Consider the following 115,343-nt stretch of genomic DNA (forward strand, 5'->3'; position numbering starts at 1 on the left):
CTTGTGTTGCTAAGTCTAGATTAGTCTAGGATCTTAGATACAACACCAGCACCTACTGTACGACCACCTTCACGGATTGCGAAACGAAGACCTTCTTCCATCGCGATCGGAGCAATTAGCTCAACTTTGAATTTAAGGTTGTCACCAGGCATTACCATTTCTACGCCTTCTGGAAGCTCTACAGCACCAGTTACGTCAGTTGTACGGAAGTAGAACTGTGGACGGTAGCCTTTGAAGAATGGAGTATGACGGCCACCTTCATCTTTAGATAGTACGTATACTTCTGCTTCGAAGTTAACGTGTGGAGTGATTGAACCAGGCTTAGCTAGTACTTGACCACGTTCAACTTCATCACGCTTAGTACCACGTAGAAGAACACCAACGTTCTCACCTGCACGGCCTTCGTCAAGAAGCTTACGGAACATCTCAACACCAGTACAAGTAGTCTTAGTAGTGTCTTTGATACCTACGATTTCTACTTCTTCACCAACTTTAACGATACCTTGCTCAACACGACCAGTTACAACTGTACCACGGCCTGAGATTGAGAATACGTCTTCGATTGGAAGAATGAACGGCTTGTCGATTGCACGCTCTGGCTCTGGGATGTATGAATCAAGCGCTTCACCAAGCTCGATGATTTTCTTTTCCCACTCTGGGTCGCCTTCAAGCGCCTTAAGAGCTGAACCTTGGATAACTGGTAGGTCATCACCTGGGAATTCGTATTCGTTAAGAAGTTCACGAACTTCCATTTCTACTAGCTCTAGAAGCTCTTCATCGTCAACCATGTCACACTTGTTCATGAATACGATGATGTAAGGAATACCAACCTGACGACCAAGTAGGATGTGCTCACGAGTCTGTGGCATAGGACCATCAGTCGCAGCAACTACTAGGATACCACCGTCCATCTGAGCAGCACCAGTGATCATGTTTTTAACGTAATCAGCGTGTCCTGGGCAGTCTACGTGTGCGTAGTGACGAGTAGGAGTGTCATATTCTACGTGTGAAGTAGAGATGGTGATACCACGTGCTTTCTCTTCAGGCGCGTTATCGATTTGATCGAAAGCCTGTGCGTTACCGCCGTAAGTTTTAGAAAGAACTGTAGTGATAGCTGCAGTTAGGGTAGTTTTACCGTGGTCAACGTGGCCGATTGTACCCACGTTTACGTGGGGTTTCGTACGTTCAAACTTTTCTTTTGCCATTTTTCTCGTTTCCTAAGTTAAAAGCCCGACCCACCAATAGACCGGACCGAACCTTCATTTAGATTAAGTTCTAGATTCAATAATAGCTCGCGCCACATTGTTAGGCGCCTCAGAATAATTGAAGAACTCCATTGAGTATGAAGCACGACCTTGTGTTTGCGAACGCAAATCTGTTGCGTAGCCAAACATTTCTGAAAGTGGCACTTTTGCACGTATTATTTTAACACCTGCTACGCCATCTTCCATACCTTCGATCATGCCGCGGCGACGATTCAAGTCACCAACTACATCACCCATCCAGTCTTCTGGAGTAGTCACTTCAACTTTCATTGTGGGTTCAAGTAACACCGGATTTGCTTCTGCGGCGCCTTTTTTGAAACCCATAGAGCCGGCGATCTTAAACGCCATTTCAGAAGAGTCAACATCGTGGTATGAACCATCGAACAACGTAACCTTTACATCTAGTACCGGATACCCTGCAAGAACACCACTTCGCATCTGCTCCTGAATTCCTTTATCGACCGCTGGAATGAACTCTTTTGGTACCACACCACCGACGATTTCGTTCACAAATTCGTAGCCTGCGCCTTCTTCCTGAGGCTCAATGCGTAACCAAACATGGCCAAATTGGCCTCGGCCGCCTGACTGACGAACGAACTTCCCTTCTACTTCAACAGATTTACGAAGGGTTTCACGATAAGCAACCTGTGGGTTACCTACGTTACATTCAACTTTAAATTCGCGCTTCATGCGGTCGACAATGATATCAAGGTGAAGTTCACCCATACCTGAAATAATTGTCTGACCTGTCTCGTCGTCAGTCTTAACTTTAAACGACGGGTCTTCTGCCGCAAGTTTACTTAGGGCAATGCCCATTTTCTCTTGATCAGCTTGAGACTTAGGCTCAACCGCGATTGAAATTACCGGCTCTGGGAACTCCATGCGCTCTAACGTGATTACATGGTTAGGATCACAAAGCGTGTCACCGGTAGTTACATCTTTAAGGCCGATAGCCGCAGCGATGTCACCTGCGCGTACTTCTTTAATTTCTTCACGATCTTTTGCGTGCATCTGCACAATACGACCAAAGCGCTCGCGCTTACCCTTAACAGGGTTGTAAACCGTATCACCAGTGTTCACCACACCAGAGTAACAACGGAAGAACGTTAGCGTACCCACAAATGGGTCGGTCGCTATTTTAAATGCTAGAGCTGAGAACGGCTCGTCATCGCTTGAATGACGCTCTGCTTCTGTCTCGTCCTTGTCGTCAAGTACACCTGTGATGGCCTTAACTTCTGTTGGAGACGGAAGATAATGAATAACAGAGTCTAGTACAGCCTGAACACCTTTGTTTTTGAAGGCACTGCCACAAGTGGCAAGAACAATTTCGTTGTTCAGCGTACGCTTACGAAGGCCCGAACGAATTTCTTCCTCAGAAAGCTCTTCACCTTCTAAGTATTTATTCATTAGCTCATCAGATGCCTCTGCAGCCGCTTCGATCATCTCGGTGCGGTACTGTTCAGCGGTATCTAAATATTCAGCCGGAATGTCTTCATAGGTAAATGTCATACCCATGTCTTCTTCATTCCAGTTAATGGCTTTCATCTTCACAAGGTCGATGACGCCATGGAAATTCTCTTCAGCGCCCATGTTGATTTGAATCGGAACACAGTTTGCGCCTAAACGTTTGCGGATTTGACCCACAACACGTTCAAAATCAGCGCCAGCCCGGTCCATCTTATTAACGAACACAAGGCGTGGCACTTGATATTTGTCAGCCTGTCGCCAGACTGTCTCTGATTGAGGTTCTACCCCAGAAGACCCACAGAATACAACTACTGCACCGTCTAGTACACGTAATGAACGCTCTACTTCGATAGTAAAGTCAACGTGTCCAGGGGTGTCGATGATGTTGATCCTGTGTTGATCGAACTGTTGCTCCATACCAGACCAGAAACAAGTCGTTGCAGCAGACGTGATAGTAATACCACGCTCCTGCTCTTGCTCCATCCAGTCCATGGTAGCAGCACCATCGTGCACTTCACCGATTTTGTGAGACAGTCCTGTATAAAACAGAACACGCTCTGTGGTCGTGGTCTTACCCGCGTCCACGTGAGCCACAATACCAATATTGCGATAACGCTCAATCGAGGTCTTACGAGGCATAAATCTCTCTCAGTTAAATAACGTTGATTACCAACGGTAGTGAGCAAACGCTTTGTTTGCTTCGGCCATACGGTGAACGTCTTCACGTTTCTTAACCGCTGAACCTTTATTATCTGCTGCGTCTAGCATTTCAGCCGCTAGGCGTTGTGCCATAGACTTTTCGCCACGTTTACGTGCAGCTTCTACCATCCAACGCATACCTAGAGCGTTACGACGAACTGGACGTACTTCAACTGGAACCTGATAAGTTGAACCACCAACACGACGAGACTTAACCTCTACTGTTGGGCGGATGTTATCAAGCGCTTCCTCGAAGATATCTAGGTGTGCTTTGCCGGTTTTTTCAGCAACAATATCAAGCGCACCGTAAACGATTTTTTCAGCGACTGACTTTTTGCCGTCGAGCATTACGACATTCATGAATTTCGCAAGCAGTTGTGAACCAAATTTTGGCTCTGGTAGGATTTTACGTTGACCTACGACTCTTCTTCTTGGCATTTTCTATTCTCCGTATGAATTCAGGGAAAACCCAAAACTCTTAAACTTCAGTTTGGCCTTACTAACGGAGAACCGTTATGACTTAGGCTTCTTCGCGCCGTATTTAGAACGGGCTTGTTTACGATCGTTTACACCTGCGCAGTCAAGAGTACCGCGAACTGTGTGATAACGAACACCTGGTAGATCTTTAACACGACCACCACGGATAAGTACTACACTGTGCTCTTGTAGGTTGTGACCTTCACCACCGATGTATGAAGAAACTTCAAAACCGTTAGTTAGACGTACACGACATACTTTACGTAGTGCAGAGTTTGGTTTCTTAGGCGTAGTAGTATATACACGAGTACATACACCACGTCTTTGTGGACAAGCTTGTAGAGCAGCTACGTTGCTTTTTTCAACGGGCTTTCTACGCGGCTTGCGCACTAACTGGTTAACTGTTGCCATTAACTAGCTCCTGATTAAAAACTACGAAAACCCAATCACTGTGACTGGGTCCATATTAATGCGATTAATTGCTTAACCGCTCTTGTTTGTGAACATTGTGCTCGTCAACATTCACTGAGCGCTGATACAAAAAACCGCGACCGTTTATCGAGCCACTTGATGGCTATCCAAAATCGGGTCGCGGAATATTAAAGATCATCGCTCTGACTGTCAAGGTGTACAAAGGTTAAGCAGTTAATTTATCTGCAAACTGTACAACTGGACTGCCAAATTGTTAGGAGTACGTTAACGTACTCCTATGATCTTGCCTTATTCGGCAGTATCTTCGTCTGCACCAGCGTTAAGCGCTTCGGTTAGTGCCTGTTCTGCTTCAGCAGCAGAAACTGACATTTCTTCGATTTGCTCTTTACGGCGTTGTGCACGGCGTTCGTGGTAAGCGAAACCTGTACCCGCTGGAATTAGTCGACCAACGATTACGTTTTCTTTCAGACCGCGTAGGTCATCTTCTTTACCTTGAACCGCAGCTTCGGTTAGAACACGTGTTGTTTCCTGGAACGATGCCGCTGAGATAAATGACTCAGTAGACAGTGACGCTTTAGTGATACCAAGCAGCTGTGTTTCGTACTGCGCTGGGATCTTGCCGTGTTTTTCAATTTCACGGTTAGCCACTTTAACGTTCGATACTTCAACCTGTTCGCCTTCAAGGAACTGCGTATCGCCTGGGTGCGTGATAATACACTTACGTAGCATCTGACGAATAACTACTTCAATGTGCTTATCGTTAATCTTAACACCCTGTAGACGGTATACTTCCTGAACTTCGTTCACGATGTAGTTTGCTACTGCTGAGATACCACGTAGACGTAGGATATCGTGAGGAGACTCTGGACCATCGGCGATAACTTCGCCTTTTTCCACTTTCTCACCTTCGAATACGTTAAGCTGACGCCACTTAGGAATCATCTCTTCGTATGCGTCACCCTCAGCAGGTGTAATTACAAGACGCTTCTTACCTTTGGTCTCTTTACCGAAGCCGATAGTACCTGAGATTTCTGCAAGGATTGCAGGCTCTTTAGGCTTACGTGCTTCAAATAGGTCCGCAACGCGCGGTAGACCACCCGTGATATCACGAGTCTTCGAGCTTTCCTGAGGAATACGTGCTAGCACGTCACCTTCGTTAGCCACTTTGCCTTCTTTCGCTTCGATGGTTGTGAAGCTTGGAAGACGAATTTCTTGAAGACCAAACTCGTCGCTTTCAAGAATTAGCTTAGGCTCTTTAGAGTTTACTTTCGCAAGGTCTTTAACAACGATACGGGTTAGACCAGTAAGCTCGTCTTGCTGCATTTCGGTGTTAGAGTCATCAATGTCTGCGAAGCTAATCTTAGCTGCACGTTCAGTAATGATTGGGTGACTATGCGGATCCCAGTTAGCAACAACGTCGCCAGCTGCAATAGTTGCACCGTCATCCACGCTAAGTACAGCACCGTAAGGTACTTTATAGCGCTCTTTCTCACGGCCTTGCTCGTCGATAACAGTAAGTTCTGTTGAACGAGAAACGATAACCACTTTGCCGTCAGAGTTACGTACGAATTTAGCATTGTGTAGCTTAAGGCTACCCGCAGTCTTAACTTGTACGCTGTTCTCAGCAGACGCTCTTGATGCCGCACCACCGATGTGGAATGTACGCATGGTAAGCTGTGTACCTGGCTCACCGATTGACTGTGCTGCAATAACACCAACCGATTCACCGCTACCCACCATGTGACCACGTGCAAGGTCACGACCGTAACACTTAGCACAAACACCGAAGTCGTTGTCACAAGTGATTACCGAGCGAACCATGATTTGGTCAACTGAGTTAGCTTCAAGCATGTCTACTAACGCTTCGTCTAGAAGAACGTTACGCTCTACTAGTACTTCGTTAGTACCTGGCTTAAGTACATCTTCTGCTACTACACGACCTAGTACACGCTCGCGTAGTGGCTCAACAACGTCACCACCTTCGATTAGTGGTGTCATTTGAACACCTTCGAATGTGCCACAGTCGTCGTTAGTGATTACCAAGTCTTGTGCAACGTCTACTAGACGACGCGTTAGGTAACCCGAGTTAGCTGTCTTAAGTGCAGTATCCGCAAGACCTTTACGAGCACCGTGAGTTGAGATGAAGTACTGTAGTACGTTCAGACCTTCACGGAAGTTCGCCGTAATTGGGGTTTCGATGATTGAGCCATCTGGTTTAGCCATCAGACCACGCATACCAGCTAGCTGACGAATCTGAGCGGCACTACCACGAGCACCCGAGTCGGCCATCATGTAAACAGAGTTAAATGATGATTGCTCTTCTTCTTCGCCATCGCGGTTAATTACGATGTCAGTCTTAAGGTTATCCATCATGGCCTTAGCAACTTTTTCGTTAGCATTTGACCAGATATCGATAACTTTGTTGTAACGCTCACCCGCGGTAACAAGACCGTTTTGGAACTGTTCCTGAATTTCAATAACTTCTGCTTCCGCTGCATCGATGATGTCTTTCTTAGCAGCAGGGATAACCATATCGTCGATACCAACAGACGCACCCGCGATCATCGCGTAGTGGAAACCGGTATACATGATTTGGTCAGCAGCAATTACTGTGTCTTTCAGACCTAGCGTACGGTAACAAGCATTCAATAGTCTTGAAATTTGCTTCTTGCCCATCGCTTGGTTGATGATTTCAAACGGCAGACCCTTAGGAAGGATCAATGAGAAAATCGCACGACCAACAGTAGTGTCAGTTAGCGTTACTTTCTCAGTTTTGTTGCCATCTTCATCGATGTCATATTCAGTAATACGTACTTTAACGCGTGAGTGAAGCTCAGCATTACCTGTGCGGTATGCTTTTTCTGCTTCATTCGGGCTGGTAAATACCATGCCTTCGCCTAAGCCGTTTACTTTGTCACGCGTCAGGTAGTAAAGACCTAATACAACGTCCTGTGAAGGTACGATGATTGGCTCACCATTCGCAGGTGACAGAATGTTGTTCGTTGACATCATTAGCGCACGAGCTTCTAGCTGTGCTTCGATTGTCAACGGGACGTGTACCGCCATTTGGTCACCGTCGAAGTCGGCGTTGTACGCCGCACACACTAGCGGGTGAAGCTGAATCGCTTTACCTTCAATTAGTGTTGGTTCGAACGCTTGGATACCCAAACGGTGAAGTGTAGGTGCACGGTTAAGTAGTACCGGGTGTTCGCGGATAACGTCGTCTAGTACGTCCCAAACCTCTGGTGCTTCGCGCTCTACAAGCTTCTTAGCTGCTTTGATTGTTGTCGCAAGACCACGTGCTTCAAGCTTACCGTAGATAAACGGTTTAAATAGCTCAAGTGCCATCTTCTTAGGAAGACCACACTGGTGAAGACGTAGCGTAGGACCAACGGTAATTACAGAACGGCCTGAGTAGTCAACACGCTTACCAAGAAGGTTTTGACGGAAACGACCTTGCTTACCTTTAATCATGTCTGCAAGCGACTTAAGTGGACGCTTGTTAGAACCGGTAATCGCACGACCACGACGTCCGTTATCTAGAAGCGCATCAACAGACTCTTGAAGCATACGCTTTTCGTTGCGTACGATAATGTCTGGAGCAGCTAAGTCTAGAAGACGCTTAAGACGGTTGTTACGGTTAATTACACGACGGTATAGGTCGTTAAGGTCAGACGTTGCAAAACGGCCGCCATCTAGTGGTACTAGAGGACGTAGATCTGGTGGAAGTACCGGAAGAACCGTCATGATCATCCACTCTGGCTTGTTACCAGACTGTTGGAATGACTCAAGCAACTTAAGACGCTTAGTAATCTTTTTACGCTTAGTTTCAGAGTTGATTGAAGGCAGCTCTTCACGCATAGCCGCAACATCTGCGTCTACGTCTAGTGCTGTAAGAAGATCGAATACTGCCTCAGCACCCATCTTCGCTTCAAACTCATCACCGTGCTCTTCAAGTGCATCCAAGTACTCTTCTTCGTTAAGAAGTTGGCTGCGCTCAAGCGTAGTCATACCTGGCTCTGTAACCACATATGATTCAAAGTAAAGTACACGTTCAATATCACGAAGTGTCATATCAAGCATTAGGCCGATACGAGACGGAAGTGATTTAAGGAACCAGATGTGTGCAACCGGGCTAGCTAGCTCGATGTGACCCATACGCTCACGACGTACTTTAGTCAGTGTAACTTCAACGCCACACTTCTCACAGATAACACCACGGTGCTTAAGGCGCTTGTACTTACCGCAAAGACACTCGTAGTCTTTTACCGGACCAAAGATACGCGCACAGAACAGACCGTCACGCTCAGGCTTGAACGTACGGTAGTTAATTGTTTCAGGCTTTTTAACTTCACCGAATGACCATGAACGGATCATGTCAGGTGAAGACAGACCGATTCGAATATTATCGAATTCTTCAGTCTTGTTTTGTTGCTTTAGAAACTTTAATAAGTCTTTCACATTACTCTCCCAGCGGAGTCAGTCTCTAGAACCCGGCGCAAGCGCCGGGCCATCTCATAACATTACGTGGCTAACGCCGTATTACTTTTCTTCAAGCTCGATGTTGATACCCAACGAGCGAATTTCTTTAAGTAGTACGTTGAATGACTCTGGCATGCCAGGTTCCATTCTGTGGTCGCCATCGACGATGTTCTTGTACATCTTGGTACGGCCGTTAACGTCATCCGACTTAACGGTAAGCATTTCTTGAAGGGTATATGCTGCACCGTATGCTTCAAGTGCCCACACTTCCATCTCACCGAAGCGCTGACCACCGAACTGTGCTTTACCACCAAGAGGCTGCTGTGTAACAAGGCTGTAAGAACCCGTAGAACGCGCGTGCATTTTGTCGTCTACTAAGTGGTTCAGTTTCAGCATGTACATGTAACCAACCGTAACTGGACGCTCAAATTCGCGACCGGTACGACCGTCAAACAAAGCAATCTGACCGCTTTCTGGAATATCAGCAAGCTTCAGCATTTCTTTGATTTCAGATTCACGAGCACCGTCGAATACAGGTGTTGCTACTGGAACACCCTTACGAAGGTTTTCCGCTAGGCGACGAACTTCGTGGTCTGTGAAGCTATCGATGTCAACTTCTTGGTGATTCTCACCAAGCTCGTACACCTTCTTCAAGAAGTCACGTAGTTCCGCCAGCTCGCGCTGCTCTTTGATCATGCGATCAATCTTCACACCAAGACCGTGTGCAGCCATACCCAAGTGAGTTTCTAGGATCTGACCGATGTTCATACGAGACGGTACACCTAGTGGGTTAAGAACGATGTCTACCGGCGTACCGTCAGCATCGTATGGCATGTCTTCTACAGGCTGGATAGTCGAGATAACACCTTTGTTACCGTGACGACCGGCCATCTTGTCACCTGGTTGGATGTGACGTTTAACCGCAAGGTAAACCTTAACGATCTTAAGCACGCCAGGGGCTAGGTCATCGCCTTGAGTGATCTTACGACGCTTCGCTTCAAACTTCTTATCGAAGTCCATTTTGATTTCAGCGTGCTGATCAGCAATTTGGTCTAGCTCTAGCTGTGCATCTTCGCTGTTAAGTGCAATTTCAAACCACTTTTCACGCGGCAGGCTGTCAAGCTTAGCTTGGTCAACACCAGCACGTAGAAGTGCAGTTTGTGCACGTGCAAAGATACCGTCTGCAAGAATTTCAAACTCGTCAGTAAGGTCTTTCTTAACCTGACGTAGCTGCATATCTTCAATTTCTAGCGCGCGTTTGTCTTTCTCTACACCGTCACGGGTAAATACTTGAACGTCGATTACCGTACCGTGAACAGAGTTAGGTACACGTAGAGACGTATCTTTAACATCAGACGCTTTCTCACCGAAGATTGCACGTAGTAGTTTCTCTTCTGGCGTAAGCTGCGTTTCACCTTTAGGCGTTACTTTACCTACAAGGATATCACCGCCTTTCACTTCCGCACCGATGTAAACAACGCCTGATTCATCAAGCTTGCTTAGTGCAGATTCACCCACGTTCGGGATATCAGAAGAAATTTCTTCTGGCCCAAGCTTAGTATCACGAGCGATACAGCTAAGCTCTTGAATGTGGATAGTAGTAAAACGGTCTTCCTGCGCTACACGCTCAGAAATAAGGATTGAATCCTCAAAGTTGTAACCATTCCACGGCATGAACGCGATACGCATGTTCTGACCAAGTGCAAGGTCACCTAGGTCTGTTGAAGGACCATCAGCTAGCACGTCGCCTGCAACAATCGGGTCGCCAACACTACAAGTAGGCTTCTGATTGATACACGTGTTTTGGTTAGAACGAGTGTACTTAGTCAGGTTGTAGATATCGATACCTGCTTCACCTGGAAGCATTTCGTCTTCGTCTACTTTAATAACGATACGGCTGGCATCTACGTAATCAACCACACCACCGCGCTTAGCAACTACAGTAACACCTGAGTCAACCGCGATAGTTCTTTCCATACCGGTACCAACTAGCGGCTTATCAGCGCGTAGTGTAGGTACTGCCTGACGTTGCATGTTCGCACCCATTAGTGCACGGTTCGCATCATCGTGCTCTAGGAATGGGATAATGCTTGCAGCAATTGAAACGATTTGCTGAGGTGAAACGTCCATGTACTTGATGTCTTCTTTAGGCATCAAAGTAGTTTCACCACGGTGACGACATGGAATTAGGTCGTCAACCAACTCGCCTGCTTCAGTCAACGCGATGTTTGCCTGAGCGATTGCGAATTGACCTTCTTCAATTGCAGATAAGTAATCGATTTCGTCTGTCACCACACCGTCAACAATACGACGGAACGGCGTTTCTAGGAAACCGAAGTCATTGGTACGCGCGAAGCTTGCCAATGAGTTAATTAGACCGATGTTCGGGCCTTCCGGCGTTTCGATTGGACATAGACGACCGTAGTGAGTCGGGTGTACGTCTCGAACTTCGAAGCCTGCACGTTCACGTGTAAGACCACCCGGGCCTAATGCAGAAATACGACGCTTATGCGTTACTTCTGAAAGCGGGTTGTTTTGGTCCATGAACTGAGATAGCTGAGATGAACCGAAGAACTCTTTAACCGCAGCTGAAATAGGCTTAGCGTTAATTAGATCTTGTGGCATCACGTTGTCTAGGTCGCCTAAGCTTAGACGCTCTTTAACTGCACGCTCAACACGTACAAGACCAACGCGGAATTGGTTCTCTGCCATTTCACCTACAGAACGAATACGACGGTTACCTAGGTGATCGATGTCATCAACTTCATCTTTACCGTCACGAATCATTATTAGCTGCTTCATTACAGCAATAATGTCTTCTTTATCTAGTGTACCAGCACCAATTAGTTCTTCACGGCCAAGACGGCGGTTGAACTTCATGCGGCCAACAGAAGATAGATCGTAACGTTCGTCAGAGAAGAACAAGTTATCGAACAAGGTTTCAGCTGCATCTTTTGTTGGTGGCTCACCAGGACGCATCATACGGTAAATTTCAACTAGTGCTTCAAGGCGGTTAGTTGAAGAATCGATACGTAGCGTATCTGAAATGTATGAACCGTGGTCTAGTTCGTTGATGTAAAGCGTTTCGAACTCTTTGATACCCGCTTGGCTAAGTGCCGCTAGGTTTTCAAGGGTTAACTCGTCGTTTGCGCTTACAATCACTTCGCCAGTATCTTCGTTTACGTAAGTAGCAGCGTAAACACGGCCAATTAGGTAATCGGCTGGAACTTCAAGCTCTGTAAGACCGGCTTTTTCTAGTGCACGCGTGTGGCGCGCAGAAATACGACGACCAGTTTCAACAACAACGTTGCCTTCACCGTCGATGATATCGAACTGGGCAGTTTCACCACGAAGGCGATCTGGCACCACTTCCATCATTAGCTTGTCTTTGTCGATACGTACGCTTACTTTGTCGAAGAAAGTATCTAGGATTTCTTCTGATGACATTTCAAGTGCGCGTAAGATAATCGTTGCAGGCAACTTACGACGACGGTCGATACGTACGAATAGGTTATCTTTCGGGTCAAACTCGAAGTCTAACCACGAACCACGGTAAGGAATTACACGTGCGTTATAAAGCACTTTACCTGACGAGTGGGTTTTACCTTTGTCGTGATCAAAGAATACACCAGGTGAACGGTGTAGCTGTGACACGATAACACGCTCTGTACCATTGATAACGAACGTACCGTTCTCAGTCATCAATGGGATCTCGCCCATGTACACTTCTTGTTCTTTAATATCTTTTACGGTACCTGGCGCAGCGTCTTTATCGAACAACACTAACCGTAGTTTTACTCTTAATGGAGCAGAGAAAGTTACGCCGCGAATTTGACATTCTTTAACGTCGAAAACGGGCTCTCCCAGGCGGTAGCTTACATATTGAAGCTCTGAACTACCTGAGTAGCTTTTAATTGGAAAAACGGAACGAAATGCTGCTTCCAAACCGTATTGAGCATCTGCATCGATCTCAATAAACTTTTTGAAAGAATCAAGCTGAATTGAAAGAAGGTATGGAATTTCCAATACCTGTGGGCGTTTGCCAAAATCCTTACGGATACGTTTCTTTTCGCTATAAGAGTAAACCATGGGTTCCTCAGCCTGCTGATTTATGACCCAACCTGCTGCAAAATGCTTTAAAACGCGTGCTATGGGCTAAAAGCTACGTTTCAAATGGCGCACTAAGCAACAAACTTCCACAACCCTTTTTCGGGCAGATACACCAGCATACAACAAAATTTAACCAATTATTAGTTAACTTGTTGGATTTTTATGCTTTTTATGGGTATTTCCGAATGGCGCTTTAAGTAGTGTAACCAAGGGTTAGATTCTACACACTATACAGCGCAAAAAGGCTGGTGGTTTAAAAAACCACCAGCCTTGCCGTCTCAGGCAATAATCTGACTATGTCAGATTACTTGATTTCTACTTCTGCACCAGCTTCTTCAAGCTCTTTCTTAAGTGCTTCAGCTTCATCTTTGCTTACGCCTTCTTTGATAGCTTTAGGAGCAGACTCAACTACTTCTTTAGCTTCTTTAAGACCTAGGCCAGTCGCGCCGCGAACTGCTTTGATAACTGCAACTTTGTTGCCACCGAATGAAGTCATTACAACGTCGAATTCAGTCTTTTCTTCTGCAGCAGCAGCGTCACCGCCAGCAGCTGGACCAGCAACAGCAACAGCAGCTGCAGCAGATACGTTGAATTTTTCTTCAGCCGCTTCGATTAGTTCAACCAGTTCCATTACTGGCATTTCAGCGATTGCGTTTAAGATATCTTCTTTAGTTAGAGCCATGTTCTCTAAACTCCTGGGTATAAAATGTTAAAAAAATCAATATGCCAAAAACGCCAATTACTTGGTGTCTTTGACCGCCGCCAATACGCGCACAAACTTGCCAGGAACTTCGTTGATTGTTTGAACGAATTTCCCAACTGGTGCTTTGAAGGTTGCAAGAAGTTTTGCAAGCGCTTCGTCGCGGGTAGGTAGAGCTGCAACTGCGTCCAATTTCTCTGGACCAAGAAGACCACTACCAATAGAAAGTGCTGTAACTTTTAGCTTATCGTTAGTCTTACCGAAGTCTTTGAAAAGACGTGCCGCACCGCCTGGTGCGTCGATAGAGAAACCATAGATAAGCGGACCAGTTAAGGCGCTGTCTAAGTCTGCAAATTGACTGTCTGCTAGAGCACGCTTTGCAAGAGTATTACGTACAACCTTTAGGTATACGCCTTGCTCACGAGCTTTAACACGTAGGTCAGTCAGTTCTGCAACTTCCATCCCACGGTATTCAGCAACGGCTACGGATAGAGCGCGAGACGCAACTTCAGAAACTTCTGCTACGATCTCTTTTTTTGCTGCTAAACCTAGTGCCACTGAGTTCACCTCTTTGTATCTGACTTTGCTTGCGGTTACCCGCTTACGCCGTCAGGGTTCACAGATTGATACCAACCCTCATGGTTGATACCGCTCTACGGTGTTTGTTACCCCAGAGAGTCTGAGTCAAACCACCGTCTGCGCAGGTTGTTGTATTAAGCAGTGTGTTGACTGTGAAAGTTCTCTTACCTCTTTCACCACACCGCACCTGCGGTCTTGGACGGGAGCTGCTTATTAGCACTGCTAATTTTCACAGCTCCAACCCATAACCTTTAAGAGATTTCGATGAGCGATAGCTCAGCGAAATTAAAGACCTACAGAAGCCTTATCAAGAGCAACACCAGCACCCATTGTAGTGCTTAGGCTGATCTTCTTGATGTATGTACCTTTAGCAGAAGAAGGCTTAGCTTTCTTAAGTGCTTCAAGTAGCGCTTCAAGGTTTTCTTGAATTTGGTTCGCTTCGAACGCAATCTTACCGATGCTAGCATGGATGATACCGTTCTTATCGTTACGGTAGCGTACCTGACCAGCTTTAGCGTTCTTAACTGCCGTTGCAACGTCAGGCGTTACAGTGCCAGTTTTTGGGTTAGGCATAAGGCCACGTGGACCTAAGATTTGACCTAGTTGACCAACAACACGCATCGCGTCTGGGCTAGCAACTACTACGTCAAAATTCATTTCGCCTTTCTTAACTTGCTCAGCTAGGTCGTCCATACCAACGATGTCTGCACCAGCTTCTTTAGCCGCTTCAGCATTTGCACCTTGAGTGAATACTGCAACGCGAACGTCTTTACCAGTACCGTTAGGTAGTACAGTTGCACCACGAACGTTTTGGTCAGATTTCTTCGCATCGATACCAAGGTTAACAGATACGTCAACGCTTTCTGCGAACTTAGCAGTTGCTAGTTCTTTAAGAAGCGCTACTGCTTCGTTGATTTCGTACTCTTTCGAAGAGTCAACTTTGTCGCGGATTAGGCGAGCGCGTTTAGTTAATTTAGCCATTCGATTAGTCCTCTACGTTCAAGCCCATTGAGCGAGCAGAACCCGCGATAGTGCGTACCGCTGCATCTAGGTCAGCTGCAGTAAGGTCTGGCTCTTTAGTTTTAGCAATCTCTTCCAACTGAGCGCGAGTAACTTTACCCACTTTTTCAGTGTTAGGACGGCCAGAACCACTCTTGATGCCCGCTGCTTTCTTAAGCAGGTAAGACGCAGGAGGAGTCTTAGTTTCGAATGTGAAAGAGCGATCTTCGTATACAGTAATTTCTACTGGTACTGGAGCGCCTTTCTCAAGGCTTTCTGTTTTCGCGTTGAAAGCCTTACAGAATTCCATGATGTTTACACCGTGTTGACCTAGTGCAGGACCAACCGGTGGACTTGGGTTAGCAGCGCCAGCTGCAACCTGAAGCTTAATAATACCGCTTACTTTTTTAGCCATTTTACATGCTCTCTTGTTTGGGTCTAACGCCTCGCAAATACAGAGATTATTTGCTCAATCGGCTTCCCGTTTCCGTTTAAAAGGGCGCGCATTATATAAGGTGATTAATTACTATGCAAGGGCTATTTAGAATAAAAAACCATCGAAAGGTCAGTATTTTTACGCTCTCACCTTTTAACCGGAGACCTTATACAAAAAAGCCCCTTTATAAGGGGCTTCTTAAAAATGCCATACGGTAGCTTGAGTAGGCTTAGCCTTTTTCTACCTGACCAAATTCTAGGTCTACCGGTGTAGAACGACCGAAAATAAGTACCGATACTTTTACGCGGCTCTTTTCGTAGTCTACTTCTTCTACCACACCGTTGAAGTCTGCAAATGGGCCATCGATAACGCGAATAACTTCGCCTGGCTCGAACAACGTCTTTGGTCTTGGCTTATCAACGTTTTCTTCAAGACGATTTAGGATAGCGTCTGCTTCTTTCTGCGTGATTGGCATAGGGCGATCAGATGTGCCGCCGATGAAGCCAAGTACGCGAGGTACGCTTTTCACTAAGTGCCATGACTCTTCTGTCATCGCCATTTCTACCAATACGTAACCTGGGTAGAACTTGCGCTCAGACTTACGCTTTTGACCTGCACGCATTTCTACTACTTCTTCTGTTGGTACTAGTACCTGACCGAAGTAGTCTTCCATGTTGTGCATTTTGATGTATTCAAGCAGGGTCTTCTTAACGCGAGACTCGTATTGTGAATAGGCTTGAACTACGTACCATCTTTTCTTTACTGCTTCTTCTTCAGACATACGCTTATGCTCCTATTCCTGTAATAAAGCCAACTACACGAACGATGATGCCGTCTAGTCCCCATAAAATTAGTGCCATGATTAACGTCGCTGCAAGCACGATAAGTGTAGTTTGGTTTGCCTCTTGACGAGTTGGCCATACAACCTTGCGAACTTCTGTGCGAGACTCTTTAGCAAAGCTCAAGAAGGTGCTACCTTTTTCGGTAGTTGCCGCGATAAAACCAGCTATACCAACAACTACAACAATCGCGATGGCACGGTATAGCACCGAGATCTCACCGTACATTGTATTAGCGGTTACTAAACCGGCAAGTAGTGCAAAAACCACTACCCATTTAAACATGTCCAATGCATTGGACTGATTTTCCGTCTTTTCGCTCATGTTACGATCCTAGCACTACAGCGTCGTTGTTTTACGCATCTAAAAAATGCGCAACTTAAAAATTCTTAGTTTAAGTAAATTTGGCAGGGGTGGAGGGACTCGAACCCCCAACCATCGGTTTTGGAGACCGCTGTTCTACCAATTCGAACTACACCCCTGTGGTGTCTAAAAGACAAAATTTACTTACACTGCCCTTGTGAGTTGTGCGTCTTTTCTAAGGAAAGTGCGGTATCGCAAGGGAGGGACGCGTATTATACTTAACCACTTTCAAGATACAAGCGGTTTATCCATCCCATCTGCGATTGAACGCTAATTCACGCCTTACCTATTCAACACCAATAAATCCGCCTGTTTGGTGTGCCCAAAGCTTTGCATATATCCCGTTATGCGCAATAAGCTCCGCGTGGGTACCCTGCTCTACAATATTGCCCTTATCTAGAACAAGTAACCTGTCCATTTGTGCAATGGTTGACAGTCGATGCGCAATAGCCAGCACGGTTTTGCCTTCCATCACTTTATCCAGACAGGCTTGAATAGCTGCTTCAACTTCTGAATCTAGCGCTGATGTGGCTTCGTCCAGCACTAATACAGGCGCGTCTTTCAGTAACACTCGTGCAATAGCAATGCGCTGGCGCTGACCGCCTGAAAGCTTCACGCCTCGTTCACCCACGTGAGCGTCGTACCCTGTTCTACCGAGACTATCGGTAAGCGTAAGAATAAAGTCGTGCGCTTCGGCCTGTTTGGCTGCACGGATCATATCTTCTTCTGTCGCATCCGTGCGTCCGTAAAGAATGTTATCGCGTACCGAGCGATGCATCAGAGAGGTATCTTGAGTCACCATGCTGATTTTAGCACGAAGCGTCTCTTGGCCTACTTCAGTAATATCTTGGCCGTCAATAACAATACGACCACTCTGGGTATCGTAGAAACGCATCAGCAAATTGACCAGCGTCGATTTACCCGCACCAGAACGCCCTACTAAACCCACTTTTTCTCCGGGCTTAATGGCTAAATCCAAGTTGGTGAACACATCAATAGGTTTGTTGTCCGCACCCGAGTAGGAAAAATGCACATTATCGAAATTAATCCCGCCGCCATTTACCTTTAACGCATCGGCTTTTGGCTTGTCTTTTACTGCAATAGGCTGCGCTAGTGTATTCATGCCGTCTTGCACCGTGCCTAAGTTTTCGAACAAACCTGATACTTCCCACATAACCCAGTGCGACATACCGTTTAGTCGCAAACACAGACTAATAGCAATGGCGATATCGCCCGGGCTCGCGATGTTTTCCATCCACAAATACACAGATAGCGCACCAATGGTGAAAATAAGAATGGCGTTTGCCATTTCCACGCAGAATTCCAACACGGTAACCAAACGCATTTGCGGGTAAACCGTCTTAAGAAAACCATCCATACTTTCTTTTGCGTAATCCGCTTCGCGGCGACTATGTGAAAACAGCTTTACCGTTGTGATATTTGTATAGCTATCGACAATACGCCCAGTCATTAATGAGCGCGCGTCGGCTTGCTTTTGCGAGACTTCTTTTAGTTTAGGTACCAGCACCTTCAAGATACCGATATACACAAAAAACCACACGATAAGCGGCATGGCTAAGCGCCAGTCAGTGCTGAAAATAAGCACTACCATAGAGATAAAATAAACGCTGATGTACACCAGCAAATCGAGAACCTTGGTCACGGTTTCTCGTACCGATAGCGCTGTCTGCATCACCTTGGTAGCAACACGGCCGGCAAACTCGTCGTGGAAGAAGGTTAAACTTTGGCCAAGCAAATAGCGGTGAGCCTGCCATCTAATGCGCATGGGATAGTTCCCCATCAGAGACTGACGAGAAAACAGCGAGCGCAACAAAATAAATAATGGAATAAAAACGAGAACGGTTAAACCCATGCCAATGAGGGTAAATTTTTGGTCGGCTAAAAACGTGTCTCGGTTTTGATCAGAGAACCAGTCAACTAACTGCCCTAAAAAGCCGAAAAGCGCCACTTCTAATATGGCAACAATGGCACTTAGCACGGAAACAGTAAGGATTACGCCCCACATCCCTTTTGTGTAGTACTTACAAAATGCAACGATACCTGTTGGCGGTTGGGTAGGCGGCGTGTCAGGGAAAGGCTGGGTCAGCTTTTCAAAAAATGAAAACATGTAGAACTCGTTAGTTATTCAGTGACAGAGCACGTTTACGTATGCCCCAAAATGCTTACGTCACAATTCTACACGATAACTGAAAGTGTGTTGAACTTTGCGGTGCTTTTTTACCGCAAAGCTCGTTTAACATTAGTTAATATTTGGCACAGGCTGATACTTGGCGAAAATTATTATTTGGAGAAGAGCTAACATAAAACAACCCAACTATAAGCGAGTTTTCTGTCAGCTTTCACTCTGCGAAGCCCAATTTAGCGAGTATGCTTTCTACTTTTTCAACGTGTTCAGCCTGCCACTGTTCAAGTGACATAGAGCCGTCTTTCTGGGCACGTTTTTGAGCAATATCATAGGCTGCTAACGCCTCATCTTTTGGAATTACAGCAATGCCCTCTTCGTCTGCAACAATAATGTCTCCGGCGTGAACAGTTACACCTGCACAGGTAATCGGCTCATTTAACGGCGATATGCACTTTTTGGCGCCTGGCTTGGGTATAACGCCTCTGGCAAATACCGGAAATTTGTTGTCACGGGTCTCAGCGAGATCTCGTATAACACCATCAATTACGAACCCCTTAATGCCACGAGACTGGGCTATCGCGCAGACGTTACCACCCGCCACAGCGAATTCATCATCGGCTTCAACCACAATAACGTCACCGGGGCTTGCGCGATAGATGGCCGCATGCAGCATAAGATGGTCACCCGGCTCACACTTAACGGTAAATGCTGGACCCGCAATGCGTGGCATGCCTTCCCACAATGGTTTTATCGCATAGTGCATGAACTGCTCTCTTGGCAGCGCATCGGCGTACTCACAGGGTGATACGCTATCGAAAGGGATATTGTGTAAGTCCATCGCCGTTCCTTGAATGTTGTAGTGTGTGAAAAAAAAACACTATAGCGAAATTAGCCCTACAAGTTGTTACAAGCTGTGTATTTTCACTATAAACACTTTTTCTATCCCCCCCGCCATGCTAAAAATTAGTAAAAAGCGTGCACGCAATACGCCACACCATTCTTTAGAAGGGATGCACAGGTTTCGCAACGCACTAAAACAATAAGCGGCAAGCCCAAATGTTGCCCAATAAAATGAAAAGGAAAACTCCACATGTTACGTAGCGTTTTAAGCTTAAGCGTGGCACTGGCCCTAACGGCTTGTAGCCCACAAAATTCATCCACAGAACAACAGACACAGAGCGCGGCTACCGAAGAAGCTAAACAACAGCTTTCTTCAGGTGTCATTAAAGAAAATATGGATCTGTCTGTTGACCCAGGTGATGACTTTTTCCGCTACGTAAACGGCAAGTGGTTTGATAATTTTGAAATACCAGCAGATAAGTCGAGCTACGGTTCTTTCGTAATTCTTCGCGATGAAGCGCAGGATCACGTTATGGATATTATAAAATCGTCTGCCGAAGGCGACTTTAAAGCGGGAAGTGACGAGCAAAAAGTCGGTGATTTTTACCGTGCCTATATGGACATGGAGACCCGTAATGAGCTTGGTATGACACCGCTAAAGCCTGAGTTAACTAAGATTGATGCCATTGAAGACTATACCGACCTTGCTGAGTACTTTGCTTATGCAGCTCGCTATGGCTACGGTACACCGTTTAGCCTAACTCAATACCCTGACCTCAAGTCGCCGAAAGAATATTTAATGTACACGTGGCAGTCGGGTTTAGGCCTTCCTGAGCGCGAGTATTACTTTAAGGATGACGAAACATCACAAACCATTCGTGATGCCTACGTTAAGCATATCCAAACCATGTTTGAGCTGGCGGGTTTCGAAGCGCCTAAAGAAAGTGCGGATATGCTCTTCGCACTTGAGACTAAAATTGCTCAGCTACATATGAAAAAAGAGCAGGCCCGTAACTTTGCTGCCAACTATAACAAACTGACAATTGAAGAACTTAAAGCTTTGATGCCTAAGTTCGACTGGGACGCTTATCTTACTGAAGCAGACATTAGCGACATTCCTTCGCTAGGTATTTTGCAAAAAGACTACATGCAAAACATTGATGGCGTTATTGCAGAAACCTCACTGGAAGATTGGAAGACGTTTCTTAAGTGGGGCTTGTTAAATGCTTCAGCCAGCCGCTTAAATGCCGAGCTTGATGAAGCAAACTTCAATTTCTACAGCAAAGTGCTTCGCGGTGTTGAAGAGCAACAGCCACAATGGCGTCGTGCAGTAAGCCTTTCAAATGCCCACGTTGGCGAGCTTATCGGTAAGGTTTATGTTAAACAGCACTTCCCGCCTGAAGCGAAAGACCGCATGATGGAAATGGTTAATAACCTGCTGTTAGCTTACAAAGAAAGTATCGAAAATCTTGATTGGATGACAGATGAAACTCGTGCACAAGCACTAGACAAGCTGTCTAAGTTTGCCGTGAAAATTGGTTACCCAGACCAGTGGAGAGACTATTCAGCGCTGACAGTTAATGCCAGTGACCTGTTTGGAAACCTAAAGCGTTCTTCGGACGTGCTGTATGAAGAAATGCTTAAGAAACAAGGCGGCCCAGTGTGGACCCATGAATGGGGCATGACACCACAAACTGTTAATGCTTACTACAACCCTCCGCTAAACGAAATTGTATTCCCCGCGGCTATCCTTCAACCGCCGTTCTTTGACATGAACGCCGAAGACGCGGTTAACTACGGCGGTATTGGCGCGGTAATTGGTCACGAAATTGGCCATGGTTTTGATGATTCAGGGTCAACCTTCGACGGTGACGGCGTTCTGCGAAACTGGTGGACTGATGAAGATCGCGGCGAGTTTGAAGCACGCACTGCGAACTTGATTGAACAGTATAACCAGTTTGAGGTTCTGCCTGACTTGCACGTAAACGGTGAATATACCCTAGGTGAAAACATCGGCGATCTTGGCGGCATCAGCATCGCACTTAAAGCTTACCACCTATCTCTTGATGGTGAAGAAGCCCCTGAACTAGACGGTTTCACTGGCGATCAGCGTGTATTCATTGGTTACGGCCAGGTTTGGGCAAGCAAGTATCGCGAAGAAGCGTTGCGCAGCCAAGTACAAACCGATACCCATTCACCTACGAAGTTCCGCACTAACGGTGCTGTTCGCAACGTACCTGAATTCTACGAAGCGTTTAACGTGACCGAAGAAGATGCGTTGTATTTACCACCAGAAGAACGCGTGAAAATTTGGTAATTCGCGTACTCTAAAACAGTACATAGAGAGTAGCGTACATAAAATACGATAGCTAAAGCCCCATGTTTGCTTCACCAAACTGGGGCTTTTTTTGTCGTTCTGAAGTGTATGACTGAGCAGGTTCAAAAAGGCTAAATATGAATGTAAGAACAACTATTGTCTTTATCAGCTTAGCGTTGGTTTACTTGGCGACGCTGCCGCTTACCCCCTATATGGCGCAATTCTTACCCAAAGCTCTACCTATTGGGGTACTTGCAGTTTTCTCCTATATAAAACTTAGCGCCATGCCGCGATATATGGTGTTGATGGCGCTACTTTTTAGTCTTGCTGGAGATATTAGTCTGGCCTTGCCCTTTGCAGAAAGTTTTATAACAGGCCTGTCTTGCTTTTTTCTCGCGCACTTATCTTATGCCGCGTGTTTTGCCAATCTAAATCGCCACAAACCCAAAGCGCTCTCAAGCGATATTATTTCGCCCAATGTGAAATGGCTAATTAGTCTTATCATTGTTAGTTTTATGGCTGTGATGGCCGGTCATATTCTGCCTGCATCAAGTTCGCTGTTTTACCCTGTGGTAGCATACATTAGCGTAATCACACTGATGGGCTTAACCGCAGTGTGGTTAGCTCAAACCAAGCTAATCGTAACCGGTGCGTTACTTTTTGTGATATCAGATGCCATTCTCGCTCAGTCGGTTTTCAAAACCCCGCTCCCACTGTCTACCTTTTGGGTAATGACAACTTACTATGCAGCCCAATATTGCTTAACCATGGGGCTTGTTGATGCGTTTTTGAAAAGAGAGAACAGACAGGAAGAAAAGGGTCAGGCCTAGTTAGACAGCGAAGTTAAAACGTCTATCGCCAAACCGACTTTTTCAGCTGGCACAAAAATGTGGTCGTGATAATAAGCGGCCACCACGTTGGCGCTAATTCCTGCCTCACCCAGCGCGGTGGACATAGCTGCCGTCATGCCTACCGCTTCCAAACTAGAATGCACTTCACAGGTTATACAGCGGTAATAACCTTCAAACTGGAGATTAGCTTTCTCGGCTGCGGCAACCGGAAGAATAAGGGTGGTGCCCTCGCGTTCTTGAAACATCCCCTTAGCTACTGAAATTAACGCACTAGTCAATCTGTCAGCAGGCAAGGTAGTAAAAACGTAATTTTCACTACTCGCCACAGGATTCAGATTTTTCAGTAACACGCTCAAGTCAGTTTCAGCGACCACACTCACCTTCCATTGAATAACGTTAGTACTTAGATTTTAGAGCGCATATTAAAGCTTTCGGGCTCTAATACGTTTTCCTTTGATCTTTCCTTCTCTAAAGTGCGCCATGGCTTTTTTCACGCTTCGCGTTTTTACTGCGACAAAACTCATGCTGTTCTGAACTTTAATTTTACCCAAGTCGTCGCCAGGAATACCTGCATCTTTGGTAAGTGCCCCCACCAGATCGCCTGGGCGAAGCTTTTCCTTTTTACCCGCGCTTAGTGAAATACAGGTAAATTCAGGCTGAGTAATTTTGTTTTTATGAAAACGCAGGCTTTGTGCGCCTTTAAGTGGAATATCGCTTTCTTGCAATACTTCTATTTTTCGCAAAAAGTGCTCTTCGTCATCGCTGACTAGCGTTACCGCCATGCCCTGAGCGCCCGCACGTGCCGTACGACCAATGCGGTGAATATGAGTTTCCGGCTCTTCACTTACCGTGTAATTAATCACACAGGCAACATCGTCAATGTCCAGTCCTCGCGCAGCTACATCGGTAGCAACAAGTACTTGTAGCGCATCGCTGGCAAACTGCATAAGCACCGACGTACGTTGATGCTGTTCCATGTCCCCCTGAAGCCCAGCGGCACTGAAGCCATCCTCGATAAGCTCCTCAACCACTTCATTTACCTGAGTCTTGCGGTTACAAAATACAATGGCGTTTTTAGGTTGATAGTGGGTAAGTACCGCTTTAAGCGCCTGAGTACGCGTGTGCGGCAGTACGTTGTAACCCAACTGAGTGATGGCTGGTTTACTCTCTTGAGCCTCAACCTTGCAGGTTACCGGGTTGTGCAGGTACTGCTTAGCTACGCGCTCAATTTGTTCTGTAAAGGTTGCAGAAAATAACAGGGTTTGCACCTGTTTCGGCGTTTGACCGAAAATAATACGTAAATCGTCTTCAAAACCCATATCTAACATGCGATCGGCTTCATCGAGGACACGCAATTTTACATTACTTAAGTCAATTCGACGCTTTTCCACATGGTCCATTACGCGACCCGGCGTGCCCACAATAATATGAGGGCTATGTTTAAGTGACTGAATTTGCGGTCCCATAGCCTGTCCACCGCATAAGGTAGTTACTTTAATATTTCCAATGTTTTTAGCCGCTGTACGGCACTGCTGAGCCACTTGATCAGCAAGCTCTCGGGTTGGACAAAGTATGATTGCCTGCGTGGTAAAATCATTCACTTCAACGTGCTGTAAAGCAGGGATCACAAAGCACAGAGTCTTGCCGCTACCGGTTTGCGCCTGGCCGATGACATCCTTACCTTGCAGTGCCTCAGGAAGTGATTGAGCCTGTATAGGGGAGAGTTGGTAAATGCCTTGTGAGTCTAGCGCCTTTACGATGGCTGGGTTTATATCTAAATGCTTAACTGTTTCAACTGTCATTAATTTGGGTTCCAAAGGTGCACTACACCGTGTTCGGTATGATGAGCTATGCCGTATTCTTGGGACACCATCTCACTCCACGAAGAAAGCTGCTCATTAAACTTGTCGCTCATTTTCACGCCGGCCGCCGCTAACTTTAGCTTCTCTAAAACCAAAACACAGGTGTCTTTCTTTGACAGTGCTAGGTAGGCCGTTGAAATGTCGTACTTACTAGTAAGGGTTATTGTCTCACATTTAAATTGATTTGGGTTACATCCAAAATCAATTGCCCCCTGGGAGCCGAAAATAGCATCAACATCATTATTGATAAGTGCGTCAACTAACGCCTGCCATGAATCATAAGCTTTCACTTTGAAACCATGTTCTATAGCAACGTTGTAGCGGTAGTCTTCCAATAATGTCCCAACTCTATAGGTTTTCGGTACATCGGCGAAGGAATCGAAATAGGGCTTATCAATGCCGTACAGGCCGTGAAGGTTTCTTGATACTGGCGTTACCCAGTGAAATACATTTTCTCTCTCATCGGTGCGAATTACCGAAAACACCAATACGTTAGACTTGGACATCGCTTCCTTAGCAATACGTGCCCATGGTGCAGAAAGGATATTCTGCTCTAGCGTCATTTCATCTAATATGTCTCTAACTAGATCGGCTGCAATACCTTTAAGCTTCCCTCGCTCTCCCACTTCAGAAAACAACGGCACCACATCAGCAATAACCCAAAGGTTATCAGTATTCGCCTGCAGTTCGCCCACCAGACTCAACGTGCCAAGAGTGAGTAGGTTATCAGGGAAAGACGACTTAAGCTTCTCCTGCATTGCATTAGCGAGCAATGTGAAGGCGTCTGAACTCTTATATTGGGCAATAATCTCGCTCAACCGCTCTGCAATATCGGCAGAGCCTTTACTTTTAGCCAGTGCAATATAGCTCACGGCTATTGTCGTTGGCTGACTACCCGCATTTGGCGTACAACGAATACTAGCTCCACATTCAAAGGCAAATAATGGCGCTATCCAGTAGTAACTGTCCTCGTTATGCTCATCTCTTATTAAATTAATAAGCAATCGGGCGTCGCTAGGTGTGTTGTCAAGTACAGTGCTCGAAGCAGGCGTTAAGTCGATGCCATTGCTTGATAAGGCATATTTTAATATTGCCAGTGAATAAGTTTCTATGCTGCGTTTGTCAGAAGGAGAGATTGCGTTGGGTAAATCTGGGGCGTGAGCATAAGAGAGCGATTGTGCCCTACTGGATGAGTTCCATAGGGCACATAAACAGACAATAACAAATACAACTACGCTTGAAATGCCTTTTCTAACTTCCACTGCAACGTTTGCCCCGCAAAAAATGGAACCATATCGGTACCATCAGCTAAGGTTACTTGTTCTGGCACCGTCCACGACTCTTTCACTAATGTCATTGTAGTCGTATTTCGCGGTAAACCATAAAAATCTGCACCGTAATGGCTCGCAAAACCTTCAAGCTTGTCTAGTGCGCCAAGTTGTTCAAACACTTCGGCATAAAGCTCAATAGCAGACCACGCGCTATAGCAACCTGCACAGCCGCATGCGTTTTCCTTTTTATGTTTCGCATGAGGTGCTGAGTCAGTACCTAAGAAGAATTTTTTGTTACCGCTTGCCACCATATCGCGCAACGCTTTTTGATGGGTGTTTCGTTTAAGCACTGGCAGGCAATAGTTATGAGGACGTACCCCACCAACCAGTAAATCGTTACGATTTAACAATAAGTGCTGAGGAGTGATAGTTGCTCCTACAAATTCGCTGGCGCCCGCTACGAAGCTTGCCGCATCTGCTGTTGTAATGTGCTCAAACACTACTTTCAGCTTAGGGAATGCGTCAACGATAGGCCCTAAATGGGTATCAATGAACACTTTTTCGCGGTCAAAAATATCAATGTGATGTTCGGTCACTTCACCATGAATTAGCAACAATAAGCCTTGCTCTTGCATGGCTTGAAATACAGGGTATAAAGCCTGAATGCCTTTTACAGCCGCATCTGAGTTAGTAGTGGCCCCTGCAGGATATAACTTACACGCTGTAACGCCCGCTTGCTTCGCATCAACAATATCTTGAGGCGTGGTTTGGTTAGTAAGGAATAAGGTCATTAATGGCTCAAAGCTACTGCCTTTAGGTCGCGCAGCTTCAATTCGCTCTTTGTACGCCATGGCCATATCTGCATTAACCACCGGTGGTACAAGGTTTGGCATAACAATGGCGCGCTGAAAACAACGTGCGGTTGCAGGCACTGTTTCATCTAGCATTTCGTCGTCGCGAAAGTGAAGGTGCCAATCGTCTGGCGTAGTAATGGTGAGCGTTTGCATGCCTTATCTCTCTTAGTACTTATTCAAACAGAGGGGAAGATGCGCGCAATAATAGCACAATTCCCATTTAGCGCGCAGAACAACTCGCTCGAAAGTGCCTACAAATTCTCTTGGCCGTGCTCTACCCAAATAAGCTTGCTAACGTCGTACCCGGCCGATCTTGCTTTTTCTAACAGACCTGTGCGCACTTCTTCTGAAATCGAAGGTGTTCGCGCTAAAATCCAAAGGTAGTCTTTATCTGGGCCCGTTATCAGAGCATATTGATAGCCCTCTTTATCTAGCTCCATAATTACATAGCTGGCATAAAATGGCCCAAAGAACGATACCTTCAGATGCCCTGTCGTTTCAGACTCTACAAAATACGCTTTGCCTTCGGCTTCATCCCACGTATTTTCTTCTTTGGAGAAACCACGATTAATTACCTTAACCCCTCCGTCATCGCGCATGCTGTACGTGGCGGTAACTTCGCTTAAGCCTTCTTCAAAGCTATGGTCAAAGCGTGCTATTTCATACCATTTGCCTAAGTATCGAGGAAGTTCAAACCCTTCAACCGGCGCAACCTTGTCAGGCACGCCTGTGCAGCCAATCAGGCTTACACACACCACACTCGCCATAACTAATGAAACGAACTTCGTAAACATACGCCCTTTTTCCTTCGCAATGAGCTTTCTCAAAAGCCTAGATGTTAATTTAAATACGTGCCTGTAAGGCAAATAATGATCTCTATCATTTCGTTCAAACCATAAACTATCTGGCCAAGCTGATAGTCGATAGTAAAAATATACTCACCTAATCAGACTTTTATTATCGCGCTGACCATATTACAGTGCTTTGAAAAATAGCCTCGAACTAATGCAGGCCCTGCACACTCGCTATTCTCAACAGGGAGAAAATTACATGAATGCACACTTTCCACACGCAAGCCGCTTAATTTATGGATGCATGGGCTTAGGTGGCGGTTGGAATGACGAACCGGCAACCAAAGCCGATGTTAGCCAAGCAAGAAGCATAATAGACACTGTGTTGGACTTAGATATTAACGTGTTTGACCATGCTGATATTTATACATTTGGCAAAGCCGAAACTGTCTTTGGTGAAGCGCTTAAACAAGCACCCGAATTAAAAGACAAAATGATTATCCAGTCTAAGTGTGCAATACGATTTGAGGACGATTTAGGACCAAAGCGTTACGACTTTTCAGCGAATCACATCCACACGTCCGTTGAAGGTATTCTCTCACGGTTAGGCATAGAGCACCTTGATATACTGCTACTGCACCGCCCAGACCCACTTATGGAATTAGACGAAGTAGCAGGCACGCTGCAGTTGCTTCAGCAACAAGGAAAAATAAAGCATGTAGGTGTGTCAAACATGCATGGCCACCAAATTAACTATCTGCAGTCGGCGCTTTCCACACCTATTGTTGCTAACCAGCTTGAAATGAGCCTTGGGTTTAGAGACTGGTTAGAAGACGGCATTACAACCAATAGTGCTGCAAATCGCGGTTCAGGCTATGCGCCCGGCACACTAGAGTACTGCATGATGAATAACGTGCAGCTACAGGCATGGGGAAGCTTGGCGCAAGGTAGATACACGGGCTCAAAAGTTGAAGATAGTAAAGACCGCGCAACTGCAGATTTAGTGGCTCAACTTGCCAGTGAGTATCAAACTACGCCTGAAGCCATTGTGTTGGCTTGGCTGATGCGACATCCTGCCAATATTGCGCCTGTTTTAGGCAGTACCAATGTCGAAAGAATTAAGGCAAGCCAAAAGGCAGAAGAAATTCACTTAAGCCGCGAGCACTGGTATGCGTTATTCGAGGCTGCTCGCGGTCAAGAGATGCCTTAGGCATAGAAAAGGAATATTAGTATGCTAAAAGGCTTTCATCACATTGCTATAATTTGTAGTGATTACCAGCGCTCGAAGTCGTTTTACACCGATATACTGGGCTTCTCGATTATTGATGAAAATTACCGAGAAGCCAGAGACTCTTACAAGTGTGACCTTGCGTTACCTGACGGTAGTCAGATTGAGCTTTTTTCGTTCCCGGGGGCACCGCAAAGGCCGTCACGTCCAGAAGCACAAGGGCTTAGACACCTAGCATTTAAAGTAGATAACCTAGATGAGATGGTGAACCACCTGACGAATAAGCGGGTGGAATGCGAGCCGGTGAGAACCGATGAATACACCGGCAAACGCTTTACGTTTTTCCAAGACCCTGACGGGTTACCTTTAGAGCTATACGAAATCTAAAAATCGCGTAGTTGTAAAAGAAAAATGCCGAATAAGAGGTGTCTTATTCGGCATTTTTATCATAGCGATACAAACTCTTATTGGTCGAGCATCCTGACTTCCCGCTGCGGGAATGGTATTTCAATATTATGCTGCTGCAGCGCATTAAAAATGGCTTGGTTTAGTGCGTAGCGCACTTCGAAATGCCTTACGGCTGGCGCCCAAACTCGAATACCAAAGTTAATACTGCTGTCACCAAAATTATCAACGCCAATGGCCGGTGATTTTTCTTCGCTAACCCCATCTACCGTTTCAACAGCCTTACGAATTACATTAATTACCTCATCGACCTTACTTGAATAGGCAACGCCAATCTCTAGCTCAATTAGCATGTTCTCTGCAGAGTTATGCAAGATTTCGCCTACTATCAACTTGTTAGGTATTTGAATGTGAACGTTATCTTCGTCGATAAGAATGGTATAGGGAAGCATGACCTGATCGACCACTCCCGCGACTCCACGAACACGAATCGTGTCGCCTACAACAAAAGGCCGGGTAATAATAATGGTAAAGCCAGCCGCGTAATTCGCCAGCATGCCTTGAATTGCTAGACCTGCGCCCAAGCCAACGGCACCTACTGCAGCTATGAGTGGTGTTACGCTAATTCCCACATTTCCTAGCGCAATAATGATGACAATCCCCAGCACCACCAATTTGCACGCACCGCCAGTGAAACGGCTTAGCGTAATATCGATGTTTCTGCTCACCATTAGGTTTTCAACCATGTGGCCTATTTTATTGGCCACCCACCAGCCAAGCAGGAAAATAATGATGGCGCCTACAATTTGGAAACTGTAGGTCACTGCAAATTCTACAAGGGTGTCGTAAAGAGCTTGCGCTTGTTTTAATTCATCCATGGAACGTTATTAGATTTATAGGCTGATGTGAATAAACGAAGCTTAAACAACAACGTGAGGAAAAACCAGTGCCGAGAGCTAGCCCGGCACGTTAGTGTTATATTGTAAAATGCGAACGCGGCGTTTAGTTAGCGTATTCGCTTGCCTCAATTTCAGCTAAGCGTTCTTTGGTAGGATTCTTTATATAGTTGTACACCAAGCCAACAAAGAGTACAGCAGCAAAGCCGGTGGCAACCATAAAACCATATTTGGCGTCGCCTCCGTTAGCGTCACTCACCAACCCCATGATGAAAGGCCCAGCCGCGGCGCCAGCTGCGGTAAAGAATAAGATCACTCCCGCTACACTTCCATGCTGATGTTTAGGGAAACAGCTTATGCCTTTTGAGTTGAAGGTAGGATAAATGACCGACATGAAAATGCCCGTTAACGGGAACAAGAATAAGGCGAGTTGCTTTCCGCCCCACAAACCAAGACCGAAGCACAATACAATAGCACCGGTGAACACCATCAGAACCAATGCCCAGTTGAAGTGAGACATCATCCAAATACCGACGAAACGCCCAGCTGCGCGCAGGATAAAGAATGCCGTTACCGAATATATGGCCAAGGTTTGAGAGAAGCCTTCAGCATAACAATCATAGGTCGCTTTGAGCGTAGTCGCGTCGCACACTAAATAACTCGGCATCCACACATAAATGGCGCTTTCTGCCGCAACATATAAGAACGCGCCAATTGAGAATCCTAAAGCGTATGGGTTTTTCACTAGGCGTAGGCTCTGCGCTATCGATACTTTCTTATCGCCAGAGTTCGTATCGCGAGAATAAGCAGGGTATTTAACAAGCAATGCACCAATGATAAGAAGCGTACAAACTCCACCAGCAATTACGTAAAGCCACTGCCATGCCACCCCTTGGTGAATAAGATAGGCAACGATAAGAGGCCCAATAATTGCGCCCACGCCGAAGAACGCTTCGGCGCCATTCATGGTGGCTGTGTGTTGTTTAGTTGATGTTGAAATATCACCAATGAGTGCAAGGGCACCTGTTTTAAAAATGCCTACCGCAACGCCAGACAAGCTCATTAAGCTAACAATTAACATAAAGTCGTTAGCAATCAGGAAGCTGTAGCAGGCAAGGCCAAACAAAGCCAAGCCAATGATAATAGTAGGCTTGCGACCTAACTTATCTGCCAAGAAACCTAGGAACAGACCCGATAAGGCAATGCCTAACATCGGTAGTGAATGCATTAAGCTAGCTTGAGCATTAGTGACTGAAAACGCCACTTTCACTTCTTTGATTATCTCGCCAACCGAGTCTGACGTCATCGCAAACATCATAAACATTAAATAGGTCAGCCATCTGATAATTCTGCTACTAGGATCATGATTGGGCATAGTCTGTCTCACAAGCACGGTAGGAAGGGCTTTATTCCACTCTTCTAAACTTCACAAAAACGCGTGGATCATTCTACGCATTCAGTAGGTCAAAAATAACGATGTAATTAACTTGATAAATAAGCTTAATCGTTTAAGATAAAAGTTAACAGAATTTAAAAAGCCTGTAAACCTGTTAATTAGGATAGGTTGTATGACGCGTCTAAGCGTCGCACTTTGGAGTTATCTATGAGCTATGCTGCTGACAGTGGTGTATGTTTAGACCGAATCTTGGCATCTACCGATTTATCTGGCCTAAGCAAGAAAGATGCAACAACCTTTACGCGTCGATTGAAGGCACATTTCCCTCGCCTTTTTGACAGATATACCCATGTTTACGGGCACCAGTATGATTGCTACTTTCATTTACAAAAACTGGTTGAAATATTAAGAGACGGGGTAAAAAACCGCAAACCCGCTCTTAAAAAACTCGACAATGAAAGACTAAAAAACCCGCTTTGGTATCGCGATGAACAACAAGTCGGCATGGCTTGTTACGTTGACCTGATGGGCCCCACTCTGAATGACTTGCATGACAAAATCCCCTACTTCAAGTCTTTAGGTGTTACCTATGTGCACTTAATGCCGTTATACGACGCACCTAAAGGCGATAGCGACGGCGGGTATGCTGTGTCGGATTATCGCAAGGTAAACCCAACGCTAGGCACGGTGAAAGATTTGGAGAAGCTTGCTTCAGCACTACAGAACGAAGGAATAAATCTCGTTCTCGATTTCGTGTTCAATCATACCTCCGATGAGCATGCGTGGGCGAAAGCGGCGTTAGCCGGTGAGAAGCAGTATCAAAATTACTATTACCTTTTTGATGACAGAACCATTCCCGATCAATACGAACATACTTTAAGAGAAATATTCCCTCAGGTAAGAAGAGGAAGCTTTACCTTTAATGAACAGCTTGAAAAATGGGTATGGACAACATTTAACAGCTTTCAATGGGATTTGAATTACAGTAACCCTGAGGTGTTCAACGCTATAACGTCTGAAATGCTGTTTCTCGCCAACATAGGAAGCGCTGCTTTGCGCCTAGATGCGTTGGCCTTTATTTGGAAAGAACTTGGCACTAACTGCGAAAATCAGGAAAAGGCCCACATACTCATTCAAGCGTTTAACTGTTGCTTACAAATCGTAGCGCCTGCCGTGGTATTTAAGTCAGAAGCCATCGTACACCCTGACGAAGTACTTAAGTACATCGACAAAGATGAGTGTCAGCTATCCTACAACCCTTTGCTAATGGCACTGTTATGGAATTCGCTAGCCACGCGTAAAACCCGTTTGCTTACTCACTCAATGAAGAAGAGCTTTTCTATATCGGAAAACTGCACTTGGGTTAACTACGTGCGATGCCACGACGATATAGGGTGGACGTTCGACGACGCAGTAGCCAACGAACTCGGCATAAACGCTTTCGATCACCGCTATTTTCTTAATCAATTTTATACCGGTCGTTTTGAAGGAAGTTTTGCTAACGGCGTACCGTTCGCCGAAAACCCTTCAAATGGAGACTGTCGTGTGTGTGGTTCGCTGGCTTCTCTGTGCGGGCTAGAAGGAGCATTAAAAGCTAACGATTTAAAAGGCATTGACGATGCTGTGAAGCGAATGATGCTACTTTACGGTATTACCTTTAGCATCGGCGGCATTCCACTTCTTTACTCAAGCGACGAAGTGGGCAAGCTTAATGACTACAGCTATCGCTTTGATGAATCCAAAAAGCACGATGATAGATGGGTACACCGTATCGCCGTTACCGACGCAGATACAGAGTTGGCGCTAGGAAACACTTCACCTTCCAACGCTACAGAGGCCACAAGCCTTCGCGTATTTAACGAGTTGCGCAAAATGATAGGGATAAGACAGCAACACGCTATATTCGGGCAATCTACCACCCAAATTTTAGATACAGATAATCACCATTGCTTTGCTTTTGTTCGAGAAAATTCAGAGGGTCACAAGTTACTTGTAATATGTAACTTCAGCGAACATTCTCAGTCAACTCAACGTAGCCTTTTGGCAACACTCAAAGGCGCATCAAGCCAAGATTTGTTAACCGGTGAGACTATTGAAATGAATGACTCGCCGCTATTGCTTAAGCCTTTCCAACAAATGTGGCTTCTTGCTAACTAACGCTTAGATATTTACTGAGCTTTGCTAACCGCTTCATGAAAAGGCGGTTAGCAACTTATCAATGGCTAGTCGTCGACATAATTGCCTTTACACCCAGCGGCTTATCAAATAAGTCATCTTTTCACAGGCACTGAATTAAATACCCACTATACTTTTAATAGTGATTAGATATTTCACTGGCTTTTCGCTTAACGCCGTAAGCTATGTGTTTTTTTAACCGGCTTACAAACTGATAGAAGCGAATACGGCACTGTTCCTGTTGTGTGTGGTTTAGTTCTTGCTTCAAGTTGAAACAAAACCCAACGCTTATACATAGCAGGTTTCGACTTAGGTCATACGGATGTGTTCAACATGGTAACGGATAAAACGATGCAAAGTGATAGTGCTTTGGAATACATGTGCCCCTACTGCGGCGCAATAAATGCCTTCCAGCTAGAAACGGTTCGCGATATGTATCACGAACAACATGAATCTTGTAGGTGCTGTAACAAAGTGCTTAGTTTAACTGCAGCCGACGGTATTGGAGGCAGTATCAATCTTATTGTAGATACTTTAGAGACCGAGTTAGTCATTAAGTAAAAACGCATAGACAGAACAACAAAAAAAGCCGCTTCAAAGAGCGGCTTTTTGCATTCTTAAACAGATTAATTTAATGGCGTCTGACTAGCGAAAAAACTCTCGTTTCAATTCACTGTCCGTGAGGAATCGCCCACCGAGCGCTGACGTTTTCGTATATGAGTTAGTATCACGAATCCCTCTCGCCTTTACGCAATAATGTGTTGCGTTAATGCTCACCGCCACGTCTTCTGTGTTCGTCAACGTCTGCAGCGCCACTAACACTTGCTGAGTTAAGCGCTCTTGTACTTGCGGACGTTGAGCAAAGAACCCTACAAGACGATTGATTTTTGAAAGCCCAATAACCGTGTCTTTCGGAATGTAAGAAACGGTCGCCGTGCCATCAATAGTCACAAAGTGATGTTCGCAAGTACTAGTAAGACTGATATCAGACACTTGTACAGGCTGGTCAATCTGCATTTTATTTTCAATGGCAGTAATCTTAGGAAACTTGCGATAATCTAATCCACCGAAAATTTCGTTTACGTACATTTTAGCAATACGCGTAGGCGTATCGCATAAACTGTCATCAGTTAGATCAAGGCCAAGCGTATCCATTACATCACGCATAGCGCTTTCAATTCGCTTGCGCTTTTGCTCGTCAGAAAGACCATTATCGACCATTGGAGTTTCTAACCCCTTTGCCTCTAATGCTTCTCGTACACGTTGTGCTGGCTCTGATATAGAGGGGTCTAGTGCATCGCGCACAATTACCGCTTCTTTTGCTAACATTACTTTATCCGTTATTACTTCTTTTTTGATCTTCTACGAGCTTTACTTCGTTACAGATCGATTAATCGGCAACATGACTTTTATTTAATGTCATTGCTACCTACTGTGCATTTGGCACAAAATAATAAAACTGTTTCCGTTCACGTAAGAAGGACATCACCTTGAATTCACCTGTGCTTATAACAGGCGCAAGTCAGCGTTTAGGCTTGGCAATGGCCGATAATTTACTTGACCAAGGCCATCACGTTGTCGTTACGTATCGCACGCCTCGCCCAAGTATCACAATGCTCAAAGATAAGGGCGCAACAGTTTTACAGGCGGATTTTAGCACTGAGGCGGCTATTGATCGAGCAATTGATGAGATTAAGGCAATCAGTAAAACCTATCGAGCGGTGATCCATAACGCGTCAGATTGGGCGCAAGAAAAAGATAATAGCAACACGCATAGTCTGATTGCGCGCATGATGATGATTCATGCCATCGCCCCGTACCGCATAAATTTAGCACTCGAAAAAGCCCTTTGTGATTGTGAAGTGCAGTCTGACATTATCCATATGACTGATTACGTTCAGGAAACAGGCAGTGAGAAGCACATGGCTTACGCTGCAAGTAAGGCAGCGCTTCACAACCTGACCCTATCGTTTGCCAAGAAGCTAGCACCGAAGGTGAAAGTAAATAGCATTGCTCCGGCTTTGCTAATGTTCAATGAGGGTGATGATGATGCGTACAAGCAAAAGGCGATAAAAAAGTCATTGCTTGAACTCGTTCCTGGGGCGCAAGAGGCTGTCAAAGCTATGAACTACTTACTTGATAGCGACTACATGACTGGGCAGACGCTTCATTTAAATGGCGGGCGGCATCTAAAATAAGGGCTGCCCACTTTAATTACCTTTGCCCATCCTGATGGTTATAAGTAATCGTCACCGCCAATTAATTTCATCGCCATTTGCCTTGGTCTGGTGCTGAGGCATGGCTATAATCCGAACCCTATTTTGTAGCTATTTGGAAATTTACTATGCACGGCAACCGTACTATGGCGCCTGAATGGCATGACATTGATGCAGTAATGTTGGCGTGGCCGCATTCGCAAACCGACTGGGCTCCATGGTTAGAAGAAGCGAGAGCAACCTACCTTAACGTGATTGCTGCGGTAAATCGCAATGATGCAGGTGTTATTTTACTGTGCGCGCCAAGTGACGTAGACGACCTTAAATCACGTTTGCCTGAAAGCGCACGTGTACTTATTGTTGCTGCATCTTTCAATGATACCTGGATGCGCGACTACGGCTTCATCACCTGTAAAGACAGCGAAGGCAACGGTTCACCTGTTGAGTTTCGCTTTAACGGTTGGGGTAATAAGTTTAACGCCACTGAAGATAACCTGGCGAATCAGCGCTATCTCGCAGCCATGTGTAAATCTGTGCTTCGCAGCAGCCCTATTGTGGCTGAAGGCGGCGCCTTGGAAATTGATGAAAACGGTCATTTACTAAGTACCGCACAGTGTTTACTGAACCCTGAACGCAATGGCGATATGTCGCTAAGTGCTTACGAAGATGCATTTAAAGATATGCTGGGCTGCAGCAAGGTTACCATTTTACAGCATGGTCATTTAGAGGGTGATGACACTGACGGTCACATTGACACTTTAGTGCGCTTTACCCCAAATAAAGGTTTAGTGATTCAGGCATGTAACAACCGCCCTAACGACAGTCACTTTGAAGGGTTGAAGGCTTTATGCGACGAGTGCTCGCTAGAGCTCCCTGAGCACGAACAGTTTCATTTACCTCTGCCTCATATTGAAAATGATGAGGGAGATCGCTTGCCAGCTTCATACGCAAATTACCTAATTTGTAACAAGGCGATTTTATTGCCCGTATATGGTGAAGAAGAAGACGCGGAAGCCATCGAGACTGTGCAAAGAGCACACCCCAATCATATTGTTGAACCAATCGATTGCAGTGTACTCGTAAGACAATACGGCAGCTTGCATTGTATTTCCATGCAGGTGCCTACAAATACGTTAAAAGATTCGATTATCACCACCTTAAAGAAAGGAGTGTCATTACATGCGCCCAGCTAAGCTAAAAGTTGGACTGGTACAACAGTCTGTTGCTGATAACGACAAAGCAACGAACTGGAACAAAAGTGCCGAGCAAATTGCCAAATTAGCGGCTGAAGGCTGCGAGTGTATTCTTCTTCAAGAACTGCACAGCACCCTGTATTTTTGCCAACAAGAAGATACTGACGCCTTTGATTTGGCTGAGCCAATTCCAGGCCCAGCGACAGAATTTTTCGGTGAACTAGCTGAAAAACATAACATTGTATTAGTGACGTCGCTTTTTGAAAAACGCGGTTCTGGTTTATATCACAATACGGCTGTGGTGTTCGACCGCAGCAAAGAAATTGCGGGCAAATACCGTAAAATGCACATTCCTGACGACCCAGGCTTTTACGAGAAGTTTTACTTCACACCGGGCGATATGGGCTTCACGCCTATTGAAACCAGTGTAGGTAAACTTGGCGTATTGGTATGTTGGGATCAGTGGTATCCAGAAGCGGCACGCTTGATGGCGATGGCAGGAGCAGACCTGTTATTTTACCCTACCGCTATTGGTTGGGATTTAACTGACACAGAAGAAGAGCGTACCCGTCAACACGGTGCATGGGAAACCATTCAGCGCTCTCACGCTGTGGCAAACTCAGTACCGGTTATTGTAGCGAACCGTACTGGCTTTGAAGCGTCACCTGTTGAAGGCGACCCAGGCATCCAGTTCTGGGGACAAAGCTTTGTAGCAGGCCCGCAAGGTGAGATTTTGGCAAAAGCCGAAGCTGAAGGTGAAACCACGCTAACCGTAGAGCTTGATATGGAACGCACCGAGAAAGTGAAGCGCATTTGGCCTTACTTCCGCGACCGCCGCATAGACGCCTACGACGAGCTAACCAAGCGCTGGCGCGACTAACCCAAATAATGGGGTCAGTGTACATTTTCCGAGACAAATCTATGTCACAGAATGTACTCAGACCCCTTTTTAAATTCTGCCGCGGTGGAAATGTACTCTGACCCCAATTTTGTGGTTACACTTTAAAAATAATGTTGTCGTAGAGCATGAATACCTGTCGTGAGCGTTTTGGCAGAAGCGTTATCATTACCTCTTCATCTATATCCAGCCCACCAGTGAACTGACCGAACGCAGGCATCACAAACAAGTTTTCGTTGTTAGTAAAGCATTTGCCTGAGTATCGGCGGCGGGTGATGGTTGTGCGCTTTTTGGGGTGATAATGACCGATAACCTGAGCACGAGTTTCACTCGTTTCTACTTCGTGCCTGAAAACCATATTATCTAGCACTATTTCAAAACACGGCGTACCCGGAATGCCATCGGGTAAATCTGGGTCATGATTGCCTTCAACCCACATCCACTCGTTCACGTTATCAACTAGTCTGCATAAATGCTGACGGTCCTCGGTAGTCATGCGCGACATACTGTGTTTATCGTGAAAGCTGTCACCTAAGCTGATTACTCGAAATGGCTTGTAATCATCTATGATACTTTCTAATCGCGTTAACGTGGCAGTGGAATCTAAACTTGGCAATGGGTTCGCATAGCTGCGTAAATAACTGCCTTTTTCTAAATGGAGATCAGACACTATAAGCCAATCGCATGCGGGTAAATACGCCACACCGCGCGCGTCTAACAGCCACAAGTAGTCTGCATATTTTGTGATAGTGATGTGGCGCTGGCTTACTTTTTCGGTCAACCAAGCATCGCTTATTGCCAAAATTTCCTCTTTTGTTCTTCGTTTGTGAGTTTTTATTATCGGTTTGAAACCGCTCGTTAATTTTGCGGGACTACGCTTCGTAGCTTGCGCATTCTGACCGCTCTAGTCAGTTGAGCAAGGTATCAGGCGTGAAGTGCATCGCCAAGATACGAAAGCGGAGCCTAAAGGTCGTGTTTATCTTCACGTTATTCAACGCTAGCCCCTGATAGCAATGCGCGAACTTCATCTAACATTGTTTCAGCTTCTGCATATAAATTAGCTTGCTCGATGATAGCCTGCGCACCAGCGCCTTTCACTTGCTCACTGCGCACATCCAGTACTATAGGAATGGCCATGGGCGACGGTTTTTCAAGGTTTACCAGTGTCACTGAATCCACGTAGCGAATAAGTAAATTAGCAAGTCGCCTTAAATCAAGTAGCTCACGTTCAGCATCGGCCCGCGCTACTTTAAGTAAGATATGGTCGCGGTCGTGTTCACGCAACGTATCGTAAATGAGATCCGTAGAGAATGTGACTTGCTTCATGGTTTTTTGGCTGGCGTGATAGCGCTGTTCTGTCAGTCCACTCACCACCGCCACCTGCCTGAACGAACGCTTAAGCATAGGCGCCTGCAACATCCAGTCTTCTAGCTCGTCCCCTAGAATATCCGGTTGAAATAGCTGCTGGAGCTGCCCTTGTGTGATGGCGTTTACTGAAGCCACCGATAATCCGTAATCGGTCACGCTGAAGCTTAAAGGCTTAATGCCCATTTTTTCCATTCGTCGAGTTAGCAACATACCTAAGGTTTGGTTCGCTTTGCGTCCGTCGAAGGTGTAGTACAAGGTATAGTGCGCCTGTCTAAACGGAAATTGCTCCACTAGCACGTTGTCAGGGCTAGGCAATTGAGAAAACGCCTGTTGAAGTCTAAGCCACTCTTGTACCTGTGCAGGCAGTGCTCTCCACGATTTCTGAGAAGCCAAAATTGCCCTTACACCTTCCGCTAGATAGGTAGAAAGGGGCATTTGGCCACCTGCGTAGCTTGGTATTTTCGGCTCTTTCGCTTTTGCAGGCTTAGCGTGTAGTTGCATGTCGCGAATAGCCTCAAAACGCAATACTTCTCCTGCAAAGTAGAAGGTGTCTCCGGGCGTTAGCTGCTGAGCAAAATACTCTTCTACTTCACCAATAATCTTGCCTTGGTTTCCTCTTCGAATACGCTTTACTTTAAGCCGACCCGCTTCAACGATGGTGCCGATATTTTGTCTGTGCCGTTGAATAACCCGCCGATTCGCTGGCGAGTAAGTGCCATCGTCGTTTTGTGTCAGGCGTTGATATCTTTCATATGCATTGAGCGCACTGCCGCCGTCTTGGGTAAACTGCCACAGCTTATCGAAATCATCTCTATCCAACCCCTGATATGGGGTGGCGGTAAGTATCTCTTGATACAATGTATCTGGGCTATCAGCCCTACTACACAAGCAGTTCAGTATAAATTGCGGGACAATATCCAGCGCCCCTGGCTGTGGGCTCTCTCCGTCTAGCTCGCCTTTTTCAATAGCGATGATCGCCGCCTGGCATTCCAGCGCTTCAAAACGGTTTGCAGGTACGAGCAACGCTTCACTTGGCTCGTCGAGCCTGTGGTTTGCCCGCCCTATGCGCTGCAGTAATCGGCTCACGCCTTTTGGTGCGCCAACTTGAATAACCTTATCCACGTCCCCCCAGTCAATACCTAACTCCAAGGCCGACGTACATACAATTGCCCGCAGCATGCCGCTTGCCATCATGGCTTCGGTCTTACGACGCTGCTCTTTGCTCAAGCTGCCGTGATAAAGGGCAATAGGAAGCGCAGCCTTGTTTGCCTCCCACAACATTTGAAACAACAGCTCTGACTGAGCTCGCGTATTCACAAAAACCAGCGTGGTTTTGGCGTTTTCGATAGCCTGATAAATATCATCGATGGCGTAGCGAGCCATAAAGCCGCCAAAGGGCATGCGCGCTTTAGAATGCAGCATTTCGACTTTAGGTTTTTCACCGGCTTTCACTTTTACAATATTAGCTACACCGTCACTGCCCGCCAGCCACGCCCCCAGCGTTTCGGGAAATGCCACAGTGGCTGATAAGCCAATACGCTTACAATGCGGTGATAGAACGCTTAACCGCGCAAGGGCGAGTGAAAGAAAGTCGCCGCGCTTATTGGCCATTAAACTGTGCGTTTCATCGATGATCACGCGTTTAAGCTTGCCAAAAAGCTTATCGGCATCGGCGTAGCTCAACATCAGCATGAGCGATTCAGGTGTGGTAAGTAGTATGTTTGGCGGCTTTTTACGTTGACGCTGGCGCTTATGAGAAGGCGTGTCGCCAGTACGTGTTTCTGCCGTTATCTGCAGCGCCATCTCTTCAATGGGCTGTAACAAATTACGATGAATATCTTGCGTAAGGGCCTTTAATGGCGAAATGTAAAGAGTATGCAGCCCGTTAAATCCGCCCTTTTCTTTTACTTTCTTTGCCTGTTTGATTCTTTCCTTTGTTTCAGCATGTTCGCTAATCTCAGACGTCTCAGCGAGCTCATCTCCTTCCGACATCTCTGCTAGTTCGATTAGACTAGGTAAAAAGCCAGACAGAGTTTTGCCAGCGCCGGTTGGTGCAATCAACAACGTGCAATTATGCTGGTCTTTTTCCACCAGCATGGTGTGTTGATAATCGCGTAACTGCCAGCCTTTTTGTTCAAACCAACGGGAAAAGACTGAGGGAAGTGGGTTCATTGACGGTTCTTGTTGATACTTTTAGCACTTATACGACAAAATCATGGTTAAGTTTACTCCTAGCCTGCTAGTCATAAGCCCTCCTCTATTTCTTATGTCGATGCATTTAATGTTTAGATACACTTTTCGCTTCGACTTAAGTCATTGCGCTGGCCTACAATTCAGATTCAAACAATTTCTCTTACAAGGAATGTAAATGCGAATTTATTCTATAGATGCCGTTAGAGGCTTAGCCATCCTCGGTATTCTTTTCATGAACATCACGTTTCACCAAAACGGCTACGGCAACTATGCGTTTTTTGAACAGCCACTGTTATCAGACACCATTATTTCACTTTTTAACACGCTGTTTTTGGATGGGCGATTTCGTTCTCTGTTCTGCCTGCTGTTTGGTGCAGGGCTGGCGATTCAATATGAGGTTTGTGAAAAGCGTGGCCGTAATTTTCTAGATTTCTCACAAGCTAGACTTAAATGGCTGTTCGTATTCGGGCTAGTGCATGGCGTATTTGTTTTCAGCGGCGACATCTTGCTGTATTACAGCCTGTGCGCATTCTTTATTTTAAAACACTTCACGCTTTCTCAAGACGAACTTAAGAAGAAGAGTATTCATTACCTTATTGTGGGAAGCGCAATTATGTTAGTTGGTGGGCTCACCATGGCGTTTGTGTTCGACATGGGGGCTGAACTGCCAACGCGCCCCAGTGAAACATTTAACGAAGAAGCGGCCTTGTGGCAAAGCGGCTACTTAACGCAACTTGGTATACAAGCGTCGTTTATGCTGTCTACCGTTATTATCGCGCCATTCACTATGCTGTGGCAGTCTATGGGGCTTATGATGTTTGGTGCTTACTTGTATCGAGCAGGCTTTTTCAGCCACGGCTTCTCATCATTGGCATTTAAGAAATTAGTTGTAGTTGCTATCGCCACGTCCATCATCACTGCACTTCCACAGTTCTTGTTCGAACAGGTCACGTTAGATGTGGTCCCCATGTTTGCCAGTATTTCAGCTATTTTTTGCGCCCTGGTTTATGCACATGTCTTAATAAACATAAAACATACTGCCGCATGGTGGTATCAGTCGCTGATAAACTGCGGTAAAGTTGCTTTCACGCTCTATCTTACGCAATCAATAGCGCTGGCAGTGCTCTTTCGCATCGTCATGCCCGCCTATTTTCCAGAATTCATCTATAACGTGACGCTGCTTGACCTGCTTCTTATTACCCTTGCCTTCACTGTTATCCAGATGGTTTTGGCAAACGTCATCACTAAGCATTTTAGCCAAGGCCCATTTGAAGCACTATGGCGAAAAATGTATTTGCGCAGTTTTTATAAAAAGCAAAAATTGGAACATGATGAGGTCGAGCAATTCACCTAAAATGATGTCGATTGCATTTTGAAAATTATTCTATACTGAACGGCAAATGTAACCTAAATAACTAGGTCTGCTAGCCTTCACTTATATTAAAGGTCTACAGGCTCCAATGGTTTCTTCATAAGCCGTTGAGGTAAAGAGGCATGGTAAATAAACTACTTCGTATAGCGCTATTTTCAATCGTTGCAACGATAATAATATGGCATCTTCTCTCTCAACGCGCTTTTAGTAGTGAGTTACTAAGTACAAAAACGGCACAGTCTCCCGCTAACAAACACGAGGTTAAGATAGTCAAAAGTAGTGAGCTAGATTATGCATCTCATGCCTATTACTCTGCACTACTTAGGTTAGCACTGAGCAAAACGGAAGACCCTTTTCAACCAACTTCTCTCGTAGAGAGTAGCGGCAATTTGGTTCAAGAACGTGTTCTGCGCCATCTAAATCAAGAAGGGGGAATTGACGTGTTTTGGACGGTGACATCAAAAATGCGTGAACAGCAAGCCATTCCGGTACGGGTTCCTCTATTAAACGGGATCATGGGCTACCGCGTCTCATTGATCCGTCAAAGTGCTCTTAGTGAATTTAAAAATGTTCGTAGCGCCTCTGACCTAAGGCACTTTATTGCTGGTCAAGGTCACGACTGGCCTGATTTACAGATCCTAGAGCATAACGGTTTTACTACCTTAGGAACAAGTAACTACGACATTATCATTGAGCTTTTAAAGGCTGGAAGAATCGATTATTTCCCTCGTGCTATCCATGAGGCGATTGTAGAAGCCGAGGCGCTAAAGGATCCAGACATTATTGTAGAACCTTCCGTTTTATTGTATTACCCGTCTTACATATTCTTCTTCGTTTCACAATCAAAACCTGAATTAGCGCAGCGCATAGAACGGGGGTTAAATATCGCTCGACGAGATGGAAGCTTCGCCGCGCTATTTGAGGAATACATTAACACTAATCGTATTGAAAAATCGCTGAAGCTATCAGAGCGGACAATACTCAGACTTGACAATCCACATCTTTCCAAATCGACGCAAAACGCAATACCAGCAGATTCATTATCGATATTCCTTCAGTAGCTAGAAAGCCCCGCTTAAACCCAGCAAGTTGTAGCTTTAGGTCTGCTTTACTGTATAGATGAAACACAAAAAAGGCCTGATAAATATCAGGCTTCTTTTACTTAGAAGGTCTATTAGAATCTGAACGTACCTAGTAAGGTAGCCGACCCCAATTGGCTTTCGTCGGTATCATAACCTAACCCAAACTTAATAGACGCATGAGGATTGAACCAGTAGTTAGTACCTAATTCAATTACATTATCTGAGCCTAAAAACTCGTTACTTTCGTGAATATAAGACACACCTACGCTCCAATCTGGGCGGAAGTAATAGTCTGAATCCAGCTCAATTGAAAACTGGCCATCGAATTGTGTCCCTTTAAGCTTTGTATCCCAGCCCGGCGTGAATTTTCCGGCGCGGTCTCCAAAACTGGTATATCGGGCAAATATACTGTAACTAAATTCTGATTCAGAGCTTTCACCCCTTTCATAAGGGTCTACGGATACACGGTATTTTTCAGTTAAGTCAAAGTATTCAATACCAGCACCATATTCCCAGTTGCCATTAGCAAACGTCGATAACTCTATTCCGTAACGATTAAGCGTATCTTCAAAATTGGATCCATCTCGAGTCAATCGGCCGTAACGGCCTCTTATTACTAATGTGTCGGAATAAAACCATTCGCCCTTTATGTTGATATTGTCGACTTTATCAACGCCAAAATAGTCTACAGAAACATTACTAGTTCGTTGGAGATAGGGACTTATTGCCCAGGGTTGCTCATCAATACTTACTGAATCGAGGTAGTAACGATAACCTGCGCCAATAAAAACGTCGTCGCCATCACGTACGTCTGAAAACCCTATAGCAATTTCGTGCTGTATATCTGTAGATTGTGCGAATACGGGGAGAGAAGAGATAGCAAGTAAACAAGCGCTAACACGCATCATTAGGCAATATCCTTATAATAGTGATAATCCAAAAAAGTCTTTTTAGTTGAGCGTCGAATGTAATTAGGTGAAATATAGGTTGCAACATTCGACGGCCTTATAACATGTGATGTGACAAGTAGAAAATGTAATCGTTCACCAGCGCTCAAAATTATCCAATTATCAAAATACTAAGTGGTCGATTTTAGGTTGTAATTACGTAGTAACCGCATGACTTATTTAGCGGAAAATATGCGTAGTGCATCCATCAACGTGGCTAAAAGCTGACGACACTGGCCTGTATTGCGAGCCAGGCCAGTTTTATATTGACCCTATGAATGAAGTGTCAACCGCACTTGTTACTCACGGCCACGCCGACCATGCACGCGCCGGCCACCACAGTGTCTATGCCAGCGCAGAGACGCTAGCTATTATGAAAACCCGCTATGGCGATGATATGGCCTCACAACAGCACGCTGTTACGCTGGGTGAGTCAGTAACATTTAATGATGTTAAGGTAACCTTTTTCCCCGCTGGGCATATTTTGGGCTCCACCCAGATTCTTATTGAATATGCAGGCTACCGCGTTGTGGTTTCTGGCGACTATAAACGCCGCCACGATCCTACCTGCCCGCCGTTTGAAGTTGTCCCTTGCGATGTTTTAATTACCGAGGCCACCTTCGGCCTCCCTGTATTTAAGCACCCGCCAATAGAGCACGAAATAGAAAAGCTCCTTCACTCGTTACGGGTCTTTCCCGAACGCTGTCACCTTGTCGGTGCTTATGCCTTGGGCAAATGCCAACGGGTTATTCTAGCGCTACGTGAGGCGGGGTACGAAAAGCCCATTTACTTACATGGCGCCCAATTAAAACTGTGTGATTTATATGAACAATTAGGAATACATTTAGGCCCATTAATTCCGGTATCAAAGGTTGAGGATAAGAAGACGCTGACAGGCGAGATTGTAATTGCGCCCCCCTCAGCATTGGCAGACAGGTGGTCGAGAAGCTTACCCAATGTGCGCCCTGTAGTGGCATCTGGCTGGATGCAGATCCGCGCCCGCGCTAAGCAAAGAAATGCCGAATTACCGCTTATTATTTCCGATCACTGCGACTGGCCAGAATTGTTGCAAACCATTGAAGAAGTAAACCCAAAAGAAGTATGGGTGACCCACGGTAGAGAAGACGCGTTAATGTATCAAGCCGAAAGAATGGGGTTCAAAGCCAGAGCGTTATCGCTAGTCGGCTATGATGAAGAAGAGCAAGGAGGCGACTAATGGAGGAATTCAGTAACCTGCTTGAGCAGCTTTACTATACAGCGGGAACTAAAGCCAAAGCGCAACTCATTGCCGATTACATTGCCAACACGCCTGATCCTGACCGAGGCTGGGCCATTGCTGCTATGGCAGGGACATTGCGTTTTGATTTTTTTAAACGCAACACAGTAAAAAAACTTATTACCGAACACACCGACCCTGCTCTCTTTGCAATGAGCTACGATTATGTAGGCGAAGTCAGCGAAACCGTGGCGCATTTATGGCCTTACAGTGAGCCTGTAGACAAACTTCCCAGTCTTACTGAAGTAGTAGAAACCTTTGCATCTGTAAGCAAGCAAAAGGTGTCTAAGACGCTAGCCAATTATTTAACGATGATGACACCTGCGCAGCGCTGGGCTTTATTAAAGCTTGGTACGCGGGGGTTGCGCATAGGCGTGTCAGCTCGTTCTATTAAGCAAATACTGGCCGATTATGGCAATAAAGATATCAAAGAAATTGAGACGCTGTGGCATGCGGTTACACCACCCTATTCAGAGATGCTTGCTTGGTTAGAAGGCGACGCTGACAAACCTAATATTGAAAATGCGGTTACCTTTCACCCCGTGATGCTTTCGCACCCTATCGAGGACAGCGATATTGATGCCTTCGAGGAAAACACGTGGCAAATTGAAAATAAGTACGACGGCATTCGAGTACAGCTTGCTGTTAAATCAGAAAGATCTGTAGGTAATAAAGCCGCTAAAAAAAATACCTCTCAGTCTTCGGATGACGATAAGCCAGATAAAGCGCTTTTCTCGCGTACAGGGGATGACATTAGCCATTCTTTTCCCGACCTACTAGAGACGGTAGACGGAAATATGGTGTTAGACGGTGAGCTGCTGGTTATTCATAACATTGAGGATGAGCCTTATAGCACCGATACTTCACAACCCGATGTCGACACCTTTAACGCACTGCAGCAACGCCTCAATAAGAAAAAGCCGAGCAAAGCACTGCAAGCATCTGCACCTGTCGGGCTTATTGTTTACGATGCCCTAGTGTTAGATGGCGAAGATTTAACTGAGAAAACATTGAAGGAACGTCGCCACGCTCTCAACGAATGGTTTAACCACAATAAGAGCGAGCGCTTATTTTTATCAGAAACCCTTACGGCAACCTCTCCTGAAAGCCTTCGTGAACTACACGCCCACGTTTGTAAAAATCGTGCGGTAGAAGGGCTGATGATAAAGCGCTTAGAAAGTAAGTACATTCCCGGTCGTCCCAAAGGGCAATGGTTCAAGTGGAAGCGCGACCCGCTGGTGGTTGACGCGGTAATGATGTACGCACAGCGCGGGCACGGCAAGCGCTCAAGCTTTTATTCCGATTACACATTCGGCGCATGGGAAGACAACCAGCTTTTGCCAATTGGAAAAGCGTATTCTGGATTCACCGACGAAGAGCTTAAGAAGCTAGACAACTGGGTAAGGCGAAATGCAGTAGGTCGCTTTGGCCCTGTGCGAGAGGTAAAGAAAGAGCTCGTATTAGAAGTGGCTTTCGACGCTGTACACCCATCCTCCAGACATAAATCAGGTGTGGCATTGCGCTTTCCCCGTATTCACCGTATTCGCTGGGACAAGCCCGCAACTGAGGCTGACACACTAGCCAACGTTAAAGCTTTAATAGAAAGTTAAGTGCGTAAAAATACTTCCTAAGTGAGATAAAATCGCTGAAAATAATGTTTTACAGATGACCTCGGGCGGATTGCCTGAAGAACATAAAAATAGGAAATCGCCATGCCTAAGGCTAGTGAAATCAAAAAGAATAACACCGTGGTGTTTGACGGTAAGACCTGCATAGTTAGAGACATAGAACGTTCTGTACCGCAAGGTCGCGCCGGTGGCAGTATTTATCGCATGCGTATGTATGACGTAGTCACAGGTGCTAAGTACGACGAAACATTTAAAGACTCAGACACATTAGATATGGCTGATTTAATTCGTCGTCCGGCAATGTTTTCTTATGTTGATGGTGACGAATACATTTTCATGGATAAGGAAGACTACACGCCTTATCACTTGAACAAAGAAAGTATCGAGAATGAAGCACTGTTTATTAACGAAGACACCGACGGTATTCAGGTTGTTATCGTAAGTGAAGTGCCAGTCGCATTAGATTTGCCAATGAGCGTAGAGCTTGAAGTTGTTGAGACAGACCCTTCAATTAAAGGGGCCTCTGCCACTTCTCGCACAAAACCAGCCACACTTTCAACCGGACTGGTTGTACAGGTGCCTGAATACATCAGCACTGGCGAATGGATTAAGGTTAATACTGAAGAGCGTAAGTTCCAAAGCAGAGCAGATAAGCACTAAGCTGGGTTAAAGCGTTAATTACATAAACCATCGACATCTGTGCCGATTACGCAATTTTCTAAGAAAAAAGGGTTCATTTGAACCCTTTTGTTTATCTTAAGAACATCCTATTTCGCAAGGCGTTTACTTAGCGATATCAGCCTGTGTTGGAAGTGCGCTAAATGCACCATACTGCGTTACGGTATAAGCCCCACAACGAATAGCAAACTCAGTCGCTTCGCTAACGTTCTCGAAGTTTTCCGCCCACGCGTCGAACTCATCAGCGCTTTTCACTTTGGTAGATAAGAAATATAAGAAGCCACCAATGAAAGAGTCGCCTGCTGCCGTAGTGTCTTTCACATCCATTTTAGGTGATGCCAACGTGCCGCTGAAAGATTTAGTAATGTAGTGAATAGGCTCACCACCATCGGTAACTAGCACTACTTTAACGCCACTATCTAACCACTGCTGTACCTTTGTATCAGCATTTTCTTCACCATACAGCTCTGCGAGTTCTTCACGGCTAGCCTTTAAAACAGACACCTTTTTTGCAGCTTCATCTATGCGTGTCGGCGCATTCGCTGTGTCATCCCAAAACGCTGGGCGATAATTGATATCTAGACATACAAGCATGCCATTTTCCTTTGCCTTGTTTAAAATAAACTCGGTACCAGGAATAAGCTCAGGGCCTGAAATAGAACCCGAGCAGAAGTGAAGTACTGTATTTTTGTCGCAATCGATAGTCGATAAATCTTGTTCAGATATATGCTTATGCGCGGCATTGTCTACATAGAAGTCGAACGAGCGCTCTCCGTTTTCATCTAGATTGACAAACGCCAGCGCCGTATTACCTTCTTGCGTGGTCCACACAAAGTCGGTGTTTACTTTGTAGTGCTCTAGCATTTCTTTTAAAAATGCCCCAAAGGTATCGTCACCTACCTTCGATACCATTGCACTTTTCCCGCCTAGCTGAGCGACGGCCACTGCAACGTTGGCTGGTGCCCCACCCGCGTAGGGTTGGAAAGGTTTCATTGCTGGTATGTTGCCATCTCTGGGCGCTGCTCCTTGGCTTAACATATCAATTAGCACTTCACCTAAACATAAAATCTTCATACCAGCCTCGCTCAACAGAGTTTTAAGTTTTCACCTGCGCAGCTTGCGCAAGGTTAACGAATCGTTAATTAATTGGGGCATAGTATTGTCGATAGAAACAATTAAATCAACCTAATTGATTTAACCTTTTGCGCAAAAATCAATGGGTGTGATAGGGTTGACGTAGTACTGTCGAATAAAGTTATGTCTGAACAAGTACCTACACCATTTCTTAAATTTGATACACGGCTAGGTTGTTATTACACTCTAGCTTCTTAAAACGATAGATTGTAAATACATTGAATACAGAATCGGCTTTTCACCTGCCATCCCAAAAAACGCCAACCTTGCTTGACAGCCGTTCAGCGAATGAACGAGATATTCTCACGCTCATTCGCCAACGTTCTTCGCTTCCGAAAGCTGAAATAGCACAGTTAACGGGTTTGTCTGCACAGTCAGCCACTGTAATTATCAAAAAGCTTGAAGCTGATGGTTTAGTGAAAAGACTAAAGCCAATTAAAGGCGGTGTGGGCCAGCCCAAGGTTCCGTTTGGTTTAAATGAAAATGGCGCCTTTGGTATCGGCCTTAAAGTGGGTCGTCGTAGTTTCGACATGACATTACTCGACTTGAAAGGCAATGTACGAGCAACACTTCACGAGAAGTTCGCCTACCCTACTGTGAGTAATCTGCTTACTTTTGCCAAGCGCGCTTTCAATGTATTGATTAAAAATTTGGATGGAGACCAACAGGGCTTAATCAGAGGTTTAGGGGTGGCGATGCCCTTCGAAATTTGGAGTTGGGCAGAAGAAGCCGGCGCACCCAAAAACGAATTGGAAGAATGGCGAGAGTTTAATCCACAATCTGCGCTAGAAGATTTGTTAGCCTTGCCTGTTTTCATTAAAAACGATGCTGGAGCAGCATGTAGCGCAGAAATGTCTTTTGGTAATTCCCAAAACTACGGCAGTTTTCTTTATATCTTCGTCGGCACATTTTTAGGCGGGGGATTGGTTCTTAATAACCAGTTAATCAACGGAAAAACCGGTAACGCAGGTGCCATAGGCTCTTTACCCTTTTACAATGGCAGCACGCAAAGCCAGCTTATAACGCAATCTTCACTTTATTTGCTGGAACGAAAGTTAAGCGATGCTGGGCACAATGGTCAGCATATTTATGAATCTCCTTCGCATTGGTCTTGTGATGAGCGCTTAGTAGAAGACTGGTTAAACGAGACCGCCAAGGGACTGGCTTTTGCTACCCAATGCGCCATGAGCTTGTTAGATCTAGATGGCGTAATTATAGATGGCGCAATACCTGATAACGTCAAAAGCGCATTAGTTAATCATACGCAATGCGCTATGCAGACTTTGGATATGCGAGGTATTGCTCAGGTACAAATCAGTGAGGGGACCGTCGGCAGAAAAGCCCAGTCCATTGGAAGTGCAAATTTAGCCCTTCAGGCAAATTATTACTAATCAATTGGTTCAGAGAAAGGCTTGGCTAAAGCGCCTCTGCTCAGGCTGTCGAATCGTTAAGTCTTTATTACCCTTGTCAACAGCGTTTACCTGTCACGCTTTGGTTGTGCTTTTTTCAGCCTGTCTACAAACCGAGTAGTTCCTTTAACTGGCTTAATCGATTTGTAGACGCGCTAACAAAAATTACATTAGATTAGTGCTTAGAAAGTCCAACATCCCTTGGTACAGTTCCTGTCTATCGCCCTCATCATAGACACCGTGGCCTGCTTGCGAATATTGTAGGTAAACGGGAGGGTTGTTCACTTTTGCTAGCTTCTCCGCTAACGCTTCGGCGTTTATCTCTGGCACACGACGGTCTTTTGAACCATGGATAAGCATGACTTTCGCTTTAATTTTATCCGCATGTGTAATAGGAGAAAACTCAGCCAATTTTGCTTTATCAGTTCCTATCACTTCTTGTAGGTAGGCTTTACCTCCCCAACTTGTTGGAATGTCACTTTCTGAGTAAACATATTGCAAGTCGTATATTCCAACGTATCCAATCGTGCACTTATACAAATTGGGCGCTCGCACAGCCGCCATTAACGCGGCATATCCACCATAACTTGCACCGTAAGCACAGACTCGTTCTCCGTCGACATAGCCTTGATCAATGGCCCATTTCACTGAATCGTTGATGTCTTTGATCATTGCACCACCCCACTCTTGGTAGCCTAAACGTTCAAAGCGTCTGCCGTATCCGTCACTCCCTCTGAAATTGACGCGCAGAACAGCAAACCCTCGGTTTGCCAATAGCTGCGTTTCAGAATCGTAACGCCAAAAATCCCGTGTTCCTGTCTGATGTGGCCCACCGTGAATGACAACAACCAAAGGTGGCTTCTCATTGTTCTTTTTAGCGGTTGGAAGCGTAATGTAGCCGTGTACTGTTTCGCCGTCTTCAGTAGGAATTGCCACAGGCTGCATGCTCAAGAGTAATCTGGGATCTATCCAAGAACTGTTTGCCCAAATAAAGCGAGCGCTCATTGTTTCGCTATCAAATAAATAGTATTCGCCAGGGTTTACGTCACTGGATACACGAACTAAAAGTGTTTTCCAGTCCTGTGTATGACTTGCGATAGTTGCCGTTTGACCTTTAAATGCATCAGCTAGCATCTTGTGTACTTTGCTGACCTTAGATTCGGCCTTTGCATATACATAGTTAGACTTGCCGGGGTAGGTTATACCTACTGCTGGCATGTCATTGCGGTCCAGAACTACATATTCGATATCAGTTTCGTGATCGGAAAATACCCGCTCGTATTCACCTGATTTCAAGTGCAAGGAGTACAGTGTAGAGATACTGTCATCACCAAAGCGCCCAGAAAGGTAGACAGACTCACCGTCTTCACTTAGCCCTAAAGGTAAAAGACCACTGGCTTGCTCAAATGCTTCCTCTAGTGGGATCCACTCGCCGTCATTGCTACTTCTATAAGCAGAGTGTTGAACATTATTTTCGTCTTTCCATGTCATAAACTTTACGTCACCAAATTTATTGGCGAGTGCGCTACTCGAGCCATAAGGAAGCGCTTCTAGTTTACGTTTTTTACCCGAGTATACATTGAGGCGGCTGATTAGCGCTGGCTTCTCGCGGCGGTCGTAGTAAAATTTTCCATCCTTTGTCCAAGGGTATTCAATGATTAAGATATTATCGTCATCGTTATCAAGAAAGCTTATGATTTCTTGACTCGCCTTAGAGTCATCCTTGGATGAAATGCGGCTTCCCGTTTTCTGATCACCAGCGCGGTACCCGTAAATTAATTCACGTTGCGAGCCGTCGACATTCATGGCGTATAACTCGCCAGTGGGAATTGGGCTGTCTAGGTAGGTTTGCTTCTCTGCATATTCGAACACAATACGCTCGTCATTTACCCAGTTGACCGTATGGATAATGTCGTTGTTCTGCGGCCTAATACCTCCGACGATAGACATGTCTTCACTGTTTAGTAAAACAAGGAAGACCCTGCCGTCTAGTTGGACTCGCGCTGCGATATGTTTTCCGTTTGGAGACAAAGCCAAGTCTAGGTAATCACCATGCTTGATAAAATATTCAAGAGGCAACTCTTGCGAGGCAAGCGCACTAGCGCTTGTTAATAACATTAATAGCGAGAAAAGAAATCCCTTCATATACATCCTTATTATTTTTTTAACTTTTTACTAGCTACTGTTCGATATTACGACAACAAGATTTTGTTTCAAACATAGAATAGAAAAAATTTCTCTGGTTATTTTGTGACTACATTTTTGGCGCCTTTAATAAGGGCTTCTCTATCAATTTTATTTGGCACTTCAACGCCACGACGTGCTGCGGGTCTTGCTTCAATACTATTTTTCCAACGAATGAGATTATCCAAACCGTCGATACTTACGCCAGACCACTCATAAGTGCGCACCCAACACCAGTTCGCCATGTCAGCAATACTGTAGTCATCGACCAAGTATTCTCGATTTTCAAGCCTGCTATCAAGAACAGTAAACAAGCGGCGCACTTCGTTCTGATAGCGCGCTATCGCCACCGGAATTTTTTCCTCTAAGTAGCGGTGGAACACATTTGCTTGCCCCATCATCGGGCCTATACCCCCCATTTGAAACATAACCCACTGCATAACTTGGCTTTTACGCTTCGCATTGCTGGGTAAGAACAGGCCGGTTTTTTCTGCGAGATAAACCATAATGGCACCTGATTCAAAAACGACATGATTGTCGGCTTCTCTATCAACGATAACCGGGATACGGCCATTCGGGTTCATCGCTAAAAACTCTGGGGTTTTCTGCTCCCCTTTCATTAAATTCACGGCATGTGCAGTGTATTCAAGTCCCATTTCTTCAAGCGCAACCGACGCTTTCCAACCATTCGGAGTGGCCGCGGTATATAAGTCAATCATTAGGCTTTTGCACTCGCTCTGTTACTTACTGCTTCATACCAACGCGCCAAATTCACATGCTCTTCTGTCATACGAATTTTAACTACACGAGCAAAATCCATCGCGCATAGGGCAGTTATGTCAGCAATGGAAAATGCGTTACCAGCAATAAATTCTTTTTCTCCAAGACGACGCTCCAGAATATTCAGATATTTAGCGGCATTGATGCCTGCTTCTTTGCCAAACTCTGGTACGGGTGTCATACGATCTTTAAAGTATCCGGTAGTATGTTGAAAACACATACCTACTTGCATCATGAACGCAAACTCTACCTGTCGCTGCCACATTGATATGGTCGCTTTTTCAATGGGCGTTGTTCCCATTAGTGGTGGCTCAGGCTGTATCGCTTCAAAGTAAGTGCAGATGGCATCGGTCTCGGCAATACACGTGCCGTCATCGAGCTCTAAGATCGGTATCTTCCCCAGCGGATTCTTAGCCCGCATTTGTGGGCTTAAGTTTTCCCCCTTTTGGATGTCGACCTGGACGTAGTCCACATCAATCCCCTTCTCGGCCAAAAACATGCGTACTCGACGTGGATTTGGAGCCGTTTTCGTTTCATATATTTTCATAATGTGTGTCTCTGGCCTTATGGTGAGTTGTTGAAGACTTTATCAGCCAAGATTAGTAATTGCGCTTCGTGCTTTCAAATCACTCTGTGTGTGAGTAGAACTATTCAGCATGCTTATGGTTATACCTCTAAAAACGAGGCCCACTGTGGTAAAAGAATTGTCTTTCGCTATTGTGCCGTGAGTACTTTCAAGCGCTTTATTTCATTATCGGTAAAATGAGCAGTTTGATATTTCTTAAGCATTTCTTCTCGTTCGCCAGGCGTTAATGTCTGTTGCGCCAAGTCATTGCGGTATTGCTCGTAGTCAGCAATTTTGCTTTGCCACTGCGCTTGCTTTTCCCACGTCTTTGATAAGCGTTCGGCGACTTCAATGCCAAACTCAGCCGCCACTGCGTTATATCGATCGTTGATAGTACTGTGGTTGTTTTTTATTTCGTTTATACGGTGCATATCCAGCGTTGGCTGGAAGACCTCACGTTCGGCAGGGCTTCCCGCTTTAATTGACTCTACAATGAGAGCTTTTCTTTCGTCTTTAGATAGCGTGTGTTCCTGAGCAACGCGTAAGCGCGCCAATGCAGCTTCATCCACCTGCGCCTCTTGACTAAAGAGATAGTGATACTCTTTGTCGTTGAAATAGGCCCTTCTAATTTCCTCGCGCTCATCAAGTTTATAAGTCACATCTCGCAAGCTATGGTTTGAAAGGTCTACCTCTAATTCCACTGAAGATAATGCCACCTTGTAATCGACATAACGGGAAAATAAGTCAGTGGCTTGATTTGCTGTGTCTGGCGTGAATACAGTGTTTGCATGGGATACATAAGCAGACTTAACCGCTTGCGGTACTTCTGAGGTACGGGCAAATATAAATCGATCGAATGCGTCTTTTGTGGTGTAGTTTAGCTCGAAGGCTTGAAGAGCTTTGTTACTAACGTCTGATTGTTGTTTGTTATTGTTTAACAGCCTTGATTGTTGAGCAACGTGGCTTTCATCTAACTTTTTTTCCTGACTATTTGAGTCAGCGATATGCGTGGCGTCTTGATGGGAAAACTCGTCCTCAGATGACTTAGGCTCAGCTGCAAACAGGATATAAAGGACAACACCCAGTATCAAGAGAGCGATTAGCCCACCTGATACCGGGTTAATAAGGCTTTTTTTACCTTGCGTCACTAAAGCCCCAGCCCTTTGAGACGATTGGCCTGTTGAACAAATACGTCAACTGGGTCAGTTTCAAACCAATGGGTTATACCAAAACTTTGGTTAACTTCATCTAGGTGGTTCATTTTATAATTGTCTTTTAGCACCTTGCCTAAATGCGAGCTACAGGTTGATACCAATCCATCATTGGTTTCATCAAACGCAGTGCCAGTAATAGCTAAGAATGGATCTACCACGTCCAATGCATTGGTATATGTTTTACCACCACTCCACGAAAAATAATATACGCCATTTTCAGCCAGCATTTTTCCGTCGTTTCGACAATAAGCACTGGGCATTCCTTCCGGGTACTTCTGATTGAAAGCAATAGAACCCGCTGTTGAAAGGGAATTAAGTGCTGCAATGGAGTTTGTAGGTTTATCTCGAGGGTCTGAGCCAGACGCTATTTCAATAATATTGGCAAAAGCATCGACAACAATTCCAGCTGCGCCTTCGCCTATCGAACCTTCAGAGAATGCATCTCGTAGCTGATCGGCCACTTTGCTCCCCCAGTTTACGCCTGCCACTGAACTCACTGATGCAACTTTGTCAGGTGCAACGCTTGCTGCGTAACGTGCCGTTGGACCACCATGGCTGTGACCAATGAGATTAACTTTTTCGGCGCCAGATAACGCAAGAACTTCGTCTATATAATCTAAAAGTTGCTCGCCTCGCACTTCGGTAGAATTAGCCGGTGAAACTTCGGCAATATAAACCTCAGCGCCATTTCGGCTGAGTTTATGCGGTACCTTATAGAAATAATCGACAAATAATATATCTTCAAAACCGAACAACCCGTGTACGAGTACAATAGGGTGCTTAGTTTTTGCGTAGGTGTCAGCATAGGCTTGGCCAGAAAGGCCTAATGTTATGCTAAACAGCGCCAATATCGCTGCGCATTTTTCTACCCAACGTTTGGTAGAGCGTACGTGGTTATGTAATGTCATCGTGTGTGTCCCATAATTATGGTTATATGTGGTCTGTGGTCAGACCTTTGTTATAATTATGTAAACAATATGTAAAGATCAACCTCTATGATAAGATTTTAATGAACCCATTTGCTTTGCACCCGGAAATTTTGGGCGGATTCACAATGCATAAGCCTGTTAATTCAACTAGATAGCTTTATTTTTGGGGTATATTTCCCCATACCATTTGTACCAGGCATACAGAGCATAAATAGCGCTTATAGTCGTTCATTTATTCCTAGAATATGTTTGAATATAGTTTACAGCTAGACTCGAAGTGGTTAGCCACTGTCCTTTGAGTGGATTTAACCTCATACCAACTTGATGCTTGAGAGTGAAGTCATTTCCAACCCAGCTTGTTAATTCGCCTGGCTTAACGAATTTCTTCCAATCATGGGTTCCTATTGGTAGGTAGCGCATTACGTATTCCGCCCCCACAATAGCTACGATATAGCTTTTCAGTGTCCGGTTCAGCGTTGCCAAAATCAGCAGGCCACCCGGCTTAACTAAACTCGCGCACTCGCGTATAAGCTGCGGCTGATCAGGCACATGCTCAACAACTTCGGCATTAATTACCACGTCGTATTGCCGACCTTCTTCTACCACCTCGCTAGAAAGTTTATGCTGATAGTCTACTTTCACTCCCGTTTTTTCAGCATGACGCTTCGCCACTTCCACGCTCACCGCACTGGCATCTATGCCTGTTACCTGGGCACCTAATTTCGCAAGCGGCTCACTTATCAGCCCACCGCCACTACCAATATCTATCACTGATAACGCAGAATAATCGGGTGGCAAGTTGCCTTTACCGAAATGATTTTCTATTTGTGCTTTTATAACGTTCAGCCTTGCTCGATTAAAATCCAGAGCAGTTTTATATTTACCTTTTGGGTCCCACCAAGAGTCAGCTAGCGCATCGAAACGCGCAGTTTCTTGTTCGGAGAAATTACTGTCGCCTGTTTTTTTGCTTTTATCGAGCACGATTTTTTACCTTAAAACGTAGTTACCGTAGAGCTTTATTGTTGACCCTTATCGAGCTGGGTCATAAGGTGGATAGATTAGGTTCTATTACCCCTAACTTCGCCATCTGGCGATTTTAATTAGACATATCTATTAAAACATACGTTGTAAAAGAGGGTTCTGATTTTGGCGAACGCAAAAAATGTTTATGGACGCCCACTCCAGCTGTGCTGTGGAAATACCGGATTTACGCGAGAAGGGTTCTGCTATGTCCCCGATGCTGACGTAGGTAATCACAGCGTATGCGCGGTTGTCACTGACGAATTTCTGCAGTTTTCGCTACGACAGGGCAACGACCTCATCACGCCGTGGCCTAGTATGACATTTCCTGGATTGTTAGCAGGCGACAGATGGTGTTTGTGTGCCGCTCGCTGGCTACAAGCCTATGAGGCAGGTGTTGCGCCGAAAGTACGCTTGGAAGCCACACATGAAAAGGCGTTAGACATTATTCCACTTTCACTGCTAGAAGAATACGCGGCAGATTAATCTAAACCTGCCGCCTCGCCCTCGAATGCTTTTATTCGCACTATTGCGCGAACATTGCTTGATTGAGCGATTAAGCTCAATCTATTGCTGAGGGGTACGAATTACCATAAGTCGTGTCTCAGACATATCTTCAATCGCATAGCGAATACCTTCGCGCCCTAGACCTGAGTCTTTCACGCCACCATAGGGCATGTTGTCCACTCGCCAGCTTGGGACATCACCAATGACCACACCACCAACGTCAAGCACATCCCATGCTTTGTGCGCTTTGTAAATATCGCGGGTAAACACACCAGCTTGAAGCCCGTATCGGCTATTATTTACTTCTTTAAGCGCTTCGTCGTAGTCATCGAATGGCACCAAAATAGACAGCGGCCCAAAAGCTTCTTCGGCACTAGCATCACAATCCTTTGGTACATTTTCCATTACCGTAGCTTCAAGCATGGCACCGTCTCGCGTTCCACCACATAGAATAGTCGCGCCTTTTTCTTTTGCCTCCTTAATCCAGCCGTGAAGGCGCTCTGCCTCACCTTCTGAAATCATGGGACCAATAAAGGTGTCTTCGTTAGACGGGTCGCCAGACACTAACGCTTTAACTTTTTCCACATAGCGCGACTTAAATTCATCGTATATTTTACTATGTACTAAGAGGCGCTGAACGCTAATGCAGCTTTGGCCTGACTGATAATAAGCGCCAACAATTACCCGTTCGATGGCGTCTTCAATGTCGGCATCTTCATCAACCACACATGCGGCGTTGCCGCCAAGCTCCAATACCACGGGTTTCTTTCCTGCTTTTGCTTTAAGCGCCCAGCCCACATCTGGCGAGCCTGTGAAACTAAGTAGCTTTAACCTTTCGTCAGTAGTGAATAAATCAGCGCCGTCTCGGCTACAAGGTAGAATAGAAAATGCGCCTTTGGGTAAGTCGGTTTCAGCTAAGACCTCGCCAATAATGAGCGCACCAATAGGCGTGCGCGAGGCAGGCTTAAGTACAAAGGTACAGCCCGCTGCGATGGCTGGTGCCACTTTGTGTGCAGCTAGGTTAAGGGGGAAATTAAACGGCGATATAAAAGAGCACGGACCTATCGGAACTTTCTTGGTCATACCCTGATAGCCTTTAGCACGCGCCGAAATTTCTAAATTCACCACTTCGCCGTTAATACGAACTGATTCTTCTGCCGCTATTTTAAAGGTATCGATGAGACGGCTTACTTCGCCCTTCGCATCTTTAATTGGTTTTCCAGCTTCAATACACAGTGCTTGAGCTAACTCATCGGCTCTTTCGGTAAAGCGCTTCACACAGTGTTCCAGTACAGCTTGTCTTTCAAAAGGTGCCAGGGCTGCCATCGCTGGCTGGGCTTCTTCTGCAGCAGCAATAGCTTTATCGATGGTATCTGCATCGGCCATCGCCACCTTGGTTGCTACCTCTCCAGTGTATTTGTTAGTCACGTCCAAATCGGTATTGGCATAATGTGGCTCGCTTGCTAAATAATAGGGATAGCTTTCCTTCAACATTTTTAACTCCTCACCTTTCTATTGCGCTAGCTTAAAGCTTGGCGCTAAGCTCTTTAATTGTATGATTTAGCGTTTTATCGTTCATACTATAATCAACCGGACAATCGATAATATGTACGCCTTTTGTGTTCAAGCACTTATCCACCAAGTGGATAAGCACATCAGCATCGTCCACTCGCCAGCCTTGTGCACCATAACTTTGTGCATACTTAACAAAGTTAGGGTTGCCGTAATCTAAACCAAATTCATCAAACTGCATGTTTGCCTGCTTCCATTTAATCATTCCGTACGCATCGTCGCGCAAGATGATCACCACAAGGTCTAGCTTAAGCCTCACAGCGGTCTCAATTTCTTGGCTATTCATCATAAAGCCACCATCGCCACAGACGCTTACCACAGGGACGTCAGGCTTCACTAGTTTGGCTGCTATAGCTGATGGCAAACCGGCCCCCATTGAAGCCAGTGCGTTATCTAAAAGCAGGGTGTTCGGATGATATGCGGGGTAATTTCGGGCAAACCATATTTTGTATATGCCGTTATCTAGGGTAACGATACCGTTGTCAGGCATAACCTTGCGAATATCTCGCACAAACCGCTCAGGTAAAATAGGGAATCGATTGTCGTCTTCCGCTTCAGCACGGTGATCTACATAGGCTTGATGCACATCTTTGTAGAAATCGAGTTTCCAACTGTCTTGTGGGGTAATCCCTTCTTTTATCTGCCAGATGCTGTTTGCGATATCTCCAACCACTTCAAGTTGTGGGAAATACACCGGGTCTACGGCAGCCGAATCAAAGTTGACATGAATCACTTTTTTGCTGTTGTGATGCATGAAGAACGGTGGCTTCTCCACAACATCATGGCCCACGTTGATAATAAGATCGGCACGCTCTATCGCTCTGTGTACAAAATCGCCGTCAGACAGGGCAGTATTCCCTGCAAAGCGCGGGTCACTTTCGTTTAGTACACCTTTACCCATTTGGGTGGTAACAAAAGGAATGCAGGTTTTATCAACAAACTCCCTGAGCATTTTCGCTGTTAGCTTTCTGTTTGCTCCGGCGCCAATCAATAACAATGGCGACTGGGCTTCTTCAATCATAGTAATCGCAGCAGCAATCGCTTTGTATTCGGCGATAGGTCGACGAGCCATGCTCGGCGTCAGTATCTGGGCACTGGTTTGTTCTGCTGCAATGTCTTCGGGCAATTCAATGTGTACAGCGCCAGGGCGCTCTTCATGGGCTAACCGAAAGGCCTCTCGAACAGTAGAAGGAATTCTATCGCCACTCACAATTTGGCTGGTGAATTTCGTGATGGGCCGCATCATGTCAACAATATCGATAACCTGAAAACGACCTTGCTTGCTGGTTTTAATCGGCTTTTGTCCCGTGATCATCAACATGGGCATTGCGCCAAGTTGGGCATAAGCCGCGGGGGTTACCAGATTAGTGGCGCCTGGCCCAAGTGTAGATAAGCACACCCCCACCTTTCCGGTAAGCCTGCCATAGGTAGCGGCCATGAAACCGGCGCCTTGCTCATGGCGAGTCAGCACCAATTTAATAGAGGATTCACGTAACGACTCTAATAAGTCGAGATTTTCTTCGCCTGGGATACCAAAGACGTACTCCACACCTTCTGCTTCTAATGCTTTAACAAATAAGTCGGACGCTTTCATGTGCTGCACGCTCCTTGTAAATTGAGCAGAAAATAAAAGTACTTACTAAATGTGCTACGAAACAATGCTGCGAATGGGTTTACTGTGTGTAATAAAATGCCCGTGGTAAGCGGGCATGTTAAAAATTAGTGTATAGCAGAGATAAAAGAAGTCTAATCACTGATAATTATGCGCTTGTATGCGAGCAAAGGGGAATCGCGCAGATATTTGGGTAACTAAACCTAGGTTATTCAGCGCTCCATTCGGATAGCGCCTTCTGTGTTGCTTTATCTACCTCATGTTTATTTTCACTTATCCACCAGCGCTCGATGATACGGACATTTTTCTGGTTGGCTTTGTAGAATATATCCACGATGTCGCCAACAAATGGAATAAAACCTAAGCCAAAGTCGATTGCCGAGTTTTTTACCATTTGAGCTATTAACGCTTTGGGCATACCCAATGATTTTCCCAGCCAAACTATTCGGAGGGAAACGAAAAGCATCAGCGCGTCACCGGCTCCAGGAATAAGGCCCACGATTGAGTCCAAGCCTATTCTTATTGGAATAAAAGGGAGCTTTACAGCAGTATCCAGCAAGTTCGCCAGTTTTTGCGCTTTAAGTAGTGCCTTTGGTGCTTTGCCTTCCACGACTTTATCTCCCTATCAATATATTAAATGCGCCACCAAGGGTGATTTCCCTATTGGTTTTTCTCTAAACGTTTACTGTCAGCTTTTCAAACGCTACTTGTCAGCGCCCAGTGCTCTTGCTAAGCCTGCGCGCAAACCATTGTCCGACTGTACTGTCCACCCGTGCAGGTTTTCTTGCACTATGTCAAAAAGCACGTCTATGTGTTCTTTATCACTGTTAAGTGCCGCGATATATTCATAGCGTTCACCGCCAGCTTCCATAAAGTACTCGCGATTCTCTTCACCAATTTCTTCAATAGTTTCCAAACAATCGGCTGAGAAGCCAGGACACATAACCTGAATGAATTTCACCCCTTTTTCAGGCAGCGACTTTAACGTTTCATCTGTATACGGTTTCAACCACTCTTCTCGACCAAAACGAGATTGGAAGGTTGTCATATATTCGTCGTGTGAAAGACCAAGTTTCTCGGCAAGCAAACGCGACGTTTTGTGGCACTCGCAGTGATAGGGATCACCATTCATTAAATAGCGCTTAGGAATACCGTGGTAAGACAAGATTAACTTGTCCGCTCTTCCATGGGTTTCCCAATGCGCTTTTACTTTGTTCGCCAGCGCGGTGATGAAATTATCGCGGTCGTGGTAGTGATTCACGAAGCGAAGTTCTGGTAGCCAACGGCGAGAGGTGAAATCCTTAGCGATAGCATCAAATGTGGAGCCAGTTGTCGACGCGCTGTATTGAGGGTAAAGCGGTAAAACGACGAGTTTGCGTACACCTTTTGCCAACATGGACTCAATGGTAGCGCCTATGGCGGGTTTGCCATAGCGCATGGCAAAATCGACAATCACGTCATCGCCGTATTGTGCTTTACAACGTTCTGCTATGGCACTCGCCTGCGCTTTTGTGATTGCCATCAGCGGAGAACCTTCATCCGTCCATACAGTGGAATAAGCCTCAGCTGAACGCTTAGGGCGAAAGTTCAAAATGATGCCATTTAATACAAACCACCAAATCGCTTTAGGCACTTCCACAACCCGAGGGTCAGAAAGAAACTCTTTCAAATAAGGGCGAAGCGCCTGCTTAGTCGGCGCTTCTGGCGTTCCCAAATTCGTAACCAGTACACCAATTTTATCTGATTGCCCGTGAGTAAAGCCTTTGTTCGATTTGTATTTCATGTATTTATAGTCCGAGAAGTACTGCGCTATATCCGTATTATACTGAATTACCTTAGATTATGATCTGCTATAACGCCAAAAAAGTGCGATTGCACTAATAGATTTTAAGCATTAAAAAAGCGGTAGATGTTCGAAAATACTTTTCAAAAACATGTACCGCTTTTTAGCTTGCCACTTAGTGAACTAGGTGGCATTTGACCAAGCTATTTAATTAAGGCTGATAGTATGTCGCCGCGCCTGGGCCAACCGGCATTCCAAGCAGGAATACCCAAATGTAGAATAAGACGGTCCAACCTACGATAAACACCATTGAGTAAGGCAGCATCATGGCAATGAGCGTTCCCATACCCAAGTCTTTTTTGTATCTGGCAGCCATTGCCAAAATAAGACCGAAATAGCTCATCATAGGAGCGATGACGTTTGTGACTGAGTCACCAATACGGTAAGCAGCTTGAATCACTTCAGGCGCGTAGCCTATAAGCATGAGCATTGGCACAAAAATAGGTGCTGTCACTGCCCATTGTGCTGAAGCACTCCCTAATGAGAGATTCACTACACCACACATCAAAATGAATAGAATAAATACTGCCGGGCCGTCTAAACCTGCCGCTTGCAATAGTGCAGCACCTTTAACGGCTAATACTGTGCCTAAGTTCGTCCATTTGAAGAACGCAACAAATTGCGCAGCAAAGAATACTAGCGTTATGTAAAGACCCATAGCGCCCATGCTTTTAGACATGGCATCAATAACATCTTTGTCGTTCTTCATCGACTTGGTGACTTTCCCGTAGACAAAGCCAGGGATAGCAAAAGTAATAAAGATGAAGGCAACAATGCCTTTAAGGAAGGGAGAACCCGCTACTTCACCTGTTTCTGGATGACGCAAAATACCGTTTTCTGGTACTACCGTTAGCGCTAAAATCGCGCAAACAATAACAAACGATATTCCCGCCCAACGCAGGCCTTTCTTTTCTAAATCCGTAGGCGCATCCATTGATTGCTTGCCTAAGTCTATGGAAGCATCAGCAGGGTCAAATTTACCAAGTCTCGGCTCAACCACTTTTTCTGTAACCAATGCCCCCATTGTCGCTACCACAAAGGTACTGACAAACATGAAATACCAGTTTACTTCTGGGCCAACCATATAATCAGGGTCAATCATGTGAGCTGCTGCTTCTGTAATACCCGACAGCAGCGGATCGACAGTTCCAAGCAATAGGTTGGCACTATAACCCGCCGATACTCCAGCAAACGCTGCAGCCAGACCCGCTAACGGGTGACGACCTAACGAGTGGAAAATCATTGCTGCCAGTGGGATAAGCACCACGTAACCAAGCTCCGATGCAGTATTTGAAATAATACCTGCGAAAACGATAGCAAACGTCACTGCGCGTTTAGAAGCGTTCATCACCAATGCACGCATTGCTGCTGATAAAAGACCAGAGTGCTCAGCCACTGATACGCCAAGAAGCGCAACAAGTACTGTTCCCAGTGGTGCAAAGCCTGTGAAATTGGTAACCAAGCCTGTCACTATTCGCTGCAAACCTTCTGCACTCATCAGCGATATGACTTCAATCATGCCGTCTTCTTCACGACCCTTTGCGCCTATTGGGCGTGGGTCAGCAACAGCAATGTCAAAATAGCCGAGAATTCCGCTGAGTAACACTATAAAAAGTGAAAGCAATGCAAATAGTGTTACTGGATGTGGGAGCAGGTTTCCTAACCATTCCACTGTAGTGAGAAATCGCGAGAATAACCCACCTTGTCCGCCCCTATCATCGGCAGACACTGTATTTGTATTTTCCGTTGTCAAAATCTTCCCTCTGTCGTTTATTGACGTCTACCACACCAAGGTTAATGCTGGGAAGGCACTAATCTTGTACATAAATAGTGACGTGTTTTAATAGAATTCAGACGGTATTTTACCCGATTTAGTAAAATTTTGGCAGTAGATAGGGAAAATGAAAGGTTATGCGAGTGTACATCTTCGCAGTGGTAGCGCCTAATTTCCCTAAATATAACGCTCTATATCATACTGTTAGCTTGGAATAAGGCATAAAAAACCAGCCTAAAAAGACTGGTTTTTAACGCATTAATTGACAGTAATTTAATTGCCTTTTGAATTATTCATGTACTTGAAGAAGTCACTGTCAGGTGCAATCACCATCACATCTTGCTTACTGTTAAAGCTTTGCTTATACGCGTCCATACTGCGCAAGAAACTGTAGAAATCAGCGTTCTTAGAGTAAGCATCAGCATAAATTTGCGCTGCAATCGCATCACCTTCACCGCGAAGTTGTCGAGCATTACGCTCTGCATCAGCAAGCATTACCGTTACTTTCGCGTCGATATTCGCCTTAATAACTTCAGCTTGCTCTTGACCTTCTGAACGGTGTTCACGCGCAACAGCTGCACGCTCAGCACGCATACGCTGGAAGATAGAGTTACTCACTTCAGTCGGTAGGTTGATTTGCTTAACGCGTACGTCAACAATTTCAATACCTAGCTCGTCAGACGATGTAGAGGCTTGTTCCATCGCTTGATTCATAAGCGCTGAGCGCTCACCAGAAACAATTTGCGCAATAGTGCGAGTACCGAACTCAGAACGCAGACCGTTATTTACTTTCTGCTTTAGTAGCGCTTCTGCCTGAAGCTTGTTACCGCCTGTTGATAGGTAGTAACGCGCAAAGTCTTCAATGCGCCACTTAACGTACGAGTCAACGATAAGGTCTTTCTTCTCACTTGTTACAAAGCGATCAGGCGTACCGTCTAACGTTTGAATACGCGCGTCTAAATGGCGTACCGAATCGATGAACGGTAGTTTAAAGTGTAAGCCTGGCTCGAAAACACGAGTTTCACCCGTAGCTTCATCGCGCTGAACTTTACCAAACTGAATAACAATGGCGCGTTCGCCTTCTTTAACTGCAAACAGAGAGCCTGATGCTAGCAATACAAGAAGAACGAATACTGCGATTAATAAATTCTTCATTATGCTTATCTCCCTTCTCTGTAGCTGTCACCACGCAAACCAGAGGTTGGCGAGGAATTGCGGCTTCTGCCTGACGCATCAGTTACAGGTGTTTGTAAGCTTTCTAGCGTGTTGCGCGAACGGTCGTTAGAGGTTGACTGCTGACGCTCCATAATTTTATCAAGAGGCAAGTACATCATGTTGTTGCCGCCTTTGCTGTCGACCATAATCTTGCTGGTGTTAGCCAGTACTTCTTCCATGGTTTCAAGATAAATACGCTCGCGAGTTACTTGAGGTGCGCGCTCGTACTGAGGCAGCAGCTCTTCAAAACGTGCCACTTCACCTTGCGCTTCTAACGTTACACGCTCTTTATAGGCTTGCGCTTCTTCATTCATACGGTTCACTTGACCACGTGCACGCGGTTCAATCTCTCTCGCATAAGCTTCAGCTTCACGAATGAAGCGCTGTTCGTCTTCCTGAGCAGCAATCGCATCATCGAATGCATCTTTAACTTGCTCTGGTGGGCGAGCATCACGGAAGTTCATATCAATGATAGAAACACCCATGTTGTACGGTTCGATAATCGCCTGTAACTCTTCCCAAACGCGTTGACGCGTTACTTCACGGCCGTCAGTAAGTACATCATCCATTTTTGAATGACCTACAACATAACGGATAGCACTATCAAGCGACTGGCTTAGGCTTTGCTCTGGACTTTCAACCGCAAAGGTCCAACGGTATGGATCTACAACGCGGAATTGCATTTCCATTTGAACGCTAACTACGTTTTCGTCTTCAGTGAGCATAGAGCCTGATGATGACTGGTCGCGAATTGATTGAACATCAACAGGGATTACTGAGTCGATAAACGTTGGTGCCCAACGCAGACCTGGCTCAACCTGCTCGTGATATTCACCAAAGCGTAGTACAACGCCTCGCTCTGCTTCACGAATGGTGTAAAAACCACTAATGAACCAGATTACGACGAGAAGACCTACTAGAATACCAGCGCCGATACCGCCTAGGCTTTTACCTGAGCCACCACCGTTGCCACCTGACTTTCCAAACTTACCAAATAAGTTTTTAAACACATCGTCCAAATCGGGGGGACCTTGTTCTTTCCCACCGCGATTCTTCCACGGGTCGTTATTGTTGCCACCCGGCTCATTCCAAGCCATGCTGATACTCCATAGATTACTGTTATATTTTGAATTTCGCATGCTCAATGCAGTGACTAGCACTGACTAATGTCGCACAACATACTCTGATATTCCGTTTTCCAGACGCTTTTCAAGCCTGTTCCAGTCAGCGGCGGGCATACGTACGTCAACTACCCAGTCTCCCTGACTATCGTATTCTTCACTCGCAATACAGTTTAGTTCGTACAACACACCGCGCAATCGACTTTGTGCAGGAGGAATCTTTAACGTGTAATTCACCATGCTTTTGCCTAAACATTCAGTTAAAGCCTGGCTTAACAATTCCGTCCCTTCGCCCGTTTGTGCAGACAACCACACTCTAGTAGGCACACCCTCGTCGTTTCTCTCTATACGGGGTTGAACATCGTCTAGTTTATCAATCTTATTACAGATTAGTAATTGTTGAATCTCTCCGGCTTCAATTTCTTCAAGAACATCATTAACTTCGTCCATGGTTTCACGATATTTTGCATCGGCAATATCAACCACATGGAGCAGTAAGTCTGCTTCTTGAGTTTCTTGAAGTGTCGCTTTAAAAGCGGCAACGAGGTCGTGAGGAAGATGACGAATAAAACCTACCGTATCGGCCAAAATAGCTGGGCCTACGTCTTTTAACTCGATTTTGCGTAGCGTGGGATCTAGCGTTGCAAACAACTGATCAGCAGCATAAACGTGTGAGTCGGTAATGGTGTTAAATAGCGTCGATTTTCCCGCATTCGTATAGCCAACTAAGGATACCGTTGGAATTTCAGCGCGTTTGCGCGAGCGGCGACCCTGCTCACGTTGCTTTTGCACCTTTTCCAATCGACGAAGAATGGCTTTAATACGACCACGAAGTAGTCGACGGTCTGTCTCTAGCTGTGTCTCACCGGGACCGCGAAGACCTATACCACCTTTTTGACGCTCAAGGTGGGTCCACCCTCTGATAAGACGGGTTGAGATGTGTCTCAACTGGGCTAGTTCGACCTGAAGCTTGCCCTCGTGTGTCCTTGCGCGTTGCGCAAAAATATCGAGAATAAGCCCCGTTCTATCTAACACCCGGCATTTACACTGCGCTTCTAAATTACGCTCCTGAGAAGGAGAAAGCGCATGGTTGAAAATAACAACGTTGGCATCGTGTGCTTTTACTGCCGCTGCTATTTCCTCTGCCTTACCTGATCCAACAAAAAACTTCGCATGAGGCGCACTGCGCGAAGTTGTAATAACTTCTACTGCATTAACCCCTGCTGAAGACACAAGTAATTCAAGCTCACTTAAGTCTTCTTTGCTATTTTCGTCGGAAAAATTAACATGAACAAGTACAGCCTGTTCACCGGCTTCATAACGGTCAAACAAGCGCGTTACCTTTTAAATTATTCACCTTTAGTATTTTCAGAATCTCCTGCGCTAGGCATTGTGATAGCGCGTGCTGGAACAACAGTAGAAATCGCGTGCTTATACACCATTTGGCTTACTGTGTTCTTCAGTAGAATTACGAACTGGTCGAACGATTCAACCTGCCCCTGAAGTTTAATACCGTTTACCAGATAAATTGATACTGGAATACGTTCCTTACGCAAAGCGTTCAAGAATGGGTCTTGTAAAGATTGCCCTTTAGCCATTTGATATCCTTAGTTTTTATTATTCGTGATAGAAATTTCACTATCACTGCACGTCTAATGTATACCACACTCAAACATTTAAAGTGTGACTTTCGCTGTAATTTTAGTCAAATTATCGTTAGCAAATGTGTCTAGCCATGTAACCTGCTCCCAGCCCCGTAACCACGTAAGCTGACGCTTGGCGAGCTGTCTCGTAGCGATAATGCCTCTTTCACGCATCTCTGCGTAACTTAATTGGCCGTCTAGGTACTGCCACATCTGTCTGTACCCTACTGAACGAATAGAAGGCAAATCTTCGTGAAGATCACTTCGTTCGTAGAGCTTTACTACTTCTTTCTCGAACCCTTGCTCCAACATCATATCGAAGCGAGTCGCGATACGTTCGTGCAACACTGCCCTGTCTGCGGGCGCTATGGCAAATTGTGCAATGTTATAGGGGCACTTTTCACCCTCTTGTTGTTGCCAATGTGTCAACGTCTTGCCGGTACTTCTGTACACTTCCAGCGCACGGGTAATTCGCTGTGGGTCATTGGGGTGAATTCTCTCACCACTAATTGGGTCTACACCACGTAATTCATCGTGTAATTTAGACCAACCCAAGCGTTGTGCCTGCTGTGTTATTTCGTCCCGTATCTTTTCATCAGACTTAGGTAGTGGCGAAATTCCATTTATCAAGGCATTAAAGTACATCATTGTACCGCCAGCCAAAATTGGCACCTTGCCACGCGCTAAAATATCGCCAATAAGCGCATTGGTGTCGTTCACAAATTGCGACACCGAATAACTCTCTGCAGGATCGATAATATCGATAAGATGGTGTACCACACCCTCTTGCTCTTCCTGCGTGGGTTTCGCCGTGCCGATGTCCATGCCTTTGTATACAAGGGCTGAATCGACACTAATTACTTCACTATCAACTTTTGCCGCTATTTCAAGCGCCAAACCTGTCTTGCCTGATGCCGTGGGGCCCATAATTGCTATCACAGGCAATGCAGTATTTATGCCATTGGACACCTTATTTCCCCCATACATCTAGCACTAAATTTAAGGGGCGCACTTTAGCAAATTGCTCAATAATTTCCCATTGTTTCGCTTCGCCCTGCTGATCCAACCAGTACCAGAGCGCATTTAACGATTCTTCATCTAAAACATGTTCAGGCAAAACCACTGATTTTACGGCATCATCAATTGAATTTACTTCATCATTTAGTTCAACCAATAAGAAGTATTCAAACCACTTGAGCCACGGCAAGTGCCTGGTGCCAGCTGGAACTTGCTGCAATCGATACTTCCCAGCCACTTTGTTTACTTCAAAATGCGCATTGTTAAGCAATGTAACCAGTTTTTCATTCACGTTATCAAGTGACACCGCAACAGGCATCAGTAGCGGTTGCCCGTGCTGCGCTTTTAAAAATAGTTCGCTTAACCAGATACTTGCAACTTTAGTTGCACAAAGAAGGTAAATTTTTTCTGATTTTGGGTAAATTCTACACTGAGGCGAGAGGTTCACACATTCAACAACAGGCACGTGGCCTGAATCATCGGCAACCATGTCGCTATTTGGCGTCATCAACGCATTATAGCTCGACTGGTATGCCGCGCCTGGCCCTCGACTTTGCGGCCGACTTTGACTCTGCACGGAGCCCGAACTTCTGCCTCCAGCAAAGCTCCCCGCTGATGAAGCTCGTGAACTTCCTGTAAACTGGCCATACGATTGTGGCGCACTCTGAGATGCTCCACCCGATGGATAGCGAGAGTTTTCATTAAAGGCACGTGCATTATTGGGCGTCTGGTCTTGCAAAGGCCTGATATAATCGTGTTCTACGTTTGAAGACATAAAGTCTAAGCCCGAAGAGCGGCTCGAGTCCATTACTGTTAACGGCTGCTCTTCAGTCATGGCATGCAGGGCATCACTCACTGTTTTACAAATAAAATCATGCACTAACCGGCCTTGTTGAAACCTGACTTCATGCTTGGCTGGATGAACGTTAACGTCTACATCTTTGGGGTTAACTGTTAAGTACACCACAAAGCTTGGCTGCTCCACCACACCCCAAACGCTTTCATACGCTTGGCGAATAGCGTGCATAATAAGCTTGTCACGCATACCTCTGCCGTTAACAAAGCTAAACTGACAATCGTTGCTGCTGCGAAGCATGGCTTCATTACCTAGCCACGCGTCAATATGAAGACCTTCATACTCAGTACTAATATGTACGGCGTTTTGAACAAACTTTTGGCCCACTACGGCCCCAATTCGGGTTGCTAAACTGCCTTCTTTGTCGGCGATAAAACGCCTCGCCACTTTATCATTGTGCTTTAAAACAAAAGAAACCGTGGGGTAGCTTAAAGCAATGCGTTTTATGACTTCTTCTATATGCTGAAATTCTGTTTTTTCAGTGCGTAAAAACTTACGTCTTGCCGGCGTGTTGTAAAATAGGTCTGCCACGTCGATTGTGGTACCCACGGGATGAGCTGCTGGCTGAATATTTACCGCCATTTCCCGGCCTTCGCAGTAGGCCTGCCACGCCTCACTTTGAGACTCTGTACGCGACGTCAGTGTTAGCCGGCTTACCGAGCTAATACTCGCCAGCGCTTCTCCACGAAAGCCAAGGGATAAAATCTGTTCTAGGTCATCAAGGGTGGTGATTTTGCTGGTCGCATGACGGCTTAGTGCTAGCTGCAATTCGCTTTTAACAATACCTGACCCATTGTCTTTTATTCGAATGCGCTTGTGGCCACCTTTTTCAATATCGACTTCTATTTTGGTCGCACCGGCATCAAGACTGTTTTCCAATAATTCCTTAACCACAGACGCAGGGCGCTCAACCACTTCACCAGCGGCAATCTGGTTAGCGAGTTGGGGAGATAAAAGCTGTATAGGCAAAGGGCTACCCTATGAAATTAACTATATGAATTTGTGGCGAAATTACATGTAAGAGTGCAGAGCTTTCGCGAAGACGAAAAACGGAACCTCGTTTTATGTCCTCGGAATATTCAACACCTGTCCTACGCGCACAACATCACTTGAAAGATCGTTAGCCGCTTTAATGCTGCTTATTTTCACATTGTAACGCTGCGCCAGTAAGGAAAGCGACTCACCACTTCTTACTTTGTGCGTTCGGTTGTTCGCTCTTTCTTGTGCCCATAGTGTACCATCAGGCGGAACTTGCTTGAAGTAACGCTTAGTCGCATTAAACATGGCACTCGCTAAGCGCTCACGATGTTTCGACCAATTCAGATTTTTCTCTTCTTGTGGGTTAGAAATGAAGCCGACTTCAACCAAAATAGAGGGGATGTCAGGCGCAGTAAGAACAGCAAAACTGGCGGCTTGTGGCCTTCTTTTATGAAGACTGGTCACCTGCTTTAACTCTTCTACCACTTTATTGCCTAAATCGTGGCTGGTCGCCATGCTGTGATCCATCGATAAACCCAGTATGGTTTCAGTTAGATATCGCTCGCTTGATTTGTCATTGATAACCTCAGCGGCTCCACCTAATAGTTCCGAGTGGCGTTCAGATTTTTCTAGCCATCGACCTAATTCGGTATCGGCTCTTCGCATGGATAATACCCATACCGAACCGCCTCGTGGTTGAGGCTGACTAAACGCATCGGCGTGAATAGAAATAAGCAGGTCGGCTTTTTTCTCCCGCGCGATTTCGGGACGTCGATTGGGAGAGACATAATAATCATCGCCACGGGTCATGATAGCGCGCATGCCTCGCTCCCGATTTATCATGTCTTCCAGCTTTTTAGCGATACTCAGCGTAATATGCTTTTCATAGGTACCAGCCGGACCAATTGACCCCGGGTCATGACCACCGTGCCCGGCGTCGATGGCGACGATAATATCTCGGTCGCGGGCGCTGGTAGAATCATCAATAACTACCGAACTCGTGGATGCCGACGCTGATAACGTTGGCGACGGCTTCGGCGCACTATCCGGCAAATCGACAACCAGCCTGTGTCCGTAAGCACCATCGGGGGTTACTGCAAACAACGAGGGCTTTGTATTTCTATTAAGCTCAACAACTACTCTGGCAGATGACTTGTTTTTCGGTGTGGAGTAGCGCAGCTTTTTAATCAAATCACCGCTATTTTCTATACCCGAAAGCTTTGCGGCGTCGCTGGTATTATCTAGGTCGATGACAAGTCGAAGTGGATTTTTGAGCGTGAAATAGGTGAACTCTGGCGCTGATTTCATATCGAAAACAACGCGCGTATTGTCCGGCGACGGCCATATTCTAACCCCGTCGATGTTATTTTGCGCGCCGTGTGCAAACTGCACAAGGAAACACAATAATAATACCGAAACTATACTGCGCACCATAATTAGCCTTTGTGTTATTGTTATGCCGCTCTCGTTAACTCCGGAGCCGCTATTTATTCAGTTTCTCTTTCACTTTGCATTGCATTAAACACGCTTGCATTGCTGAAGCAATTTCGCACCGTGGGCACTTTTTGCTTCCAAATTAAACTGCCTACCCGATGGCGTAATATTTATACTAATCACTAAGTCTGGGGATGCCAAGTATTCGCCCCCTTTTTCCGACCATTCAATAAGCGCGATAGCGCCCGAACCAAAGTAATCGCGAATTCCCATGAACTCTAACTCTTCTGGGTCGGCCAAGCGATATAGATCGAAATGATAAATATTGACGCCATCCAGTTCATAAGGTTCAACCAATGTATAGGTTGGACTTTTAACGCTACCTGAATGACCTAAAGATTGAATGAAATAACGGCTAAACGTCGTTTTTCCTGCACCTAAATCGCCGTTAAGATAAATAACAGCATCGGTAGGAAGTTGACTTGAAACGGCTTGCGCTAAGTCCTTGGCAAGCTGCGCAGTATCATCTACTTCATTAGCAAAAAAAGAGGTATGCGGGTAAGACATCAACAATATTCCACAGTAATACAAAGAAACACAGTAGATGCCTGCCCGTTTAAGACAAAACCAACCTATTTAGTGGTTGATAAGCGCACGTACTGCGTCGAACAAATCGCTCGCTATCATACCACGTTGACCATACAGTTGGGCAATATCATCACCGGCCTTTGCATGAAGCACCACACCATATTTTGCTGCAATGTCTGTTTCTACACCTTGAGCAAGCAATGCGCCTAATATTCCGCTAAGTACATCTCCACTTCCTGCGGTGGCCATACCGGGATTACCATGTCGGCAAACCCAGGTCTTCTTTTCGTTGTCGATAAGCGTGCCCGCGCCTTTAAGTACGCAGACCGCATGGTACCGTTGTGAACATTGCCTTGCGTAATTAAAACGGTCGCTCTCTACATCGTCAATAGATACACCAAGTAAACGAGCCGCTTCCCCTGCATGAGGCGTTAGAATGCTGTCCGACAAGGTGTACGCTGTTGACTGCTTACACAATAGATTTAGCGCATCAGCGTCAATCACCACAGGCTTATTCTGGCTTTGACAGTGTTTCATGGTGGTTTCAAACGTGCTTTCTGCCCATTCATCTTGCCCAAGGCCCGGCCCGATAACTACGCAAGTCGCCCATGCTAATGCGTCTTCCAAATTAAAGTCGGTAACCATGAGTTCAGGTCTACCTGCACTTACTTGAACAACTGAAGACTCATGGGTATACACGCGTACCATGCCCGCACCGCTTCTGAGCGCGGCTTCACTGGCTAGGCGAATTGCACCTGCAGTTCCACGGTTTCCACCAATACACAAAAGGCGCCCGTAAGTCCCTTTGTGACTGTTGATCTCACGTGGCCCCATTCCTTTAAAGTGGTCGATATTTAGCATGGTCGCGCTCGCTTTAGCTAACGCTTGAAAGGCTTTGCCAATACCCAAGTCTGCATACACTAACTTACCGCACGATTGCTTACCCGCCCCAGTGACAAGCCCTGGCTTTATGCCGACAAATGTCACCGTAATATCGGCCTGAACACAGCGGCCTAAGCTCTGCCCTGTGTTAGCATCAAGTCCTGACGGCACATCGACACTTACTACAGGTGTTGATGACGCGTTTACTGCATCGATAACATCAGCAAACTCGTTGCGAATATAGCTATTAATACCTGTACCGAGAAGCGCATCAATCACCACATCAGATTTTTCGAGGAGTGCAGCATCAAACCCGTTAATGCTGCCACCGGAGTCAAGCCAGCGCTGCTGCGCTTTGCCTGCATCACCTTCAAGCGTTCGTTCAGGCTCAACCGCACACAAATGCACTTGTTTACCGGCTAGTTTCGCGTTTATTGCTGCGATATACCCATCGCCCGCGTTATTCCCTTGCCCCACCAGCACTAAATAGACGTCCGAGTTAGGCATGAGTTCTAGACACTGTTTAAATACCGCGTCACCGGCTCTCTGCATCAAAGTAAACAAATCACAGCCCGACTCAGCAGCAGCTTGCGCTTCATTTTCTCTAACCTGATCGGCCCGAAATAGTTTGTATGATAAACTTGACGTTAATTGAGTATCTAGCATGAGCAAATGTCCGAAATTAGTTCTATCGACCTTGTTGAATTAACCAACAATATCAAGGCTTGGGGTACAGCGCTAGGCTTTCAACAGGTTGGCATCAGCGATATTGATCTACATCAGCACGAGGCTCACCTCAAGGAATGGTTAGACAACGGGTACCACGGTGACATGGCCTTTATGGAGAGCCATGGGATGAAGCGTGCCCGGCCAGACGAATTAGTCCCAGGGACATTGCGGGTTATTAGTGTTCGGATGAACTACTTACCGCCTGACGCTTCGTTTGCCGAACATTTAAAAAAGCCAGAAATAGGATACATCAGCCGCTATGCATTAGGCCGTGATTACCACAAAGTGCTGCGCAAACGCTTAAAACAATTAGGCGAAAAAATCACCGCTTCCCTTGCGCATACTCAATATCGCCCGTTTGTAGACTCAGCCCCCGTGCTGGAACACGCCATTGCTGAGAAAGCGGGTATTGGATGGACAGGGAAGCACAGCCTGACATTAAATAAAGAAGCTGGCTCTTGGTTCTTCTTAGGTGAGCTGTTCATCAATTTGCCATTACCCGTTGACTCACCTATTGAAGAGGGTTGTGGAAGCTGCACGGCGTGTTTAACCATTTGTCCAACCAATGCGATTGTTGCACCCTACAAAGTAGACGCGCGCCGCTGTATTTCTTACCTCACCATTGAGTCGGATAAAGACATACCTGAAGCATTGCGGCCTATGATGGGCAATCGCATATATGGCTGCGACGATTGCCAACTCGTTTGCCCATGGAATCGCTTTGCCGATGTTACCAGCGAGGAAGATTTCCACCCAAGACAGGTACTTCACGGCCAAAGCCTTAATGCGCTTTTCAGCTGGTCTGAAGAAGCGTTTTTACGCCATACAGAAGGCTCTCCTATCAGACGCATTGGCTTTGAAAAGTGGCAGCGAAATATCGCCGTAGCGTTAGGAAACGCACCTTATAGTGAAGAGAGCATCTTACTTTTGAAGGAAAGGCGAGGCTGCGTGAGCGACTTGGTTGACAGACATATTGATTGGGCACTTGAACAGCAACTAGAGAGACAACAGGCAGCTGACGTTAAAAATAGACAGCAAGCGCGACTTATTCGCGTTATTGAAAAAGGTTTACCAAGAGACGCTTAGCCTCACTGTATACGTAAGCCAAGCGATACCAAGAACCCAAAGAGTGAAATACTAATTTAAGGGCTTAACCTGCTGAAGCAACTTGGCCTTTTACATCAGCCTGAATGCTATCACGATAACGCACGCGGGCATTTGGCGAGTGAGATGCAGCAAAAGAAACGTTAAGTTTCAAACCGCGCTGCGCCACTTGAGTGGTAATGATCGGTGAACCGAATTGCCACCACGGCTCTTGCTCTAATGCTTCGATCACTAGCGACAGTTCTGTTTCAGAGCCATCATACTCACCGGTTATTTCACACAGACCGTTCTCACATTTCACCGAGTCCAATACAAAGCGTTCGTTGTTGGGGGGAAGTGCAAAAAACGTGTTTAATGAACCCTCAGTTTTAGTGTAGAAAAGCTCTGGCGCCATGGATTGTGCGCCTCTGGTCGCAGAAGTATCCACTAAGCCGTTAGATGTTACGTCAGAGCCAGTCAATGTGGCGTTAGCGTCATTCGAAACCAGCTTGGTGGCGGGTTTTATGACTTTCAGTTCGCTCGTTTCCGTGGCGCGAGAACGCGCTAACACATTAGTTAGTCGCTCTTTCTCTGCTTTAGATTCACTGAGTTGGTGTTGATAGCCAGAAAATTTATACCCAGCTATCAATGCAAACGCTATCAGCAACAACACAAGCCACGTTTTCATTACACTTCCTTTATTGAAGTCGCTTACTTGTGATATTGCTTACTAAGTTCGTGTACCGCATTAACGAACACACCTGCGTTTTCAGGTGGCACGTCTAAGTGGATACCGTGACCTAAATTAAATACGTGACCGCTCCCTTCACCGTAGCCTTCTAGTATAGACGCCACTTCCTGCTCAATTCTTTGCGGCTGGGCATACAGCATTGACGGGTCCATATTACCCTGAAGTGCAACATTATCGCCAATGCGCGCACGCGCTTCTTTAATGTCGATAGTCCAGTCTAAACCTACTGCGTCGCAGCCTGTAGCCGCAATTGATTCTAGCCACATACCACCGTTTTTGGTGAACAAGGTAACCGGCACTTTACGGCCTTCGTTTTCGCGGATTAGCCCACTTACAATGCGCTCCATGTACTGAAGCGAGAACTCTTTGTAGTCACGCGGAGATAATACGCCGCCCCAGGTATCAAATACCATGACTGACTGCGCGCCCGCAGCGATTTGAGCATTTAAGTACTCAGTAACAGAATCCGCCAGTTTTGCTAGTAACGCATGAAGCGTTGCTGGCTCAGCAAATGCCATTTTCTTAATTTTGGTAAAGGCTTTACTTGAACCACCTTCAACCATGTAAGTCGCTAGCGTCCAAGGGCTTCCAGAAAAACCAATGAGCGGTACTTCACCTTTAAGCTCGCGGCGAATGGTGCGAACGGCATTCATTACGTACTGTAATTCACCTTCTGGATCAGGAAGGCCAATTTTGTCTACATCCGCTTTACAGGTTATTGGATTTTTAAAGCGTGGACCTTCACCTGTTTCAAAGTAAAGACCTAGACCCATCGCATCTGGGATGGTCAAAATATCAGAAAAGAGAATAGCCGCGTCGAGAGGAAAGCGACGTAATGGCTGTAGTGTCACCTCGCACGCCAGTTCAGCGTTTTTACACAACGACATAAAATCGCCTGCTACTGCGCGAGTGGCTTTGTACTCTGGGAGGTAGCGCCCGGCTTGTCGCATCATCCATACAGGTGTGACATCAACCGGCTGCTTAAGTAACGCACGTAAGTAACGATCGTTCTTTAACGCGGGCTTATCAACACTGGGGAAATTTTGCGACATATAACTCACCTAAATAACTGAAGATATTTGAGCGCGAAAGTATACCAGTATTCTTTCCCAAGGTGTGCTAAAACCTGTATTAAAAAATCAACGTTTTAACGACAAATCGGTGTAGTGTCGATTATTGAAGACAAACAATACTTGAACATTAGGTTAAAAAGACGCTTGCACTTAAAGTGAGTGTTTGCTATTACTATAACCGTTAAAGAAAAGAAGCCCTACATGGGACCGTGCTAAACTTATTGAAACCCTGCCTCGGCAGGGTTTTTTATTTGTCGCCGATTAGAGACACCGTTTCAGCAATTAGCTGTCCAGCGATGGATACTTTAGGTGGAATAGTCGGCAACGCATCTATGTCAAACCACTGCGCGTCATCTATCTCGTTTTCCTGACAGCGAATTTCCCCGTCGTCATACTCAGCAATAAACCCAACCATCAGAGAATGTGGAAATGGCCAAGGTTGACTGTTGAAGTAGCGTAAATTTTTGACCTTCACCCCGACTTCCTCAAAAACTTCTCTATGGACCGCTTGCTCCAAGCTTTCTCCACTCTCCACAAAGCCCGCTAGGGTTGAATACATATTCGATTCCCTGTGGCGCACTCCTTTTGCTAGAAGAATTTTTTCATTGTTATGGATAGAAACAATGATGCAGGGAGACACGCGTGGATAGCTTCGATGCTGACAACGGTGACAGTGCATCGCCATTTCCCAATCTACTCGCTCTGCCTTTGCACCACATTGCCCACAAAATTGATGCGTTCGCAAAAAATGAATGTACTGCCAGGCGCGCCCAATAACGGAAAACGCAATATCGTGCTCAGCAAACAGTAGTTGTCTGAGCGAAACTCGCTCCCAACCTGGTTCATCAATATGTTCGGCACCTAAATCGACAACAAAAACAGGCATATCGCGCTCTGCTGTCTCGTTCAAAGGAGGAAGTTGATGAATATCATCTACGTAAGACGCTAAGAAAGGAATATCGGTTAGGTGAGCAACAGGAATAGACTCAGAAGACTCTTGCACTACGATTTTGCCTCGGCTAAAAACAACCCACATAGCTTGCTGAGCAGTTAACTTTGCCTCGTCTAACTTTATCATCATTGCACGTCACTCCTGTTTTCTGGTGCTTAATACTACACTATTAAAAGGCGTATTGATCGTTCCGTACATTTTGAAAAGAAGTTTTTCGCGCAAAATTTGTGTCGCTAGTGCACAGTGTTATACTGAAACTTATTGTCGCTAAACGGGTAACACATCAAAATGTTGCAACAGTTAGAAAGCGTTAAATCAAAATGGGGTGGGAAAAGCCAGGTTATTGACCGTTGGTTGATGGACAGGCAGGCGCTGTTAGTTTCGTTTTGTGAATTAGCAGGCATTAATAAACGCAGCGAGTGTTTACCCGGTCCAGACGAAATAGACAACTTTTGCAGCGCGTTACTCGATTATCTGTCGGTAGGCCACTTCGAAGTTTTCGATATGTTGGTTGAAAACGATAATGAAGGTCTTGCGCTAAGAGATAAACTTTACCCCAGATTGACAAAAACCACTGACGCAGCACTCGCATTTAATGATACGTTTGCACAAGCAGTAACGCCCGAGCAGGCCGCTGATTTTGATTCAGCCCTAGCCAAGCTTGGTGAGACATTAGAAGAGCGTTTTGCCTTGGAAGATGAGTTGATAGCTCATGTGCACACAAAAAAACGTGATCCAGAAGTGACGCTTTAATATAACAATGAAAGTCGAGTTTACGGTTATCATCAATGAACAAAACCACACTTATTCATAAGGCACGGGCCTATTGTGAGCAACGCGGTGCCAGATTCACACCGCTTAGAGAAAAGGTGTATGAAATTCTCGTTTCAAAACACGGCCCTATGGGTGCTTATGAACTACTCGACTCACTGAAAGAAACTGAGTCTAGTGCCAAACCTGCGACAGTCTATCGCGCCCTTGATTTTCTTCTCGATTTTGGGTTTATTCACCGCTTAGAATCTACCAATGCGTTCGTAGCCTGCTATCATTTCGGTTGTAATCACCCCGTTCAGTTCCTAATTTGTGACAGTTGTGGTGATGTTGCTGAGATTCAGTCCGAAGGCCTTCAAGACACCCTTGAAAGCCAAGCTAAGCAGCACGGATTTAAAGTATCTAAACAAACTATAGAGGCCCATGGATTATGTGCCGATTGTCAACAGACGGAAGATCACGCTGCCCAGGAGAGTGTAAATGAATGCTGATTTTGTGAACCCGTTTATTGCTGGTCTATTGAATGTGCTTGAAACTATGGCACAGACTAAGCTGACCCCAGGCAAGCCTAAACGCAAGCAAAGCGATGTTGCTAAAGGCGATGTATCGGGCTTAATTGGCATGGTGGGTCCAGACGTACGTGGTTCAATGTCAATCACGTTTGACGAGTCATTGGCTCTTACCATAATGGAAAGAATGGTAGGCGAGCGTCCAGACAAACTCGATGCCGAAGTAGGTGACATGGTTGGAGAAGTTACCAACATGATATGCGGTAATGCTAAGCGAGACCTTGCGGAGCGCGGTTACGAGTTCGGCATGGCGACGCCTATTGTTGTATCAGGAAAGCAACATACCATTAGCCATCAGGTAGACGGCGCAAAAATCATTCTCCCTTTCATGTGCGACGAAGGACTAGCGCATTTGGAAATCTGTTTTGACAAATAATTTCTGGCAGTCTGAAAAAATTACACTCGAGAGCTATCCGAGAGGATTCCACCTCATTACGCAGCAGGTGGAATCTGCATTACCTAGCATTCGTCAGGTTGAAGTTGGGCTTTTACACCTTTGGCTTCAGCATACAAGTGCAAGTTTGACAATCAATGAAAACGCCGATCCAACAGTAAGGCAGGATATGGAGGCGTTCTTCAACCATAGTGTAAAAGAAGAACTTTCTTTTTTCAGGCATACTTACGAAGGTAAAGATGATATGCCAGCTCACTTAAAATCGAGTATACTAGGGTGTCAACTTACTATACCTGTCCAACAAGGCAAACTTGCACTTGGAACGTGGCAGGGTATCATGCTCGGCGAACACCGAGATCATGGTGGAAGACGAACAATTATTGCCACATTACAAGGGATCGCAGCCTAACCCATATTATAAATGGCACAATTTGTGCTAGCGTATTACGCAAAGCACAACACAAAATTATCAAAAATCGATAATCACTCAACGTTAAACAGGATGTGACTATGAAACAACACTTTAAAATGGCAGCGCTATCTCTTGCTGTAATTTCTGCAACCAATGCATTCGCACAAGACTCATCTGAGCCAGAGTACAAAAACTGGTTTGGTATTTCAGGCATGCATTACAACACCGACGTTTCTCGCCCTCTTTCACTAACTGAAGGCGAAGTATACGATGACGGCTTAGGTGCAACGTTCGAATACGGATTCCGTTTCACTCAAAGCTGGGCTGCACGTGTAGAGTTCACGAAATTGTCTGTAGACTTCCGTGACGGCGGAGATGAAAGCGGCGAAATGACTGGCGTAGACGCACTATACTTTATGCCTGACGACGCGTGGTTTATCTTCGGTGGTGTTAAGCGCCAATCAGTAGGCGACTCAACTACACTTGGTAACATCGGTATCGGTAAACACTGGAAAGTAGGTGAAACTGCTCGCCTAATCACAGAAATCGCGACATACCACGACTTCGGCGAAAGCTATAACGATTACAGCGTTAAAGTAGGTCTTGCGATTCCATTTGGTAAGAGCACGCCTTCTATGCCTAAAGACAGCGACAACGATGGCGTTGTAGATAGCAAAGACCAGTGCCCAATGACACCTGCTGGCGTTCGTGTTGACGCTAACGGCTGTAGCATCGATGACGACAACGATGGCGTATTAAACAACGTTGATCAGTGTCCTAACACGCCTGCTGGCACTAAAGTAGATGCAACTGGTTGTGCAATCAAAGATTCTGACAACGATGGCGTTGTAGACAGCAAAGACATGTGCCCTGACACACCTGCAGGCGTAAAAGTTGACGCTAAAGGTTGTACAGTGTTTGACGAAGAGACAGTAGAAATCACGCTACGCGTTCTATTCGACAACGAAAGTGCTGTTGTTAAAATGCCAAAAGATCCAGAAATTGCTGAATTCGCTGAATTCATGAAGCAGTATCCTTCAACAACTGCTGTAATCGAAGGTCACACTTCTGCACCAGGTACTGAAGCTTACAACATGGACCTTTCTAAGCGTCGTGCTGCTAACTTCAAAGAAGTTATGGTAGACATGTACGGAATCGAAGGCTCTCGTTTAGAGACTATCGGTTACGGCGAAACTCAGCTTCTAGACAAAGGTAAGAACGCTGAAGCACACCGTGTTAACCGTCGCATTTCAGTGACAGTTAAAGACACTGTGAAAGTAGCTGAAGAAAAATAATTCATTTTATATGAATTGAGAAAGGCGCCGAAAGGCGCCTTTTTTGTTTGCGTTTAGCGCTTGAACACCGTTCTCTAAAAGCTTGCGCTACTAAAATATAATTAATACCGACCCGCATAGTTCATTACCCATTCAGAAGGTGCTGGCAAGTTTCCTAACAAAGCGTGGGAGTGCAGGAACGGTATACAATATGTGAAAGAGAGGGAGTACGGAACCGTTAAATATTGGCTTTAGTACTCGTCCGCAATGGCTGGACCTGCGTAGTTATCAAATCGTGAAAACTGGCCTTGGAAGGTTAGTCGACAGGTACCTATTGGACCATTACGCTGCTTACCAATAATAATCTCTGCAATGCCCTTATACTCACTGTTTTCGTGATAAACCTCATCACGATAAATAAACATGATAAGGTCGGCGTCCTGCTCGATTGAGCCAGACTCACGAAGGTCGGAGTTTACTGGACGCTTGTCAGCACGTTGTTCCAGCGTACGGTTAAGCTGAGAAAGAGCAACTACAGGTACTTCAAGTTCCTTGGCCAGCGCTTTCAGTGACCGTGAGATTTCAGCAATTTCCAAAGTTCGGTTGTCGCTAAGAGAAGGTACACGCATTAGCTGGAGGTAATCGACCATGATAAGGCTGATGCCGCCACGTTCGCGAGCGAGTTTACGTGCCCGGCTTCGCACGTCCATTGGCGTCAAGCCTGATGAATCATCAACAAACAAGCTGTCTTTGTCTTTAAGCATAGCCATGGTGTTGGATATTCGCGCCCAGTCTTCATCGTCGAGCTGTGCGGTACGAATTTTGGTTTGATCAACGCGGCTTAATGATGCCAGCATACGCATCATGATTTGTTCTGAAGGCATCTCAAGACTAAAAACGAGCACAGGTTTGTCTTCTGCCATCATTGCGTTTTCAATCAAGTTCATGGCAAAGGTCGTTTTACCCATCGATGGACGAGCCGCAACAATGATAAGGTCAGAAGGCTGCATACCACTGGTCATCTTGTCTAAATCGGTGAAGCCCGTTGTAACACCGGTCACCTCTTTATTGGTTTTCACCAATTCTTCTAGGCGGTCGATAGTCTTGCCTAGAATTGACTCAACATCACGGGGACCTTCGTTTTCACCAGTTCTTCGCTCGGCGATTTCGAATACTTTACTTTCTGCGAGATCAAGAATGTCTGCACTGTCTCGGCCTTCAGGGTTGTACCCTACTTCAGCGATTTCATGCGCTACGCCGATAAGTTCGCGTGTAATGGCACGCTCGCTGATAATTTGCGCATAAGACACAACGTTCGCGGAACTTGGGGTATTTTTGGCAAGTTCACCTAAGTAGGCAAATCCACCTGCATCTTCCAGTTCATCATGCTTTTCCAGCTCTTCTGATACCGTAATTAGGTCGATTGGCTGGCTACTGTTTAGTAGTCGAGTGATAGCGCGAAAGATTATTTGGTGTGAGCGATTATAGAAATCATTATCGGTGACGAGTTCCGCGACCTTATCCCAGCTCTCGGGGTCGATAAGCATGCTGCCTAAAACAGATTGCTCAGCCTCAATGCTATGAGGTGGAACCTTCAATTTCTCAACATTTTTATCGTTTTTAGACGCAGACGCCACGAGTGAAACCTATTCCAATGCACAAAAGTCAGTTGGATATTATGCGCTTTTAACGCTCATCTCTCAACAAAGGAAGTAGGACTTTTGTTGTGAAAGCGCAAAAAGGCGACATCGTTTAAAGCGTTTTCTCCAGCTTTAAAAACGTACCATCGACCAAGGTATAGGTATTACCGTTTTCCTGAAAGATTAAGGTAGAACCTAAGACGTCCGTGCCTTCTGAGCAAGACAAATTCACTTCAGTAATCTTGTCGTCACTAAAGCCAAGAGAAGACGGCGATGCTTTAAAAGCAGCGTAAAAGTCTTGGTTGCTGATATTTTTTGTTGAATAGACCGGCAATTCACAAAGCGTCTGATCTAGTTTAGCCGTGTCTGAAGCATACGTTACAGAGCGACCTAAGAACTTTTCTGATTCTGAAACAGAGTGGGCGGAAATACCCGGATTATAGGCCTTAGTTACAACCCAAGTACCCTCGTAGAAAGCGGGCTCTTGAACAGCACAACCTAAGGTAAACGCGCAAATCCCAAACGCACCAATAATTAGGCTATGAAACCGCCAAAACCTTTTGACGTGTCCAACAATGCTCAATTTGACCTCCATGCATAAAACAATTAACTGCGCAATTTTCTTAGGCGTAGCGCGCAGTATTCCTACCGTGTACCTAAGAGCGATTAAAATGTAGTTTTGTTACTTTTAAGCGCTCAATCACACATTTTTAGCGACCAAACAAAAAAAGCTGCGGTAACTCGCAGCTTTTCAATACTCACCACATGTCTGATTAATAAATGTGGACTAAACTCTTTTTTTCAACCTAAAGTTTCAATTGCCTTGCCTATAGCTTATTCACTTTTGGTCTATTTCGATTCGGCCGTGCACCGTAGAGATATCTACGTTTGCAGCACCACCGTTATGGATAAAGCGTAACCAGCTACCTGGGCCATACTTCGGCTTTTGCGACTTTTCATCGCTGATATTATTTACAATATTGCCGCCAGCGTGCGTTTCAATATCAAATTGTGCCGATACGCCATCTTGAAAGACAAATTCCATCGCGCCGCCCACAGAGTTAGCTTTTACACTGCCGTTCTTGTTAAGGCCTAAACTCGCGAAAGTACGGCCATTAACTGTATTAATCTGCAAAACATCAACCGCTTGAAGGGCTACATCAATTCGACCGTTGACGGTTTCTACTGATACGTCTGGGCTATCGGAAGTAATGTCGAGCTTGCCATTTACTGACGCAAAGCTCACTGGCGTGTTTCCTGAGTGTGTCGCTTCGATTTCGCCGTTTACCGTTTCCGCCTCTAATCGGCCTCTTACGTTCTCAAGCACGATATCTCCATTCACCGACTCAACCTCAACACGCTCACCAATATTTTTAAGTGTGACGTCGCCATTCACAACTTCAACATCTACTGCTTTTGTAACACCTTCCGCAATAAGGTCAGCATTGACCGCGGTGTAATGCAGGTCGCTTGCTTTAGGTATGTAGATAACAAGGTCGTCGCCATCTTTCCCTTTGTTGAACCAGCTCTTTGAGTGGCGCTCGACTTCAATGTGTATAACCACAACATCTCCACGTCTTTCAAAGATGAACTCTTCAGTTTGATCGCCCAGTTCACCGGTGACACGAACCTGGGACTTATTCCAAACTCGAATATCCGCTTTTCCGTTAATGTGCTCGATGTCTACTTTCGGCGAAGCCGATGTATCGATGGTCTTATCTACCTTTTCCCCTGCAAATGCCGCTGTAGCGATACTTAGCAACGCAGTAGTAAGTAGCACCTTAGCCGCAACAGGCGTTTTAAACGTGTGCAAAAATGTGTTTTTAGTATTCATATTCATCTTTAAACCCTTATTAAATTTGCTGCCACTTTGGCGCGTGCACTCGCTCAATTAAGGCAATTTGCTGTTGATATACGTGATGCAGCATTTTGATTAATGCTGAGTTGTCTGGATCGTCCTTTAACGCCGCTTTGATAACATCAGCAGCATCGTCTAATTCTTTTAATTGTTCTTGCCAATCTTCAGTTAGCGCTGTTGTACTTTCATAACTAGCAAGAAGACTATTTACTTGTTGTTGCTGCTGCATACTCATTGCGTCGATCAGGGCATAGCCATCACTTCGGCTTTCATCAGCTTTAAACGCAAAAGGAGCAGCGAACCACAATACAGTAACTAAACAAACACTTGCGGCTATCGCCATCCACTGTCTCGATGTAACCGTAGGTGATGAAGCGTCATCGTTTGAAGGGGTGTCTTGAGCCGATGCTATACCTAGCTCTATGCCTCGCCACAGATCTCGCTCGGGCTGCTTCTCTTTTGATAGCTCAGAAATATGCTGAGCAAGCTTGTCGTCAAAATTACTCATCATCGACTCCCATAAAATCTTTTAATAATTGCTTTGCACGGAAAAACTGCGCTTTGCTCGAACCCACTGCCATATTCAACATATTTGCAATGTCTTCGTGTCGGTAACCCTCTAACGCATGGAGCACGAAAACCATTCTGGCTCGCTCAGGAAGACGAATAACCATTGCTTCTAAGTCCACATCAGTACTGTTACCTTCAGCCGGCATCTCGTTAATACCGCTGTTTTCCAAGTTGAACATGCGCTGCACCCAACCTTTCTGCTTGCGCATATAGGAAATGGTAATGTTTGCCGTTACGCTGTGTAACCACGTGGAAAATTGGCTTTGACCGTCAAAATTACCCAATTTTTTCCATAGCTGAATAAAGACTTCTTGCGAAGCATCTTCCGCCATTCCCTTTTCACCTGTTAGCCGGTAACAAAGCGCGTAGACTCGCCCAATATGTTCATCGTAAAGGGATCTAAACGCCTGTTTATCGCCCCTCTTCGCTTTAGATATCAGCTCGTTTTCGCTTCTGTTACCAAACACCACATTGGCGTGTACAACACGTTGTTGTGTGTGTTCCATTCTTTTCTCTTTGTTATTTGTGGTGCTGATTAGCATTAGCACTTGTTAGTGTTATAAGGTTAGTCGTACCCTATAGTAGAAAGGTTTAAATGCACAAAAATATTTTTTTGGAGATTCCATGTCTGCCACATTTACTGTTAACGCTTTGTTTGCTGGAAAACCTCAGCCACTGGGTCCTCGTGGGGCACCGAGTAGTATTGTCAAAAGCCCTATCGACAAGTTAACGGTACATATGGACAGAACCGATGAAGACGAACAAGCCAATAAACGTCTTCATGGTGGACCGGAAAAAGTGCTGCATCAATTCAACCCGACCAACTACCTGACATTAAGAAAGCATTTTCCTGAAGGCGAATTTTCGCTAGGCAGTATTGGCGAAAATATCAGTGTAGAGGGAATGGACGATGCCACTGTTTATATCGGCGACATATGGAAGTTCGGCGATGTAGAACTGCAAGTAAGTGCCCCACGTGCCCCTTGCAGTAAAATCTCTCAGCGTTTCAACATTCCCAATTTAGACAGATTTGTCGGCGAACGAGGTATTACTGGCTGGTATTACCGAGTTATTAAAACTGGCACCATTAGTGTTGGCGACGAAGTAACGCTACTGCACCGTGAAGACGATACCGTTAATGTTCACACCTTAATGCAATGCGCACATACCAAAGCCGACAAAGCACTGGCTCAAAAGCTAGCGAAACTTGAACCGCTTGATGATGAATGGCGCAGAAAATGCCAAAAAATTGCAGATAAGATTGCGGATAAATAGGCCATTTATCCGTAGCTTAAATTAAAAAGACGCCTGCTCACCTTCATTCAAAATAATCCAAGGCATAGAAGGGTTTAGCTGCTGCTTCATTTTCATTAATCGAAACAGCGCAGAATGTGACGTTTTGTCACCCATCATCCAGCTGGCATTTCCATAGCCCCAAGGCACCACGGCTTTACAGCCTAGGTCTTGGGCCGCAACAATGGCATCTTCTGGCGTAGTATGTACTTTGCGATACCATTTAGGTGAGGTTTCGCTGAAATAAGACGCTATGGGTAACAGGCAAACATCTATTTCACCAAAGCGCGCTTTAATATCTTTGAAGTGTGGTGAATATCCCGTATCCCCCGCAAAGAACAATGTTTTGCCTTCACTCTCAAATACCCAACCACCCCACAGTGTCGCATTGTCGTCCTCGTACAAATACGGCACCCAAATTCGGTTACTGAAATGATGGGCAGGCACGAAGTGGATAGAGGTTTTGCCTACGTTTTTGCTGGTGTACCAAGCCATCTCGCTAATGGTGTAGCCTCTATTAGGAAAGTGCTCTGCGAAACCTAGCGGAACAAGATATTCGGGCTTTGTGCCTAATTCGGCAATATCGGCCTTATTAAAATGGTCATAATGAATATGGGAATAAACTACAGCATCGGTTTGTGCGAGTTTGTCTTCACCTACCTCAGCGGGTTCGTTGCGGCTGAACCCCTCCGCCAATCGAAAAGCCCAGTTAACGGGCCAATCAAACTGCCCAAACACAGGGTCGATAAGTATATGCTCGCCACCTGCGGTGTTAAGTAAAAAGCTAGCGTGCCCCAACCAGGTTACAGTAAAGCCGGTATGTGAGTTGACTGGCGGGTTGTTGCCAACGAACTGACAATTTTGCATGTCACTTTCACATTCAATATCGGCAGACGCCGGGTAGCAATCATTAGTACACGTGACGGGGTATGCTTTAAAACCGTCGTAAATATTGCTGAATCTATCCTCATACCCAGGCTCATTGGTGTACTTGATTACAGCATTTTCACCTTCTATCTGAGTAACATGATTAGAGCTGGCGCAACCAGTCAAGACACTTCCTGCTACTACTACCGACGCCGACAACGTCGTTAACTTCTTTAAACTCATTACCATTTTTAACATTGCATCCTTGTAGCTCCAACCTAGGAGGCAAAGCGCTTAGTCGACTGCTGCGTCTATGCTTTATTTACTCAATTGTGCAGACATCAAGAGCACCGCAGTTTAGCGCAAGCACTAAGATAGCTGTTAACCGTTATTGTAAAGCGAGAAACCATCAGCACCACAGTAAATTTGTAACAATATAAAAGCGCGCGTTAGCGGCCGCCTTTATCGTCACAAACCGATTAGTTGCAAATGATAACTATTATTAATAGTATGTTTAAAATTCTTTCCTGAAGCCATTATGCGTAAAACCCGAATACTCATTGTTGAAGATGACGCGACGTTAAGTGAACAAATCACACAGCTGTTGCAGTCTCGAGGATTTGACACTCGCCACGAAAGTGACGGTAATGCTGGGTTACAAGCTGTGCTTGAGGAGAACTTTGACCTTGTGTTACTCGACATACGCCTTCCCTCTTTAAACGGCTTGTCGCTGTTAAACCAATTAAGGCAAATAAAGCAAACTCCGGTGATGATGATCACCGCGTCAGGTGCCGAGCAAGAAAGGATTGAAGGCTACCGTAAGGGCGCAGATGATTACTTGCCCAAGCCCTTTAATTTTACTGAAATGATGCTTCGCATCGACGCACTGTTGCGACGCAGCAAAACATTAAACGACTCAGGCACGCAAAAGTCGGAAATCATTGTTGATGTGCTTTATTTAAATCGCATTCAGCAAGTTACCAAATACCACTCTAGATTACTCGAATTCACGCCAATACAATTTAAGCTTCTTTGGATGTTAGTAGATAACAAAGGAGAAACGTTGAGCAAAGCATTTCTTTATCACAGTGTGCTTAACAAACCCTTTTCGAGGTATGACCGAAGCTTAGATATGCACCTGTCTAGAGTACGCAAAAAGCTCGTTGAGACTGGCATGCCCCCTGAACGCCTTGCCACTGTCCACGGCCAAGGATATCGCTTTTCGTGAAAAATAAACTGCTATGGCGACTGTGCGCATTTATTGCCGTTGGCACTGTTCTGTTATTCTGGGCCATCGCGTGGCTTACCAATCATACCGAGACCAGCATGAGTTTTATCGATAAAGCTCATCAAGAAACCCTTTATTCCTATGGTCAAGAAGCGGAGAAAATCTACCTGGAGGATGGAGAACAAGCGTTAGCTGCTTTTTTGCAAGAAGTGAAGACAAAGGAGGACACGTGGCTTGCCGTAGTTAACTCCCAAATGACCACATTCGCTGACACCCAAATGTTAGATGAGTTTGTTGACCGATTTCAAATAGGCCGCAGCCCCGAATGGAAAATACATTTGTACTTTTCTGAAAACCCTGTGATGGAAGTCCCCTTCGTCGATGACAATACGCACTTTTTAATTCAACTTCCACAGCGTATGCGCCCAGGTTCGTTATTGCTCGCCACACGCTTAACGCTTCAAATTGCATTACCCTTAGTTATATTAAGTCTGTTGAGTTTTATGCTGTATCGACACCTAATGACGCCACTAAAGCAGTTAGAAAATGCCACAAAAGATTTCGCAAATGGCAATTTAGAAGCCCGTGCAATGGCTGCAATGCCCAAGCGAAATGACGAACTTACTGGGCTTGCCCAAACGTTCGACAAGATGGCCCAAAGAACCAGCAGTCTCATTTATAATCAAAGAAGTTTGCTTGCTGATCTCTCTCACGAGCTTCGCACGCCTCTTGCCCGCATCGATATGGCAATAGACTTTGTAGAGCAAGACATTAATCGTGAACAAGCACTTTCACGCCTGCGTTATGAAGCGAGTACGATGAGAGAGCTTGTTGAAGATACCCTAACCTTTGCATGGCTAAATACAGAATCGCCACAATTGAACAGCGATGACTTTGACTTGGTAGAACTTATCAATGTTATTTGTGAAGATGCGCGGTTTGAATACCCTGATAGAACCTTGCATGTCGACACACCTGAATGCGCGAATATTGAAAAGAGCAGCCAGCTTGCTTTGGGGCAGGCGTTAGAAAATATTATTCGTAATGCCTTGCGTCATACCCCTGAGCAAAGCAAAGTGAGTTTAACGCTGACCACCGATGACAATAACTATGTTATCACGGTTAAAGACGAAGGCACCGGCGTCCCTGAATCAATGCTAGACGCCATATTCGAACCTTTTTTCAGGGTAGACAAGGCACGGGCAGCCAAAAACTACGTACATGCCGCAAAGCGCTCTGGCTTTGGTCTTGGGCTTGCACTGGCGAAACGTCAAATTGCCGCTGTGGGCGGCGACATATCAGCGATAAATCGCGCTGCACTAATCAAAGACGCTGCATTACATAGAGACGCTAGTGCTACAAAGCAAACAGGGCTAGTCGTTACCATTACCCTGCCTAAGTCTTTTAATGCTGCTTTCGCAAATTGAGAAGTCTCTGCACACCAAGTAGTGTGCCAGTATAAACTAAGATACAGCAAAGCAAGCTTACCAGCCCTGCGATGGTCTGCCCTATAAAGCCAAAGTACTCTCCCGTGTGCAAAAAGCGGGAAGTACCCCAAGCCTGACTCCCTTTGGGCCAATCGGTTTTGTAAAGTGTCCTAGTGATGTCACCGGTTCCCGTGTCGAAATACAGTGAATACGCTAACTCTTGCCTGTGCCCTATACTTTTATCGATATAAAACCGTGCAACACCCTCACTTTTGCCAATTTCCATCCACATGGAATACCAATCCTGATAGCCATTTTCATTGGCGTGTTGCTGAGCTTTGGTAAATAGCGTGTCGTAACTGACAACGTCGGCGTCTAGCGTCTCAGGCATAGCTTTCTTTTCGCGAGTAGGGACTTGTTCACCGTACATTCCATACAATGCTTTGTTTGCCCACTCAAAATAAAACAGGGTAGCCGTTAGTCCAATCACAACTAAAAAAGGCAGTGACCACATACCAAAAACAAAATGCCAATGTCGGCGACGGTGCTGTTTATTAGTGTACTTTTGCCGTAACCACATTTGCTGCTTTAAGGATTTTTTCGATATGTGTTTGGGCAACCATATGATAACCCCCGATAACAGCAAAAAAATAAAAATAAGATTGCTATAAGCCGTTATGGTTTTGCCAATTAATTGGTAATCCCCTTCCATTAAAAGATATCGATGCAGGTCAGTTATGACATGAAATGCTTCTTCAACGACCCCTTCTCCTTCTCTTAATATATCTCCGGTATAGGGGTGAATAAGATAGCTGTGTTCGCCGGCCCATGCGGGAATTGCCGCTCCCTCGCTATTGACCCATCGAACAAAAATATGCGCTTCGTTAGGATGCTTTTCACGAAGTATTGATACAACCCGCTCAGTCGAGATTACCGACTTTTCGATATCAATCGTTTGTGCATAAGCCATTTCACTTAGCTCTTTGAACTGGCGCTCGTAAGTGAGTAATACACCGGTAAAAGCCATAATGAAAACGACAATGCTGGCCAATAAGCCAGCAAAGAGGTGGGCCCAAAAGACCCACCTTTTAAACGTGGAAAAGTTCATCTAAAGGCGTTGCTTAGAAATCGTAAGTCACAGACAAACGAATATCTCGTCCAGCTTCTTGCGGACCAATAACGCTTGGGAATACTTCGCTGTAGTCACCCACACTTGAATGGTCGATATACGCTTCATCAAACAAGTTCGTTACCGCCAGATTTAAGCGAAGGTCGTTTGTGACTTCCCACTCGCCATAAATATCCACTAGGGTATAGTCTGCTTTGTTAAGTGAATAAAGCGAGTCTGTCCAACCGTTTTCCAAGGCCTGATGTAGTGTATCTATGTTGATGTCGTCAACCATAGTGATGTTAAAGCCAACGCTAATGTCTGCAGTAACGGTGTAATCTGCACCAAGTACCCAGGTATCGCCGCGGCTATTACCTAAGCCAACAAACTCGTATCCGTTAATATCGATGCTGTTATAAGGTACGCTGTACAGACCTTCACGAGGCATCAATTCAACGTCTACGCTTGAAAACCCAAAGTACACGTCAACAGAGTCCCAGCGATACGCAAGGTTAAACTCTACGCCAGATGATTCTAGGTCACCGATATTATTAAATACCGAGTTGCCTTGATAACCGCTAAATAGCACATCATCAATAGTAGATTCATAGGCGCTAAGACGCGCGTTTAGATTATTGGCACTGTATTCAATTGACGCTTCGATATTGGTAACAGTTTCAGGCACCACGTCACTGGCTACAACAGGAACGTCTTCGCCATCGTATAAGTACTCATCTAGAGTGAAGCCATCACCAATTTGCTTGCCGCGCGCCGCTTCTGCGTAACCAAGACCAAGGGTCCAAGCTTCGGTAAGCTGATACTCAAGACCGACGTTAAAGCTAAGTTCATTGTCGTCTAGTCCAGATGGCTCATCGGTAACGGGTGTGCCGTAATAGTCATCGATCAAGATTTGTTGCTGAAAATCAAAGTCGTCGTATCGAACACCGTAGCTCAACAACAACTCTGGTGTGATATTGCTATGAGCTTGCGCGTAAATACCCATTACGCTGCCTTCTTCTGCGTTCTGCACAGGACCTACGCCAGGACCACTTTCTACCTCATCTTTACGATAGTCGATACCGTAGGTGAATACGTGGTTTGAAATGTCGGTGGTGTTTCTAATATCAAAACCATAGGTATCGATATCAGACAAGAAATCGAAACGGCCGCCGCGGAACGATGATGAAGTTTGGTATGCAGTGGCTTCTAAGAAAACCAATGCACTGTGGTCAAAGCGGTAGTTCGCTACGTAGGTATCACGCTCTGCTTCACTAAGATAAAGTGGAGCACCTTCTAGTACTACCCAGTTAGGTCTTGCCGAAAACTCACCCTCTTCATTGCGCTGCTCTGCACTTATTGAAAGGTATTGATTATCTGCAATGTAACCACTGGCTTTAAGGAACATGAGATCTTGATCTGCGGCAGTACCCAGCACTTCGTTGCCGTCGCCGTCTTCAAAGTTATCTCTGTCAACAGTGCTGTAATAACCTAGCAAGCCCCATGAATCACTTAGCTTTCCATAAAGGCTGCCGCTATATCGGGTGCCTTCGTTTGAGAAATAACTCGCTTTTACTCGACCACCAAATTGTTCGTCGCCTCTCAATAAATCTTGCGCATCTTTGGTTTTAAAGCGGATTGAACCACCAATGGCACCTGGGCCACTGGTTGCTTCACCTGCACCAGCCTGCACATCGATTTGCTTCAAAAGATCGGGATCTAGCGTCACGCGGCCTATGTGGTGAAATAGGGTTGAGGTTTGTTGCGCGCCATCTACGGTTACATTCAGGTAAGCATCTTCTAGTCCACGGATAAAGATTTTCTGTGCTACACCTACTGAACCGCCAACGCTGACCGACGGAGACTCTCTAAAAACGTCAGCTAGATCGTTTGCTTGAAACTGCTCAATATCCTCGGCAGTAATGCTCAAGTTAGTTGCTGCGCCTACCACAGCAACTCGCTCTATAGACTTGGTTTCTTCATTCTGGCTTTCTAGGGATTGCGCAAATACTACCGGACTGGATAGCGTGCATACTGCACTGGCTAAAGCTAACTTTTTCAAGAATGTCTCCGTTTGATAATCAACAATTACAAATAAGAAACATTCTCATTAACTTTAGTCTAAATGGATAGCACTTTTACATTTGTTACAATTCTCTCAGTTCTTCGCTGTCAAAGACTCACGCTCATTGTTGTAACGTACTTTCTGGCCTGCACGCAGGCGTTCAGCTCCTCTCACCACAACCGAGCGCTTCGGGTTCACATCGCCAAACACTTCAATTCTATCGCCCATCCCCACCCCGGTTGTCACCTTAACTTGCTCCGCTTCATTATTTTCATTGAGCTGATAGATAAAGGTGCCCGACTTTCTTAGTACCAGTGCATCGCGGGGTATGGTGACACCATCATGAGTATCGCTGCTAGGCAACGCCACACGCACTGCACTGCCTATAGGAAAGTCACCTGGGTTGATGGCAATTCGTAGCTCCATCATGCGCGATGTACTGTTGCCTACCGGTACAATGGCACGAATAGATTCTTCTACTTGGTTCACGTTATTGTGAACGCTTACGCTCATGCCGGTGGCAATATAGGGTAATACGTTAAGGGGGGCGCGCACCTGAACTTCAACGCTATCAGGGTTTACCACGCGAAGCAGGGTTTGCCCTACCCCAGTGTATTCGCCCGGCGACTGCAGCCTTTCAACCACCAAAGCCGTAAAGGGAGCACGAATACTGCTTTGTGCTATCTGATATTCGGTGAATTCTAAATCCAATTTGGCTTGCGCTAACTCCTGCTTAGCATTCTCTAAGTCAGCTTCCACTTCCTCTAACTCACCTCTGGACGTGTTTTGACTGGCCTGAAGGTTTTTGTACCTCGCGAGACGTTTGGTAAACAGTTCAACCTGCGACTGCCATCTGGCAATATTTGAGGCATTTTGATTGCGGGTAATGCTTAAGCGAGTATCGTCGACTTTAACTAAAGGCTCCCCTGCTTTAACCACATCACCTACATCTGCCATCCAAGTGATGCGACCGTCTACCTCAGAGGCAAGGTTTGCATCGATAACGCTTAGTACCGTTCCAGGAACCCAGGTTAGTTGTGAAATCGCTTGCTCTCTGGCTTCATCTATTTGAACCAGCTCCGGCGGTGGTTGCTTGCTATCCTGCGCGTGTGCGCTCAACGATACACTGCTTGCAAATAAGGTAAACAAACTAAGGGCGATAGTAGAAGTCATTGCTTTCATGGTTGTCTTTTCCTTACACATGATCGTTGTATTTATTTTGTTTTACGGTGGATGAAGTAGTCGGCGAAGTGCCAGTGCTCTCTATACGCTCGGCCAGGGGTTTGAGTATATTTACAGATGACGTTGAAGCCGTCATACGCAGCAAGGTAGGCAGTAATAGCAAGGTGAATATGGTACTCACCGTCATTCCTCCCACAATAACAGCCGCAAGACCTCGGTAAATAACGCTGCCTGCACCTGGTAGCAACAGTAGGGGCAGCATGCCAAAGATTGAGGTCAGTGTGCTCATAAAGATAGGCCGTAAACGTAGTTTGATGGCTTGCTCTACCGCGTCATCACGGGTCAGCCCTTCTTGTTCTCCTATACGAGTTTGATGAACAAGTAAAATGGCATTGTTCACCACAAGCCCTAGCAAAATAATGAAGCCAATCATGGTTAACAGGTCCATTGGCTGGAAGGTAAAGATGTTCATGATACGAATAGCAATCACCCCGCCCACCGTGGCTAGCGGAATAGAAAGTACTACCAGCACGCTGTCTTTTAACGATTTAAACAACCCCGCCATTAACAGCAGTAGCAACACCATGGCAAAAAGAAAGTTATCAGCCATCGAGGCAATAGCGCCTTTTAAGCTATCCGCGCTACCACCATAATTAATAGCGCCATCGGTAGGCATCATGGCCATAATGGCGGGCTCAACCTCAGAGGTAATCACTTTCATGGCTTCTTCTAAACTCATACCCTCTGGCGGATTTACGTTTAGCGTAAGGGTTCTTCGACCATCAATGCGCTGAATACGACTCGGACCTACGGCTCTTTCAATACCTACCAGTTCGCCTAATTGCACCACCTCGCCTGATGGTGTCATGACTGGCGTACTGTTTAAGTCTTCGGGTGTGAACCAAGGTGCTGAGCGAAAGATAATATTCATGCGTTTGGTGCCATCGAAGTACTCCCCCACATACATACCATCACCCATGGCTCGTACCAGGTTCCCCATACTGCCCCGATTTAACCCCACTTCCATCATTCGGCTGTCATTGGGGTAAAAGCGAAGCTCTGGTTCGGCTTGCTCTAGAGGTGGATTCGAACGCGCATTAGCGTTAGGGAAAACTTCTCTCAATTTGTCTAAACCTGCTTGCGCAGCAATGCCGAGCATGGCCTGATCGGTACCTTGAAGATGAATGTCGATTGACCGACCGTTTCCAAAGCCGCCGAACAAATTGCCTTGTTGTGAAAAGGTTTGTGTATCCGGCAAATCCTTTAAAATTTCATCGCGAACAATGGCTTCTAACTCTTTGACCTTAGACTGATCTTTAGCGCGCACACCCAAATTTCCGCCATTTGGCCACGTAATAATGTAGTAGTTTTTCAGCGCTGGCTGCTTGTCTCCGTCCATGTAGGGCTGCAGTCGCTCAACGATAATTGGCATCACTTCTTCGCTAATAAAGTTTTCACTGGCACCTGCAGGCAAACTTAAGAAGGCGTCAACGGCATCGCGTTTTACGGGTGGCAAATAGTCCATGGCAGGCATAAGCAGAACACTACCTGTAATAGGCACTCCCATAAGCGTTATTACTAATACGAGGCGGCGAAGCGGCGTACTTGATAGCGACATAATAGCGCGGGTTATTTTTGCCCATACCCGCTGTAGGCTGTCAGCTGGCATATTGCCATTAAGGTATCTAGCGGCAACAACAGGCAATACCGTTACCGCAACCACTAGCGACATACACACTGCAATGGCAATGGTAAGAGCGAGGTCAGCAAACAATTGCCCTTCAACATCTTCCAAAAACATAACGGGAATAAAAATGGCAACGGTGGTAGCTGTTGACGCCATGAGAGCACCAAAAACTTCTTTCGTTCCCCGATGGGCACAATCCTCCATGTGCGTTTGTGAATTTGAGTCTTTGTTTTCGATTTCGGCACTCTTGCGCGTTCTTACAATGTTTTCCAGCACGACAATAGCGGCGTCTAGCACCATACCTACCGCAAAGGCGAGCCCTGCTAGTGAAATGATATTGAGCGAGCGACCAGTAATCTGAAGCACCACAAAAGTGCTAAGTAGTGAGATAGGAATGGCCAATGCCACAATGAGCGTTGCCCGCAGCTGGCGCATAAAGAGCCAAAGCACGGCAATGGCAAGCAGCACGCCTATAAATAAATTGCTTGTAACTAGCTGCACCGCTCTATAGATAAATACTGAGGCATCGAAGCTTTGCGCCATGACTAACTGTTCAGGGACCAAGTCCTGTTCGTTTATTTGTGCAACTTTTGCTTTTACGGCTTCTAAGGTAGCTAAAACATTGGCGTTGTTTTGTCGGTCTACGCGAATAGATATAGCCGGATTGCCGTTTTGCACACTGTAGTTTGCACCGTCAGCGCGGGTGATTTTAATTTCGGCAATGTCATTTAGAGTGATAGGGCTGCCGTCTCGCCATTCAAGGATCATTTCACCCATTTGCGTAGGCTCGTAGCGACCTTCAAAACGCAGGGTATAGCGTCTTCTGCCCACATCGACAAAGCCGCCTGAAATATCATTCGCACGCCCCAACTCGTTGGCAACTGCCGTTAGGTCAATGCCTAACTGCGCCGCTTTAAACGGGTCGAAAACAATTTGAAACTCCTCAACGCCGCCAACCCCGCTTTCCATACGCGCCCTTGCAACGCCCGGGATAGATTCAAGCTGAGGTTTAATGACATCGGTAAAAAAGGTTACATAGGTATTAATTTCGTTTGGATTGCCCGGAAGGCGCTGAAGAAAAAAGTAGGTCAAAGCGGGGGCGTCTCCCCCACTTCCAGCAAGCATTATATTAGGGGAGAGGGCATCGCGAGGTAGTGGGGGTAAGCGGTTCATGCGGCTAATCACTTCAATGAGCGTTTTCTGCATGTCTGTATCTAAGCCAAACTCTAGATTAATCCACGCATTACCTTGGTTTGCCCATGCGCTCATCGACTCAAGGCCAGGGATCCCTTGCAGGACTTCCTCTTGAGGTTCAATGATCTCCGACTCAATTTCTTGGGGCGACGCAGCGCGCCACGAGGTCTGGATGTTAATATTCGGTCTTTCAATGTCAGGAAACAGCTGTACAGGTAAATTAAACAGGCTATATAGCCCTAAAAATACCAGCAGTGTTATTCCTATACCTACCCCAGTCGCGTTTTTTATTGCTTGCTTAGTGATGTCCATAATATGGCACTTATGCTTTTTATTGTTTGGTTTACTATAGGTCGCAGGAATGACAGAAAAAGTTTAAAGCCATGACACTAAGAATTTCAGCGATTATTAACATTTTGTTTAAATACCGTTTAAAAAACGTTATTTATCGCAGATGAGTGGACCTCAAAAATACGCTGTTTGTCGGCTTTAGACATATTTGGTTACACCAAGTGTGTTAAGTGGCTCAACGTGGAATGCCGGAGAGCTAAGCTGAGCTTTGAAGAGTGTAAGCTGCCAACCGCGTATTATGTGTTAATTAAACGTCAATTTGTTGAAAGTTAAAGAAGGCAAGAGCAAAGAGTAATGCAAGAACACCTGTTAAGATGGCGAGGTGAATCTTAAATAAATTTAGAGCAAAAAAAAGCCGCTCTAAGAGCGGCTTTTTTCAAATACGTCAGCGATTACGCTTCAGCAATGATGATCACTTTGATTGAAGTGATAACGTCAGAGTGAAGTTGTAAGTCGATGTCATACTCACCAGTCTCACGAAGAGTACCAGTAGGTAGTTTAACTTCTGCTTTTTGTACTTCAACGCCAGCTGCAGTGATTGCATCAGCGATGTCACGAGTACCAACAGAGCCAAATAGTTTACCTTCGTCGCCAGCAGGAGCTGCGATTGTAACTTCAGCAAGCTCAGCAACTTTTTCAGCGCGTGCGTTAGCAGCAGCTAGTTGCTCAGCAATTTTCGCTTCAAGTTCAGCACGACGTGCTTCGAACTTTTCAACGTTGTCTTTAGTTGCAGGAACCGCTTTACCCTGTGGGAAAAGGAAGTTACGAGCGTAACCAGACTTAACAGTCACTTGGTCGCCCAGGCCGCCAAGGTTGGCGATTTTATCTAGTAGGATGATATTCATCTTAGCTAACCCTTATATTCGCCAAATTACTTGTGTGAATCAGTGTACGGAAGCAACGCAAGGAAACGTGCGCGCTTGATCGCAGAAGACAGCTGACGCTGATATTTTGCGCTTGTACCAGTAATACGGCTAGGGACAATTTTACCGCTCTCAGTGATGTAGTTCTTAAGAGTAGCGATATCTTTGTAATCAATCTCAGTCACACCTTCTGCAGTGAAACGGCAGAACTTACGACGTCTGAAAAAACGAGCCATGGGTGATCTCCTTAAGCGTTGTCTTCAGTGGTTTCAGTTTTCTTTTCCGCGCGATCTTGGCGAGGAGCAGAATCGTCACGACGCTCACGACGAGGCTCTTCTTTCATCATTGGAGAAGGCTCAGTCACAGCAGTCTTAGTGCGCATAACCATGTTACGTAAGATCACGTCGTTGAAACGGAAAGCATTTTCCAATTCATCAACAGCTTCTGCAGACGCTTCAGCATTGATTAGTACGTAGTGGGCTTTGTGCAGCTTTTCAATTGGGTAAGCCAGTTGACGACGGCCCCAATCTTCTAAACGATGAATCTGACCACCGTCTTGCTTTAGGATTGTGGTATAACGCTCGATCATACCAGGTACTTGTTCACTCTGATCAGGGTGAACCATAAATACGATTTCGTAATGACGCATTATAGCTCCTTACGGTTGTAGCCTCGACAGTACAGCCGACTGTATGGAGACAAGGAACGAATTGGGATGGCTGTAAGGGCGCGCATTATACGCACTCAAACATCGTTGCACAAGCATTAATCAACTTTGGAAATTATTTTGCGGTTACTGCGAGGCACTTTCGTATGAGATAGAGGTAACGCGCATTAGCGGAAAGCGCAGGATGAATTCCGTTCCGTTAAAATCAGAAGACACCTTGAGGGAACCTTTATGCGCCTTTGCAATTTCTGATGCTATAAACAACCCTAAACCTAGCCCACCATTTTTCGCGCTGCCGTCTTTACGCCAGAAAGGTTGAAATAGGCGAGTTTTAGACTCATCAGATATAGGGGTGCCACTGTTTCTTACGCTAAGGATAAAGTCGCTCTTATTGGTGATAGCCTTGACATATATCGGATACGCTTGGTCGCCATGTACTAGGGCATTTTTCAACAAATTGGAGAGGAGCTGACAAACTCGCTTTTCATCACAGACAAAATGCTCAGTTATGTCAATATGTGTTCTGATGGTGCATCTAGGATAAGCAGTAGCTAACTCCTCAATTGTGTAGTTCAGTTGTTGCGCTAAACTAACTGTCACCCCCATTTTCACTGGTAGCCCTTCGCCGACTCGACTGTGGGTGAAGTCCATTGTATCTTCGATTAGGCGAGTCATTCTTTGCACGCTATTTTTCATTCTTGATACAGCTTTGAATACTGGCACTTGGACAGTGTTTGCGATTTCACTGTCTTTTAATATGTCATCTAGAAAACTAATACCAATTTGAATGGAAGATAAAGGGGTTCGTATGTCGTGACCCAAAATAGCGATGTATTGTTCTTGAAGACGGGCAATATTTCTTGCGTCAGTAAGCTGTGCCCGTGATCGCTCTATCTGGTCTTTTAATAAGATCTGACTAGATATAAGTCTAGCGAAAGCACTTATCTGCCCGTGAACAAGCTCGCAGCGTAACTCCCTTGGCTCTGAGTCTAAGCCGCATAGAGTTCCAAAAAAATCCCCATTAGCGTCGTAAATAGGGTAAGAAAAATAGCTTTCAAAACCATACATTACAGGTATGGGATTATCACAATACTCTTTGTCAGCAGACGCGTGATTGATGACGATCTCTTTCCTACTTGCCCTCACAGAGCGGCAGAATGTGGTCTCTATATCTAAATGGTCGCCGGGAGTTAGACCAAACTCTGCGTTGTCTAACACTGCGCACAAGGTCCACGCTTCTTCCGTGACTCTGGCGACACAAATGAAACGCAGATTTAAGCTACTTGCTAGTATTTGCATTATATGAGGGATCGCTTCGATAGCATCAATAGCTTGAATGTCTTGATGAACAGCGCCGTTCGCTACCATAACTTTGAAGTACCTTTTCTCGAGAACTTGTTTAGTAGAGTCTTTTTTCTAATACTTTAAAATTTCGAAAGATGAAATAACTAACCACGTTAAAGGTTGTGCACAACATTAAATTTGGACTGAATAGAGATGCTAATGTATACCAATGTATAATACTCAATAACTTTCGCAAATCCAGCAATAATAAATCAACAACACTGTTTATTTATACAGTAAAATACTGTACAGTTTTTGTATCTTTAATAAACAGGGGACCTACCATGGCCATTACCACACAGTATGTTGTTACGCACAAAGGGGTAGAAAAATTGGTAACTACCGACAAAAAAGAAGCCGATCAGTTTGACAAAATGCTCGATGCGGCAGATAACCTTGCTGATTACATTCATGCGAAGGGCATCAAGCTAGACGATAGTGTTGTGGAAGAACTCACCATTATGCTGTCTAAAAACAAAGATAAAATCAGCAAGATTTTCAAAGGCGCTACAGCAGAAAGCGTATTGGAAGATGAAAGCGCGGAAGTGGTAAAGCTACAAGCTAATGGCTGATAATTTCAGCGCGCCTCTCCTTTATGTCGTTATGAAGAGCAATTAATAAGAGCAACTGCCGCTTTGTCCTAATAAGATCTGATAGCATAGCTGTCAGAGGCAATGTTATTTAATAACATTGGCACAAAGCGGTGAAAGTTTTTTACTCGGCCTTGACTGGGTGAACAGATGTGTCGCTTTTGCTAATGTGAATATAAGACATAAATATAGTTCGGGCTTAGCGTGAATATAATTAATAAAAACAATAGCACTCAACCCCAGCGCAATGTAGTAGTTGAAGGCCGCAGCGCAGTGACTGAAGAGCGCAACACAGCGATTGAAGTTAGCAATTTACAGTTTTCGTACACCAAAAAAAATGCGCCCGTCATTGATATTAAAGCGTGGCAGGTTTCCCAAGGTGAACACGTTTTTCTTTCAGGGCCTTCGGGGAGTGGCAAAAGCACATTGCTCAATTTGCTATGTGGTACGTTGACCCCTACTCGGGGCGACATCGCTTTACTCGAACAGCCTTTTTCCTCGTTATCTAACCGACAGCGGGACAAGTTTAGAGCACGTCATATCGGCGTTGTTTTTCAGCAGTTTAACCTTATTCCCTACCTTTCGGTGGCGCAGAATATTCGTGCAGCGGTGTACTTTGCAAGTACGAAACCTAGTAAAAAAACAGAAGACGCAAAGCTTCGTCATTTGATGGACAAGCTACAGCTGCCTTCTCACGTGCTGCATGCGAAAGCTGACGCATTGAGTATAGGTCAGCAGCAGCGCGTTGCCATAGCCAGAGCACTGATAAACGACCCTCAATTATTGATTGTTGATGAACCTACCTCTGCCCTAGATACCGATGCCAGAGATAGTTTTATGTCACTGCTAAAAGATGTTGCAGGTGAAAGTACCATGATTTTCGTGAGTCACGACAAAGCCATGGAAAATTATTTTGACCGCCACTGCAGCATAAGTGAATTAAGCCCAAGTACAAACCACATAAAGGCGTTAGGCGGTGAGACCAAAAAAGCACAGGAGCGTGCGTAATGCTAAGTACTATTGCTATTGAAAGCTTAAAGCGCAGGAAAACAACGGCAATCCTCACACTTTTAAGCATTACCATCAGCATTAGTTTACTTTTGTGCGTGGACATTATTCGCAGCCAAGTAAAAACCAGTTTTACGCGCACCGTGTCTGGTGTTGATCTTATTGTTGGCGCACCAAGTGGACAGCTTAATTTACTCCTGTCGTCAGTGTTTAATATAGGCACTCCCACCAAAGGTATTGAATATAAAAGTATTGCGGCGCTTCAATCTAACAAACAGGTATCGTGGCTTATCCCGCTATCTTTAGGTGATACTCACAGAGGTTTTAGAGTAGTAGGTACTACCAGTAGTTTTTTCGACCACTTTAAATACGGAGATATGCAGTCACTTGAAATGTCGGAAGGCACTGCGTTTACGCAGCCACTGTCTACTGTTGTCGGTGCTGACATTGCCACGTCATTGGGCTACAAGGTAGGGGATGAAATCATTATTTCCCACGGTTTAGGGAATGTCTCATTTAACAATCATGATGCACATCCTTTTACTATCTCGGGCATTCTTAAGAAAACTGGCACTCCCGTAGATAAAGCCGTATACGTTACCTTGCAAGGACTTGAAGAAGCTCACACTGGGCCTAAACATTCGCCCACCTCAATGTTAGGCCGCAAATCTGCTGACAAGGAAAACGAGCATGAGCATGAGCATGAGCATGAGCATGAGCATGAGCATGAGCATGACGAGCATACCGAAGAACATGCGGCTTACCATAGCGAAGCATTTACGCCTGAGTCAGTATCCGTGGTGATGCTGGGGCTTAAACATCGGGTAACTGCACTGCAGCTTCAATATCAAATTAATCAAAGTAAGAATGAGCCGCTAATGGCTATTCTACCGGGCATGGCACTCGCTGAACTTTGGCAAATTATGGGAAATGTAGAATCGCTATTGCTTGGCCTTTCCGGTCTTATCGTCATCTGCGCGCTAATTGGGCTTGCGACTATGCTGCTAGCAACGATGAGGGAGCGTTATCAAGAAATCGCGGTTTTACGAACTATAGGCGCAGGACCGTTTACCTTACTGCTACTCATACAGATTGAAGCGATGGTGCTTACGATTGTGAGTGCCACACTGAGTTTAGGCTTGGTAGCTGGGCTTATGAGCGCACTAAAACCTTGGTTAAGCAGTGCTTATGGACTCTTCTTAAGCGGCCCACTATTCAGTCAAAGCAGTGTTGTTATTATTTTGCTTATACTAGGGTGCACATATTTGGTTTCGCTGTTTCCAGCTGTGGCGGCCTACAGACGCGGCCTACATGCAGGGCTTAATGCGAATTAATAAATACCTATGCCTAAAACGTTGTTTCGAGTTTTATAGGCTTTTATTTAGCGCCACATCTTTACGCCAATAGGCAATAGGCCTTTTAGTGGAGTGAGCGTAAGAGAGCTGGGGAGAGTATTACTCTCCCACTCGCTTATCTGTGCTGAAACGCAATATTAGCTCGTGAACCTGATTAACCGTTGCGCGTAAATCGTGACTCGCTGCTAACGATGCTTCAGATGAACGCTGGGTTTCAGACGCGCCGTCAGCGACTTCTACTAACTGCTGGTTAATATGCTCTGCCACCGTGCTTTGTTCTTCTACCGCTGAAGACATCTCTACCGTGGCATCGGCAATACCTTTTACGGCGTTATTAATTTCAAACAATGCACCTCGGGTTTCTTCTACTATAGCGCTGCCGTGCTCTGCTGAAGCTAGCCCTTCCGTCGATACCCTTACAGCTCGGTCAGAACGCTCAGCCAATTCATTAATGATGTTGTGGATTTTATCGGTCGATTCGCGAGTTTTCGAAGCTAAAGTACGAACCTCATCGGCAACAACCGCAAAACCTCTTCCTTGTTCGCCAGCTCTTGCAGCTTCAATCGCAGCGTTAAGTGCTAGCAGGTTAGTTTGCTCCGCAATAGTAGAAATAATATTGGCCGCTTCACCAATATCGCTGGTTGACTGAGCCAGCTCTGTTACCGTGGTAGAGATTGACTCAACCGCCTCGCGTAAGGCGACAATCGCCTGCATGGCTTGTTCTGCCTTTTGATTACCCGTTTCAACGTTTGCCGCTGCAGTCCTTGCGCTCTTTGCGTTGCTCTCTACTCGTTCTGCAACTTCTTGAATGGCCTGACTCATTTGCGTCACCGCAGACGCGATTTGCTGGGTTGCTTGGTTTTGTTGGACCACCGCAGCACTTGTACTTTCAGCTTGCTGATGCGTTGTGTTAGCGATTGACTCAAGGCCCGCTGATGCATCTTTAATACGGGTTAACGCCGTGCGATTTCTGGCAAGTTCACACCCCAGTGCGAGCTTAGCTTGGCTAATGTGAATAGGGTCCGGGAAGTAGGTTTGCGCCACCGTTTCGTTTGCATAGCTTTCCGGGCTAAGCGAAAGCAGCGCGCCCCAATCTTTTCTCGTTTTGGCTTCTTGGGCAATCATTAAAATAATTGCCCCTGCTAGCGCAATACCAGCCGCAGCGGCGCCGTGGGTAAATGCAAGAGCTAGTACTAAGACAGCACTTATCAGCAACGTAGGCGCCAGATGCATTAGGTTTTGAGCTAAGCGCGACATCGGTGATACCGCTGACTTTCCCTGCTGCATTCTTGCATAAACACTGGAAGCACGGGTTATTTCGTCACTCAACGCTGGAACTCGAACGGACTCATAGCCTACAACGGCTTTCCCCTCGTACACAGGCGTTACGAACGCCGAAACCCAATAATGATCGCCATTTTTTCTTCTGTTTTTAACCAGACCTAACCAGCTCTGCCCAGATTCCAAAGTACGCCACATCTCTTTGAATACGGGGGCTGGCATATCTGGATGACGGATAATATTGTGGTTTTTACCAATGAGTTCTTCACGAGTATAACCGCTCGCCTCTACGAATGCGCTGTTGCAATGCTGGATTACACCACGTTTATCAGTGGAGGAAATAAGACGGTGATGTGATGGGAATTTATATTCTTTTTGGGTAACTGGCTGATTATTTCTCATTGGGTGCTTTCTCCATGTAACAAAGCAATCATCCGTGAACAGTAGGAAATTTTGCTTATCTCCTAAGACTAGAACATAAATATTTTCTGTCTAGCTGGAAGAAAAAATTAGAGAAATTCTATATTTTATCAGCAGTTTAGGAAAGCACTTTATACTTTAGAATAAAGGCAATAAAACCGCAACGCATGTTCCTTTACCCTCTTCACTGGTGATATTTATTTTTCCGTTGTGTTCTTCGACAATGGTCATGGAAATAGACATGCCTAACCCTGTTCCTTCACCAGGAGGCTTAGTGGTAAAGAAGGGCGTGAATATTCTATCCAGTGTTTCTTTCGACATACCGATACCTTCATCTTCTACGATAAGCATGGCGTTCTTTTCATCTTTCTGTACTTTTAGGGTGATAGACTTTCCTTCTGGCGTAGCATAGATAGCGTTGGTTACGAAATTAACCAATACCTGCTGAATTTGCCCCGCGTTACCAAGGAAATAAACATCTTTATCCGGTACTTCTAAATTAACTTTGTTTTTGTACCTGTGCAGGTTGTTCGTTAGCTTGATTACCGTATTCATAGCTTCTACAGCGCTTATTTGCGTGTGCTTTCCTGAGCCTGGATACGAAAAACTTCGCAACGCTTTTACTATCTCAATAATGCGTTCAATGCCCTCATGAGATTCGTTGAACATTTCTAAAATCTCGCTTGCACTTTCTCGCAGAGAAAAACGCTTCTCCAGCGCTTCGAATTGCGCTTCAATCTCTCCACCAGCAGTACGACACAGTAGCCCTATTTCATCTAACGCATGTTGATAGTCATTAAAGATTTCTTTCGCGACAACGGTATTACTTCGAACATACCCGATTGGGTTATTAATTTCATGAGCTATGCCCGCCGCAAGTTGGCCTAACATCGCCATTTTATCTGCGCTGACCAACCTCTCTTCTAAAAAGTCCCTGTCTTTTTTAACCGTCTTTAATTCAATTTTTCGACTGTTAAGTTCCGTCGTTTTACTTTCGTAGCGTGATGTTATGTCTAAGTAATGCTTAGTTGTATCCAAAACATAAAGCGTTTCTTCTTCTAGGTTGTCATCTTTGGTAAGCAACACTAGCCAGGCGTATTCGCCGTCAGCCATTTTATGCATGAAGTGAAGTAAGCGCGCTTCTTTTTGAGTGTCGGGTCGCTGAACTGCATTAACACACCAATGGGAATAACTGTCCCTTAAGGAGAGTGGTGTTTCAATTTTAATTAATTCAGCAAGTTCCGGTGAGCTACACCACCCCTCGTCAAAAGTAAGTACTTGGTTATCATCACCCACTACGAGCTCGTCATTTTTCACAATGAACGCTTTTCCACAATGGGCATTGCTAAATTCCACCGCTGATTCTAGGGCAGAAAATATAAAACTTTTTCCTGGCTGGGCGTTGGAAAGCTGCGATGCAGTTCTGTTGAGGTAGAGCAGCTCTCGCTCCCGCTGCTTTGAATCATTTAGTGCTTTTCTAAGCGCTTGGTTTGCTAGATAAGCATCTTGAGAATAGGTTTCTAAGAAAGATTCTGCGTTTTTACGCGCAATTTTTTGACGCTTAAGTTGTCGTTCTAACGAGTTAACGCGGGCTTCCAGCGCAAGAATGCGCTCGTGGTCGGTGGAATACGATGTTTCACTCACCAAGAAGCCCTCCATTTAGGTCGCCGATAAAATTTCAGAGCGCCGTACTTTTCAATGGGGCCTATAGAACCATAGAGTTCTGCGGCCGCTAGCTAACTAGCCTATCAAGGAGTGTCATTACTCTCTCACTGGCTTGTTCCATCTCTATAAGCTTAGCATCAGCTTCAGCGTTGTCGCCATTTTGTTTAGCTAGCACTGCGGCTATTCCGCTGCTATGTACTCTTGCATGCGGAGCTTCAATCTCTCTGAATGCCGTTGTTTGGCCTACCGCTTTGTTAGCATTATCACTATACCATTGCCCTAGGCGACAGTTTTTGTGATCGCCAAAGTCCGCCACCGATTTGTTACTGTAACCACATAGCACCGCATATACTTCTGCTTTCCACACTACATGATCCAGCTTTACTGTTTGGATAAATGTAGCAATGGTGCCTTCACTAATAGTAGATTTCATGCTGTCACAGTGCTTCACCATGACTTCATAGCTACTATTAAGTTGATTAATGCCTGTCTCAAGCTGTTCGTTGTTTCCACGCAGCTCATTCACTCCCGACACCGCTTTGGATGTTGATTGAATAATGCCATTAACCAACTCTGAAACTTCCGTTGCAGATTTATTGGTTTCTGTTGCCAGTGCACGTACTTCATCAGCAACAACACTAAACCCTCGACCTGCATCGCCCGCTCGAGCCGCTTCAATCGCGGCGTTTAGCGCGAGCAAGTTGGTCTGGTCGGAAATACTCGTAATAGTAGTAACAAATTTATTAATGTTATCTGCTGTTGTCGATAACCCCGAAATACGTTCGCTCATACTGCCCATTTGGACATTAAGCCCGCTCATGTCGGTAACAATTTTGCTCAACGTAGTCGCAGAATCACTAAACAACTCATTAATATTAGCTACAGACTGGTTCTCAGCATCGATTCGCTGATAAGTAGCCAACACCGTTTCACGAATACCTTCTAATTGACGCATTGCATCAACAATGCACTTCATTACAACGGAATCGTTCGACGATGCATGCTGGCCGTTTGCAGCCTCAATGGCATTAATGAGTTCACTATTTTCTGCCTCTAAAACGTCAATTTTGTCTAAGGCTTCTTGCACTCTTGCTTCTAGTTTACGTACTTGCGCTTCTTTTTCTTCGTATTTACTGCGAGATACAAACATGTGTGGTTACCGATATGTTTTTTATAGAGTTATTTTGTTCAGATTAACAGATATTTAGACTAATTAACTATTAGTCTGAAGTAGCGTTATACATTGAATATCGGCAGATTTTCTAAATTCGATACATTTAAAACGCCGCGCCCAGTTTCTTATCTAACGTTACGAAAAGTGTAAGTACCCTAAAATGATGAGTGCTAACCATAGGGTTTCTGCGAAAATCATAATTATTGGTCGCACACCAACATTGATGAGCTGACCCAAGTTTGATTTCATTCCAATCGCGGCTATGGAAACGATGAGGAAAAAGCGTGAGATTTGACTCCCCATCTCTACAACGCTTTCAGGTAAAACAAAGAAACTGTTCAGTAGCATCATCATCACGAAGCCGACTAAGAAGAGTGGTATCTTAGGACTGTTTGTTTGACGGCTTTTGATACCAGCAGATAAGGTTTTTGCTACTACTAACACCATAATCATAACTACTGGAACTAGCATGGCCACCCTAACAAGTTTCGTTAGCGTTGCCATGTCGCCTACTTCCTGAGAAATCGAGTAGCCTGCCCCTACAACTTGCGCAACATCATGAATAGTGCCACCTAGAAATATGCCAGCTTCACTGTCTGACAGGTTTAGCTGAACAGCGATAATAGGATAAAGTACCATTGCGATTGTAGACATAGCGGTAACGCCAATAACGGTAACTAGTGTATCTCGCTCGTGGTGCTGGCCTTTGGGTAGAATGGTAGATATAGCCAATGCAGCGGACGCGCCACAGATAGCAACTGCGCCTCCTGTTAAGGCCCCTAGTTGCCCTTTTAACCCCAAAATTCTAGCGAGGCCAATACCAAGCAAGATGGTCGATAAAATGGCAATGCACAATAAGCCCAGCGTATCCCAGCCCAGTGCGGTTAAATCTTCAAGTGCGAGTCTTAAACCAAGGAGTACAACACCTGTACGCAATAAAGTACTGGCACAAAAATCAATGCCTTCGGTACTTGGTGAATCAGCTCGATAGAGAAAAGAAACAGCCATTCCTATCAGAAGAGCAAACAGCATGGCAGGGGAACCGTAGTGCTCGCTGAGAAAAAGAGCCGCCAAGCCGGTAATGACGGAAACGCTTACTCCCGGGAGAATCGCTTGATATCTAATATTCATACTTTTGTTTATTAATTATAGTTATTGTTTAAAAGGCCTATCACTACAAAAGCTTGATTTTCGTTGGCCTTTAGAAAACGATTCCCTACTCTCGCCAGAGTTTAACGCAACTTATAGTTCTTCATGCTGATGTTCGTGAGAGTGAGCGTGTAAATGATCATTATCGTCACGACATGGCTCACCCGGCAACTCGAACTCTATGGTTGTGTGAGCAAGCCCAAATGGCGCTAACCTTTCGTGCACTTCTTCTTTAAGCAGTCGTAACTTGTCATTGTCTATCGCACAGTTTATTACCACATGTGCAGTAAGCACATGCTGCTCACCGTCTAGCGACCAAAAATGTACGTGATGTATTTCTTCGACGTGCTCCATATTTAATAGCGTACTGCTAATAGCATTCCTTGTTGCCAAATCAGGTACACCCTGTAGAAACAACGACATGGTCTGCACTACATATCGAACAACATTCACCAAAATGAAAAGCGTAAAACCAATAGATAAGATAGGGTCGAGTATGGGCCAATCGACAAAGTGGAGAACGATGGCTACTACCAGTACCGCAACCCACCCCATGGTATCTTCTATTAAATGCCAGTTAAGCACTTTTTCATTCATCGAATGACCGCCGTGGAGCTTATACGCAGCAAAGCCATTCACGAAAATACCGAGAATCGCCAATCCAATCATACCCTCTGTAACGGGCATTTCTGGGTTAGATAGACGGGGAATGGCCTCAGACAATACCCAAATTGAGCCAATGACCAATATAACGCCATTGATCATGGCGCCCATCAGGCTTAACCGTTTGAAGCCATAAGTATACTTTTCGGTTGAAGCTTTGTTTCCTAACTTACTTAAATACCACGCAAGGCCTATAGAGAGAGAGTCTCCTAAATCGTGAACCGCGTCCGCCATAATGGCGACACTGTTTGTAAGCCAACCACCGATAAATTCAATGATGGTGAAAATAAAGTTCAGCCAGAACGCCCATCCTATCCGTGTGGAGTCTGTACCTAGTGCCTCAGTATGTGCGCCGTGGTGGTGACCGTGATGATGACCTTTGTGCTGATTGGAAACGCTTGTGTTGTGATTATGGTGATGCATGATGACAACTCACATAAGAAGATATGCTGAGCTTAACGTGATGTGTTGATAGGTGCGAATAAAATATCGAGCACAGGTTGTTAACATGTTCTCAAGATAATTTGTAAATAGTGGGTGAAGCAATCGTCTCTCTTTTTTTAACCTTCCCCCAAAACAACCATAAGATATTAATTACAAAAGAAATAAATTTAAAATGGAGGAAATGTATGAAAAACCCAAATGTTAATTTTTTGAGAACAGTATTGATCTTTACGTGTCAGTCGCTTAATGTAATGTAAGCGCTTTCAAACAGCCATTTTTATTTGACCTAAATTGTAAGCGCTTACAAAAAGCTTTTTACGTGGCATTTGCCACTACATAAAAACCCAATTTCTTTAGATCAGGGCTGAAAACAATGACGAAAAAAGCATCTCAACTTTCGCGGATAGCTGCCGCGATCTCAGTCGCAACCCTATTTGGCTGTGGAGGCGGGGCAACCACATCTACAGACATCGACGTTGTTGATCCAGCTACACCCGTTTCTGACTGGGAACTGGTATGGAGCGACGAATTCGATGGGAACAGTATTGACGATGACAACTGGACGCACGAAGTTAACTGTGACGGTGGCGGCAATAACGAAGCACAGTGTTATACCGACAGTGAAGATAACTCATTCGTTTCTGACGGTAGCTTAAAAATTGTTGCACTACCCGCGGAAGAGGGAGCGCAAAAGCCGTACACATCAGCCCGTCTCAATACCCGCTACAAAGCAGATTTTAAATACGGCCGTATTGAAATGCGTGCCAAGTTACCTTCAGGCCAAGGCAGTTGGCCAGCGTTTTGGATGATGCCTACTGACGAAGTATATGGCGGCTGGCCTCGTTCTGGCGAAATCGACATTATGGAAGCCGTTAATCTTAAGGCATCAGATGCCGACGGCAACCCTGAAAGCCATATCTACGGCACACTTCATTACGGTCAAGAATGGCCAAACAACGATAGTTCAGGTAAGGCTTATTCACTACCTAATGGTGCAAATCCGGCAGACGATTTCCACACTTACGCAGTTGAATGGCAAGAAGGCGAAATTCGCTGGTACATGGATGATTACCTCTATGCGACACAGCGTCGTTCACAAGTTCGCTATAACGCAAACGGCGATGCAACCGGGCTATCACACCGTGGTTGGTATGCAGAATACTACGAACAAGGCACGGGCGAATTAACCACGCATTGGGATAATGCGCCTTTTGACCAAGAGTTTTATCTTATTCTTAACTTTGCTGTAGGTGGCGACTGGCCAGCTAATGTAAACGAAACAGGTATTGACGCTGATGCATTTGCAGAAGGTCAGACTTACGAGATTGATTATGTTCGTGTCTACGAATGTGCTTCAAACCCTGACACAGGTAAAGGCTGCGAAACTGTTCGTCCAGGTTACAACTCGCTAGATGATGCGTTAGTGGAAGGTGCAGCACCTATTCCAGCTCCACCGTCTACTGGTGTTGCACAAAACCTTACCATTTTTGACGGAACGCCTAATCCAAACTGGCCAGCGTGGGATTGCTGCGGAGGTTCAACGCCAGCGCTTGTAGAAGATGCTGAGCAAGGTCAAGTTTACGAATTTGCTATAAATGAAGCACCAACCGTAATGGGCTTTATTAGTCGAGCTCAATTTATCACAGACCCAGAAGGCGAAGCTGCACCGTTTGATGCTTCTCCTATGGAAGAAACGGGCAGTGTTAAGTTCGATTTGAAAGTAACCTCACTACCTGCGAATGCAACTACCAATTGGTTGTTCAAAATTGAAAGCTCTGAAGGATCGACTGCCGCTGAACTTCCATTAATGGATGGCTACGTTGGGCCAGCTGATACCGCAGGAGCCACTCCTGAACAAGGTGTATGGGAGTCTTATGAATTTCCGCTTAGCACGCTTGCAGCAGCAGGTTTAGACACAAGCGCTATTGATGTCATCATGGTTTTCCCTGCGTGGGATACCGGTAATGGTGCGGTTTATCGCATGGCTAATGTTGAAATTTCTCAGGAAGGCGGCGTTACCTATCCAGAACTAGTCATCTTCGAAGAAGGACAAAACCCTAACTGGCCAATGTGGGACTGCTGTGGTGGCTCTACCCCTACTGAAGAAATGGACGACGAAGAGCATGGTCTAACTGCTGAATTCCGCATTGGAGCGGATCCAACGGTAATGGGCTTTATAACACGTCCGGAATCTGGCGGCGGTGACACACCATTTGATGCTACTGCACTTACCGATGGCGGCCTGTTGCAATTTGATATGCGCGTAGTAAGTGCGCCTAATAACGCCGATGCGTCTTGGTTATTCAAAATCGAATCTAATGGTGCCGCTACCGCTGTTGAACTGCCACTTTCTGAAAGTGTTGAAGGTCAAGCGCCTGTAGAAGGCGAATGGCAAACTTACACATTCCCTATTTCTGACCTCCAAGCACGCGGCTTAGACGTGAGTGCCATTGACGTAATCATGGTATTCCCAGCCTGGGGCACAGGTGAAGGTGCGGTTTATCGTTTAGACAATGTGAAGTTCTACCACCCTGATAGCGGCGCTGAAGCACCTGCAGGCGGCATTACGCTTTTTGCAGACACAGCAGCGGACCAATGGCGTATTTGGGATTGCTGTGGCGGTTCAACACCAACAGAAGAAGTGGATGATACTGAGCATGGTACGGTTGCCGAGTTCCGCATTGGCGCGACACCAACTGTTATGGGGATTATCGCTGACGACGGTCACTCATATGATGCATCTGCTCTGCTAACCAATGGTGCAGTGCGCTTTGAGATGAAAGTAAGCTCAATGCCAAATGATTCGACAGCACCTTGGCTATTCAAAATAGAGTCAATAGGCGCATCAACCGCTGTTGAGTTACCTATTTCGGCAAGTCTAGAAGGGGCCGATCCCGTTCAAGGCGAATGGCAAACCTACACTTTTCCATTACAAACACTATTTGATGCTGGCTTAGATATCAGCGCCATTAACGTCATCATGATGTTCCCTGCATGGGGTCAAGGTGAAGGCGCGGTGTATCGCATAGATAATGTAGAAATAGCTGCACAGTAACAAAGCAAATGCCGCTTTATCTTTTAAAGCGGCAGTTACCAATTGATAAGAATTAGTAGGGCAATTATGAAAAACACACCATTTAAAAAGACCCAGCTTGCCACATCAATGGCTTTGTTGATGGGCTCTACCCTAGCTTTTCCCTCTTACGCGCAAGAATCAGAAGCCGTTACTCCGGCAGA

The 115,343-nt window shown here is 45.5% G+C and carries 98 protein-coding genes and 1 tRNA gene (1 of these 99 running past the window's edge); 30 read left to right on the top strand and 69 right to left on the bottom strand.

The window, feature by feature from the left end; translation table 11 throughout:
- Positions 1-20 precede the first annotated feature (20 nt).
- From tuf to BGK61_RS00080, 15 genes are all read right to left on the bottom strand, one after another.
- On the bottom strand, positions 21-1,205 hold the full coding sequence (tuf, locus tag BGK61_RS00010) for an elongation factor Tu (protein ID WP_014999673.1): 1,185 nt from the start codon (positions 1,203-1,205) through the stop codon (positions 21-23).
- A gap of 63 nt (positions 1,206-1,268) precedes the next feature.
- A complete protein-coding gene (gene fusA, locus BGK61_RS00015) occupies positions 1,269-3,371 on the bottom strand; it encodes an elongation factor G (RefSeq protein WP_014999809.1) in 2,103 nt (700 codons plus the stop codon).
- 27 nt (positions 3,372-3,398) lie between these two features.
- The gene (rpsG, locus tag BGK61_RS00020) at positions 3,399-3,869 is read right to left on the bottom strand and encodes a 30S ribosomal protein S7 (RefSeq protein WP_014951036.1); all 471 of its coding nucleotides are present in this window, start codon (positions 3,867-3,869) and stop codon (positions 3,399-3,401) included.
- 75 nt (positions 3,870-3,944) lie between these two features.
- Positions 3,945-4,319, bottom strand: a complete 375-nt coding sequence (gene rpsL, locus BGK61_RS00025; RefSeq protein WP_014951037.1) for a 30S ribosomal protein S12 — start codon at positions 4,317-4,319, stop codon at positions 3,945-3,947.
- A 309-nt stretch (positions 4,320-4,628) separates the two neighbouring features.
- Positions 4,629-8,801 carry a DNA-directed RNA polymerase subunit beta' gene (rpoC, locus tag BGK61_RS00030; RefSeq protein WP_014999810.1) on the bottom strand — a complete coding sequence of 1,391 codons (4,173 nt, stop codon included), beginning with the start codon at positions 8,799-8,801 and terminating at the stop codon, positions 4,629-4,631.
- A gap of 81 nt (positions 8,802-8,882) precedes the next feature.
- Complete coding sequence (gene rpoB / locus BGK61_RS00035) at positions 8,883-12,911, bottom strand: DNA-directed RNA polymerase subunit beta (RefSeq protein WP_014999811.1); 4,029 nt, start codon at positions 12,909-12,911, stop codon at positions 8,883-8,885.
- Between the two features lie 325 nt (positions 12,912-13,236).
- Positions 13,237-13,614, bottom strand: coding sequence for a 50S ribosomal protein L7/L12 (rplL, locus tag BGK61_RS00040; protein ID WP_015068303.1), 378 nt, complete (start codon positions 13,612-13,614; stop codon positions 13,237-13,239).
- Between the two features lie 57 nt (positions 13,615-13,671).
- On the bottom strand, positions 13,672-14,190 hold the full coding sequence (gene rplJ, locus BGK61_RS00045) for a 50S ribosomal protein L10 (RefSeq protein WP_014951041.1): 519 nt from the start codon (positions 14,188-14,190) through the stop codon (positions 13,672-13,674).
- A gap of 306 nt (positions 14,191-14,496) precedes the next feature.
- Positions 14,497-15,192: a 50S ribosomal protein L1 gene (gene rplA, locus BGK61_RS00050; protein ID WP_014999812.1), complete on the bottom strand. Its 696-nt coding sequence runs from the start codon at positions 15,190-15,192 to the stop codon at positions 14,497-14,499.
- Between the two features lie 4 nt (positions 15,193-15,196).
- Entirely contained in the window at positions 15,197-15,625 is a 429-nt protein-coding gene (gene rplK / locus BGK61_RS00055) for a 50S ribosomal protein L11 (RefSeq protein ID WP_014951043.1), read from the bottom strand.
- Positions 15,626-15,875: 250 nt separating this feature from the next.
- A complete protein-coding gene (gene nusG / locus BGK61_RS00060; RefSeq protein ID WP_014951044.1) occupies positions 15,876-16,427 on the bottom strand; it encodes a transcription termination/antitermination protein NusG in 552 nt (183 codons plus the stop codon).
- A 4-nt stretch (positions 16,428-16,431) separates the two neighbouring features.
- Positions 16,432-16,809 carry a preprotein translocase subunit SecE gene (secE, locus tag BGK61_RS00065; RefSeq protein WP_014951045.1) on the bottom strand — a complete coding sequence of 126 codons (378 nt, stop codon included), beginning with the start codon at positions 16,807-16,809 and terminating at the stop codon, positions 16,432-16,434.
- A gap of 81 nt (positions 16,810-16,890) precedes the next feature.
- Positions 16,891-16,967: transfer RNA gene (locus tag BGK61_RS00070), tRNA-Trp, on the bottom strand.
- A gap of 167 nt (positions 16,968-17,134) precedes the next feature.
- A complete protein-coding gene (locus tag BGK61_RS00075) occupies positions 17,135-18,976 on the bottom strand; it encodes an ABC transporter ATP-binding protein (protein ID WP_076010841.1) in 1,842 nt (613 codons plus the stop codon).
- Between the two features lie 232 nt (positions 18,977-19,208).
- A complete protein-coding gene (locus BGK61_RS00080) occupies positions 19,209-19,832 on the bottom strand; it encodes an RraA family protein (RefSeq protein ID WP_076025981.1) in 624 nt (207 codons plus the stop codon).
- Positions 19,833-20,084: 252 nt separating this feature from the next.
- Here BGK61_RS00080 and BGK61_RS00085 point away from each other — a divergent pair, with 252 nt between their 5' ends.
- A complete protein-coding gene (locus tag BGK61_RS00085; RefSeq protein ID WP_076012487.1) occupies positions 20,085-22,151 on the top strand; it encodes a M13 family metallopeptidase in 2,067 nt (688 codons plus the stop codon).
- Between the two features lie 137 nt (positions 22,152-22,288).
- The gene (locus BGK61_RS00090) at positions 22,289-22,981 is read left to right on the top strand and encodes a lysoplasmalogenase (protein ID WP_076012488.1); all 693 of its coding nucleotides are present in this window, start codon (positions 22,289-22,291) and stop codon (positions 22,979-22,981) included.
- On the opposite strand, the gene BGK61_RS00095 is transcribed toward BGK61_RS00090, so the two are convergent.
- From BGK61_RS00095 to BGK61_RS00115, 5 genes are all read right to left on the bottom strand, one after another.
- Positions 22,978-23,376 (bottom strand): ACT domain-containing protein, encoded by a 399-nt coding sequence (locus BGK61_RS00095; RefSeq protein WP_076012489.1) that lies wholly within the window; start codon positions 23,374-23,376, stop codon positions 22,978-22,980. The genes BGK61_RS00090 and BGK61_RS00095 overlap by 4 nt on opposite strands.
- A 48-nt stretch (positions 23,377-23,424) precedes the next feature.
- Complete coding sequence (gene dbpA, locus BGK61_RS00100) at positions 23,425-24,804, bottom strand: ATP-dependent RNA helicase DbpA (RefSeq protein WP_076012490.1); 1,380 nt, start codon at positions 24,802-24,804, stop codon at positions 23,425-23,427.
- Positions 24,804-26,126: a substrate-binding periplasmic protein gene (locus BGK61_RS00105; protein WP_076012491.1), complete on the bottom strand. Its 1,323-nt coding sequence runs from the start codon at positions 26,124-26,126 to the stop codon at positions 24,804-24,806. Before BGK61_RS00105 ends, dbpA begins: the two co-directional genes overlap by 1 nt.
- Entirely contained in the window at positions 26,096-27,142 is a 1,047-nt protein-coding gene (pyrC, locus tag BGK61_RS00110; RefSeq protein ID WP_076012492.1) for a dihydroorotase, read from the bottom strand. Before pyrC ends, BGK61_RS00105 begins: the two co-directional genes overlap by 31 nt.
- 98 nt (positions 27,143-27,240) lie before the next feature.
- A complete protein-coding gene (locus BGK61_RS00115; protein WP_076012493.1) occupies positions 27,241-27,783 on the bottom strand; it encodes a lipocalin family protein in 543 nt (180 codons plus the stop codon).
- A gap of 256 nt (positions 27,784-28,039) precedes the next feature.
- Between BGK61_RS00115 and BGK61_RS00120 the strand changes: the two genes are divergently transcribed.
- Positions 28,040-28,990: an aldo/keto reductase gene (locus tag BGK61_RS00120; protein WP_076012494.1), complete on the top strand. Its 951-nt coding sequence runs from the start codon at positions 28,040-28,042 to the stop codon at positions 28,988-28,990.
- Positions 28,991-29,011: 21 nt separating this feature from the next.
- Positions 29,012-29,395, top strand: coding sequence for an SMU1112c/YaeR family gloxylase I-like metalloprotein (gene gloA2, locus BGK61_RS00125; protein ID WP_076012495.1), 384 nt, complete (start codon positions 29,012-29,014; stop codon positions 29,393-29,395).
- Between the two features lie 77 nt (positions 29,396-29,472).
- On the opposite strand, the gene BGK61_RS00130 is transcribed toward gloA2, so the two are convergent.
- The gene (locus BGK61_RS00130; RefSeq protein WP_076012496.1) at positions 29,473-30,291 is read right to left on the bottom strand and encodes a mechanosensitive ion channel family protein; all 819 of its coding nucleotides are present in this window, start codon (positions 30,289-30,291) and stop codon (positions 29,473-29,475) included.
- A gap of 124 nt (positions 30,292-30,415) precedes the next feature.
- Positions 30,416-31,633 carry an MFS transporter gene (locus tag BGK61_RS00135; protein WP_083648714.1) on the bottom strand — a complete coding sequence of 406 codons (1,218 nt, stop codon included), beginning with the start codon at positions 31,631-31,633 and terminating at the stop codon, positions 30,416-30,418.
- Positions 31,634-31,912: 279 nt separating this feature from the next.
- Here BGK61_RS00135 and BGK61_RS00140 point away from each other — a divergent pair, with 279 nt between their 5' ends.
- Both BGK61_RS00140 and BGK61_RS00145 read left to right on the top strand, forming a co-directional pair.
- Positions 31,913-33,862, top strand: a complete 1,950-nt coding sequence (locus tag BGK61_RS00140) for an amylosucrase (protein WP_076012498.1) — start codon at positions 31,913-31,915, stop codon at positions 33,860-33,862.
- A gap of 351 nt (positions 33,863-34,213) precedes the next feature.
- A complete protein-coding gene (locus BGK61_RS00145; protein ID WP_076012499.1) occupies positions 34,214-34,441 on the top strand; it encodes a hypothetical protein in 228 nt (75 codons plus the stop codon).
- Positions 34,442-34,525: 84 nt separating this feature from the next.
- Here BGK61_RS00145 and folE read toward each other — a convergent pair whose 3' ends face one another.
- Positions 34,526-35,209, bottom strand: a complete 684-nt coding sequence (gene folE, locus BGK61_RS00150; protein ID WP_014999828.1) for a GTP cyclohydrolase I FolE — start codon at positions 35,207-35,209, stop codon at positions 34,526-34,528.
- Between the two features lie 161 nt (positions 35,210-35,370).
- Between folE and folM the strand changes: the two genes are divergently transcribed.
- The 3 genes from folM to BGK61_RS00165 all read left to right on the top strand — a co-directional run bounded on the left by folM (position 35,371) and on the right by BGK61_RS00165 (position 38,169).
- Positions 35,371-36,078, top strand: coding sequence for a dihydromonapterin reductase (gene folM / locus BGK61_RS00155; RefSeq protein ID WP_014999829.1), 708 nt, complete (start codon positions 35,371-35,373; stop codon positions 36,076-36,078).
- Positions 36,079-36,224: 146 nt separating this feature from the next.
- On the top strand, positions 36,225-37,289 hold the full coding sequence (locus BGK61_RS00160; protein ID WP_076012500.1) for an agmatine deiminase family protein: 1,065 nt from the start codon (positions 36,225-36,227) through the stop codon (positions 37,287-37,289).
- Positions 37,276-38,169 (top strand): carbon-nitrogen hydrolase, encoded by an 894-nt coding sequence (locus tag BGK61_RS00165; RefSeq protein WP_014999831.1) that lies wholly within the window; start codon positions 37,276-37,278, stop codon positions 38,167-38,169. Before BGK61_RS00160 ends, BGK61_RS00165 begins: the two co-directional genes overlap by 14 nt.
- Positions 38,170-38,284: 115 nt before the next feature.
- On the opposite strand, the gene pdeM is transcribed toward BGK61_RS00165, so the two are convergent.
- The gene (gene pdeM, locus BGK61_RS00170; protein WP_076012944.1) at positions 38,285-38,989 is read right to left on the bottom strand and encodes a ligase-associated DNA damage response endonuclease PdeM; all 705 of its coding nucleotides are present in this window, start codon (positions 38,987-38,989) and stop codon (positions 38,285-38,287) included.
- Positions 38,990-39,174: 185 nt separating this feature from the next.
- The gene (locus tag BGK61_RS00175) at positions 39,175-41,727 is read right to left on the bottom strand and encodes a ligase-associated DNA damage response DEXH box helicase (RefSeq protein WP_076025982.1); all 2,553 of its coding nucleotides are present in this window, start codon (positions 41,725-41,727) and stop codon (positions 39,175-39,177) included.
- 196 nt (positions 41,728-41,923) lie between these two features.
- On the opposite strand from BGK61_RS00175, the gene BGK61_RS00180 reads away from it, so the two are divergent.
- Positions 41,924-43,102: a DUF418 domain-containing protein gene (locus BGK61_RS00180; RefSeq protein ID WP_014999834.1), complete on the top strand. Its 1,179-nt coding sequence runs from the start codon at positions 41,924-41,926 to the stop codon at positions 43,100-43,102.
- A gap of 140 nt (positions 43,103-43,242) precedes the next feature.
- Positions 43,243-44,181, top strand: coding sequence for a type 2 periplasmic-binding domain-containing protein (locus tag BGK61_RS00185; protein ID WP_014999835.1), 939 nt, complete (start codon positions 43,243-43,245; stop codon positions 44,179-44,181).
- Between the two features lie 113 nt (positions 44,182-44,294).
- Here the strand turns inward: BGK61_RS00185 and BGK61_RS00190 are convergent, their stop codons facing one another.
- The gene (locus BGK61_RS00190) at positions 44,295-45,110 is read right to left on the bottom strand and encodes a putative porin (protein WP_076012910.1); all 816 of its coding nucleotides are present in this window, start codon (positions 45,108-45,110) and stop codon (positions 44,295-44,297) included.
- A gap of 238 nt (positions 45,111-45,348) precedes the next feature.
- Here BGK61_RS00190 and BGK61_RS00195 point away from each other — a divergent pair, with 238 nt between their 5' ends.
- From BGK61_RS00195 to efpL, 3 genes are all read left to right on the top strand, one after another.
- Positions 45,349-46,365 carry a ligase-associated DNA damage response exonuclease gene (locus BGK61_RS00195; protein WP_076025983.1) on the top strand — a complete coding sequence of 339 codons (1,017 nt, stop codon included), beginning with the start codon at positions 45,349-45,351 and terminating at the stop codon, positions 46,363-46,365.
- A complete protein-coding gene (locus BGK61_RS00200) occupies positions 46,365-48,035 on the top strand; it encodes a cisplatin damage response ATP-dependent DNA ligase (RefSeq protein WP_076012238.1) in 1,671 nt (556 codons plus the stop codon). Before BGK61_RS00195 ends, BGK61_RS00200 begins: the two co-directional genes overlap by 1 nt.
- A 102-nt stretch (positions 48,036-48,137) precedes the next feature.
- Positions 48,138-48,713, top strand: a complete 576-nt coding sequence (gene efpL, locus BGK61_RS00205; protein WP_014951071.1) for an elongation factor P-like protein EfpL — start codon at positions 48,138-48,140, stop codon at positions 48,711-48,713.
- A gap of 123 nt (positions 48,714-48,836) precedes the next feature.
- Here efpL and BGK61_RS00210 read toward each other — a convergent pair whose 3' ends face one another.
- A complete protein-coding gene (locus BGK61_RS00210) occupies positions 48,837-49,805 on the bottom strand; it encodes a carbohydrate kinase family protein (RefSeq protein WP_076012239.1) in 969 nt (322 codons plus the stop codon).
- Positions 49,806-50,083: 278 nt separating this feature from the next.
- Here BGK61_RS00210 and BGK61_RS00215 point away from each other — a divergent pair, with 278 nt between their 5' ends.
- On the top strand, positions 50,084-51,256 hold the full coding sequence (locus tag BGK61_RS00215; protein WP_014999840.1) for an ROK family transcriptional regulator: 1,173 nt from the start codon (positions 50,084-50,086) through the stop codon (positions 51,254-51,256).
- A 183-nt stretch (positions 51,257-51,439) separates the two neighbouring features.
- Here BGK61_RS00215 and BGK61_RS00220 read toward each other — a convergent pair whose 3' ends face one another.
- The 6 genes from BGK61_RS00220 to ubiG all read right to left on the bottom strand — a co-directional run bounded on the left by BGK61_RS00220 (position 51,440) and on the right by ubiG (position 57,927).
- Positions 51,440-53,419: an alpha/beta hydrolase family protein gene (locus BGK61_RS00220; RefSeq protein WP_234349503.1), complete on the bottom strand. Its 1,980-nt coding sequence runs from the start codon at positions 53,417-53,419 to the stop codon at positions 51,440-51,442.
- Between the two features lie 98 nt (positions 53,420-53,517).
- Positions 53,518-54,177, bottom strand: a complete 660-nt coding sequence (locus tag BGK61_RS00225) for a glutathione S-transferase family protein (protein WP_076012240.1) — start codon at positions 54,175-54,177, stop codon at positions 53,518-53,520.
- Positions 54,177-54,785 carry a glutathione S-transferase family protein gene (locus tag BGK61_RS00230; RefSeq protein WP_076012241.1) on the bottom strand — a complete coding sequence of 203 codons (609 nt, stop codon included), beginning with the start codon at positions 54,783-54,785 and terminating at the stop codon, positions 54,177-54,179. The genes BGK61_RS00225 and BGK61_RS00230 overlap by 1 nt, the downstream gene beginning before the upstream one ends.
- Before the next feature lie 167 nt (positions 54,786-54,952).
- Complete coding sequence (locus BGK61_RS00235) at positions 54,953-55,951, bottom strand: lipase secretion chaperone (RefSeq protein ID WP_076012242.1); 999 nt, start codon at positions 55,949-55,951, stop codon at positions 54,953-54,955.
- A complete protein-coding gene (locus BGK61_RS00240; RefSeq protein ID WP_076012243.1) occupies positions 55,951-56,925 on the bottom strand; it encodes an esterase/lipase family protein in 975 nt (324 codons plus the stop codon). The genes BGK61_RS00235 and BGK61_RS00240 overlap by 1 nt, the downstream gene beginning before the upstream one ends.
- Before the next feature lie 249 nt (positions 56,926-57,174).
- Positions 57,175-57,927, bottom strand: a complete 753-nt coding sequence (gene ubiG / locus BGK61_RS00245; RefSeq protein WP_076012244.1) for a bifunctional 2-polyprenyl-6-hydroxyphenol methylase/3-demethylubiquinol 3-O-methyltransferase UbiG — start codon at positions 57,925-57,927, stop codon at positions 57,175-57,177.
- Positions 57,928-58,092: 165 nt separating this feature from the next.
- On the opposite strand from ubiG, the gene BGK61_RS00250 reads away from it, so the two are divergent.
- Entirely contained in the window at positions 58,093-58,452 is a 360-nt protein-coding gene (locus tag BGK61_RS00250; RefSeq protein WP_014951082.1) for a DUF2237 family protein, read from the top strand.
- Positions 58,453-58,533: 81 nt separating this feature from the next.
- Here the strand turns inward: BGK61_RS00250 and BGK61_RS00255 are convergent, their stop codons facing one another.
- The 14 genes from BGK61_RS00255 to BGK61_RS00320 form a co-directional block, all read right to left on the bottom strand.
- Positions 58,534-59,967 (bottom strand): aldehyde dehydrogenase family protein, encoded by a 1,434-nt coding sequence (locus BGK61_RS00255; RefSeq protein ID WP_076012245.1) that lies wholly within the window; start codon positions 59,965-59,967, stop codon positions 58,534-58,536.
- A gap of 31 nt (positions 59,968-59,998) precedes the next feature.
- Complete coding sequence (locus BGK61_RS00260) at positions 59,999-61,639, bottom strand: acetolactate synthase large subunit (protein WP_076012246.1); 1,641 nt, start codon at positions 61,637-61,639, stop codon at positions 59,999-60,001.
- 226 nt (positions 61,640-61,865) lie between these two features.
- The gene (locus BGK61_RS00265; RefSeq protein ID WP_014999849.1) at positions 61,866-62,267 is read right to left on the bottom strand and encodes a DUF4112 domain-containing protein; all 402 of its coding nucleotides are present in this window, start codon (positions 62,265-62,267) and stop codon (positions 61,866-61,868) included.
- A 93-nt stretch (positions 62,268-62,360) separates the two neighbouring features.
- On the bottom strand, positions 62,361-63,440 hold the full coding sequence (hemH, locus tag BGK61_RS00270; RefSeq protein ID WP_076012247.1) for a ferrochelatase: 1,080 nt from the start codon (positions 63,438-63,440) through the stop codon (positions 62,361-62,363).
- Between the two features lie 211 nt (positions 63,441-63,651).
- Positions 63,652-65,253, bottom strand: a complete 1,602-nt coding sequence (locus BGK61_RS00275; RefSeq protein ID WP_370244618.1) for an AbgT family transporter — start codon at positions 65,251-65,253, stop codon at positions 63,652-63,654.
- Between the two features lie 294 nt (positions 65,254-65,547).
- Positions 65,548-66,429 carry a protease modulator HflC gene (hflC, locus tag BGK61_RS00280; protein ID WP_014999851.1) on the bottom strand — a complete coding sequence of 294 codons (882 nt, stop codon included), beginning with the start codon at positions 66,427-66,429 and terminating at the stop codon, positions 65,548-65,550.
- A 5-nt stretch (positions 66,430-66,434) separates the two neighbouring features.
- Positions 66,435-67,586: an FtsH protease activity modulator HflK gene (gene hflK / locus BGK61_RS00285; RefSeq protein WP_014999852.1), complete on the bottom strand. Its 1,152-nt coding sequence runs from the start codon at positions 67,584-67,586 to the stop codon at positions 66,435-66,437.
- Positions 67,587-67,652: 66 nt separating this feature from the next.
- Positions 67,653-68,942: a ribosome rescue GTPase HflX gene (gene hflX, locus BGK61_RS00290; protein ID WP_076012249.1), complete on the bottom strand. Its 1,290-nt coding sequence runs from the start codon at positions 68,940-68,942 to the stop codon at positions 67,653-67,655.
- Between the two features lie 17 nt (positions 68,943-68,959).
- On the bottom strand, positions 68,960-69,208 hold the full coding sequence (gene hfq, locus BGK61_RS00295) for an RNA chaperone Hfq (RefSeq protein ID WP_014951092.1): 249 nt from the start codon (positions 69,206-69,208) through the stop codon (positions 68,960-68,962).
- A gap of 78 nt (positions 69,209-69,286) precedes the next feature.
- A complete protein-coding gene (gene miaA / locus BGK61_RS00300; RefSeq protein WP_232298329.1) occupies positions 69,287-70,180 on the bottom strand; it encodes a tRNA (adenosine(37)-N6)-dimethylallyltransferase MiaA in 894 nt (297 codons plus the stop codon).
- Between the two features lie 43 nt (positions 70,181-70,223).
- Complete coding sequence (gene mutL, locus BGK61_RS00305) at positions 70,224-72,095, bottom strand: DNA mismatch repair endonuclease MutL (protein WP_076025984.1); 1,872 nt, start codon at positions 72,093-72,095, stop codon at positions 70,224-70,226.
- Positions 72,096-72,188: 93 nt separating this feature from the next.
- On the bottom strand, positions 72,189-73,538 hold the full coding sequence (locus BGK61_RS00310; protein ID WP_076025985.1) for an N-acetylmuramoyl-L-alanine amidase: 1,350 nt from the start codon (positions 73,536-73,538) through the stop codon (positions 72,189-72,191).
- An 84-nt stretch (positions 73,539-73,622) separates the two neighbouring features.
- Positions 73,623-74,105, bottom strand: coding sequence for a tRNA (adenosine(37)-N6)-threonylcarbamoyltransferase complex ATPase subunit type 1 TsaE (gene tsaE / locus BGK61_RS00315; RefSeq protein WP_014999858.1), 483 nt, complete (start codon positions 74,103-74,105; stop codon positions 73,623-73,625).
- Positions 74,106-74,174: 69 nt separating this feature from the next.
- On the bottom strand, positions 74,175-75,674 hold the full coding sequence (locus BGK61_RS00320; protein WP_014999859.1) for a bifunctional ADP-dependent NAD(P)H-hydrate dehydratase/NAD(P)H-hydrate epimerase: 1,500 nt from the start codon (positions 75,672-75,674) through the stop codon (positions 74,175-74,177).
- 6 nt (positions 75,675-75,680) lie between these two features.
- Here BGK61_RS00320 and queG point away from each other — a divergent pair, with 6 nt between their 5' ends.
- Positions 75,681-76,823 carry a tRNA epoxyqueuosine(34) reductase QueG gene (queG, locus tag BGK61_RS00325; RefSeq protein WP_076011992.1) on the top strand — a complete coding sequence of 381 codons (1,143 nt, stop codon included), beginning with the start codon at positions 75,681-75,683 and terminating at the stop codon, positions 76,821-76,823.
- A gap of 64 nt (positions 76,824-76,887) precedes the next feature.
- On the opposite strand, the gene BGK61_RS00330 is transcribed toward queG, so the two are convergent.
- The 3 genes from BGK61_RS00330 to nudC all read right to left on the bottom strand — a co-directional run bounded on the left by BGK61_RS00330 (position 76,888) and on the right by nudC (position 79,725).
- A complete protein-coding gene (locus BGK61_RS00330) occupies positions 76,888-77,508 on the bottom strand; it encodes a hypothetical protein (protein WP_076011991.1) in 621 nt (206 codons plus the stop codon).
- 23 nt (positions 77,509-77,531) lie between these two features.
- Entirely contained in the window at positions 77,532-78,623 is a 1,092-nt protein-coding gene (hemE, locus tag BGK61_RS00335; protein ID WP_076011990.1) for a uroporphyrinogen decarboxylase, read from the bottom strand.
- Between the two features lie 268 nt (positions 78,624-78,891).
- Positions 78,892-79,725, bottom strand: a complete 834-nt coding sequence (gene nudC, locus BGK61_RS00340; protein ID WP_083648695.1) for an NAD(+) diphosphatase — start codon at positions 79,723-79,725, stop codon at positions 78,892-78,894.
- Between the two features lie 159 nt (positions 79,726-79,884).
- On the opposite strand from nudC, the gene BGK61_RS00345 reads away from it, so the two are divergent.
- From BGK61_RS00345 to BGK61_RS00365, 5 genes are all read left to right on the top strand, one after another.
- Positions 79,885-80,349, top strand: coding sequence for an Rsd/AlgQ family anti-sigma factor (locus tag BGK61_RS00345; protein WP_014999864.1), 465 nt, complete (start codon positions 79,885-79,887; stop codon positions 80,347-80,349).
- Between the two features lie 35 nt (positions 80,350-80,384).
- Positions 80,385-80,858: a transcriptional repressor gene (locus BGK61_RS00350; RefSeq protein WP_014999865.1), complete on the top strand. Its 474-nt coding sequence runs from the start codon at positions 80,385-80,387 to the stop codon at positions 80,856-80,858.
- The gene (locus BGK61_RS00355) at positions 80,848-81,312 is read left to right on the top strand and encodes a chemotaxis protein CheX (RefSeq protein WP_014999866.1); all 465 of its coding nucleotides are present in this window, start codon (positions 80,848-80,850) and stop codon (positions 81,310-81,312) included. Before BGK61_RS00350 ends, BGK61_RS00355 begins: the two co-directional genes overlap by 11 nt.
- Entirely contained in the window at positions 81,302-81,739 is a 438-nt protein-coding gene (locus BGK61_RS00360) for a secondary thiamine-phosphate synthase enzyme YjbQ (protein ID WP_076011989.1), read from the top strand. The genes BGK61_RS00355 and BGK61_RS00360 overlap by 11 nt, the downstream gene beginning before the upstream one ends.
- Positions 81,740-81,840: 101 nt before the next feature.
- Positions 81,841-83,037 carry an OmpA family protein gene (locus tag BGK61_RS00365; protein WP_076011988.1) on the top strand — a complete coding sequence of 399 codons (1,197 nt, stop codon included), beginning with the start codon at positions 81,841-81,843 and terminating at the stop codon, positions 83,035-83,037.
- 230 nt (positions 83,038-83,267) lie between these two features.
- Here BGK61_RS00365 and dnaB read toward each other — a convergent pair whose 3' ends face one another.
- The 5 genes from dnaB to BGK61_RS00390 all read right to left on the bottom strand — a co-directional run bounded on the left by dnaB (position 83,268) and on the right by BGK61_RS00390 (position 87,590).
- Positions 83,268-84,653 (bottom strand): replicative DNA helicase, encoded by a 1,386-nt coding sequence (dnaB, locus tag BGK61_RS00370; protein WP_014999870.1) that lies wholly within the window; start codon positions 84,651-84,653, stop codon positions 83,268-83,270.
- Between the two features lie 115 nt (positions 84,654-84,768).
- Positions 84,769-85,239 (bottom strand): hypothetical protein, encoded by a 471-nt coding sequence (locus BGK61_RS00375; protein WP_076011994.1) that lies wholly within the window; start codon positions 85,237-85,239, stop codon positions 84,769-84,771.
- Positions 85,240-85,494: 255 nt separating this feature from the next.
- Positions 85,495-86,496, bottom strand: coding sequence for a DUF4097 family beta strand repeat-containing protein (locus BGK61_RS00380; protein ID WP_076011987.1), 1,002 nt, complete (start codon positions 86,494-86,496; stop codon positions 85,495-85,497).
- 13 nt (positions 86,497-86,509) lie between these two features.
- Positions 86,510-87,022, bottom strand: a complete 513-nt coding sequence (locus BGK61_RS00385) for a hypothetical protein (protein ID WP_076011986.1) — start codon at positions 87,020-87,022, stop codon at positions 86,510-86,512.
- Positions 87,015-87,590, bottom strand: a complete 576-nt coding sequence (locus BGK61_RS00390) for an RNA polymerase sigma factor (RefSeq protein WP_076011985.1) — start codon at positions 87,588-87,590, stop codon at positions 87,015-87,017. Before BGK61_RS00390 ends, BGK61_RS00385 begins: the two co-directional genes overlap by 8 nt.
- Positions 87,591-87,708: 118 nt before the next feature.
- Here BGK61_RS00390 and BGK61_RS00395 point away from each other — a divergent pair, with 118 nt between their 5' ends.
- The gene (locus BGK61_RS00395) at positions 87,709-88,359 is read left to right on the top strand and encodes an MOSC domain-containing protein (RefSeq protein WP_076011984.1); all 651 of its coding nucleotides are present in this window, start codon (positions 87,709-87,711) and stop codon (positions 88,357-88,359) included.
- A gap of 21 nt (positions 88,360-88,380) precedes the next feature.
- Here the strand turns inward: BGK61_RS00395 and BGK61_RS00400 are convergent, their stop codons facing one another.
- Positions 88,381-89,493 carry an MBL fold metallo-hydrolase gene (locus BGK61_RS00400; protein WP_076011993.1) on the bottom strand — a complete coding sequence of 371 codons (1,113 nt, stop codon included), beginning with the start codon at positions 89,491-89,493 and terminating at the stop codon, positions 88,381-88,383.
- Between the two features lie 289 nt (positions 89,494-89,782).
- Between BGK61_RS00400 and BGK61_RS00405 the strand changes: the two genes are divergently transcribed.
- The gene (locus tag BGK61_RS00405) at positions 89,783-90,472 is read left to right on the top strand and encodes a response regulator transcription factor (RefSeq protein ID WP_014977663.1); all 690 of its coding nucleotides are present in this window, start codon (positions 89,783-89,785) and stop codon (positions 90,470-90,472) included.
- Positions 90,469-91,899: a sensor histidine kinase gene (locus BGK61_RS00410; protein WP_076011983.1), complete on the top strand. Its 1,431-nt coding sequence runs from the start codon at positions 90,469-90,471 to the stop codon at positions 91,897-91,899. Before BGK61_RS00405 ends, BGK61_RS00410 begins: the two co-directional genes overlap by 4 nt.
- On the opposite strand, the gene BGK61_RS00415 is transcribed toward BGK61_RS00410, so the two are convergent.
- The 8 genes from BGK61_RS00415 to BGK61_RS00450 form a co-directional block, all read right to left on the bottom strand.
- Positions 91,877-93,007: a PepSY-associated TM helix domain-containing protein gene (locus BGK61_RS00415; protein ID WP_076011982.1), complete on the bottom strand. Its 1,131-nt coding sequence runs from the start codon at positions 93,005-93,007 to the stop codon at positions 91,877-91,879. The genes BGK61_RS00410 and BGK61_RS00415 overlap by 23 nt on opposite strands.
- A 13-nt stretch (positions 93,008-93,020) precedes the next feature.
- Positions 93,021-95,066, bottom strand: coding sequence for a TonB-dependent receptor (locus BGK61_RS00420; protein ID WP_076011981.1), 2,046 nt, complete (start codon positions 95,064-95,066; stop codon positions 93,021-93,023).
- Between the two features lie 96 nt (positions 95,067-95,162).
- Positions 95,163-96,251, bottom strand: a complete 1,089-nt coding sequence (locus tag BGK61_RS00425; protein ID WP_076011980.1) for an efflux RND transporter periplasmic adaptor subunit — start codon at positions 96,249-96,251, stop codon at positions 95,163-95,165.
- Positions 96,252-96,264: 13 nt separating this feature from the next.
- Positions 96,265-99,444: an efflux RND transporter permease subunit gene (locus tag BGK61_RS00430; RefSeq protein WP_076011979.1), complete on the bottom strand. Its 3,180-nt coding sequence runs from the start codon at positions 99,442-99,444 to the stop codon at positions 96,265-96,267.
- A gap of 431 nt (positions 99,445-99,875) precedes the next feature.
- A complete protein-coding gene (gene rplI, locus BGK61_RS00435) occupies positions 99,876-100,328 on the bottom strand; it encodes a 50S ribosomal protein L9 (protein ID WP_012519953.1) in 453 nt (150 codons plus the stop codon).
- Between the two features lie 26 nt (positions 100,329-100,354).
- The gene (gene rpsR / locus BGK61_RS00440; RefSeq protein WP_012519954.1) at positions 100,355-100,582 is read right to left on the bottom strand and encodes a 30S ribosomal protein S18; all 228 of its coding nucleotides are present in this window, start codon (positions 100,580-100,582) and stop codon (positions 100,355-100,357) included.
- Between the two features lie 11 nt (positions 100,583-100,593).
- Positions 100,594-100,995: a 30S ribosomal protein S6 gene (gene rpsF / locus BGK61_RS00445; protein WP_014951120.1), complete on the bottom strand. Its 402-nt coding sequence runs from the start codon at positions 100,993-100,995 to the stop codon at positions 100,594-100,596.
- A gap of 144 nt (positions 100,996-101,139) precedes the next feature.
- Positions 101,140-102,381 (bottom strand): GAF domain-containing sensor histidine kinase, encoded by a 1,242-nt coding sequence (locus BGK61_RS00450; protein WP_076011978.1) that lies wholly within the window; start codon positions 102,379-102,381, stop codon positions 101,140-101,142.
- A gap of 260 nt (positions 102,382-102,641) precedes the next feature.
- Here BGK61_RS00450 and BGK61_RS00455 point away from each other — a divergent pair, with 260 nt between their 5' ends.
- The 3 genes from BGK61_RS00455 to BGK61_RS00465 all read left to right on the top strand — a co-directional run bounded on the left by BGK61_RS00455 (position 102,642) and on the right by BGK61_RS00465 (position 105,289).
- Positions 102,642-102,929: a YebG family protein gene (locus BGK61_RS00455; protein WP_014999880.1), complete on the top strand. Its 288-nt coding sequence runs from the start codon at positions 102,642-102,644 to the stop codon at positions 102,927-102,929.
- A gap of 222 nt (positions 102,930-103,151) precedes the next feature.
- Positions 103,152-103,955 carry an ABC transporter ATP-binding protein gene (locus BGK61_RS00460; protein ID WP_014999881.1) on the top strand — a complete coding sequence of 268 codons (804 nt, stop codon included), beginning with the start codon at positions 103,152-103,154 and terminating at the stop codon, positions 103,953-103,955.
- A complete protein-coding gene (locus BGK61_RS00465) occupies positions 103,955-105,289 on the top strand; it encodes an ABC transporter permease (protein ID WP_076011977.1) in 1,335 nt (444 codons plus the stop codon). Before BGK61_RS00460 ends, BGK61_RS00465 begins: the two co-directional genes overlap by 1 nt.
- Positions 105,290-105,409: 120 nt before the next feature.
- Here the strand turns inward: BGK61_RS00465 and BGK61_RS00470 are convergent, their stop codons facing one another.
- The 5 genes from BGK61_RS00470 to BGK61_RS00490 form a co-directional block, all read right to left on the bottom strand.
- Entirely contained in the window at positions 105,410-106,993 is a 1,584-nt protein-coding gene (locus tag BGK61_RS00470) for a methyl-accepting chemotaxis protein (RefSeq protein ID WP_014999883.1), read from the bottom strand.
- A gap of 156 nt (positions 106,994-107,149) precedes the next feature.
- On the bottom strand, positions 107,150-108,655 hold the full coding sequence (locus BGK61_RS00475; protein WP_076012811.1) for a sensor histidine kinase: 1,506 nt from the start codon (positions 108,653-108,655) through the stop codon (positions 107,150-107,152).
- A gap of 88 nt (positions 108,656-108,743) precedes the next feature.
- Positions 108,744-109,826 carry a methyl-accepting chemotaxis protein gene (locus tag BGK61_RS00480; RefSeq protein ID WP_076012807.1) on the bottom strand — a complete coding sequence of 361 codons (1,083 nt, stop codon included), beginning with the start codon at positions 109,824-109,826 and terminating at the stop codon, positions 108,744-108,746.
- Between the two features lie 159 nt (positions 109,827-109,985).
- Positions 109,986-110,981 (bottom strand): YeiH family protein, encoded by a 996-nt coding sequence (locus BGK61_RS00485; protein ID WP_076012808.1) that lies wholly within the window; start codon positions 110,979-110,981, stop codon positions 109,986-109,988.
- Between the two features lie 111 nt (positions 110,982-111,092).
- The gene (locus BGK61_RS00490) at positions 111,093-112,085 is read right to left on the bottom strand and encodes a cation diffusion facilitator family transporter (protein WP_076012809.1); all 993 of its coding nucleotides are present in this window, start codon (positions 112,083-112,085) and stop codon (positions 111,093-111,095) included.
- Positions 112,086-112,479: 394 nt separating this feature from the next.
- Between BGK61_RS00490 and BGK61_RS00495 the strand changes: the two genes are divergently transcribed.
- A complete protein-coding gene (locus BGK61_RS00495; protein WP_039233652.1) occupies positions 112,480-115,161 on the top strand; it encodes a glycoside hydrolase family 16 protein in 2,682 nt (893 codons plus the stop codon).
- A 66-nt stretch (positions 115,162-115,227) separates the two neighbouring features.
- Positions 115,228-115,343, top strand: partial view of a TonB-dependent receptor gene (locus BGK61_RS00500; RefSeq protein ID WP_014999889.1) — the 5' portion only. The gene runs 2,830 nt beyond the window's last position; only the first 116 of its 2,946 coding nucleotides appear in the window; the start codon lies at positions 115,228-115,230; its stop codon lies off the right edge, out of view.

The sequence above is a fragment of the Alteromonas abrolhosensis genome (assembly GCF_001953635.1).
Taxonomy (GTDB): domain Bacteria; phylum Pseudomonadota; class Gammaproteobacteria; order Enterobacterales; family Alteromonadaceae; genus Alteromonas; species Alteromonas abrolhosensis.

Coding starts and splice junctions, on each gene's coding strand:
- tuf (WP_014999673.1), bottom strand. CDS start 1,205: ATGGCAAAAGAAAAGTTTGAACGTACGAAACCCCACGTAAACGTGGGT.
- fusA (WP_014999809.1), bottom strand. CDS start 3,371: ATGCCTCGTAAGACCTCGATTGAGCGTTATCGCAATATTGGTATTGTG.
- rpsG (WP_014951036.1), bottom strand. CDS start 3,869: ATGCCAAGAAGAAGAGTCGTAGGTCAACGTAAAATCCTACCAGAGCCA.
- rpsL (WP_014951037.1), bottom strand. CDS start 4,319: ATGGCAACAGTTAACCAGTTAGTGCGCAAGCCGCGTAGAAAGCCCGTT.
- rpoB (WP_014999811.1), bottom strand. CDS start 12,911: ATGGTTTACTCTTATAGCGAAAAGAAACGTATCCGTAAGGATTTTGGC.
- rplL (WP_015068303.1), bottom strand. CDS start 13,614: ATGGCTCTAACTAAAGAAGATATCTTAAACGCAATCGCTGAAATGCCA.
- rplA (WP_014999812.1), bottom strand. CDS start 15,192: ATGGCTAAATTAACTAAACGCGCTCGCCTAATCCGCGACAAAGTTGAC.
- rplK (WP_014951043.1), bottom strand. CDS start 15,625: ATGGCTAAAAAAGTAAGCGGTATTATTAAGCTTCAGGTTGCAGCTGGC.
- nusG (WP_014951044.1), bottom strand. CDS start 16,427: ATGTCTGAAGAAGAAGCAGTAAAGAAAAGATGGTACGTAGTTCAAGCC.
- secE (WP_014951045.1), bottom strand. CDS start 16,809: ATGAGCGAAAAGACGGAAAATCAGTCCAATGCATTGGACATGTTTAAA.
- BGK61_RS00075 (WP_076010841.1), bottom strand. CDS start 18,976: ATGTTTTCATTTTTTGAAAAGCTGACCCAGCCTTTCCCTGACACGCCG.
- BGK61_RS00080 (WP_076025981.1), bottom strand. CDS start 19,832: ATGGACTTACACAATATCCCTTTCGATAGCGTATCACCCTGTGAGTAC.
- BGK61_RS00085 (WP_076012487.1), top strand. CDS start 20,085: ATGTTACGTAGCGTTTTAAGCTTAAGCGTGGCACTGGCCCTAACGGCT.
- BGK61_RS00090 (WP_076012488.1), top strand. CDS start 22,289: ATGAATGTAAGAACAACTATTGTCTTTATCAGCTTAGCGTTGGTTTAC.
- dbpA (WP_076012490.1), bottom strand. CDS start 24,804: ATGACAGTTGAAACAGTTAAGCATTTAGATATAAACCCAGCCATCGTA.
- pyrC (WP_076012492.1), bottom strand. CDS start 27,142: ATGCAAACGCTCACCATTACTACGCCAGACGATTGGCACCTTCACTTT.
- BGK61_RS00115 (WP_076012493.1), bottom strand. CDS start 27,783: ATGTTTACGAAGTTCGTTTCATTAGTTATGGCGAGTGTGGTGTGTGTA.
- BGK61_RS00120 (WP_076012494.1), top strand. CDS start 28,040: ATGAATGCACACTTTCCACACGCAAGCCGCTTAATTTATGGATGCATG.
- gloA2 (WP_076012495.1), top strand. CDS start 29,012: ATGCTAAAAGGCTTTCATCACATTGCTATAATTTGTAGTGATTACCAG.
- BGK61_RS00130 (WP_076012496.1), bottom strand. CDS start 30,291: ATGGATGAATTAAAACAAGCGCAAGCTCTTTACGACACCCTTGTAGAA.
- BGK61_RS00135 (WP_083648714.1), bottom strand. CDS start 31,633: ATGTTTATGATGTTTGCGATGACGTCAGACTCGGTTGGCGAGATAATC.
- BGK61_RS00140 (WP_076012498.1), top strand. CDS start 31,913: ATGAGCTATGCTGCTGACAGTGGTGTATGTTTAGACCGAATCTTGGCA.
- BGK61_RS00145 (WP_076012499.1), top strand. CDS start 34,214: ATGGTAACGGATAAAACGATGCAAAGTGATAGTGCTTTGGAATACATG.
- folE (WP_014999828.1), bottom strand. CDS start 35,209: ATGTTAGCAAAAGAAGCGGTAATTGTGCGCGATGCACTAGACCCCTCT.
- BGK61_RS00160 (WP_076012500.1), top strand. CDS start 36,225: ATGCACGGCAACCGTACTATGGCGCCTGAATGGCATGACATTGATGCA.
- BGK61_RS00165 (WP_014999831.1), top strand. CDS start 37,276: ATGCGCCCAGCTAAGCTAAAAGTTGGACTGGTACAACAGTCTGTTGCT.
- BGK61_RS00175 (WP_076025982.1), bottom strand. CDS start 41,727: ATGAACCCACTTCCCTCAGTCTTTTCCCGTTGGTTTGAACAAAAAGGC.
- BGK61_RS00180 (WP_014999834.1), top strand. CDS start 41,924: ATGCGAATTTATTCTATAGATGCCGTTAGAGGCTTAGCCATCCTCGGT.
- BGK61_RS00185 (WP_014999835.1), top strand. CDS start 43,243: ATGGTAAATAAACTACTTCGTATAGCGCTATTTTCAATCGTTGCAACG.
- BGK61_RS00190 (WP_076012910.1), bottom strand. CDS start 45,110: ATGATGCGTGTTAGCGCTTGTTTACTTGCTATCTCTTCTCTCCCCGTA.
- BGK61_RS00200 (WP_076012238.1), top strand. CDS start 46,365: ATGGAGGAATTCAGTAACCTGCTTGAGCAGCTTTACTATACAGCGGGA.
- efpL (WP_014951071.1), top strand. CDS start 48,138: ATGCCTAAGGCTAGTGAAATCAAAAAGAATAACACCGTGGTGTTTGAC.
- BGK61_RS00210 (WP_076012239.1), bottom strand. CDS start 49,805: ATGAAGATTTTATGTTTAGGTGAAGTGCTAATTGATATGTTAAGCCAA.
- BGK61_RS00220 (WP_234349503.1), bottom strand. CDS start 53,419: ATGAAGGGATTTCTTTTCTCGCTATTAATGTTATTAACAAGCGCTAGT.
- BGK61_RS00225 (WP_076012240.1), bottom strand. CDS start 54,177: ATGATTGACTTATATACCGCGGCCACTCCGAATGGTTGGAAAGCGTCG.
- BGK61_RS00230 (WP_076012241.1), bottom strand. CDS start 54,785: ATGAAAATATATGAAACGAAAACGGCTCCAAATCCACGTCGAGTACGC.
- BGK61_RS00240 (WP_076012243.1), bottom strand. CDS start 56,925: ATGACATTACATAACCACGTACGCTCTACCAAACGTTGGGTAGAAAAA.
- BGK61_RS00255 (WP_076012245.1), bottom strand. CDS start 59,967: ATGTTGAAGGAAAGCTATCCCTATTATTTAGCAAGCGAGCCACATTAT.
- BGK61_RS00260 (WP_076012246.1), bottom strand. CDS start 61,639: ATGAAAGCGTCCGACTTATTTGTTAAAGCATTAGAAGCAGAAGGTGTG.
- hemH (WP_076012247.1), bottom strand. CDS start 63,440: ATGAAATACAAATCGAACAAAGGCTTTACTCACGGGCAATCAGATAAA.
- hflC (WP_014999851.1), bottom strand. CDS start 66,429: ATGAAGAATTTATTAATCGCAGTATTCGTTCTTCTTGTATTGCTAGCA.
- hflK (WP_014999852.1), bottom strand. CDS start 67,586: ATGGCTTGGAATGAGCCGGGTGGCAACAATAACGACCCGTGGAAGAAT.
- hfq (WP_014951092.1), bottom strand. CDS start 69,208: ATGGCTAAAGGGCAATCTTTACAAGACCCATTCTTGAACGCTTTGCGT.
- miaA (WP_232298329.1), bottom strand. CDS start 70,180: ATGGGCCCCACGGCATCAGGCAAGACAGGTTTGGCGCTTGAAATAGCG.
- BGK61_RS00310 (WP_076025985.1), bottom strand. CDS start 73,538: ATGGTGCGCAGTATAGTTTCGGTATTATTATTGTGTTTCCTTGTGCAG.
- tsaE (WP_014999858.1), bottom strand. CDS start 74,105: ATGTCTTACCCGCATACCTCTTTTTTTGCTAATGAAGTAGATGATACT.
- BGK61_RS00320 (WP_014999859.1), bottom strand. CDS start 75,674: ATGCTAGATACTCAATTAACGTCAAGTTTATCATACAAACTATTTCGG.
- queG (WP_076011992.1), top strand. CDS start 75,681: ATGTCCGAAATTAGTTCTATCGACCTTGTTGAATTAACCAACAATATC.
- BGK61_RS00330 (WP_076011991.1), bottom strand. CDS start 77,508: ATGAAAACGTGGCTTGTGTTGTTGCTGATAGCGTTTGCATTGATAGCT.
- hemE (WP_076011990.1), bottom strand. CDS start 78,623: ATGTCGCAAAATTTCCCCAGTGTTGATAAGCCCGCGTTAAAGAACGAT.
- nudC (WP_083648695.1), bottom strand. CDS start 79,725: ATGATGATAAAGTTAGACGAGGCAAAGTTAACTGCTCAGCAAGCTATG.
- BGK61_RS00345 (WP_014999864.1), top strand. CDS start 79,885: ATGTTGCAACAGTTAGAAAGCGTTAAATCAAAATGGGGTGGGAAAAGC.
- BGK61_RS00350 (WP_014999865.1), top strand. CDS start 80,385: ATGAACAAAACCACACTTATTCATAAGGCACGGGCCTATTGTGAGCAA.
- BGK61_RS00355 (WP_014999866.1), top strand. CDS start 80,848: ATGAATGCTGATTTTGTGAACCCGTTTATTGCTGGTCTATTGAATGTG.
- BGK61_RS00365 (WP_076011988.1), top strand. CDS start 81,841: ATGAAACAACACTTTAAAATGGCAGCGCTATCTCTTGCTGTAATTTCT.
- BGK61_RS00380 (WP_076011987.1), bottom strand. CDS start 86,496: ATGAATATGAATACTAAAAACACATTTTTGCACACGTTTAAAACGCCT.
- BGK61_RS00385 (WP_076011986.1), bottom strand. CDS start 87,022: ATGAGTAATTTTGACGACAAGCTTGCTCAGCATATTTCTGAGCTATCA.
- BGK61_RS00390 (WP_076011985.1), bottom strand. CDS start 87,590: ATGGAACACACACAACAACGTGTTGTACACGCCAATGTGGTGTTTGGT.
- BGK61_RS00395 (WP_076011984.1), top strand. CDS start 87,709: ATGTCTGCCACATTTACTGTTAACGCTTTGTTTGCTGGAAAACCTCAG.
- BGK61_RS00400 (WP_076011993.1), bottom strand. CDS start 89,493: ATGGTAATGAGTTTAAAGAAGTTAACGACGTTGTCGGCGTCGGTAGTA.
- BGK61_RS00405 (WP_014977663.1), top strand. CDS start 89,783: ATGCGTAAAACCCGAATACTCATTGTTGAAGATGACGCGACGTTAAGT.
- BGK61_RS00415 (WP_076011982.1), bottom strand. CDS start 93,007: ATGAACTTTTCCACGTTTAAAAGGTGGGTCTTTTGGGCCCACCTCTTT.
- BGK61_RS00425 (WP_076011980.1), bottom strand. CDS start 96,251: ATGAAAGCAATGACTTCTACTATCGCCCTTAGTTTGTTTACCTTATTT.
- BGK61_RS00430 (WP_076011979.1), bottom strand. CDS start 99,444: ATGGACATCACTAAGCAAGCAATAAAAAACGCGACTGGGGTAGGTATA.
- rplI (WP_012519953.1), bottom strand. CDS start 100,328: ATGAATATCATCCTACTAGATAAAATCGCCAACCTTGGCGGCCTGGGC.
- rpsR (WP_012519954.1), bottom strand. CDS start 100,582: ATGGCTCGTTTTTTCAGACGTCGTAAGTTCTGCCGTTTCACTGCAGAA.
- rpsF (WP_014951120.1), bottom strand. CDS start 100,995: ATGCGTCATTACGAAATCGTATTTATGGTTCACCCTGATCAGAGTGAA.
- BGK61_RS00450 (WP_076011978.1), bottom strand. CDS start 102,381: ATGGTAGCGAACGGCGCTGTTCATCAAGACATTCAAGCTATTGATGCT.
- BGK61_RS00455 (WP_014999880.1), top strand. CDS start 102,642: ATGGCCATTACCACACAGTATGTTGTTACGCACAAAGGGGTAGAAAAA.
- BGK61_RS00465 (WP_076011977.1), top strand. CDS start 103,955: ATGCTAAGTACTATTGCTATTGAAAGCTTAAAGCGCAGGAAAACAACG.
- BGK61_RS00470 (WP_014999883.1), bottom strand. CDS start 106,993: ATGAGAAATAATCAGCCAGTTACCCAAAAAGAATATAAATTCCCATCA.
- BGK61_RS00480 (WP_076012807.1), bottom strand. CDS start 109,826: ATGTTTGTATCTCGCAGTAAATACGAAGAAAAAGAAGCGCAAGTACGT.
- BGK61_RS00485 (WP_076012808.1), bottom strand. CDS start 110,981: ATGAATATTAGATATCAAGCGATTCTCCCGGGAGTAAGCGTTTCCGTC.
- BGK61_RS00490 (WP_076012809.1), bottom strand. CDS start 112,085: ATGCATCACCATAATCACAACACAAGCGTTTCCAATCAGCACAAAGGT.
- BGK61_RS00495 (WP_039233652.1), top strand. CDS start 112,480: ATGACGAAAAAAGCATCTCAACTTTCGCGGATAGCTGCCGCGATCTCA.